Origin of the sequence: Pseudomonas sp. Au-Pse12 (assembly GCF_021341665.1) — a bacterium.
Classification (GTDB): Bacteria; Pseudomonadota; Gammaproteobacteria; order Pseudomonadales; family Pseudomonadaceae; genus Aquipseudomonas.
Genome location: NZ_JAJTTH010000008.1, coordinates 166,895 through 279,748 on the forward strand (window position 1 = coordinate 166,895; position 112,854 = coordinate 279,748).

105 protein-coding genes and 4 tRNA genes (2 of these 109 only partly in view) are annotated in these 112,854 nt (G+C 62.7%); 72 read left to right on the plus strand and 37 right to left on the minus strand.

Annotation, left to right across the window (positions count from 1 at the left end):
* Positions 1-686: the 5' portion of an alpha/beta hydrolase gene (locus tag LXM55_RS22525; protein ID WP_233322389.1), read on the minus strand. The gene continues 286 nt to the left of window position 1, outside the view; only the first 686 of its 972 coding nucleotides appear in the window; it begins with the start codon at positions 684-686; its stop codon lies beyond the left edge, outside the window.
* Positions 687-1,586, minus strand: coding sequence for a KPN_02809 family neutral zinc metallopeptidase (ypfJ, locus tag LXM55_RS22530; RefSeq protein ID WP_233322390.1), 900 nt, complete (start codon positions 1,584-1,586; stop codon positions 687-689).
* A 139-nt stretch (positions 1,587-1,725) separates the two neighbouring features.
* On the opposite strand from ypfJ, the gene pcaQ reads away from it, so the two are divergent.
* From pcaQ to pcaG, 3 genes are all read left to right on the plus strand, one after another.
* Positions 1,726-2,655 (plus strand): pca operon transcription factor PcaQ, encoded by a 930-nt coding sequence (gene pcaQ / locus LXM55_RS22535; protein WP_233322391.1) that lies wholly within the window; start codon positions 1,726-1,728, stop codon positions 2,653-2,655.
* Between the two features lie 103 nt (positions 2,656-2,758).
* Complete coding sequence (pcaH, locus tag LXM55_RS22540) at positions 2,759-3,478, plus strand: protocatechuate 3,4-dioxygenase subunit beta (protein WP_060841215.1); 720 nt, start codon at positions 2,759-2,761, stop codon at positions 3,476-3,478.
* A gap of 10 nt (positions 3,479-3,488) precedes the next feature.
* Positions 3,489-4,094, plus strand: coding sequence for a protocatechuate 3,4-dioxygenase subunit alpha (gene pcaG / locus LXM55_RS22545; RefSeq protein ID WP_060841214.1), 606 nt, complete (start codon positions 3,489-3,491; stop codon positions 4,092-4,094).
* A gap of 70 nt (positions 4,095-4,164) precedes the next feature.
* Here pcaG and LXM55_RS22550 read toward each other — a convergent pair whose 3' ends face one another.
* Positions 4,165-5,013 (minus strand): aldo/keto reductase, encoded by an 849-nt coding sequence (locus LXM55_RS22550; protein ID WP_233322392.1) that lies wholly within the window; start codon positions 5,011-5,013, stop codon positions 4,165-4,167.
* A 313-nt stretch (positions 5,014-5,326) separates the two neighbouring features.
* Between LXM55_RS22550 and LXM55_RS22555 the strand changes: the two genes are divergently transcribed.
* The 4 genes from LXM55_RS22555 (at position 5,327) to LXM55_RS22570 (ending at position 9,171) form a co-directional block, all read left to right on the plus strand.
* Positions 5,327-6,106 carry an IclR family transcriptional regulator gene (locus LXM55_RS22555; protein WP_233322393.1) on the plus strand — a complete coding sequence of 260 codons (780 nt, stop codon included), beginning with the start codon at positions 5,327-5,329 and terminating at the stop codon, positions 6,104-6,106.
* Positions 6,107-6,367: 261 nt separating this feature from the next.
* Positions 6,368-7,420 carry a Gfo/Idh/MocA family protein gene (locus tag LXM55_RS22560; protein ID WP_233322394.1) on the plus strand — a complete coding sequence of 351 codons (1,053 nt, stop codon included), beginning with the start codon at positions 6,368-6,370 and terminating at the stop codon, positions 7,418-7,420.
* A gap of 7 nt (positions 7,421-7,427) precedes the next feature.
* On the plus strand, positions 7,428-8,243 hold the full coding sequence (locus tag LXM55_RS22565) for a sugar phosphate isomerase/epimerase family protein (protein WP_233322395.1): 816 nt from the start codon (positions 7,428-7,430) through the stop codon (positions 8,241-8,243).
* A 49-nt stretch (positions 8,244-8,292) separates the two neighbouring features.
* Positions 8,293-9,171, plus strand: coding sequence for a DMT family transporter (locus LXM55_RS22570; RefSeq protein ID WP_233322396.1), 879 nt, complete (start codon positions 8,293-8,295; stop codon positions 9,169-9,171).
* 6 nt (positions 9,172-9,177) lie between these two features.
* On the opposite strand, the gene LXM55_RS22575 is transcribed toward LXM55_RS22570, so the two are convergent.
* Entirely contained in the window at positions 9,178-10,800 is a 1,623-nt protein-coding gene (locus LXM55_RS22575) for a methyl-accepting chemotaxis protein (RefSeq protein WP_233322397.1), read from the minus strand.
* An 87-nt stretch (positions 10,801-10,887) separates the two neighbouring features.
* Complete coding sequence (locus LXM55_RS22580; protein ID WP_233322398.1) at positions 10,888-12,222, minus strand: MFS transporter; 1,335 nt, start codon at positions 12,220-12,222, stop codon at positions 10,888-10,890.
* Positions 12,223-12,747: 525 nt separating this feature from the next.
* Between LXM55_RS22580 and quiC the strand changes: the two genes are divergently transcribed.
* The 3 genes from quiC to LXM55_RS22595 all read left to right on the plus strand — a co-directional run bounded on the left by quiC (position 12,748) and on the right by LXM55_RS22595 (position 15,766).
* Positions 12,748-14,658 carry a 3-dehydroshikimate dehydratase QuiC gene (gene quiC, locus LXM55_RS22585; RefSeq protein WP_233322399.1) on the plus strand — a complete coding sequence of 637 codons (1,911 nt, stop codon included), beginning with the start codon at positions 12,748-12,750 and terminating at the stop codon, positions 14,656-14,658.
* A gap of 104 nt (positions 14,659-14,762) precedes the next feature.
* Positions 14,763-15,440: a TetR/AcrR family transcriptional regulator gene (locus LXM55_RS22590; RefSeq protein WP_233322400.1), complete on the plus strand. Its 678-nt coding sequence runs from the start codon at positions 14,763-14,765 to the stop codon at positions 15,438-15,440.
* A gap of 101 nt (positions 15,441-15,541) precedes the next feature.
* The gene (locus LXM55_RS22595; protein ID WP_233322401.1) at positions 15,542-15,766 is read left to right on the plus strand and encodes a hypothetical protein; all 225 of its coding nucleotides are present in this window, start codon (positions 15,542-15,544) and stop codon (positions 15,764-15,766) included.
* Between the two features lie 47 nt (positions 15,767-15,813).
* Here LXM55_RS22595 and LXM55_RS22600 read toward each other — a convergent pair whose 3' ends face one another.
* Together LXM55_RS22600 and aroQ are read right to left on the minus strand one after the other, a co-directional pair.
* A complete protein-coding gene (locus LXM55_RS22600; protein ID WP_233322402.1) occupies positions 15,814-16,668 on the minus strand; it encodes a shikimate dehydrogenase in 855 nt (284 codons plus the stop codon).
* On the minus strand, positions 16,665-17,114 hold the full coding sequence (aroQ, locus tag LXM55_RS22605; protein ID WP_233322403.1) for a type II 3-dehydroquinate dehydratase: 450 nt from the start codon (positions 17,112-17,114) through the stop codon (positions 16,665-16,667). Before aroQ ends, LXM55_RS22600 begins: the two co-directional genes overlap by 4 nt.
* Positions 17,115-17,454: 340 nt before the next feature.
* Between aroQ and LXM55_RS22610 the strand changes: the two genes are divergently transcribed.
* From LXM55_RS22610 to LXM55_RS22650, 9 genes are all read left to right on the plus strand, one after another.
* Entirely contained in the window at positions 17,455-17,877 is a 423-nt protein-coding gene (locus tag LXM55_RS22610) for a DUF4160 domain-containing protein (RefSeq protein ID WP_233322404.1), read from the plus strand.
* On the plus strand, positions 17,874-18,320 hold the full coding sequence (locus LXM55_RS22615; RefSeq protein ID WP_233322405.1) for a DUF2442 domain-containing protein: 447 nt from the start codon (positions 17,874-17,876) through the stop codon (positions 18,318-18,320). The genes LXM55_RS22610 and LXM55_RS22615 overlap by 4 nt, the downstream gene beginning before the upstream one ends.
* Positions 18,321-18,441: 121 nt before the next feature.
* Complete coding sequence (locus LXM55_RS22620; protein WP_233322406.1) at positions 18,442-18,963, plus strand: RNA polymerase sigma factor; 522 nt, start codon at positions 18,442-18,444, stop codon at positions 18,961-18,963.
* 63 nt (positions 18,964-19,026) lie between these two features.
* Positions 19,027-20,037: a FecR family protein gene (locus tag LXM55_RS22625; RefSeq protein ID WP_233322407.1), complete on the plus strand. Its 1,011-nt coding sequence runs from the start codon at positions 19,027-19,029 to the stop codon at positions 20,035-20,037.
* A gap of 131 nt (positions 20,038-20,168) precedes the next feature.
* On the plus strand, positions 20,169-22,874 hold the full coding sequence (locus LXM55_RS22630) for a TonB-dependent receptor (RefSeq protein ID WP_233322408.1): 2,706 nt from the start codon (positions 20,169-20,171) through the stop codon (positions 22,872-22,874).
* Between the two features lie 83 nt (positions 22,875-22,957).
* Complete coding sequence (locus tag LXM55_RS22635; RefSeq protein ID WP_233322409.1) at positions 22,958-23,575, plus strand: heme acquisition protein HasA; 618 nt, start codon at positions 22,958-22,960, stop codon at positions 23,573-23,575.
* A gap of 218 nt (positions 23,576-23,793) precedes the next feature.
* Entirely contained in the window at positions 23,794-25,590 is a 1,797-nt protein-coding gene (locus LXM55_RS22640; protein WP_233322410.1) for a type I secretion system permease/ATPase, read from the plus strand.
* A complete protein-coding gene (locus LXM55_RS22645; protein WP_233322411.1) occupies positions 25,587-26,936 on the plus strand; it encodes an HlyD family type I secretion periplasmic adaptor subunit in 1,350 nt (449 codons plus the stop codon). The genes LXM55_RS22640 and LXM55_RS22645 overlap by 4 nt, the downstream gene beginning before the upstream one ends.
* On the plus strand, positions 26,933-28,270 hold the full coding sequence (locus LXM55_RS22650) for a TolC family outer membrane protein (protein WP_233322412.1): 1,338 nt from the start codon (positions 26,933-26,935) through the stop codon (positions 28,268-28,270). Before LXM55_RS22645 ends, LXM55_RS22650 begins: the two co-directional genes overlap by 4 nt.
* A gap of 88 nt (positions 28,271-28,358) precedes the next feature.
* Here LXM55_RS22650 and trmA read toward each other — a convergent pair whose 3' ends face one another.
* Complete coding sequence (gene trmA, locus LXM55_RS22655; protein ID WP_233322413.1) at positions 28,359-29,438, minus strand: tRNA (uridine(54)-C5)-methyltransferase TrmA; 1,080 nt, start codon at positions 29,436-29,438, stop codon at positions 28,359-28,361.
* The gene (locus LXM55_RS22660) at positions 29,435-30,727 is read right to left on the minus strand and encodes an NCS2 family permease (protein ID WP_233322414.1); all 1,293 of its coding nucleotides are present in this window, start codon (positions 30,725-30,727) and stop codon (positions 29,435-29,437) included. Before LXM55_RS22660 ends, trmA begins: the two co-directional genes overlap by 4 nt.
* 207 nt (positions 30,728-30,934) lie before the next feature.
* On the opposite strand from LXM55_RS22660, the gene LXM55_RS22665 reads away from it, so the two are divergent.
* Positions 30,935-31,384, plus strand: coding sequence for a DUF4879 domain-containing protein (locus tag LXM55_RS22665; protein ID WP_233322415.1), 450 nt, complete (start codon positions 30,935-30,937; stop codon positions 31,382-31,384).
* A 66-nt stretch (positions 31,385-31,450) separates the two neighbouring features.
* Positions 31,451-32,002, plus strand: a complete 552-nt coding sequence (locus tag LXM55_RS22670; protein ID WP_233322416.1) for a DJ-1 family glyoxalase III — start codon at positions 31,451-31,453, stop codon at positions 32,000-32,002.
* 3 nt (positions 32,003-32,005) lie between these two features.
* Here LXM55_RS22670 and LXM55_RS22675 read toward each other — a convergent pair whose 3' ends face one another.
* The 3 genes from LXM55_RS22675 to LXM55_RS22685 all read right to left on the minus strand — a co-directional run bounded on the left by LXM55_RS22675 (position 32,006) and on the right by LXM55_RS22685 (position 33,927).
* Positions 32,006-32,296 carry a HigA family addiction module antitoxin gene (locus tag LXM55_RS22675; RefSeq protein ID WP_115580981.1) on the minus strand — a complete coding sequence of 97 codons (291 nt, stop codon included), beginning with the start codon at positions 32,294-32,296 and terminating at the stop codon, positions 32,006-32,008.
* Between the two features lie 15 nt (positions 32,297-32,311).
* Positions 32,312-32,590: a type II toxin-antitoxin system RelE/ParE family toxin gene (locus LXM55_RS22680; protein WP_060841194.1), complete on the minus strand. Its 279-nt coding sequence runs from the start codon at positions 32,588-32,590 to the stop codon at positions 32,312-32,314.
* Positions 32,591-32,688: 98 nt separating this feature from the next.
* On the minus strand, positions 32,689-33,927 hold the full coding sequence (locus tag LXM55_RS22685; protein WP_233322417.1) for an MFS transporter: 1,239 nt from the start codon (positions 33,925-33,927) through the stop codon (positions 32,689-32,691).
* Between the two features lie 574 nt (positions 33,928-34,501).
* Here LXM55_RS22685 and LXM55_RS22690 point away from each other — a divergent pair.
* The 3 genes from LXM55_RS22690 (at position 34,502) to LXM55_RS22700 (ending at position 37,196) form a co-directional block, all read left to right on the plus strand.
* Positions 34,502-35,941 (plus strand): cytochrome ubiquinol oxidase subunit I, encoded by a 1,440-nt coding sequence (locus tag LXM55_RS22690; RefSeq protein ID WP_233322418.1) that lies wholly within the window; start codon positions 34,502-34,504, stop codon positions 35,939-35,941.
* A gap of 3 nt (positions 35,942-35,944) precedes the next feature.
* A complete protein-coding gene (gene cydB, locus LXM55_RS22695; RefSeq protein ID WP_233322419.1) occupies positions 35,945-36,952 on the plus strand; it encodes a cytochrome d ubiquinol oxidase subunit II in 1,008 nt (335 codons plus the stop codon).
* A gap of 76 nt (positions 36,953-37,028) precedes the next feature.
* Positions 37,029-37,196 carry a DUF2474 domain-containing protein gene (locus LXM55_RS22700; RefSeq protein WP_233322420.1) on the plus strand — a complete coding sequence of 56 codons (168 nt, stop codon included), beginning with the start codon at positions 37,029-37,031 and terminating at the stop codon, positions 37,194-37,196.
* Between the two features lie 66 nt (positions 37,197-37,262).
* On the opposite strand, the gene LXM55_RS22705 is transcribed toward LXM55_RS22700, so the two are convergent.
* Complete coding sequence (locus LXM55_RS22705; protein WP_233322421.1) at positions 37,263-38,387, minus strand: methyltransferase; 1,125 nt, start codon at positions 38,385-38,387, stop codon at positions 37,263-37,265.
* 214 nt (positions 38,388-38,601) lie between these two features.
* On the opposite strand from LXM55_RS22705, the gene LXM55_RS22710 reads away from it, so the two are divergent.
* Positions 38,602-39,378, plus strand: coding sequence for a ferredoxin--NADP reductase (locus tag LXM55_RS22710; RefSeq protein ID WP_233322422.1), 777 nt, complete (start codon positions 38,602-38,604; stop codon positions 39,376-39,378).
* 47 nt (positions 39,379-39,425) lie between these two features.
* On the opposite strand, the gene mscL is transcribed toward LXM55_RS22710, so the two are convergent.
* The gene (mscL, locus tag LXM55_RS22715; protein WP_060841189.1) at positions 39,426-39,839 is read right to left on the minus strand and encodes a large-conductance mechanosensitive channel protein MscL; all 414 of its coding nucleotides are present in this window, start codon (positions 39,837-39,839) and stop codon (positions 39,426-39,428) included.
* 286 nt (positions 39,840-40,125) lie between these two features.
* On the opposite strand from mscL, the gene katB reads away from it, so the two are divergent.
* The 4 genes from katB (at position 40,126) to LXM55_RS22735 (ending at position 44,471) form a co-directional block, all read left to right on the plus strand.
* Complete coding sequence (gene katB, locus LXM55_RS22720) at positions 40,126-41,667, plus strand: catalase KatB (protein ID WP_233322423.1); 1,542 nt, start codon at positions 40,126-40,128, stop codon at positions 41,665-41,667.
* A 67-nt stretch (positions 41,668-41,734) separates the two neighbouring features.
* A complete protein-coding gene (locus tag LXM55_RS22725) occupies positions 41,735-42,295 on the plus strand; it encodes an ankyrin repeat domain-containing protein (RefSeq protein WP_233322424.1) in 561 nt (186 codons plus the stop codon).
* Between the two features lie 45 nt (positions 42,296-42,340).
* Positions 42,341-43,708, plus strand: a complete 1,368-nt coding sequence (gene radA, locus LXM55_RS22730; protein ID WP_011063580.1) for a DNA repair protein RadA — start codon at positions 42,341-42,343, stop codon at positions 43,706-43,708.
* A 40-nt stretch (positions 43,709-43,748) separates the two neighbouring features.
* A complete protein-coding gene (locus tag LXM55_RS22735; RefSeq protein ID WP_442799781.1) occupies positions 43,749-44,471 on the plus strand; it encodes a hypothetical protein in 723 nt (240 codons plus the stop codon).
* Between the two features lie 24 nt (positions 44,472-44,495).
* On the opposite strand, the gene LXM55_RS22740 is transcribed toward LXM55_RS22735, so the two are convergent.
* Positions 44,496-44,864: a PilZ domain-containing protein gene (locus LXM55_RS22740; RefSeq protein ID WP_233322426.1), complete on the minus strand. Its 369-nt coding sequence runs from the start codon at positions 44,862-44,864 to the stop codon at positions 44,496-44,498.
* Between the two features lie 256 nt (positions 44,865-45,120).
* On the opposite strand from LXM55_RS22740, the gene LXM55_RS22745 reads away from it, so the two are divergent.
* The 3 genes from LXM55_RS22745 to yjiA all read left to right on the plus strand — a co-directional run bounded on the left by LXM55_RS22745 (position 45,121) and on the right by yjiA (position 48,485).
* Positions 45,121-47,187: a carbon starvation CstA family protein gene (locus LXM55_RS22745; RefSeq protein WP_233322427.1), complete on the plus strand. Its 2,067-nt coding sequence runs from the start codon at positions 45,121-45,123 to the stop codon at positions 47,185-47,187.
* Between the two features lie 15 nt (positions 47,188-47,202).
* The gene (locus LXM55_RS22750; protein WP_007937254.1) at positions 47,203-47,400 is read left to right on the plus strand and encodes a YbdD/YjiX family protein; all 198 of its coding nucleotides are present in this window, start codon (positions 47,203-47,205) and stop codon (positions 47,398-47,400) included.
* A gap of 113 nt (positions 47,401-47,513) precedes the next feature.
* Positions 47,514-48,485 carry a GTPase gene (gene yjiA, locus LXM55_RS22755; protein ID WP_233322428.1) on the plus strand — a complete coding sequence of 324 codons (972 nt, stop codon included), beginning with the start codon at positions 47,514-47,516 and terminating at the stop codon, positions 48,483-48,485.
* A 23-nt stretch (positions 48,486-48,508) separates the two neighbouring features.
* Here the strand turns inward: yjiA and LXM55_RS22760 are convergent, their stop codons facing one another.
* The 5 genes from LXM55_RS22760 to LXM55_RS22780 all read right to left on the minus strand — a co-directional run bounded on the left by LXM55_RS22760 (position 48,509) and on the right by LXM55_RS22780 (position 56,870).
* Positions 48,509-49,222, minus strand: coding sequence for a GntR family transcriptional regulator (locus tag LXM55_RS22760; RefSeq protein ID WP_233322429.1), 714 nt, complete (start codon positions 49,220-49,222; stop codon positions 48,509-48,511).
* A gap of 36 nt (positions 49,223-49,258) precedes the next feature.
* A complete protein-coding gene (locus LXM55_RS22765; RefSeq protein WP_233322430.1) occupies positions 49,259-49,972 on the minus strand; it encodes a FadR/GntR family transcriptional regulator in 714 nt (237 codons plus the stop codon).
* 79 nt (positions 49,973-50,051) lie between these two features.
* Positions 50,052-51,365: a C4-dicarboxylate transporter DctA gene (locus tag LXM55_RS22770; protein ID WP_233322431.1), complete on the minus strand. Its 1,314-nt coding sequence runs from the start codon at positions 51,363-51,365 to the stop codon at positions 50,052-50,054.
* A 269-nt stretch (positions 51,366-51,634) separates the two neighbouring features.
* Positions 51,635-52,888 (minus strand): serine hydroxymethyltransferase, encoded by a 1,254-nt coding sequence (glyA, locus tag LXM55_RS22775; RefSeq protein ID WP_060841179.1) that lies wholly within the window; start codon positions 52,886-52,888, stop codon positions 51,635-51,637.
* A gap of 193 nt (positions 52,889-53,081) precedes the next feature.
* Complete coding sequence (locus tag LXM55_RS22780) at positions 53,082-56,870, minus strand: sensor domain-containing protein (RefSeq protein ID WP_233322432.1); 3,789 nt, start codon at positions 56,868-56,870, stop codon at positions 53,082-53,084.
* A gap of 342 nt (positions 56,871-57,212) precedes the next feature.
* On the opposite strand from LXM55_RS22780, the gene ettA reads away from it, so the two are divergent.
* On the plus strand, positions 57,213-58,877 hold the full coding sequence (ettA, locus tag LXM55_RS22785; RefSeq protein ID WP_011063569.1) for an energy-dependent translational throttle protein EttA: 1,665 nt from the start codon (positions 57,213-57,215) through the stop codon (positions 58,875-58,877).
* A 278-nt stretch (positions 58,878-59,155) separates the two neighbouring features.
* Entirely contained in the window at positions 59,156-60,493 is a 1,338-nt protein-coding gene (gdhA, locus tag LXM55_RS22790; protein ID WP_233322433.1) for an NADP-specific glutamate dehydrogenase, read from the plus strand.
* A gap of 6 nt (positions 60,494-60,499) precedes the next feature.
* Here the strand turns inward: gdhA and LXM55_RS22795 are convergent, their stop codons facing one another.
* From LXM55_RS22795 to LXM55_RS22810, 4 genes are all read right to left on the minus strand, one after another.
* Positions 60,500-60,994: a GreA/GreB family elongation factor gene (locus LXM55_RS22795; RefSeq protein ID WP_233322434.1), complete on the minus strand. Its 495-nt coding sequence runs from the start codon at positions 60,992-60,994 to the stop codon at positions 60,500-60,502.
* 71 nt (positions 60,995-61,065) lie between these two features.
* Positions 61,066-61,422, minus strand: coding sequence for a hypothetical protein (locus LXM55_RS22800; protein ID WP_233322435.1), 357 nt, complete (start codon positions 61,420-61,422; stop codon positions 61,066-61,068).
* Between the two features lie 99 nt (positions 61,423-61,521).
* Positions 61,522-63,375, minus strand: a complete 1,854-nt coding sequence (locus LXM55_RS22805; RefSeq protein WP_233322436.1) for an Lnb N-terminal periplasmic domain-containing protein — start codon at positions 63,373-63,375, stop codon at positions 61,522-61,524.
* 93 nt (positions 63,376-63,468) lie between these two features.
* The gene (locus LXM55_RS22810) at positions 63,469-63,957 is read right to left on the minus strand and encodes a DUF3015 domain-containing protein (protein ID WP_233322437.1); all 489 of its coding nucleotides are present in this window, start codon (positions 63,955-63,957) and stop codon (positions 63,469-63,471) included.
* Positions 63,958-64,233: 276 nt separating this feature from the next.
* Here LXM55_RS22810 and LXM55_RS22815 point away from each other — a divergent pair, with 276 nt between their 5' ends.
* Entirely contained in the window at positions 64,234-66,672 is a 2,439-nt protein-coding gene (locus LXM55_RS22815) for a Lon protease family protein (RefSeq protein ID WP_233322438.1), read from the plus strand.
* Between the two features lie 213 nt (positions 66,673-66,885).
* Positions 66,886-67,227, plus strand: coding sequence for a PA4575 family protein (locus LXM55_RS22820; protein WP_233322439.1), 342 nt, complete (start codon positions 66,886-66,888; stop codon positions 67,225-67,227).
* Positions 67,228-67,230: 3 nt separating this feature from the next.
* Here LXM55_RS22820 and LXM55_RS22825 read toward each other — a convergent pair whose 3' ends face one another.
* Positions 67,231-69,057: a hypothetical protein gene (locus LXM55_RS22825; RefSeq protein ID WP_233322440.1), complete on the minus strand. Its 1,827-nt coding sequence runs from the start codon at positions 69,055-69,057 to the stop codon at positions 67,231-67,233.
* Positions 69,058-69,219: 162 nt separating this feature from the next.
* Between LXM55_RS22825 and LXM55_RS22830 the strand changes: the two genes are divergently transcribed.
* From LXM55_RS22830 to LXM55_RS22840, 3 genes are all read left to right on the plus strand, one after another.
* On the plus strand, positions 69,220-69,708 hold the full coding sequence (locus tag LXM55_RS22830; protein ID WP_015637095.1) for a TIGR00645 family protein: 489 nt from the start codon (positions 69,220-69,222) through the stop codon (positions 69,706-69,708).
* Positions 69,709-69,841: 133 nt separating this feature from the next.
* The gene (locus tag LXM55_RS22835; RefSeq protein WP_233322441.1) at positions 69,842-70,147 is read left to right on the plus strand and encodes a DUF6482 family protein; all 306 of its coding nucleotides are present in this window, start codon (positions 69,842-69,844) and stop codon (positions 70,145-70,147) included.
* A gap of 127 nt (positions 70,148-70,274) precedes the next feature.
* Complete coding sequence (locus tag LXM55_RS22840) at positions 70,275-70,892, plus strand: FKBP-type peptidyl-prolyl cis-trans isomerase (RefSeq protein WP_007924751.1); 618 nt, start codon at positions 70,275-70,277, stop codon at positions 70,890-70,892.
* A 90-nt stretch (positions 70,893-70,982) separates the two neighbouring features.
* On the opposite strand, the gene LXM55_RS22845 is transcribed toward LXM55_RS22840, so the two are convergent.
* The 3 genes from LXM55_RS22845 to LXM55_RS22855 all read right to left on the minus strand — a co-directional run bounded on the left by LXM55_RS22845 (position 70,983) and on the right by LXM55_RS22855 (position 72,892).
* Positions 70,983-71,252, minus strand: a complete 270-nt coding sequence (locus LXM55_RS22845) for a PA4570 family protein (protein ID WP_233322442.1) — start codon at positions 71,250-71,252, stop codon at positions 70,983-70,985.
* 207 nt (positions 71,253-71,459) lie between these two features.
* The gene (locus tag LXM55_RS22850) at positions 71,460-71,801 is read right to left on the minus strand and encodes a zinc ribbon domain-containing protein YjdM (RefSeq protein WP_011063557.1); all 342 of its coding nucleotides are present in this window, start codon (positions 71,799-71,801) and stop codon (positions 71,460-71,462) included.
* A 122-nt stretch (positions 71,802-71,923) separates the two neighbouring features.
* Entirely contained in the window at positions 71,924-72,892 is a 969-nt protein-coding gene (locus LXM55_RS22855) for a polyprenyl synthetase family protein (protein WP_123724469.1), read from the minus strand.
* Positions 72,893-73,271: 379 nt separating this feature from the next.
* Between LXM55_RS22855 and rplU the strand changes: the two genes are divergently transcribed.
* The 5 genes from rplU (at position 73,272) to LXM55_RS22880 (ending at position 77,080) form a co-directional block, all read left to right on the plus strand.
* Complete coding sequence (rplU, locus tag LXM55_RS22860) at positions 73,272-73,583, plus strand: 50S ribosomal protein L21 (RefSeq protein WP_003228361.1); 312 nt, start codon at positions 73,272-73,274, stop codon at positions 73,581-73,583.
* 35 nt (positions 73,584-73,618) lie between these two features.
* Complete coding sequence (rpmA, locus tag LXM55_RS22865; RefSeq protein ID WP_003228360.1) at positions 73,619-73,876, plus strand: 50S ribosomal protein L27; 258 nt, start codon at positions 73,619-73,621, stop codon at positions 73,874-73,876.
* Between the two features lie 195 nt (positions 73,877-74,071).
* The gene (gene cgtA, locus LXM55_RS22870; protein ID WP_123724470.1) at positions 74,072-75,295 is read left to right on the plus strand and encodes an Obg family GTPase CgtA; all 1,224 of its coding nucleotides are present in this window, start codon (positions 74,072-74,074) and stop codon (positions 75,293-75,295) included.
* A gap of 184 nt (positions 75,296-75,479) precedes the next feature.
* The gene (proB, locus tag LXM55_RS22875; protein ID WP_233322443.1) at positions 75,480-76,598 is read left to right on the plus strand and encodes a glutamate 5-kinase; all 1,119 of its coding nucleotides are present in this window, start codon (positions 75,480-75,482) and stop codon (positions 76,596-76,598) included.
* 20 nt (positions 76,599-76,618) lie between these two features.
* The gene (locus tag LXM55_RS22880; RefSeq protein WP_233322444.1) at positions 76,619-77,080 is read left to right on the plus strand and encodes a CreA family protein; all 462 of its coding nucleotides are present in this window, start codon (positions 76,619-76,621) and stop codon (positions 77,078-77,080) included.
* 115 nt (positions 77,081-77,195) lie between these two features.
* Here LXM55_RS22880 and rpsT read toward each other — a convergent pair whose 3' ends face one another.
* Entirely contained in the window at positions 77,196-77,474 is a 279-nt protein-coding gene (rpsT, locus tag LXM55_RS22885) for a 30S ribosomal protein S20 (RefSeq protein ID WP_007924739.1), read from the minus strand.
* Positions 77,475-77,726: 252 nt separating this feature from the next.
* Between rpsT and murJ the strand changes: the two genes are divergently transcribed.
* From murJ to ispH, 6 genes are all read left to right on the plus strand, one after another.
* Complete coding sequence (gene murJ / locus LXM55_RS22890; RefSeq protein WP_233322445.1) at positions 77,727-79,265, plus strand: murein biosynthesis integral membrane protein MurJ; 1,539 nt, start codon at positions 77,727-77,729, stop codon at positions 79,263-79,265.
* Between the two features lie 129 nt (positions 79,266-79,394).
* Positions 79,395-80,339, plus strand: coding sequence for a bifunctional riboflavin kinase/FAD synthetase (ribF, locus tag LXM55_RS22895; protein WP_233322446.1), 945 nt, complete (start codon positions 79,395-79,397; stop codon positions 80,337-80,339).
* A 13-nt stretch (positions 80,340-80,352) separates the two neighbouring features.
* Positions 80,353-83,184, plus strand: coding sequence for an isoleucine--tRNA ligase (ileS, locus tag LXM55_RS22900; RefSeq protein WP_233322447.1), 2,832 nt, complete (start codon positions 80,353-80,355; stop codon positions 83,182-83,184).
* Positions 83,177-83,689 (plus strand): signal peptidase II, encoded by a 513-nt coding sequence (lspA, locus tag LXM55_RS22905; protein ID WP_233322448.1) that lies wholly within the window; start codon positions 83,177-83,179, stop codon positions 83,687-83,689. The genes ileS and lspA overlap by 8 nt, the downstream gene beginning before the upstream one ends.
* Positions 83,690-83,696: 7 nt before the next feature.
* A complete protein-coding gene (gene fkpB / locus LXM55_RS22910; protein ID WP_233322522.1) occupies positions 83,697-84,134 on the plus strand; it encodes an FKBP-type peptidyl-prolyl cis-trans isomerase in 438 nt (145 codons plus the stop codon).
* 103 nt (positions 84,135-84,237) lie between these two features.
* Positions 84,238-85,185, plus strand: a complete 948-nt coding sequence (gene ispH / locus LXM55_RS22915; RefSeq protein ID WP_233322449.1) for a 4-hydroxy-3-methylbut-2-enyl diphosphate reductase — start codon at positions 84,238-84,240, stop codon at positions 85,183-85,185.
* Here the strand turns inward: ispH and LXM55_RS22920 are convergent, their stop codons facing one another.
* A complete protein-coding gene (locus tag LXM55_RS22920; protein WP_233322450.1) occupies positions 85,186-85,710 on the minus strand; it encodes a GspH/FimT family protein in 525 nt (174 codons plus the stop codon).
* Positions 85,711-86,087: 377 nt separating this feature from the next.
* Between LXM55_RS22920 and pilV the strand changes: the two genes are divergently transcribed.
* The 6 genes from pilV to thiO are packed head-to-tail and all read left to right on the plus strand — an operon-like array spanning position 86,088 to position 89,709.
* The gene (gene pilV, locus LXM55_RS22925; RefSeq protein ID WP_233322451.1) at positions 86,088-86,531 is read left to right on the plus strand and encodes a type IV pilus modification protein PilV; all 444 of its coding nucleotides are present in this window, start codon (positions 86,088-86,090) and stop codon (positions 86,529-86,531) included.
* The gene (locus tag LXM55_RS22930; RefSeq protein WP_233322452.1) at positions 86,528-87,238 is read left to right on the plus strand and encodes a PilW family protein; all 711 of its coding nucleotides are present in this window, start codon (positions 86,528-86,530) and stop codon (positions 87,236-87,238) included. The genes pilV and LXM55_RS22930 overlap by 4 nt, the downstream gene beginning before the upstream one ends.
* Before the next feature lie 41 nt (positions 87,239-87,279).
* Entirely contained in the window at positions 87,280-87,720 is a 441-nt protein-coding gene (locus tag LXM55_RS22935; RefSeq protein WP_233322453.1) for a pilus assembly PilX family protein, read from the plus strand.
* Positions 87,707-88,138: a hypothetical protein gene (locus tag LXM55_RS32785; RefSeq protein ID WP_442799782.1), complete on the plus strand. Its 432-nt coding sequence runs from the start codon at positions 87,707-87,709 to the stop codon at positions 88,136-88,138. The genes LXM55_RS22935 and LXM55_RS32785 overlap by 14 nt, the downstream gene beginning before the upstream one ends.
* A 15-nt stretch (positions 88,139-88,153) precedes the next feature.
* Positions 88,154-88,555 (plus strand): type IV pilin protein, encoded by a 402-nt coding sequence (locus tag LXM55_RS22945; RefSeq protein ID WP_233322454.1) that lies wholly within the window; start codon positions 88,154-88,156, stop codon positions 88,553-88,555.
* Between the two features lie 53 nt (positions 88,556-88,608).
* Complete coding sequence (thiO, locus tag LXM55_RS22950; RefSeq protein WP_233322455.1) at positions 88,609-89,709, plus strand: glycine oxidase ThiO; 1,101 nt, start codon at positions 88,609-88,611, stop codon at positions 89,707-89,709.
* Here the strand turns inward: thiO and LXM55_RS22955 are convergent.
* The 3 genes from LXM55_RS22955 to LXM55_RS22965 all read right to left on the minus strand — a co-directional run bounded on the left by LXM55_RS22955 (position 89,706) and on the right by LXM55_RS22965 (position 92,798).
* Positions 89,706-91,040, minus strand: coding sequence for a sigma-54-dependent transcriptional regulator (locus LXM55_RS22955; protein ID WP_233322523.1), 1,335 nt, complete (start codon positions 91,038-91,040; stop codon positions 89,706-89,708). The two genes, thiO and LXM55_RS22955, sit on opposite strands and share 4 nt — an antisense overlap.
* Before the next feature lie 371 nt (positions 91,041-91,411).
* Positions 91,412-91,645 (minus strand): PP0621 family protein, encoded by a 234-nt coding sequence (locus LXM55_RS22960; RefSeq protein ID WP_233322456.1) that lies wholly within the window; start codon positions 91,643-91,645, stop codon positions 91,412-91,414.
* 127 nt (positions 91,646-91,772) lie between these two features.
* Positions 91,773-92,798, minus strand: a complete 1,026-nt coding sequence (locus tag LXM55_RS22965) for an outer membrane protein assembly factor BamD (protein ID WP_233322457.1) — start codon at positions 92,796-92,798, stop codon at positions 91,773-91,775.
* A gap of 150 nt (positions 92,799-92,948) precedes the next feature.
* Between LXM55_RS22965 and rluD the strand changes: the two genes are divergently transcribed.
* The 7 genes from rluD (at position 92,949) to LXM55_RS23000 (ending at position 98,034) form a co-directional block, all read left to right on the plus strand.
* A complete protein-coding gene (gene rluD / locus LXM55_RS22970; protein WP_233322458.1) occupies positions 92,949-93,911 on the plus strand; it encodes a 23S rRNA pseudouridine(1911/1915/1917) synthase RluD in 963 nt (320 codons plus the stop codon).
* Complete coding sequence (gene pgeF / locus LXM55_RS22975) at positions 93,908-94,633, plus strand: peptidoglycan editing factor PgeF (protein WP_233322459.1); 726 nt, start codon at positions 93,908-93,910, stop codon at positions 94,631-94,633. Before rluD ends, pgeF begins: the two co-directional genes overlap by 4 nt.
* A 130-nt stretch (positions 94,634-94,763) precedes the next feature.
* Positions 94,764-97,328, plus strand: coding sequence for an ATP-dependent chaperone ClpB (gene clpB, locus LXM55_RS22980; protein WP_011063533.1), 2,565 nt, complete (start codon positions 94,764-94,766; stop codon positions 97,326-97,328).
* A 293-nt stretch (positions 97,329-97,621) separates the two neighbouring features.
* Positions 97,622-97,697, plus strand: a tRNA-Asn gene (locus tag LXM55_RS22985).
* Between the two features lie 9 nt (positions 97,698-97,706).
* Positions 97,707-97,783 (plus strand) — tRNA-Pro (locus LXM55_RS22990).
* Between the two features lie 5 nt (positions 97,784-97,788).
* Positions 97,789-97,864, plus strand: a tRNA-Lys gene (locus tag LXM55_RS22995).
* Between the two features lie 93 nt (positions 97,865-97,957).
* Positions 97,958-98,034, plus strand: a tRNA-Pro gene (locus tag LXM55_RS23000).
* A gap of 114 nt (positions 98,035-98,148) precedes the next feature.
* On the opposite strand, the gene LXM55_RS23005 is transcribed toward LXM55_RS23000, so the two are convergent.
* Positions 98,149-101,796, minus strand: coding sequence for a transporter substrate-binding domain-containing protein (locus LXM55_RS23005; protein ID WP_233322460.1), 3,648 nt, complete (start codon positions 101,794-101,796; stop codon positions 98,149-98,151).
* A 120-nt stretch (positions 101,797-101,916) separates the two neighbouring features.
* Positions 101,917-103,092 (minus strand): EAL domain-containing response regulator, encoded by a 1,176-nt coding sequence (locus LXM55_RS23010; RefSeq protein ID WP_233322461.1) that lies wholly within the window; start codon positions 103,090-103,092, stop codon positions 101,917-101,919.
* A 305-nt stretch (positions 103,093-103,397) separates the two neighbouring features.
* Between LXM55_RS23010 and LXM55_RS23015 the strand changes: the two genes are divergently transcribed.
* The 9 genes from LXM55_RS23015 to LXM55_RS23055 all read left to right on the plus strand — a co-directional run bounded on the left by LXM55_RS23015 (position 103,398) and on the right by LXM55_RS23055 (position 111,203).
* On the plus strand, positions 103,398-104,027 hold the full coding sequence (locus LXM55_RS23015) for a response regulator transcription factor (protein ID WP_233322462.1): 630 nt from the start codon (positions 103,398-103,400) through the stop codon (positions 104,025-104,027).
* A 454-nt stretch (positions 104,028-104,481) separates the two neighbouring features.
* Positions 104,482-105,039 (plus strand): fimbrial protein, encoded by a 558-nt coding sequence (locus tag LXM55_RS23020; protein ID WP_233322463.1) that lies wholly within the window; start codon positions 104,482-104,484, stop codon positions 105,037-105,039.
* Positions 105,040-105,114: 75 nt separating this feature from the next.
* On the plus strand, positions 105,115-105,660 hold the full coding sequence (locus LXM55_RS23025; RefSeq protein WP_233322464.1) for a fimbrial protein: 546 nt from the start codon (positions 105,115-105,117) through the stop codon (positions 105,658-105,660).
* A gap of 46 nt (positions 105,661-105,706) precedes the next feature.
* A complete protein-coding gene (locus tag LXM55_RS23030; RefSeq protein ID WP_325169911.1) occupies positions 105,707-108,187 on the plus strand; it encodes an outer membrane usher protein in 2,481 nt (826 codons plus the stop codon).
* Between the two features lie 39 nt (positions 108,188-108,226).
* Positions 108,227-108,982 (plus strand): fimbria/pilus periplasmic chaperone, encoded by a 756-nt coding sequence (locus LXM55_RS23035; RefSeq protein WP_233322466.1) that lies wholly within the window; start codon positions 108,227-108,229, stop codon positions 108,980-108,982.
* A 41-nt stretch (positions 108,983-109,023) separates the two neighbouring features.
* Entirely contained in the window at positions 109,024-109,629 is a 606-nt protein-coding gene (locus LXM55_RS23040; RefSeq protein ID WP_233322467.1) for a fimbrial protein, read from the plus strand.
* Positions 109,630-109,639: 10 nt separating this feature from the next.
* Positions 109,640-110,134 (plus strand): fimbrial protein, encoded by a 495-nt coding sequence (locus LXM55_RS23045; protein ID WP_233322468.1) that lies wholly within the window; start codon positions 109,640-109,642, stop codon positions 110,132-110,134.
* Positions 110,131-110,640, plus strand: a complete 510-nt coding sequence (locus LXM55_RS23050; protein ID WP_233322469.1) for a fimbrial protein — start codon at positions 110,131-110,133, stop codon at positions 110,638-110,640. The genes LXM55_RS23045 and LXM55_RS23050 overlap by 4 nt, the downstream gene beginning before the upstream one ends.
* Before the next feature lie 8 nt (positions 110,641-110,648).
* Positions 110,649-111,203 (plus strand): fimbrial protein, encoded by a 555-nt coding sequence (locus LXM55_RS23055; protein WP_233322470.1) that lies wholly within the window; start codon positions 110,649-110,651, stop codon positions 111,201-111,203.
* Between the two features lie 56 nt (positions 111,204-111,259).
* Here LXM55_RS23055 and LXM55_RS23060 read toward each other — a convergent pair whose 3' ends face one another.
* Together LXM55_RS23060 and LXM55_RS23065 are read right to left on the minus strand one after the other, a co-directional pair.
* Positions 111,260-112,471 (minus strand): M24 family metallopeptidase, encoded by a 1,212-nt coding sequence (locus tag LXM55_RS23060; protein ID WP_233322471.1) that lies wholly within the window; start codon positions 112,469-112,471, stop codon positions 111,260-111,262.
* A gap of 190 nt (positions 112,472-112,661) precedes the next feature.
* A protein-coding gene (locus LXM55_RS23065; protein ID WP_233322472.1) for an ABC transporter substrate-binding protein crosses the window boundary here: on the minus strand, positions 112,662-112,854 show its 3' end. Its footprint extends 1,322 nt past the window's final position; only the last 193 of its 1,515 coding nucleotides appear in the window; its start codon lies off the right edge, out of view; the stop codon is at positions 112,662-112,664.

Genomic DNA, 112,854 nt, shown 5'->3' on the forward strand with positions numbered 1-112,854 from the left:
GCATAGACTGGCAACCGGTTCAGGCCGTATTTCCAGTCGTTGAAGCCTGGGCAGCTGACCGTCTCGAATGCCACCGGGCGCGTGGCATCGAAGTAGGCGTAGGACGACGGATTGGCGATCACGAAGCGCAGGTCGATGCCGAGTGTTTTCAGTTCGGGATGGTTGCCGGTGGTCAGGGCATAACGCTGCACCACTTGGGCGCCGCCGGAGTGTCCGGCGATCACCACTTCCTTGAGTGCGGGAAAGAGCCTGCGGTCCTGCAGACGCTGGAGGAGGGCGTCCAGCACCGCGTAGGCGCTGATGGCCACGGGGCCGGCAGCGGGTTCGCCAGCCATCCAGGCATTGCCCTGCCAGCGCAGCAGCGTGGCCGGCAGAGCATGGCGGGCGCTGTCGCTCTGGTTGAGAAACTGTGGGGCGATCACCAGGGTTGTGGCGCTTTGCCCGGCCTGTCCGGCGGCATTTTCGCCACTCTTCAGGTAAGTCTGGGCGTTGCGCAGCCGGCCATGCACGATGATCAGCGCGCGTTGAACGCCGGGCAGTGGCTGGCGCCAATCCTGGCTCAGGCCCAGGGCCAGTTGCCCGCCTTCCAGGGGCAGGCGCTCGGGGCTGATGACCTTGACCCCATGTGCCGCGGCCTGGGCACTCAGGCCGCCCAGGCACAGCAAGAGTGCCAGCAGGCGGCGCATCTACAGGCTCTTGGCGGCGAAGGTATCGCACTGGCCGACCTGGCCCTGGCTGAAGCCGGTCTTGAACCAGCGCACCCGCTGCGCCGAAGTGCCGTGGGTGAAGGAGTCCGGCACGACCCGGCCCTGGCCCTGCTGTTGCAGGCGGTCGTCGCCGATGGCGTTGGCGGCGTTCAGGGCTTCTTCCACATCCCCCGGTTCCAGCCAGTTCAGGCGTTTTTGCGCGTGATAGGCCCAGACCCCGGCCAGGCAGTCGGCTTGCAGTTCCTGGCGCACCAGCAGCCCGCCATCGCCCTGCATTTGTCGGCCTTGCTGGCGCGCGGCCTGGATCTTCGCCGAGACCCCGAGCAGGGTCTGCACGTGGTGCCCGACCTCGTGGGCGATCACGTAGGCCTGGGCGAAGTCGCCGGCGGCGGAAAAGCGCTGGGCCATTTCCCGGAAGAAGTCCATGTCCAGGTACACCTGGCGGTCGGCCGGGCAGTAGAACGGCCCGCTGGCGGAACTCGCCGCGCCGCACGCGGAGTTGACCCGGCCACGGAACAGAATCAGCTTGGGCGCCTGATACTGGCGGCCGGCCTGCTGGAAGATCTGGCCCCAGGTGTCTTCGGTATCACCGAGGATGGCGCGCACGAATTCCGCCTGCTCATCGTTGGCCGGTGGCGCCTTGCGCGCCTGGGTGGTGGCCGGCACCGAGGTCTGGCCGCTCTGTTCGCCCAGCAGTTGTCCGAGGATTTGCAGCGGGTCCTGGCCGGTGGCCCAGCCGATGCCGACGATCAGCACGATCGCCGTCAGGCTCAACCCCTTGCCCCCGCCAAAACGCATGCCTCCGCCGCCACCGCCACTGCTGCTGTCGTCTCGCACATCGACGACGTTGTCGCTGCGCCGGCCTTTTTTCCAAAGCATGGGGGAGTCCTCGTTTTTTCTGCTGGTCAGTGTTGCTGGTGGCTCGAACCGGCGCCAGTCCGGTCGTCAGGGATTTTCGTGCACGCTACCATGGCCCGGTTACGGATCGATCCGGTCCAGGCGCATTCGGGGCTCCCTATTGAACATCGATACCCGCATCAAATTCCGTCACTTGGTGTGTTTTCTTGAAATGGCCCGCCAAGGCAGCCTGGCTCGGGCCGCCGACGTGCTGGCGGTGAGCCAGCCGGCGATGTCGAAAACCCTCAAGGAACTGGAAGAACTGCTGGAAACCCGGCTGTTTGCCAGGAGCAAGGCCGGGCTCAGCCTGACCGAGGCCGGGCGGGCCTTCCTGCGTTATGCCGGGCCTTCGGTGCAGGCCCTGCGCGAGGGCGTCAGCAGCTTGCGTGGCGGCGAATATGCCGCCGGGCTGGTACGCATCGGCGTGCTTTCCACCGTGGAAAGCCTGCTGCTGCCGGAGGTGATGCGACGCCTGCACCAACGGCATTCGGCGCTGACCGTGAGCGTATTGACCGGCCCCAGCGCCCATCTGCTGTCGCAACTGCGAGTCGGTGACCTGGACCTGGTTGTCGGCCGCATGACCGAGAGCCCGGAAATCCACGGCCTGAGCTTCGAGCACCTGTACAGCGAATCCATGACCCTGGTGGCGCGTCCCGAGCATCCCCTGGCGAGCGGGCCCCTGGACCGCGACGCGGTCAGTGCCTACCCGCTGGTCCTGCCGCTGGCCGGCACCAGCATTCGCAAGCACGCCGACAGCCTGTTCATTCAGTGCGGTATCGCCCCGTCGCAACAACGCCTGGAAACCCTGTCGGTGGCCCTGAGCCGGCGCTACACCCTGTCCAGTGATGCGCTGTGGATTGCGCCGCTGGATGCGGTGCGCCTGGACCTGGCCAACGGCGAGTTGCAGGAACTGGACCTGGGGTTGCGCGAGCCCGGCGGGTCGGTGGGCATTTCCAGCAATGCCAGCCTGCCGCTATCGCTGGCTGCGCAATGGGCGGTGGACGTGCTCCGGGAAGTGGGGCAGGCGTATCACGAGGGCAGTTATCCATAACCTTTTGGTTATGGATGGAGGGCGGCTTTTCAATTTTCCCCGCGCCTGGTTTGTTTGAAACTGCGTCAGCTGCGCTCCATAAATCAAACAACAGGAGATCGACATGTCTGATGCAGACAGCAGTCGCTTCGTGATTCGCGACCGTAATTGGCACCCCAAGGCCCTGACCCCCGACTACAAGACCTCCGTTGCCCGCTCGCCACGCCAGGCGCTGGTGAGCATTCCGCAATCGCTGAGCGAAACCAGTGGCCCGGACTTTTCCCACCTGCGCACCGGGCGTTTCGACAACGACCTGTTGCTCAACTTCAATAACGGCGGCTTGCCGGTGGGCGAGCGGATCATTGTGTCCGGGCGGGTCTGCGACCAGTACGGCAAACCCATTCCCCACACCCTGGTGGAGATGTGGCAAGCCAACGCCGGCGGCCGCTACCGGCACAAGAACGACCGCTACCTGGCGCCCCTGGACCCGAACTTCGGCGGCGTCGGCAGGGCCCTCACCGACCGTGACGGCTACTACAGCTTCCGCACCATCAAGCCCGGCCCCTACCCATGGCGCAACGGCCCCAACGACTGGCGCCCGGCGCATATCCACTTTTCCATCAGCGGCCCGTCGATCGCCACGCGCCTGATCACCCAGCTGTATTTCGAAGGCGACCCGTTGATCCCGCTGTGCCCGATCGTCAAGTCGATCGCCAACCCGGACGCGGTGCAGAGCCTGATCGCACGCCTGGACATGGGCAACGCCAACCCCATGGATTGCCTGGCCTATCGCTTCGACATCGTGCTGCGCGGCCAGCGCAAGACCCACTTCGAGAACTGCTGAGGAGCCCGCCATGCCTGTTCAACTGCTGCCTGAAACCCCTTCGCAAACGGCCGGCCCCTACGTGCACATCGGCCTGGCCCTGGCGGCGGCGGGTAACCCGACCCGCCCCGAGGAAATCTGGAACCAGATGGCCAAGCCCGATGCGCCGGGTGAGCGGATCCTGCTGATCGGCCACGTCTACGATGGTAATGGCCACCTGGTGCGTGATTCTTTCCTGGAGTTCTGGCAGGCCGATTCTGCCGGGGTCTACGACCCGGTGTTCGACACGGAAAAACCCTTCAACTGCTTTGGCCGCACCGCCACCACCTTCGATGCCGGGGAATGGACCCTCAACACGGTCAAGCCCGGGGTGGTGAAGAACGCTGCCGGGGTGCCCATGGCGCCGCACATCAACCTGTCGCTGTTTGCCCGGGGGATCAATATCCACCTGCACACCCGGCTGTATTTTGCCGATGAGCCGGAGGCCAACGCCCAGTGCCCGGTGCTGAACCTGATCGAGCAGCCGCAGCGCCGGGAAACCCTGCTGGCCCATCCTTGCGAGATCAATGGCCAGCGCGCCTATCGCTTCGATATCCGCATTCAGGGTGAAGGCGAGACGGTGTTCTTCGACTTCTGAAACATCGCAGGGCCGCCCCTCCAGAAACCCTTCCCTGGCGCCGCGCCGTGGCGCCAGGGAACGCTGGGTATCAGTGGTCGAAAGCGTCCCAGGCCGGGGCAAAGTCCGGGCTGACCTGACGCTGATCCTTGGGCAGGGCGGCGATCAGCGCCCTATCTTCGTCGTCCAGGCGGATCTTCAGGGACTCCAGGTTGGCCAGTTGGTTGGCCCGGCTGCTGGCCTTGGGGATCGCCGCGACGTTGTCCTGGCCCAGCAACCATTTGAGCGCCACCTGGGTCGGCAACACGCCGTGCTTGGCGGCGATGCGCTGGATCTCGGCCACCTCTGAGACCTTGTTGCGCGCCAGCGGGGTATAGGCGGTCAGCACCATGTCGCGTTCGCGGGCGTAATCCAGCAGGCCGCGCTGTCCCAGCAGCACGTGGTACTCCACCTGGATCGCCGACAGCGGCGCGCCCAATGCCTCGACCACCCGGCGCAGCAGGGCCAGGGGAAAGTTGGCCACGCCAATGTGCTTCACCAAGCCTTGTTCCTTGAACGACACCAGGGTGTCGATGCTGCGCTCCAGCTCCCAGTCGCTGGCGGGCCAGTGGATGTGGAACAGGTCGACGTAGTCGCTGCGCAGGGCTTTCAGGCTGCGTTCCAGCGAGTGGCGCATGGCATCGGGCTGCAACTGATCCCACCAGACCTTGGTGGTGACGTGGATCTGCTCCCGGGGTACCGGGCTGTTGGCCAGGGCCAGGCCCACGGCCTCTTCGTTGTGGTAGGCCTGGGCCGTGTCGATGTGCCGGTAACCCAGTTCCAGGGCCTGTTCCACGGCGCGTGTGCATTCCAGATCGAGCATCGGCCAGGTGCCCAGGCCAAGCTTGGGCAGGTGCAGGCCGCTGTGGGTGAGGACGGGGCAGTCTAGGGGGTGAGGCATGGGCAATCTCCCTGTGGATAAAACAGTACAGCCGGGTAGGACAGGCTGCAGCGGTGGCGGGCAGTTGAGGGTTGTACAGCACGGTCGGGTGGAAGAGGCCCGGCCAACTAGGGCCCGTGGCGCGGTCGCTGGGCGCTCGATTTGTGGAAGTGGGTTCCAAAAAATATACGGGCTCGGCTAACCTGCGCACAAGGCGTTGTGCCGGGCCCCAGGTCCGGTCGCGTCGATTCTGGGCGGTAATCGAACCCTGCCGCGCAGTTCCCCAACCGGCCCGTTGTCACTAGAATCGGCCAAATTTTGTCGGGACCCGACCATGGCTGGCAGTCAAATCGAACGCGTCTTCAGTGTTCTCGAACGTCTTACCGGTGACCCCCGCGGCCTGCCCTTGCAGACCCTGGCGGAACAGCTGGAGATCCCCAAAAGCGCAACCCATCGCCTGCTGGCGGAGTTGATTCGCCTGGGCTATGTGCGCCAGAACCCGGACAACCTGCGCTACCAACTGTCCACCCGGCTGGTGGCCATGGGCTTTCGCTACCTTGCGGTCAGCGGCGCCGACATTGTCCAGCCGGTGCTCGATCGCCTGGCCCAGGAGGCCGGCGAGCTGGTGCGCCTGGGCGTGATCGAGGGCGAGCGCCAGACCTGGATCGCCAAGTCCCAGGGCGCCCGTTCCGGCCTGCGCTACGACCCGGACATGGGCCGCGAGGCGCCGCTGTTCTACACCGCTTCCGGGCATGCCTGGCTGGCTACCCTGAGCGATGCCGAGGCCTTGTCGCTGGTGGAACGCCAGGGCGTGGAACCCCCGGCGGACCTGGGGCCCAATGCACCACGCTCGAACATCGAGTTGCTCGAACGCCTGCGCCTGGCCCGCGAGCAGGGCTACGCCTGGGTCGAGGAAAGCTCGGCGGTCGGCACCTCGGCGATCGCCGCCGTGGTGCGCCATCCCATTGATGGCCGGGTGGTGGGCGTGCTCAGCATCGCCGGCCCCAGCGCGCGCCTGCCGTTGGCGCGGCTGCATGAACTGGCGCCGTTGCTGCTGCAGTTTGCCGAAGAGCTGTCGGCCGCCAGCCAGGCTTCCGAACTGTTCAACCTGTAGCCGCTGCCGAGCCTGCGAGGCTGCGCAAAGGCCCGAAGGGCCTTGCTTGGCGATCTTGCGTCGGGCGGGTGGTGGCCTTGATATCGCCGCGTCTGTTGCACAGCCGTTCGCAGCCTGCGGCAGCGGCTACACGAGCCTCGGCTCGGCACAAAGCCGTTCGATAATCGGACGGTATTTTTTATCCCTCTTGTATGAAAGTGGAACTGAGTTCTAAATATTTGGAATTCATTGTCCCTATAACAATCACAAGAGGATCTTCCATTGAACCCGCCACTGCGCATTGCCCTGATTGGCGTCGGCAACATGGGGCAGCAGCACTACCAGCACCTCAAGACCCTGGCCGAGGCCCGGCTCTGTGCCGTGGCCGATCCCGGCCCCCAGGCCTTCGCCGTCGCCGCGCAATGGCAGGTGCCGCATTTCACTGATCACCAGACCCTGCTGCGGGAGATTCGCCCGGACGCGGTGATCGTCGCCAACCCCAACAACCTTCACGTCAGCACCGCCCTGGATTGCCTGGCCGCAGGCGTGCCGGTGCTGCTGGAAAAGCCGGTGGGCGTGAACCTGGATGAAGTGCGCGAGCTGGTGGCGGCATCGCGCAACACGGGCGTACCGGTGCTGGTGGGCCACCACCGGCGTCACAACCCGCTGATCGCCCGCGCCCATGCACTGGTGCACAGCGGCGCCCTGGGCCGCCTGACTAACGTCACCGCGCTCTGGCAGTTGCGCAAACCCGAGAGCTACTTCGACATCCCCTGGCGCCGCGAGGCCGGGGCCGGCATGTTGCTGACCAACCTGATCCACGACCTCGACCTGCTGCGCCACCTGTGCGGTGAGGTGCGCCAGGTCCAGGCCATCACCAGCAACAGCGTGCGCGGCTACGCCAATGAAGATTGCGCCGCGGTGCTGTTGCAGTTCGACAACGGCGCCCTGGGCAGCCTGACCGGCTCCGATGCCGCGGCCGCGCCCTGGAGCTGGGAGCTGGATGCCGGGGAGAACCCGGTGTATCCGCGTCAGGCCGATCAGCCTTGCTACCTGCTGGCCGGCACCGAGGGCGCGCTGAGCATTCCCCAGCTCAAGCGCTGGCATTACGCCGAAGCCGGGGAGGGTTGGCATCAACCCTTGCTGATGCAGCAGGAAGCCTTCGATCCGGGCGAGGCCCTGCGCTTGCAGTTGCAGCACTTCGTCCAAGTCGCCCGCGGCGAAGTTGCGCCGCTGGTCAGTGCCGCCGATGCCGCGCGCACCCTGGCGCTGATTGAAGCGATTCGCCAGGCCGCCGCCACGGGGCGTGCCTGCACCCCAACCCCTATTGAGTGAACAACTGATGAGTGAGCGGATTTTTTCCCTGGCCAGCCTGACCGTACTGGAGCTGTCGCCGCCAGCGATGGTGGATGTGGCGGCCCGTGCCGGCTACAGCCATGTCGGCCTGCGCCTGGAACCGGCGACCCCGGAGGAGCATCACTTCCCGCTGGTGGCGGATGCCGGTTTGCGTCGCCAGACCCTGGCGCGCCTGCGCGATAGCGGCGTGCGGGTGCTGGATGTGGAGATCCTGCGGCTCAAGCCGCAGACCCGGGTTGGTGACTTCGAAGCGTTGCTGGCGGTGGGTGCCGAGTTCGCCGCCAGCGAGTTGCTGGTGGCGGGCAATGACCCGGATGAGGCGCGCATGACCGATAACTTCGCCGCGCTGTGCGATCTGGCGCGGCAATACGGGTTGCACCCCCACCTGGAGTTCATGCCCTGGACCGACGCGCGCAACTTGGAACAGGCCGTGCGGGTGGTGGAAAACGCCGGTCGTGACAATGGCTGCGTGCTGGTGGACGCCTTCCATTTCGACCGTTCGGGCTCGCGCCTGGCGGACCTGGCGCAGGTCGCTCCGGCGCGTCTGCGCTATGCGCAGTTGTGCGACGTTGCCGGGCCGCGTCCGGACGACATGCAGGAGATCCTGCGCCAGGCCCGTAACGAACGGCGTTTTCCGGGGCAGGGCGATTGCGATCTGCCGGGGCTGCTCCAGTGTCTGCCGCAACACCTGCCCCTGAGCCTGGAAATTCCCACGGTGCAGTTGCTGGAGCAGGGCGTGAGCGCCTTGCAGCGGGCGCAAATGGCGCTGGACAGTACCCGGGAGTTGCTGGCTCGGATTTGAAGCGGCGCTGGCCGCGAAGCGTTGTCTTCAATCACCCCAAGGAATGTCCATGACTCGCAGCACGCCCCTTTCCGGGATCAATCACCCTTTCAAGGGCATTCTGCTGATCGTCCTGGCGACCTTCCTGTTCGCCAGCCACGACGCCCTGTCCAAATACCTCTCGGGGTTCTTCCCGGTGATCATGGTGGTCTGGGCCCGTTACCTGGTCCACACCTTGCTGATGGCCGGGATCTTCCTGCCGCAATCCGGCCTGCGGGTGTTGCGCAGCAAGCGACCGCTGCTGCAATTGCTGCGTGCCCTGTGCCTGCTCAGCACCAGCTTGCTGTTCACCTCGGCGCTGCTGTTCATCCCCCTGGCCGAGGCCACGGCGGTCAACTTTCTCGCGCCGGTGCTGGTCACCGCGTTGTCGGTGCCCCTGCTCGGCGAACAGGTGACGCGTGGCCAGTGGCTGGCGGTGATCTGCGGTTTTGTCGGGGTGCTGATCATCGTCCATCCGGGCGGTGAACTCTTCACGCCGGCGGTGCTGCTGCCGTTCTGCTCGGCGCTGTTCTTCTGCTTCTATCAACTGCTGACCCGCAAGCTGGCCGAGCACGACAGCCCCACCACCAGCAACTTCTTCGCCGGGCTGTGCAACACCCTGGTGATGACGGCGCTGGTGCCGTTCTTCTGGCAGACCCCGGGGATTGTCCATGGCGTGCTGATGCTGGCGCTGGGAGCTTGCGGCATGAGCGCCCACCTGTTCCTGACCCAGGCCTTTCGCCATGCGGCGCCGGCGCTGCTGGCGCCCTTCGGCTATTGCCAGATTGTCTTTGCCGGGCTGCTGGGCTGGCTGCTGTTCAACCACACGCCGGATGCGATTACCCAAGTGGGCATCGCCGTGATCTGCCTCAGCGGGCTGGCGGCGGCCTGGCAGCAACGCCGCCGCTGAGACCACTCAGAAACGGAAGCGCACCACCAGGTTCTGCAGGCCGGCCGCCAAGTGCGACAGCTCCTGGCTGGTGGCGTTGGTGCGCGTGGCGGCGTCGGCGCTTTCCAGGGACAGGTCGCGGATGTTCAGCAGGTTGCGGTCCACTTCACGGGCCACCTGGGCCTGCTCTTCCGAGGCGCTGGCGATCACCAGGTTGCGCTCGTGGATCTGCTCCATGGCCCGGGTGATTTCCCCCAGGGCCAGCCCGGCCTGTTCGGCGATGGACAGGGTCTGGGCCACCCGCTGACTGTTGCCGTGCATGGACTGCACCACGCTGTCGGTGTCGCCCTGGACCCGGCCGATCATCTGTTCGATTTCCTGGGTTGACTGCTGGGTGCGATGGGCCAGGGCCCGCACTTCGTCTGCCACTACGGCAAAACCGCGCCCGGCTTCCCCGGCCCGCGCGGCCTCGATGGCGGCGTTCAGGGCCAGCAGGTTGGTCTGTTCGGCAATGGCGCGGATCACGTCCAGCACCTTGCCGATTTCCCGTGACTGCTCGGCCAGGGTCTGCACTTGCTGCAGGGCGGTGCCGACATCGCTGCTCATGGCCTGGATCGAGTCCAGGGTCTCGATCACCCGGGTCTGCCCCTGGGTGGCCTGGGCGGTGGACTGGCGGGTGGTGTCGGAGGTGGACACGGCGTTGCGCGCCACTTCCTCGACGGCCGCGGTCATCTCGTTGACGGCGGTGGCCGCTTGCTCGATTTCGTTGTGTTGCTGCTGCAGGCGGCTGGAGTCCTGGTGGGTGCTCTGGCTCATCTGTTGCGCGGCGGCGGCCAGCTGGGTCGAGGTGCTGCTGATCAGTTGCAGGGTTTCACGCAGGCTGGCCTGCATGCTGGCCAGGGCCTTGAGCAGGCGCGCGGTTTCATCGCGGCCCTCGCTGTGGATCGGTCGGCTGAGATCGCCGGCGGCCACTTGCTCGGCCACGCCCACGGCCTGGCGGATGGGCACGACGATGCTGCGAATCAGTAGCCAGGCCAGGCACAGGGTCAACAGGGCGACGGCGAGCAGGGCGCCGATCACCGTGACTTTGACCTGGGTGTACAGCGCGTCGGCATGCTGGGCCGACCGGCTGACTTCCTCGGCGGTAAGGTTCATCAGTTCGGTGAACTGGTCGCCGGTCTGGGTCGAGTAGTCCTGGATCTTGCCGTTGAGCAGGGCCGTCATCTCGGTGCTGCGATTGTCCTGGGACAGGGCTTCGTACTGGGCCAGGGCCTGTTGGTAGCTCTTGACCGTGGCGAGGAATGTCTCGTACTGCACCCGGTTGTGATCGCCCACCAGCGGCGCGAACCTGGCCAGGGCCTGGTCGAGCCAGGCCTGTACCTGATGCAGGCGGGCAATGGTGCTTTCCAGCACTTTGGGTTCACGGTTGAGGGCCATGCGCAGGCTCAGCACGCGGATGCTCAGCACGTAATCGCGCACTTCTCCCAGGTAGCGGGTGCTGGGCAGGGAAATGTTTTCAGTGTGCTGGCCGGTGGCGCGGACTTCGGCCACTTGCTTGAGGGCGAACAGCCCCTGCAGCAGGACCAGCAGGGCAATCACGCCGAAGCTGATCACGGCGCGTTTGGCGATGCTCAGGTTACCCAGCGTCATGCGACGTTCTCCGAGTGTGGAAAAAAAGGGGGGAGGGGAACAGATAAAAAAGCGCAGGCCCGGAACCGGACCTGCGCGAAGGGAGCATCAGTCTTCTACTTGCGGAATCTTGCGAGGGGCCATGAAGTACATCCAGGTCAGGGCAATGAAGTACATGGCCGGGATCAGGGTGAACAGCACGGTGTAGTTGTTGTTGGTGGCGGTGAGGATGTGGCCGACGATCTGGGTCATGAACATGCCGCCGATGGCCGCGCACATGCCGCCGAAGCCGAACACGGTGCTCATCATGTGCTTGGGCGTGTAGTCCATCACCAGGCTCCAGATGTTGGCGGTCCAGGCCTGGTGGGCGCCGATCCCCAGGGAGATGGCGAACACCGCGAGCCACAGGTTGGCGGTGCCGGCGGCCATGATCACGCCGATGATGCAGCAGGCGAACAGGAACATCGACAGCAGCCGCGCCTTGATCGGGTTCATGCCGCGACCAATGAGGAACGAGGAGAGGATGCCGCCCCCGACGCTGCCGAAGTCGGCGGTCAGGTAGATGATGATCAGCGGGATGCCCATCTGGGTGACGTTGATCCCCAGGTTGTACTGCTGGTTGAGGAAGGGCGGCAGCCAGTACAGGTAGAACCAGAACACCGGTGCGGTCAGCGAGTAGGCGATAGCGAAGGCCCAGGTGCCGCGCATGCGCAGGATGCGGCTGAAGGGCACGCGGGTCTCTTCGGGCTCCACTTGCTGCTGGATGTAGGCCAGTTCAGAGGCTTTGACGCTGGGGTGGTCTTCCGGGTTGAAGTACTTCAGGCCCCAGAACAGCAGCCACACGCCGCCCAGTGCCGCCATGCACAGGAACGCCGCCTGCCAGCCCCAGGCATGGAGGATCAGCGGCAGCAGCATCGGCGTGAACATCGCACCGACGTTGGTCCCGGCGTTGAAGATGCCGGTGGCCACTGCACGTTCACCGGCCGGGAACCACAGGCGCGTGGTCTTCACGCAGGCCGGGTAGTTGGCGGCTTCGGTGAGCCCGAGAATGAACCGGCAGACCATGAAGCCCGCCGCCGAAGTGGCCAGGCCGTGGGCGCCGGTGGCCAGGCTCCAGAGCAGCACGGCGAAGAAGAACACCCGCTTCACACCGACCCGGTCGATCAGCCGTCCCTGGAGCACGAAGCCCACGGCGTAGCCGACCTGGAACCAGAAGTTGATGTTGGCGTAGTCCATCGCCGTCCAGTTCATTTCCTTGGCCAGGATCGGCTGCATCACGCCCAGTGCGGCGCGATCGATGTAGTTCAGGGTGGTGGCGAAGAACACCAGGGCGAGCATGCCCCAGCGGGTCTTGCCGACCGCCATGGCGCCGCGGATCTTGTCGCCGATACCGCCGGCAACACTGAGGCTCGGGGCGATGCGAGAGCTTTGGGAAGGAATCATGTGGGCCATCCGTTCAATGACTGACGAGCCGGGGCTCGTCGGAACTCAAGGGCGCGTGATCAATCGTCAGAGGGGCATGTCAGCCGTGGACTGGGTGATTGATCGGCTGGTTAGGTTCGTCGTGCCGTTGATGCCGGGCCGGCGAACGCCATAGGTACGACGATCCGCTCAGGGGTGTAGCGCGTCGTGATCCAGGGTGCCGATTGAGGCCATTCCAGGCGCGAGCCGAAGGGATGCGGAGCAGGGCGGGGCGTTGAGTGCAAGCATGAGGATGTACCCGATTTTTGAATTTTTTATGGTGTGTTCTGGGTCTGGGTGATTGAAGCCACGGTTTTTGGGGCGGCTCAATGTGCTGTCGATGGTGCGCAGTGGCTGAAAAATCGTCAATTCGCCAATCGGCATTCTGTTCGATAATCGAACACAAAACTAACTGGTTCGTACACTTTAAATCACGCTGTGGAATAATCCGCAACATCGAATAAAAGGCTCGGGCGCCACCGGCCATCATTCCCCGGGAGTTGAATCATGCAGCGTTCCATTGCCACCGTTTCCCTGAGCGGCACCCTGCCGGAAAAACTCGAAGCCATCGCCGCCGCCGGGTTCGATGGGGTGGAGATTTTCGAGAACGACCTTCTCTACTACGACGGCAGCCCCCGGGAAATCAGGCAGATGTGCGCCGACCTGGGTATCGCCATCACCCTGTTCCAGCCCTTCCGGGATTTTGAGGGCTGCCGCCGCGAGCGCCTGCTGCGCAACCTGGAACGCGCCGAGCACAAGTTCGACCTGATGCAGGAGTTGGGCACTGACCTGGTGCTGGTGTGCAGCAATGCCCAGGCGGACAGCCTGGGGGATCGGCAGATCCTCATCGACGACCTGCACTTGCTGGCCGAGCGGGCCGGCGCCCGCGGCTTGCGCATCGGCTACGAGGCCCTGGCCTGGGGCCGTCATGTGAATACCTACCAACAGGTCTGGGACATCGTGCGCCGCGCCGATCACCCAAGCCTGGGGGTGTTGCTGGACAGTTTCCACACCCTCTCGCTCAAGGGCGACCCGGCGGCGATTGCCGAGATTCCGGGGGACAAGATCTTCTTCGTGCAGATGGCCGACGCGCCGATCCTGGCCATGGACGTGCTGGAGTGGAGCCGGCATTTCCGCTGCTTCCCGGGCCAGGGCGAATTCGACCTGCCGGGCTTTCTGGCGCCGATCATCAAGAGCGGCTACACCGGGCCGCTGTCCCTGGAAATCTTCAACGATGGTTTTCGCGCCGCGCCGCCACGGGCCAATGCCGCCGACGGCCTGCGTTCCTTGCTGTACCTGGAGGAGAAGACCCGCGAGCGCCTGCTGCAGGAAGCACAGCCGGTGGCCAACCTCGACATTCTGTTCGCCCCGCCGGCGGTTGAAGCCTATGGCGGCACCGAGTTTCTCGAATTCGCCGTGGACGAAGCACTGGGCGCCAAGCTGGGCGGCTGGCTGGAGCGCCTGGGTTTTGCCAGGGCCGGGCAGCATCGCTCCAAGAGTGTCAGCCTGATGCGCCAGGGCGACATCAACCTGATCCTCAACTCCGAGCCCTATTCCTTCGCCCACAGCTTCTTCGAGGCGCACGGCCCGTCGGTGTGTGCCACGGCCATCCGGGTCAAGGACAGTGCCAAGGCCCTGGAGCGGGCTGTCGCCTACAAGGGCCAGCCTTATCGCGGCCTGGTGGGCCCCAACGAACTGGAACTGGCGGCGGTGCGCGAGCCTGATGGCAGCCTGATCTACCTGGTGGACCCGCACCAGGGCGGCCAGCACCTGTACGCCACCGATTTCAACCTGTACGAAGGGGTACAGGCCAAGGGCGGCCTCAAGCGCATCGACCACATGGCCATGGCCCTGCCGGCGGACAGCCTCGACAGCTGGGTGCTGTTCTACAAGAGCCTGCTGGACTTCGAGGCCGACGATGAAGTGGTGCTGCCCGACCCGTATGGCCTGGTGAAAAGCCGCGCCTTGCGCAGCCGTTGCAGCTCGATCCGCCTGCCGCTGAACATCTCGGAAAACCGCAACACCGCGATCTCCCATGCGCTGTCCAGCTATCGCGGCAGCGGGGTGCATCACATTGCCTTCGACTGCGACGACCTCTTCGCCGAGGTCAGCCGGGCCAAGGAGGCCGGGGTGCCGCTGCTGGATATTCCGCTCAATTACTACGACGACCTGGCCGCGCGCTTTGATTTCGACGATGAGTTCCTCAGCGAGCTGGCTTACTACAACGTCCTGTATGACCGCGATGCCCAGGGCGGTGAGCTGTTCCATGTCTACACCGAACCCTTCGAAGGGCGCTTTTTCTTCGAGATCATCCAGCGCAAGAACGGTTACGCCGGGTATGGCGCGGCCAACGTCGCGGTGCGCCTGGCGGCCATGGCCAAGTCCCGCAGCGGCGCGGTGCGCCAGGCCAAGTTGTAGCGGATTGGTAACCTGAGGCGGCAATCCACCGCCTCTGTGCTTTCTTTCGCGACAGGACGCGGCCCATAATCGCCCGCGTGTGCAGTGATGGCCGTGAGCCCAGAATGACAATGACCAGTGAACGCTCGATTGCGCCCGATGAGCCTGCTCTCGAACCGCGCAAGAGTCGCAAGAACAACCCGGAAAAGACCCGCGAGAACATCCTTCAAGAAGCCATTGTCGAGTTCGTCCAGCAGGGCTTGTCCGGCGCGCGGGTGGATGCGATCGCCGAGCGCATCCACACCTCCAAGCGCATGATCTATTACTACTTCGGCAGCAAGGAACAGCTGTACGTCGAGGTGCTGGAGAAACTCTACGGTGATATCCGCAGCACCGAGAGCCGCCTGCACCTGGCGGAACTGGCGCCGCAGGAGGCGATTCGCCGGCTGGTGGAGTTCACCTTCGACCACCACGACCGCAACGTCGATTTCGTGCGCATCGTCAGCATCGAGAACATTCACAAGGCCGAGTACGTGAAGCAGTCCGGCGTGATCAAGGCGATGAACAACACCATCCTTCATGCCCTGGGCGAGATTCTCGAGCGTGGCGCGCAGGAAGGTGTGTTCCGTAGCGGCCTGGACCCGCTGGACGTGCATTTACTGATCAGCTCGTTCTGTTTCTATCGGGTCTCGAACCGCCACACCTTTGGCGAGATCTTCCAGATCGACCTGCCGGATGAAGGCATCAAGCAACGGCACCGGGAGATGATCTGCGAGTCGGTGCTGCGCTACCTGCAAGCCTGACGCCCTTGCCCGTAGGAGCTGGCTTGCCAGCCAAAGCGCCCGTAAGATCGCTCTCGCCACCCCGGCTCCTACAACCCCCCCCCCGCGACAAGGAAGGCACCATGGGTAATCCTGTTCCAACCCTGAAAATCATCCTGATCATGATGATCGTGGTCGACACGTTCTGGTTCGGCGAGCGCCTGTTGTCCCTCACCGGGCTCAGCGTCTTTGACTGGCTGCCGAGTTCGCTGATCAGCCTGGTCGGCCTGCTTGGCAGCCTGCTGATGATTCTCTTCAACGTGCTGCTGATCGGTTTGCTTTCGCGCTTGCAGCTCAAGTCCGAGTAAACGCAGTACCTGTAGCCGCGGCCTGCGGCAGCGGCTACAGGCGCATCTCAGCCGTTCATGCTGTGGAAGTGCGCCAGCATCCGTTGCGGGTCGGCGCTTTGGCCGCTGAACAGCTCGAACGCCTTGACCGCCTGGAACACCGCCATGGTGCCGCCATCCAGGGTCCGGCAACCCAGGGCGCGGGCGTTGCGCAGCAATTCGGTTTCCAGCGGGAAGTAGACGATCTCGGCCACCCACAGCTGCGCGCGCAACAACTCCACCGGCACCGGCATGCCCGGCAGCTTGGCCATGCCCATGGGCGTGGTATTGACCAGGCCATCGGCGCTTGCCAGGACGCTCGCCAGATCGCCGCCAGCCCTGGCCCGGCCGCTGCCGAAATGCTGGTTGAGGTTGTCTGCCAGGCTCTGTGCCCGCTGCGGCTCCACATCGAAAATGCTCAGCTGCTCCACGCCTTCGCTGAGCAGCGCGTGGGCCACGGCGGCACCGGCGCCGCCGGCCCCCATTTGCACCACATGCCGTCTGGCCACGCCTTGCAGGCCACGGCGGAACCCTTCGGCAAAACCCAGGCAGTCGGTGTTGTGGCCAACCCGTTTGCCGTCCTTGAGTACCACGGTGTTGACCGCGCCAATGCCGCGCGCCTCGGGGGACAGTTCGTCCAGCAGCGGCAGAATGCTTTGCTTGCAGGGAAAGGTGATGTTCAGCCCGGTGAAGTTCATCCGCTCGGCAGCGTTGAGCAGATCGGGCAGGGCGCTGCTGTCGAGCCCCAGCTGGTCCAGGTCGATCAGCCGATACAGGTAGCGCAGGTTTTGCGCGTCGCCTTCGTGTTCATGCAGGGCCGGGGTGCGCGAAGCCTGGATGCCGGCGCCGATCAGCCCGGCGAGTACGCCAGTGTGCTTGCTCATGCGCGTTGCTCCTTGAGCCGCAGGCTGAAGTGTTCCAGTGCCAGGCGATAACCGTGGCTGCCAAAGCCGCACATCACCGCCAGGGCAATGCCCGAGACAAAGGAGTGATGGCGGAAGGGTTCGCGGGCATGGACGTTGGACAGGTGCACTTCGATCACCGGCAGTTCACTGGCTACCAGCGCATCGCGGATCGCCACCGAGGTGTGAGTCCAGGCGGCAGGGTTGATCACGATGCCGGCGCAGCGGCCACGGGCGGCGTGGATCCAATCGAGCAATTCGCCTTCGTGGTTGGTCTGGCGAAACTCCACGGCCAGGCCGAATTCCTCGGCGGCACGGCCGCACAAGGCAGAGACATCGGCCAGGGTTTCGTGGCCGTAAGTCGCCGGTTCACGAGTGCCGAGCAGGTTCAGGTTCGGGCCGTTGAGCACCAGAACGATAGGACGCATGGGGGTAGATCTCCGTTGTTATTGTCAGCCTCGGGAGAAGGTACGAGGCACTGGGAAGGTAAATTGTACTAACTGGTTAATTTGGTCAATTGATGGCCGAGAGGCGAGGCCGGGAAGGCTGATTAAGTGTTCGATAATCGAACGCTGTTATGGGCGATGAGCGTGGCAAGGCCTGGCCCGGCAATAAATGCTGACGACTTTGCGGCTGCCTGGAGGCTTTCCTGGCCTTCTCCGGGGCTAACCTCAAGCAGGTCATCGCCTGCTGCCAGTTCAGGCCGGCGGTCGGATTAATCATGGAAACATGAGTTCTTGAACTCAATAACCTAACGGATGGGTTAGTATGAAAGTGTTCGTTTACAAGGGCTATGCGGTCGTCGTGATGTTGCGTGATGAACATTGCCCACCCCACGTGCATGTGGATGGCGGTCGTTGGAGTGCCCGTTTTCGATTCAGCTTCTGGCACAACAGTGTCGAGCTCTGGGACGTTGTCCCCCTTGGCCGCCGCCCGGCGTTGGCTGTCCTTGAGGGCTTGCGCCAGGCCTTGGCGCAGCGAGTGCATCTGGCCCGGCGTATCTGGTGGCGCAAGTTGCACACCCTGTGCCTTGAGCAGCAGTTGTGGGATTGGCAAGCGAACGCTGTGGTTGAACGTTCAAGCACCGGCTGCACGGTTTACCTGATTGAGTCGGCGCACTATGAGGAACAACGAAACCTGACTCGCCTGACCCTGGTGGGCGCGGCGCAAGGGGTGGAGATCGAACTATGAAAATCATCAAGGCAGAAGTGCCTGTCGATGTGCCCTTGACCCAGGCGTTGCTGGAGCAAGCGGTCGAACGCGGTGAGGCGCGTCGGGAAGCGGGTTTGCAAGTCAGCACCTTGAGCTATGCGTCCGGGTGCCTGTGCCTGGGCTTTGCCGACGGCAGCTCGATTCATTTGCCGGTGGAAAACTACCCGGAGCTGGCGGCGCTGAGCGACACCCAATTGCAGCAACTGCAGTTGGGTTTTTCCGCCACGGCGGTGTGCCATGAAGCCGTGGATCTGCAGGTGTCGATTGTCGGGCTGCTGTCCGCCAGCGAGCCGCTGATGAAACTGGCGACCCAGTTGGTCGCGTCCCGCAATGGTCGGCAAAGCAGCGCGGCCAAGACTCGGGCGGCACGCCTTAACGGCAAGAAGGGTGGCCGGCCGCGCAAGGTCGAGGCGCCGGCCTAGGCCTGGTACAGAGCCGGCAGCCGTCGTGACCCAGCGCTAATGAATGTTGATATCAATTGAAAATCATTCTCGACTGACTTTAAGATGCCCGGCAATTTCCTTCATGTTCCAGGGAGTCGGTTTGTCGGACGTGGATCTCAAGGGACTGTTTCTCAAGCATGCCGCTGCCTTGCGTGGGTATCTGGCGCGCAAGGTACGGGACCCGCAGTTGGCCGCAGATCTGGTGCAGGAAAGCTTCCTGCGGCTGGCCGAGCATCGGCGCGGCGAGCGTATCGACAACTCCCAGGGCTATCTCTACCGCACGGCGAACAACCTGCTGATCGACCATGTACGTCAGGAAGCGCGGCGCAAGACCGAGACCGTGCCCCATGAAGTGCTGGCTGAGATCGAGGATGAGGCGGCCGGGCTGGAGGCTCAGGCGATGGCGCAGCAACAGCGCAAGGCACTGAAACAGGCGATCACGGAGCTGCCCCCGCGGACCCAGGAAATCTTTCGCCTGAACCGTATCGAAGGCATGACCCACGCCGAGGTGGCCCGGCACCTGAACATTTCCGACAGCTCGGTGCAAAAGCACCTGGCCCGGGCACTGGCTTATGTGATGCAACGCCTGCAGGCTACCGACGGTCGGCCGGTTGACGAGTGAGTTACGGTAAAAGTCGGGGTCAGACGTCACTGCTTATATATAACGAGAAATCGAGATTCACACGTGAATAGCCAGGGTCCGCAAGAGCGCAGTATCACCGAGGCCGCCGCCGACTGGGCGGTGCGTTTGCAGGCGGGAGGGCTGAGCGCCGTCGAGCAGGCGCAGCTTGCCCAGTGGCAGGCTGCCGACCCGCGTCACTCCGAGGCCCTGGCGTTTGCCCGGCAGACCTGGGAGGCCCTGGGAGAGCTGCGTCTGGACCCGGAGCTGGGTGGCACGGCGGCGCCACGGCGTCAGGCCGGCCGGCCGGCGACGGCGCAGCATCGACCGCGCCGCCGACGCCTGCCACGAGTTGCCAGCGCGGCCGTGCTGGTGCTGGCGGTTGCTCTGGGCTGGCTGCAAGGGCCGCAGGCGCTGCTGTACCTGCAAGCCGACTACCTGACTGGAAAAGGCCAGGTGCGCAGCGTGCAACTGGCCGATGGCAGCACCGTGGAGCTGGATTCGGGCAGTGCCATTCGCCTGGATTTCAGCGACGAGAAACGCCAGGTCCAGCTGTTGGCCGGTTCCGCGGTGTTTGACGTGGCGCCCATGGCTGGCGAGGAAAAACGTCCCTTCATCGTGCGCAGTGCTGGTGGCCAGACCCGGGCCCTGGGCACCCGTTTCGTGGTCGGTCGCGAGAGCGACCAGCAAGCCTGGGTCGGGGTGTTGCAGCACAGTGTCGCGGTGAGCCTGGATGCCCCGGCGCAGCGTGGCACTGGCGAGCGGGTTCTGCAGGAAGGGCAGAGCGTGCGCTATGACCCGCAGTCAGGCGTGGTAGCCCTCGACGGGCTCGATCTGCAACGAGCCACCAGTTGGCGGCGCGGTGTGCTGGTGTTCGATCGCCAGCCTCTGGGCGTGGTGGTGGAGCGCCTCAATCGCTATCGCCCCGGGCGGGTGGTGCTGACCAATAGCGAGCTGGCCCAGCGGCAGGTCAGTGGGGTCTTCCGCCTGGACATGCTCGATGCGGCCCTGGTCACCCTGACGCAGGAGCTGCAGGTGCAGCGTTTCGACCTGGCCGGCGTCAGCCTGATTTACTGAGGCCTGCGGGCCTTTTTCCACCCTTGTGCAAAATAATTGGAAAAAACCTTACTGAGTTTTCCTGCCTGGCACGTCTAGCTAATTGAGATGCATTCGCATAAACAAAAATAGCCAGCGCAGGAATCAGGGACATGAGGGTAGGCAGTCGCACTGGAGTTCACGCCGCAAGCCGGTTGGCCCTGGCCATCCACTTGGGCGTAGCAGGACTGTTGGCGGGAAGCGGTTTGCTGCACGCGGCGGAGCCTGTCGGCGTAGCCCCGCAGAGTGTCCAGCAGCCACGCGAGCTGGATTTCGATATTCCCGCCCAGGCCCTGGGCAGTGCCGTGCTGCTGTTTGCCGAGCAGGCCGGGGTGCAAGTGCTGTTCGACAGCCTGCGCCTGCATGGCTTGCACAGTTCGCCACTCAAGGGGCGCTACGGCGCCGAGGAAGGGCTGGCCCGCCTGCTGGGCAATGCCCCGGTGGAGTACCGCTTTACCGGTGAGCGCCAGGTGACCCTGAGCCGGGTGGAAGCCGCGCGTGATGGCGCCCTGGCCCTGGCCCCCACCACGGTTTCCGCTGACCTCGAAGGCCGCCAGAGCGACTGGGTATACAACGCGCCGCGCTCGGTGAGCATGGTCGGCCGCGAGCAACTGGATCGCAATCCACCGCGGCATGCCGCCGAGATGCTGGAGGAAACCTCCGGCGTGTACTCGGCCGTCAGCCAGCAGGACCCTGGCCTGTCGGTGAACATCCGCGGCCTGCAGGACTATGGCCGGGTCAACATGTCGGTGGACGGCATGCGCCAGAACTATCAGCAAAGCGGCCACCAGCAGCGCAACGGCACCCTCTATGTCGACCCCGAACTGCTCTCCGACGTGGTGGTGGAAAAGGGCGCGACCTCGACCATGGGCGGCGCCGGGGTGATCGGCGGGGTCGCCAACTTTCGCACCCTCGAAGCCCGCGACCTGCTCAAGCCCGGCCAGGAGATCGGCGGCCGGATCCGCCTGACCACGGGCCTGGGCGGCCGCAGCAACGGCACTCATTTCATCGGCAGCTCCGCCTTTGCCATCGGCACCGAAGCCTGGGACATGCTGCTGGCCGCCAGTGAGCGGCACCTGGGCGACTACCAGCCGGGAACCAAGGGCGGCATCGGTGAATTGCGCACCGGCAGCTGGATGGACCCGTCGATCAATGACCGGGTGAAGCACTCCAAGGTGGCCTATTCGGCTTCAGTGATGCGCTCGCGCCTGGCCAAACTGGGGCTCAACCTGCCCCAGGACCAGCGTCTGCAACTGAGCTACCTGACCACCGAGGTGTCCTACGACGACGCCAACATGATGAACACCGAGAACCAGGATCGGCTCTGGGAAAAGCTCGGCAGCAGCAAGGTGCATTCGCAGAACTTCGGGCTCGACTACAGCTACACCCCGGACAACCCGCTGATCGATTTCAAGGCCAAGCTCTACTACGTCGACAACAGCAACGACCAGAGCACCCTGACCCGCCGCAGCAGCCCCGGCTATTCGATCACCTACCAGACCGACACCTATGGCGCGCAGGCGCAGAACACCTCGACCTTGACCCTGGGCGAGCTGGCCACGCTCAAGGCCAACTACGGGCTGGAGTTCTTCTATGACAAGGTCCGCCCCGACTCCAGCCAGCCGGTGCCCAAGGGGTCGGCGGTCAGCGCCTCGCCGGCGGCGAGCATGACCCCCGAGGGCGACCGGGCCCTGGGCAGCCTGTTCACGCGGCTGGATTTCGACTACGACGGCTGGCTGAACCTCAATGCCGGGCTGCGTTATGACCGCTACCGCCTGCGGGGCGAGACCGGGATCAACACCCGCACCTTCGTGATCGGCAAGACGCCCCAGCAGGTCTCGGTGCCGGTGGCCTACGACATCGACAACCAGGAAGGGCGCTTCTCGCCGACCTTCGGCCTGTCGGTCAAGCCCGGGGTCGAGTGGCTGCAGCTGTTCGCCAGCTACGGCAAGGGCTGGCGGCCACCGGCGGTGACCGAAACCATGATCACCGGCCGGCCCCACGGCGGCGGCTCGGAGAGCACCTTCCCCAACCCTTTTCTCAAGCCGGAGCGTTCCACCACCTGGGAAGCGGGGGTCAACGTGTTCAAGGAAAACCTCTGGTTCAACGATGACCGCCTGGGAATCAAGGTGGCCTACTTCGATACTCGGGTCGACGACTTCATCTATATGGCCATGGGCGTGCAGCCGCCCGGCTACGGTTCACCCGGCATCGGCAACAGCGCTTACGTCAACGACCTCAGCAGTACCCGCTTCAAGGGCGTGGAATACCAGCTGGACTATGACGCCGGCCGCGCCTACGGCCAGCTGAACTACACGCACATGATCGGCGACAACGATTTCTGCACGAAAGTCGCCTGGCTGGGAGGCGTGACCCAGCCGGTGAAGAGCGGCACCGGGCGTGGCGCGATCGTCACCGGCATGCGCCCCGATGAGGCCGCCAACCAGGCCAGCCGCTGCAATGCCGCGATCCTCGGTTCGGCCGAACACATGCCCATGGACCGCGGCACCCTGACCCTGGGTGCGCGCTTTTTCGAACGCAAGCTGGATATCGGCGCCCGGGCCCGCTACAGCGCCGGCTACTCGATCGCCGGTTCCGCCACCGGCACCGTGAGCCAGACCGGCGTCTACCCGGCCGACTGGAAGCCCTACACCGTCTACGACCTGTATGGCAGCTACCGGGCCACTGAAGAACTGACCCTGCGCCTGGCCATGGAAAACGTCACCGACCGCGCCTACCTGGTGCCCCTCGGCGATGTCCTGGCCTTCACCCTCGGCCGCGGCCGGACCCTGCAGGGCACCGTGGAATATCAGTTCTGAACGCTTTTGCCCGTTGATGGGCAAAACCGCAGCAGGCACTGGCGTGCTGCGGCAATGACCCCCCTAATGTATTGGAGTTTTGCATGAGCATTTCGATCTCTTACAGCGCTACCTACGGCGGTAATACTGTTGCGCAATACCTGACTGACTGGTCGGCCTACTTCGGTGACGTCAACCACCGCCCAGGCGAAGTGGTCGATGGCACCAACACCGGTGGCTTCAACCCGGGCCCGTTCGACGGCACCCAGTACGCGATCAAGAGCACCGCCAGCGACGCCGCCTTCGTCGCCGATGGCAACCTGCACTACACCCTGTTCAGCAACCCGAGCCATACCCTGTGGGGCTCGGTGGACACGATCTCCCTGGGCGACACCCTCGCCGGTGGTTCGGGCAGCAACTACCACCTGGTCAGCCAGGAAGTCAGCTTCACCAACCTGGGCCTCAACAGCCTGAAGGAAGAAGGCCGTGCAGGTGAAGTGCACAAGGTGGTCTACGGCCTGATGAGCGGCGACAGCTCGGCCCTGGCCGGTGAAATCGACGCCCTGCTCAAGGCGATCGACCCAAGCCTGTCGCTGAACTCGACCTTCGACGACCTGGCCGCCGCCGGCGTTGCCCACGTCACCCCGGCTGCCGCAGCCGCTGCCGATATCGGCCTGGTGGGCGTGCAGGACGTGGCCCAGGACTGGGCCCTGGCCGCCTGAGTGCTGGTTTGAGGCATAAAAAAGCGAATGCAGGATCGCTCCTCCATTCGCTGGCTTGACTCACCTCCGTCGCCCGAGTTTTCGAAGGCCAGGGCGGCGGCGGTGGCAAATTCTGGGGAGCGCCGTGGTGCCTGTCAACGCGCCGGGCGCGCCTCTTGTTGTTCCGCCCTGCCTGGGCGGAAGGTCGTGTATCCCTAAATTCTGCACAGGACACCTTGATGAGCCGGCCGAACCCACTTGCCGCTTCCGAGACGCTGGCGGCCCTGAAGGCCTACAAGGGCGGCTTCTTCAACATCGGCCTGTTCTCGGCGGTGATCAACCTGCTGATGCTGGCCCCGGCCCTGTACATGCTGCAGGTCTACGACCGGGTGCTGGCCTCGGGCAATCAGATGACCCTGCTGATGCTGACGCTGATGATCCTCGGCCTGTTCGGTCTGATGGGCGCGCTGGAGTGGGTGCGCAGCCAGCTGGTGATTCGCCTCGGCACGCAGATGGACATGCGCCTGAACCAGCGGGTGTATGACGCCGCGTTCGAGGCCCAGCTCAAGGGCAGCCCCCAGGCTGCCGGCCAGGCCCTGAACGACCTGACCGCGCTGCGCCAGTTCGCCACCGGTAACGCCTTGTTCGCGTTCTTCGATGCGCCCTGGTTTCCGGTCTACCTGCTGGTGATTTTCCTTTTTCACCCCTGGCTCGGCCTGCTGGCCCTGGCCGGCGCCGTGCTGCTGGTGGTGCTGGCCTGGATCAACCAGCACATCTGCCAGGCGCCGCTGGCCCAGGCCAGCCAGTTGTCGATCATCACCAGCCAGCAGGCCACGGCCAACCTGCGCAATGCCGATGCGATCGAAGCCATGGGCATGCTCGGCGCCCTGCGCGAGCGCTGGTTTGTCGGCCACCAGGGCTTTCTGGCCCAGCAGAACCTGGCCAGCGAAAAGACCGCCACCATCAGCGCCTGGTCCAAGGGCGTGCGCATGGCCTTGCAGTCCCTGGTCCTGGGCCTGGGCGCGTGGCTGGCGGTGCAGGGCCAGATCACCCCGGGGATGATGATCGCCGGCTCGATCCTCATGGGCCGGGTGCTCAGCCCCATCGACCAGTTGATTGCGGTATGGAAGCAATGGAGCTCGGCGCGTTTGGCCTACGAGCGTTTGTCCGAGTTGTTGCAGGCCAACCCGCCACGCCCGGCGCGTATGAACCTGCCCACGCCCAAGGGCCGGTTGAGCGTGGAGCAACTGAGTGCCTGTGCCCCGGGCAGCCGGCGCCCGGCCCTGAGCAACCTGGGTTTCACCCTGGAGGCCGGCCAGGTGCTGGGGGTGATCGGCCCTTCCGGTTGTGGCAAGTCGACCCTGGCCCGGCTGCTGGTGGGTGCCTGGACGCCCCTGACGGGAAAGGTGCGCCTGGATGGCGCGGACCTGGCCCAGTGGGACAAGCAGCAACTGGGCCCGCATATCGGCTACCTGCCCCAGGACATCCAGCTGTTCGCCGGCAGCATCGCCGAGAACATCGCGCGGTTTGGCCAACTGGATTCGGATCAAGTGCTGCAGGCCGCGCAAATGGCCGGGGTGCACGAACTGATCCTGCAACTGCCCCAGGGCTATGACACGCGCCTTGGCGAGGGCGGTGCCGGGGTGTCCGGTGGCCAGCGCCAGCGCATCGGCCTGGCCCGGGCGCTGTACGGCCTGCCGGCGCTGATCGTGCTCGACGAGCCCAACTCCAACCTCGATGAGGCCGGCGAGCAGGCGCTGTTGCAGGCCATCAGCCAGCTCAAGCAACGGCAGCGGACCCTGGTGCTGATCACCCACAAGCCCAACGTGCTGACCTTCACCGACCAGTTGATGATCCTGCGCGACGGCCAGTTGCAGGCCTACGGCCCTACGGCGCGGGTGCTGGAAGCGAACCAGAAGGCCAAGGCCGCGCCGCCGCCGGCTGTACCGATGAGCAATCCGGCGAGCAGCCCGGTGGCCAGCCTGAACATGAACTACCGCCTGGGCGTGGCCGGCGGCGAAGGGAAAAAAGCATGAAGGCGAACTTATCCACAGGCCCTGCGGCGCCGGTTACCGGGCCGGCTGCGAGCAATGTGTTGTCCCTGGACGACAAGAAGTATTCGCGGCTCGGCTGGATCCTGGTGCTGGGGGGCTTTGCCGGGTTCATCGGCTGGGCCGCCCTGGCGCCGCTGGACAAGGGTGTGGCGGTGTCGGGCAAGGTCATGGTCTCGGGCCATCGCAAGACCGTACAGCATCAGGGCGGCGGCATCGTCGAGCGGATCGAGGTCAGGGAAGGCGACCGGGTCAGTGCCGGGCAGGTGTTGCTGCGCCTCAACGAAACCCCGCTGCGCACCCAGATGCAGTCCCTGCGCAGCCAGTACCTGGGGTCGCTGGCCAGCGAGGCGCGGTTGAATGCCGAGCGTGAGGGCGCCACGGATATCGTCTTCGATCCGCAGCTCCAGGCCCTGGCGCATGAGCCGGACGTGGCCGCCAGCCTGGCCTTGCAACGGCAGCTGTTCAGCAGCCGGCGCCAGGCCCTGGCCATGGAGCAGCAAGGGATCGCCGAAACCATCGCCGGCTCCGAGGCGCAGTTGCGCGGTACTCGGGATTCCCAGGCCAGCAAGCGGCAACAGCGCAGTGCCTTGAACGAACAGCTGCAAGGCCTGCGGGAACTGGCCCGGGACGGCTACATCCCGCGTAACCGGCTGCTGGACAGCGAGCGCCTGTACGCGCAGATCGACGGCTCGATCGCCGAGGACTTCGGCCGCATCGGCCAGTTGCAGCGGCAGATCCTCGAATTGCGCCTGCGCATCCGCCAGTCCACGGAAGATTTCCAGAAAGACCTGCGCAGCCAGTTGGCCGATACCCGGGTGCGCACTGAAGACCTGCGCAATCGCCTGGCGTCCGCCGAGTTCGAACTGGCCAACAGCCAGGTGCGCGCCCCGGCGGCCGGGGTGGTGGTGGGGCTGGAGGTCTACACCGAAGGTGGGGTGATCAAGCCGGGCCAGCCGCTGATGGACATCGTGCCCCAGGACGAGCCGCTGCTGGTGGAGGCGCGGGTGCCGGTGCAGCTGGTGGACAAGGTGCACCCGGGGCTGCCGGTGGAGCTGATGTTCTCGGCCTTCAACCAGAGCACCACGCCCAGGGTGCCGGGGGAGGTGACCCTGGTGTCCGCCGACCGGCAAGTGGATGAGCGCAGCGAGGAGCCCTATTACACCCTGCGCGCCACGGTCAGCGCCCAGGGCATGCAGCAGTTGCAGGGCTTGCAGATCCGCCCGGGGATGCCGGTGGAAGCCTTCGTCCGTACCGGCGAACGCTCGATGCTCAATTACCTGTTCAAGCCCTTGCTGGACCGGACTCACATGGCGTTGGTGGAAGAATGATTCGAGCCTGGTGCTACCTGCCCCTGCTGTGCCTGTTGGGCAGCCCGTCGGCCCAGGCCCTGGGCTTGCTCGATGCCTATGACCTGGCCTTGCGCAATGACCCGACCTTCCAGGCGGCGATCAAGGAACGCGATGCCGGGGAAGAGAACCGCGCCATCGGCCGTGCCGGACTGCTGCCGAACCTGTCCTGGAGCTACAACAACTCGCGCAACCAGTCCGAAGTGACCCAGGAAACGGTCCGTGGTGATGTCACCAATGACCGGGACTACCGCAGCTACGCCTCGACCCTGACCCTGCAGCAACCGCTGCTGGACTATGAAGCCTATGCGCGCTACCGCCAGGGCTCGGCCCAGGCGCTGTTTTCCGACGAACGCTTTCGCGGCAAGAGCCAGGAACTGGCGGTGCGCCTGCTCAGTGCCTACAGCCAGGCGCTGTTGGCCCAGGAACGCATCGAACTGAGCCGGGCGCAGAAGCGTGCCTACGCCGAACGCTTGCAGCTCAACGAGCGCCTGCTCAAGGGCGGCGAGGGCACCCGCACCGATGTGCTGGAGACCCAGGCCCGGCTGAGCCTGGCCCTGGCGCAGGAGATCGAGGCCCAGGACCAGCAGGATGCGGCCCTGCGCGAGCTGCAAGCCATAGTCGGCGAACCGTTGCAGATCGACGAACTGGACCCGCTGACCCGGCAGTTCCAGATCCAGCCGCTGCTGCCCAATCGCTTCGACAGCTGGCGCGACCTGGCCATGGCCAACAACCCGGACCTGGCGTCCCAACAGCAGGCACTGCGAGTGGCGGAGTACGAAGTGGAGCGCAAGCGCGCCGGGCACCTGCCCAAGGTGAGTGTGTACGCCAGCAGCCGGCAGACCAGCTCTGACTCGGAAAGCGCCTACAACCAGAAATACGACACCAACACCGTGGGCATCCAGGTCAGCCTGCCGCTGTTTGCCGGTGGCTCGGTATCGGCCTCGACCCGCCAAGCGGCCAGCCAGCTGTCTCAGGCGCAATACGAGCTGGATGCCAAGACCGCCACCACCCTCAACGAGCTGCGCAAGCAGTTCAACCTCAACACCAGCGCCGCGGCCAAGGTCCGAGCCTATGAAATGGCCGTCAGCTCCGCCGAGGCCCTGGTGACCGCGACCCAGAAAAGCGTGCACGGCGGCGAGCGGGTCAACCTGGATGTGCTGGACGCCGAGCAACAACTGTTCACCGCCCGCCGCGACCTGGCGGATGCCCGGCACGCCTACCTGCTGGCACGGATCCAGCTCAAGTACTACGCCGGCCTGCTCAACGAGCAGGACCTGCAGCAACTGGCCGGTTACTTTCGCCCCCAGGGCTGACCCTGTAGCCGCAAGGGTGTGGGGGAAATCGCTTACCCAGAATGCCAACAGCCGTCACGAGGACGGCTGTTGGTGGACGCAGGGCGGATCAGCGGCGGGTCAGCAGGACCCCGGATTCCATGTGGTGGGTCCAGGGGAACTGGTCGAACAGCGCGCAACGGGTGATGCGGTGCGTGTCGTGCAGTTGGGCGATGTTGGCCGCCAGGGTCTCGGGGTTGCAGGAGATGTACAGGATGTTGTCAAAACGCCGGGTCAGCTCGCAGGTGTCCGGGTCCATGCCGGCCCGGGGCGGGTCGACGAACACACTGCCGAATTCGTAGCTTTTCAGGTCCACGCCCTGCAGGCGGCGGAACGGACGCACGTCGTTCAGGGCTTCGGTCAGCTCTTCGGCGGACAGGCGCACCAGGGTGACGTTATCCACCGCGTTTTCGCTGAGGTTGCTCAGCGCGGCATTCACCGAGGTCTTGCTGATCTCGGTGGCCAGCACCTTGCGCACCCGGGTGGCCAGGGGCAGGGTGAAGTTGCCGTTGCCGCAGTACAGCTCCAGCAGGTCGTCCTGGCGTTCGCCCAGGGCTTCATAGGCCCAGTTGAGCATCTTCTGGTTCACCGTGCCGTTGGGCTGGGTGAAGGCACCCTCGGGCTGGCGGTAGCTGAAGGTGCGCCCGCCCACGTCGAGTTTTTCCACCACGTAGTCCTGGCCGATGACTTCGCGCTTGCCCTTGGAACGGCCGATCACGCTGACGTTGAGGTCGGCGGCCAGCTGGCTCGCGGCCTTGTGCCAGTGCTCGTCCAGCGGGCGGTGGTAGCACAGGGTGATCATCGCATCGCCCGCCAGGGTGGTGAGGAACTCCACCTGGAACAGCTTGTGGCTCAGGGGCGCGCTGGCTTGCCAGGCGGCCTTGAGCCGGGGCATCAACTGGTTGATGCGCTGGCTGGCGATGGGGAACTCCTCGATGAGGATCGGCGTGCGCTTGTCGTCCTGGGAGAACATCGCGTAGTGCCGCTCACCGGCTTCGCGCCACAGGCGGAATTCGGCGCGCAGGCGGAAGTTCTGCAAGGGCGAGTCGAAGACCTGGGGCTCGGGCGCATCGAAAGGCGCCAGCAGGTCACGCAGGCGCGCGACCTTGTCGTTCAACTGGCTGTTGTAGCTTGCGGCGTCAAAAGTCATGCGGGGTAACCGAGCTTGATCACGAACAGGATCGACAGAATCACCAGGGGCGCGTTCAGCTCACGGGCGCGGCCCGACAGCAGTTTGATCACGGTCCAGGCGATAAAGCCGAAGGCAATGCCGTTGGCGATGGAGTAAGTGAAAGGCATGGCCAGGGCGGTGACCACCACAGGAGCGGCGACGGTGATGTCGTCCCAGTCGATTTCCGCCAGGCCCGAGGTCATCAGCACAGCGACGAACAGCAGGGCCGGTGCGGTAGCGAAGGCAGGCACGCTGGCCGCCAGTGGCGAGAAGAACAGCGCCAGCAGGAACATGATCGCCACCACGATGGCGGTCAGGCCGGTGCGGCCACCGGCGCTCACGCCCGCGGCGGATTCGATGTAGCTGGTGGTGGTCGAGGTGCCCAGCAGGGAACCGGCCATGGCCGCGGTGCTGTCGGCGATCAGCGCCCGGCCCATTTTCGGCATGTGGCCGTCCTTGCCCATCAGGCCGGCACGCTTGGCCACGCCGATCAGGGTGCCGGAGTTGTCGAACAGGTCGACGAACAGGAAGGCGAAGATCACGCTGATCAGGCCGATATCCAGGGCGCCCTTGATGTCCAGCTGCAGGAAGGTTGGGGCCAGGGACGGTGGCATCGAGGTCACGCCGCCGAACGGGGTGACGCCCATGAGAATGGAGACGATGGTCACCGCGAGGATGCCGATCAGCACCGCGCCGCGCACTTTCAGGGCTTCCAGGGCCACGATCAGGGCAAAGCCCAGGGCCGCGAGGATGGGCGCCGGTTTGCTCAGGTCGCCCAGGCCCACCAGGGTCGACTTGTTGGCAATCACGATCTCGGCGTTATGCAGGGCGATCAGCGCCAGGAACAGGCCGATGCCGGCGGCAATCGCCGAGCGCAGGGGCAGGGGGATGCTGTTGATGATCCATTCGCGGATGCGGAAGATCGACAGCAGGAAGAACAGCACCGCCGAGATGAACACCGCACCCAGCGCCACTTGCCAGGTGTGGCCCATGTGCAGGACCACGGTGTAGGTGAAGAAGGCGTTCAGCCCCATGCCCGGTGCCAGGGCGATCGGGTAGTTGGCGATCAGGCCCATGACGGTGGAACCGATGGCTGCCGCCAGACAGGTGGCAACGAACACCGCGCCTTTGTCCATGCCCGTCTCGCCGAGGATGCTCGGGTTGACGAAAAGGATGTAGGCCATGGCCAGGAAGGTGGTCACGCCCGCAAGAATCTCGGTGCGCACGTTGGTGTTGTGTGCCTTGAGTTGAAACAGCCTTTCCAGCATGTCTGCTCCCCGTGGCGCCGCCGGGCGCCGTGAATGTATCGACTCCAACAGCAAAGCACAGACTTTATAAGGTGCCTGCGGATTTGCTCTGGGTCGGAAAAAGCCGCGCATCATACCAGCAGCGTGGGCCAATGGCTGCGATCGTCGGCGATGTTTTGCCCCGCTGGCAAGTAGCGCATACTGCGCCCAGCTTTCAAGGGAGGATTTATGCGCAGCACAGTGAAAATGACGGCTCTGGCATTGCTCGGCGTGGCGGCCTGCTGGTTGACGGCCCCGGCCATGGCGCGTTCGGCGCCGCCGTTGAGCCGGGTGGAGATTCTCAAGGTGCTGTCACCTTCCTGCGGCCTGGAGGATGTTTCCGACGGCCGTGAACGAACCGAGTGCGATCACAGCGGCCCGAACATCAAGGTCTATGTGCTGGAGATCGGCTACGGTCGCGAGCCCCATGTGACCCTGGACGGTTTTGAAGTCGACGGCACCCGTTCGCCAGTGTGCGAGGACGGCTCCAGTTACGTGCCTTGCGGCAACTCCGGAATCACCGTCGGCTACATCTATGTGTTCGACCTGGCGGGCAAGCAGGAAGGCACCTTCAGTTTTCGCAACACCTCGCTCAATGCCCCGGGCAACAGCCTGGGCGCGCAGATCTATATCAAGTGAGGGCGCCCTGAGCCTCGCCCGGCAAAGCTGACTAAGCTCTAAAGACCTCCAGATGGAGTCATCCCCATGACCTTCAGAGCCTTGGTCACCCTTGCCGAAGGCATCGATGACCTGCAAAGCGTGACCCTGATCGATGTCTTGCGCCGCGCTGGAATCGAAGTGCTGGCCGCCAGCGTCGAAGGCCGGCGCATGCTCACCTGCGCCCGGGGCACCCGATTGACCGCCGACGCCATGCTGGTGGACGTGCTGGCCCAGCGCTTCGACCTGATCGTATTGCCTGGCGGTGCGGTGGGTGCCCAGCACCTGGCGAGCCACCAACCGCTGATGCAGTTGGTCAAGGACCAGGTTGCGGCGGGGCGCCTGTTCGCTGGCATCGCCGAAGCGCCGGCCCTGGCCTTGCAAACCTTCGGGGTGCTGCGCCAGCGGCGCATGACCTGCCTGCCCGGCGCCAGCCACCACCTGTCGGGCTGCGTCTTTGTCGACCAGCCGGTGGTGGTGGACGGCAACTGCATCACCGCTCAAGGTTCGGGAGCGGCCGTGGCGTTTGCCCTGACCCTGGTGGAGGCGTTGTGCGGCCGCGGCAAGCGCGCCCAGGTGGCTGGAGAGTTGCTGGTTTAGGGCTCAGCCGACATGAGCCGCGATGGGCTCGATCACCGGCTGCAACTCCTGTTCGGTGTGCCAGATGTCGTAGTCGGCCTGCACCGCCAGCCAGACCTTGGCCTTGCCGATTCCGGCGCGTTCCAGGCGGACCGCCAGTTCAGCGCGGATCGGTGCATGGCCATTCAACACCTTGGACAGATGCGGGCGGGCATAGCCGATATGCCGCGCGAGCTCCGTTACGCTGATGCCCAACTCGGGCAAGACATCCAGGCGCAGGGTGTCACCGGGGTGGGGCGGGGTGTGGATGGGCATGATCCTGCCTCCTGTTCAGTGGTAGTCCAGATAATCGACCAGTTCGATATCCGAACCTACGAAACGAAAGATCACTCGCCAGTTGCCGGACACCACCAGGGACCAATAGCCGTGCAGGTCGCCCCTGAGTGGGTGCAGCCGCCAACCCGGCAGGTTGAGGTCTGCCGGTTCGCTGGCGTGATCCATGAACGACAGCTGGCGGGCCAGCCGGCGTGCATGCTCAGCCCGTATTCCACGAGTCGATCCGGTTTCATAGAAGGCGCGCAGGCCTTTGTGCTGAAAGGACTTGATCATGGGGTGCGAGTGTAAGGTGATACATTACACGCTTCGTAGCGGTTTTGTATTGCAGAGAATGATCAACAACCTGTTACAGGGCCAATCCGCCTGAGGTTTCACACCTTGGCCTCTTCCACCCGCTCGATCATCCGATCGCGCTGGGCCAGGGTCGGGAACAGCTTGATCCAGACCCCGGTCACCAGCAGCGTGCCGACCCCGCCCAGGACCACCGCCGGCACGGTGCCGAACCAGTGGGCGGTCAGCCCGGATTCGAATTCTCCCAGCTGGTTCGAAGCGCCGATGAACAGGCCGTTCACCGCGCTGACCCGGCCGCGCATGTCGTCCGGGGTTTCCAGCTGCACGAAGGACGCGCGGATCACCATGCTGATCATGTCCGCTGCCCCCAGCACCACCAGCACCGCCAGGGAAAACCAGAACGAGGTCGAGAGGCCGAAGGCGATGGTGGCCACGCCAAACACCCCGACCGCGGTGAACATCACCCGCCCGACCTTGCGCTCGACGCTAAAGCGCGCCAGCCACAGCGACATCAGCAAGGCCCCGACCGCCGGCGCCGAACGCAGCAGCCCGAGGCCCCAGGGACCGGTGAGCAGGATGTCCTTGGCGAACACCGGCAGCAGCGCGGTGGCGCCACCCAGCAGGACTGCGAACAGGTCCAGGGAAATGGCGCCGAGGATGTCCGGGCGGCTGCGGATGAAGCGGATGCCCGCCAGCAGTGAATCAAGGGTGGCCTTGCCCTTGTTCAGCGGGGTCTGGCGGGCCGGCAGGTTGAGCATCAGCAGGCAGGCGATCAGGTACAGGACCACGGTGGGGCCGTAGACCCAGACGCTGCCGAAGGCGTACAGCAACCCGCCCAGGGCCGGGGCGACGATGGTCGCCGACTGTTGCGCCGATTGCGCGGCGGCCACCGCCCGGGGAAACAGCGCCGTGGGCACGATGCTCGGCAGCAGGGCCTGGGTGGTGGGCATTTCGAAGGAGCGGGCGCCGCCGAGGAGGAAGGCCAGGACGAAGATCATTTCCCGGGTGACGCTGTCGGTCAGGCTGCCGACGGCCAGGGCCAGGGCGATCAAGGCTTGCAGCGACTGGCAGATCGCCGCCACCCGGCGCCGGTCGTAGCGGTCGGCCACATGCCCGGTGTGCAGCATGAACAGCACGCGCGGGGCGAACTCCACCAGCCCCACCAGGCCCAGGTCGAGTACATTGCCAGTCAGTTGGTAGAGGTTCCAGCCGATGGCCACGGTGAGCATCTGGAAACCGCTGGCGGTGAAGATCCGGGCCAGCCAGAAAGCGATGAACGGGCGATGGTGACGGAGCAACAGAGGCGTTTGGCTGGGCATCGGGCGGTCAATCTGAGCGGGGAGTGCGACGAGGTTATCACCAAGATGTAACCAATAGTTGCGGGTCGGTGGGAAATTCGTTAGCCACGCATCTATCTTCTTTTTTGCTCGCATGCCGGGCCGCGAACCCCTGTAGCCGCTGCCGCAGGCTGCGAACGGCTCCGGAGGAGACGCCAGGGGCTTGAATACGCCGCAGGTTCGACGGGCAATCGCTAGGCAAGGCCCTGCATACCGAACGCGGCCCGGCCTTTCGCAGCTTCGCAGGCTCGGCAGCGGCCACAGGGATTTGGCTGGGAAAACGCCGGGAAAACCCCGGGCTTGAGAGGGTGAGGCAAGCTGTCACGCGGCAAATAACCACAGAGTTGCGCGGTGAAAATAGGACTACTCTTTTAACGTTGCTTGACCCAGATCAAAACCTTTTCTTGGTGGTTGATGTGGCGGCCAAAGGGCCAGACTCCCTGCGTTGCGATGGTTTAAAAAAGAACGAATCCGAATTCGCCGTACTCCATATCCGTGGGGGCAGTGGGTGCAGGCCTCTGGCCGGCAGCCGGTATTACCTGATAGAGGAAAGCTTATGTTCGGTTTAGAGGCTCTTGATCTCGCCCGAATTCAGTTCGCGTTCACCATCTCGTTCCACATCCTGTTCCCGGCAATCACCATCGGCCTGGCGAGCTACCTGGCGGTACTCGAAGGCCTCTGGCTGAAGACCCGTGACGACACCTACCGCGATCTCTACCACTTCTGGTCGAAGATCTTCGCCGTCAACTTCGGCATGGGCGTGGTTTCCGGCCTGGTGATGGCTTACCAGTTCGGCACCAACTGGAGCCGTTTCTCGGACTTTGCCGGTTCGGTCACCGGCCCCTTGCTCACCTATGAAGTGCTCACGGCCTTCTTCTTGGAGGCCGGTTTCCTCGGGGTCATGCTGTTCGGCTGGAACAAGGTCGGGCGCAAGCTGCACTTTTTCTCCACGGTGATGGTGGCCATCGGCACCCTGATCTCGACCTTCTGGATCCTCTCGTCCAACAGCTGGATGCAGACCCCGCAAGGCTATGAAATCGTCAACGGCCAGGTGATACCGGTGGATTGGCTGGCGGTGATCTTCAACCCGTCATTCCCCTATCGCCTGGCGCACATGGCCGTAGCCGCATTCGTCGCCACGGCGTTCTTCGTTGGCTCGTCGGCAGCCTGGCACTTGCTGCGGGGTCGCGACAACCCGGCCATTCGTCGCATGCTGTCGATGGCGATGTGGATGGCCCTGATCGTGGCACCGGTGCAGGCGGTGATCGGCGACTTCCACGGCCTCAACACCCTCAAGCACCAGCCGGCGAAAATTGCCGCGATCGAAGGCCACTGGGAAAACGTCGGCAACGAGCCGACCCCGCTGATCCTCTTCGGCTGGCCGGACATGAAGGCCGAGAAGACCCGCTTCGCGGTGGAAATCCCCTACCTGGGCAGCCTGATCCTCACCCACTCGCTGGACAAGCAGGTGCCGGCGCTCAAGGAGTTCCCGCCCGAGGACCGGCCCAACTCGACCATCGTCTTCTGGTCGTTCCGGATCATGGTGGGCCTGGGCATGCTGATGATCTTCACCGGCCTGTGGAGCGTCTGGCTGCGCAAGCGCGACACCCTCTACACCTCGCGGCCGTTCCTGTACCTGACCTTGTGGATGGGCCCGTCCGGGCTGATCGCGATCCTGGCGGGCTGGTTCACCACCGAGATCGGCCGTCAGCCGTGGGTGGTCTACGGCCTGATGCGTACGGCGGACGCCTCTTCCGGGCACAGCTTTGTGCAGATGAGCATCACCCTGGCGCTGTTCGTGGTGGTGTACTTCTCGCTGTTCGGCGTGGGGATCGGCTACATGATGCGCTTGGTGCGCAAAGGCCCGGTCACCAACGAAGGTGCCGAAACCAGCCACGGTGGTCCCGGGCAGAAACGTACCCCGGCCCGTCCGCTGTCCGCAGCCGACGATGACCACGATGCCGACCACGGCACCCGCCTGAACAAGGGGAACTGAGTCATGGGTATTGATCTTCCGCTGCTCTGGGCCGTGATTATCATCTTCGGCATCATGATGTACGTGGTCATGGACGGCTTCGACCTGGGGATCGGGATTCTCTTCCCGTTCGTCAAGGACGACCGCGACCGTGACGTGATGATGAACACCGTCGCCCCAGTCTGGGACGGCAACGAAACCTGGCTGGTACTGGGCGGCGCGGCATTGTTCGGCGCCTTCCCGCTGGCCTACTCGGTGGTGCTCTCGGCGCTCTACCTGCCGCTGATCCTGATGCTGGTGGGGTTGATCTTCCGCGGCGTGGCCTTCGAGTTCCGCTTCAAGGCCAAGGACGACAAGCGCCACATCTGGGACAAGGCCTTCATCGGCGGTTCGCTGGCGGCGACTTTCTTCCAGGGCGTGGCCCTGGGGGCGTTCATCGATGGCCTGCCGGTGGTCAACCGGCAGTTCGCCGGCGGCTCGCTGGACTGGCTGACGCCCTTCACCCTGTTCTGCGGCCTGGCGCTGGTGGTGGCCTATGCCTTGCTCGGCTGCACCTGGCTGATCATGAAGACCGAAGGCAAGCTGCAGCAGCAGATGCATGACATTGCTCGGCCCCTGGCCTATGTAGTGCTGGCCGTGATCGGCGTCGTCAGTATCTGGACCCCGCTGGCCCACGCCGAGATTGCCGCGCGCTGGTTCACCCTGCCGAACCTGTTCTGGTTCCTGCCGGTGCCGATCCTGGTGCTGGTGACCATGTACGGCCTGCTGCGTGCCGTGGCCCGCAACGCCCACTACACGCCGTTCCTGCTGACCCTGGTGCTGATCTTCCTTGGCTACAGCGGCCTGGGCATCAGCCTGTGGCCGAACATCGTGCCGCCGTCGATCTCCATCTGGGACGCCGCCGCGCCGCCGCAGAGCCAGGGCTTCATGCTGGTAGGGACCTTGTTCATCATCCCGTTCATCCTGGGCTACACCTTCTGGAGCTACTACGTGTTCCGCGGCAAGGTCACCCACGAAGACGGTTACCACTAGGCAGGAGCCGGCTTGCCGGCGCTTTCGCTGGCAAGCCGGGCCCTATGGGAATTCGGGTTAGGCAGGAGTTGCAATCATGAGCGGTAAACACTCTTTGCAGGAAATCGAACAGGCGGAAAAGAAGCCGCTGTGGCAGCGCCTGGGCTGGCTGGTGATGATCTGGGGTGGCAGCGTGCTGGCCCTGTTCGTGGTGGCCAGCCTGATGCGCCTGTTCATGAATGCTGCGGGCCTGACCACCCACTGATCATCCCATCCCGTTGCCTTGCGGCACGGTTTCAACCCTCCGCCAGCGGAGGGTTTTTTTTGCCTGTTACTTGCGTGCCTTGAAAATCACGAACTTGGGTGTCGCCGCCACTTGTTCGACGCCGCGGAACAGCCGCGCCAGCTTGCTGTGATAGCCCAGGTGGCGGTTGCCGACGATATACAGCGCGCCGCCCACTACCAGCGCCTCCCGGGCCTGTTGGAACATGCGCCAGGCGAGGAAGTCGCCCACCACCTGCTGCTGGTGGAACGGCGGGTTGCACAGCACCACGTCCAGGGACTGTGGCGCTTGGCCGGCCAGGCCGTCGCCGGCACGCATTTCGGCCTCGCGCTCACCGAGCAGCGCCTGCCAGTTCTCCCGGGCTGACTGCACGGCCATGAAGGATTCGTCCACCAGGGTGTAATGGGCCTGGGGGTTGTCCAGGGCGCTGGCGATGGCCAGCACGCCGTTGCCGCAGCCCAGGTCCGCGACCCGGGCGCTGCCGAGGTTCTGCGGCAGGTGCGGGAGGAAGGCGCGGGTGCCGATGTCCAGGCCTTCGCGGCAGAACACGTTGGCGTGGTTGAGCAGCTCGATGGCCGGCTGCTCCAGGCGATAGCGGGTCGGGTAGGGCGACACGACCGCAGGCCTGGCTTCTGGCGTGGCGATCAGCAGGCGGGCCTTTTTCACCGCCAGGGAGGCCTGGACCGGGCCGATGTAGCGCTCCAGCAAGTCGCCGGCGGCGCGGGGCAGGTGCTTGACCATGGCCGCCGCCACCACCTGGGCGCCTGGGGCCAGTTGCCCTTGCAGGCGGATCAATTGCTCTTCCAGCAGGGCCAGGGTCTTGGGCACGCGAATCAGCACCCGGTCGAAGGGGCCGTGCAACGGCTCGCTGGCCGGTATCACCCGTAGGGCGTCGAAGGGCAGGCCGTTGCGCACCAGGTTCTTTTCCAGGGCCAGGGCGCCCAAGTACGAATCGCCGCTGCTGCTGACCTGGACCTTGCCCAGCAGGCTCGCGGCCAGGGCGCCGAAGCTGTCATTGAGGATCAGCACCCGGGTGTCGCTGGCCGGTTGCTGCTCGGCCAGGTGGTTGAGCAGGTATTCGTCCGCCGCGTCGAAGGCTTGCAGGGGCTCGTTTTGCTGTTCGGGCTGGCGGATCAGGTCGAGCTGGGCGAAGGGGCTTGCAAGCAGCGGCATGGGGCGGACTCTAGGTAATCGGTGAATGTCCCGGCGGTGGGGGCTGTCGCGCGCACGGGAACCCTCGAACAGCGGCGGTGCGGGCCGTTCGAAGCGGGGCTGAATGGTACGTTTTTTTGCCGGGGATTGCCCGCGCTCTATGCCACTACAAACCGCCGGTGTTTCTGTCCGGCGCTTTGCGGGACACTAGAGCATCGCTTTTGTGGAGCCCGTCATGACCGCCAGTGAAGAAAAGTACACGCGCCAGACCCTGCTTGAAGTCCAGCCGTTGACCTCCAGCCTGTTCACCCTGCGCACCACCCGGGACGCGGGTTTTCGCTTTCGTGCCGGGCAGTTCGCCCGTCTCGGGGTGACCAAGGCCGATGGCAGTACGGTGTGGCGCGCCTATTCCATGGTGTCGTCGCCGTTCGATGAGTTTCTCGAGTTCTTTTCCATCGTGGTGCCCGGCGGCGAGTTCACCAGCGAGCTGAGTCGCCTGGAAGTGGGGGACAGCCTGCTGGTGGATCGCCAGGCCTTTGGCTACCTGACCCTGGACCGCTTCGTCGACGGTCGCGACCTCTGGCTGCTATCCACCGGCACCGGGATTGCGCCGTTCCTGTCGATCCTGCAGGACTTCGAGGTGTGGGAAAAATTCGAACGCATCATCCTGGTCTACAGCGTGCGTGAAGCCAAGGAACTGGCCTATCAGCAGCTGCTCGCCGAGTTGCCGCAGCGTGAGTACCTGGCGGAAGTGGCCCACAAGCTGCAATTCATCAGCACCGTGACCCGCGAGCAGCACCCGGGCAGCCTCAACGGGCGCATCACCCAACTGATCGAGAGCGGCGAGCTGGAGCGTGCCGCTGGCGTGGCACTGACCCCCGAGCATTCGCGGGTGATGCTCTGCGGCAACCCGCAGATGATCGATGACACCCGCGCGCTGCTCAAGCAGCGGGGCCTGAACCTGAGCCTGAGCCGGCGGCCGGGGCAGGTGGCGGTGGAAAACTACTGGTAATGAAAACGGCGCCTTCAGGGCGCCGTTGTTTTATTGCAGGGTCAGCCTCAGGGCTTGTTGTTCTGAGCCTTGAGCAGATCGCGGATCTCCCCCAGCAGCTCTTCTTCCTTGCTCGGTACCGGCGGCAGTGTCGGGGCCACGGCCTCTTCACGCTTCAGACGGTTGATCACCTTGACGCCCATGAAGATGGCGAAGGCAATGATGATGAAGTCGATGATGCTCTGGATGAACTTGCCGTACGCCAATACCACCGCCGGCGTATCGCCCGCCGCGGCCTTGAGCGTGACGGCCAGGTCCCCGAAGTTCACCCCACCGATCAGCAGGCCGATTGGCGGCATGACCACGTCGCCGACAAAGGACGAGACGATCTTGCCGAATGCAGCGCCGATGATGATACCGACGGCCATATCGACCACGTTACCTTTGACCGCGAAGGCCTTGAATTCACTTAGCACGCCCATAGGTTATTCCTTGTTACAGATGAGGTTGGTTACGGCAGTGTAATTCAGCAAAAAGCCTTTTGCCGACAGCCCATTTTGCAGTTCGCGGGGTTATCGACCGATAAACAGGCAAATAGTTTATTAAAGTGCCATCAGATCGCGCGCGATATACCCCGCCTTCAACGATATAACCAGAATATTCTGTCAATCGACGGGGTACGGCCTTTCTATTTATCTTTCAAATATTTAGCCACTAGCCTCTAGCAGGCGCATCGAGATGCGCCTTATATAACTAGAGGAATACAACATGACCGCTTCTCTTGGCCTTGGGAGTTTTTCCCAGCGACGCGTACTGGGCGTACTGGCCGCCAGTATGCTTTCCCTTTCCGTACAGGCTGCCACGCTGACCCGCGACAATGGCGCGGCAGTGGGCGACAACCAGAATTCACAGACCGCGGGCGCCACCGGCCCGGTGTTGCTGCAGGATGTGCAACTGATCCAGAAACTCCAGCGGTTTGACCGCGAGCGCATTCCAGAGCGGGTGGTGCATGCTCGTGGCACCGGCGCCCACGGCACTTTCACCGTGACCGACAACCTCAGCGACCTGACCCGCGCCAAGGTCTTCGCCGCCGGAGAAGTAACCCCGGTGTTCGTGCGGTTCTCGGCAGTGGTGCATGGCAACCACTCCCCGGAAACCCTGCGTGACCCGCGGGGCTTTGCCACCAAGTTCTATACCGCGGACGGTAACTGGGACCTGGTGGGCAACAACTTCCCGACCTTCTTCATTCGTGACGCCATCAAGTTCCCGGACATGGTGCACGCATTCAAACCGGACCCGCGCACCAACCTTGACGATGACTCGCGGCGTTTCGATTTCTTCTCCCATGTTCCCGAAGCCACCCGTACGTTGACCGAGCTGTATTCCAACTCCGGCACTCCGGCCAGTTACCGGGAAATGGACGGTAATGGTGTGCACGCCTACAAGTTGATCAACGCCAAGGGCGAAGTGCACTACGTGAAGTTTCACTGGAAGAGCCTGCAAGGTCTGAAGAATCTCGACCCGAAACAAGTGGTAGAGGTCCAAGGCCGCGATTACAGCCATATGACTAATGACTTGGTAACCCACATTAATAAAGGGGACTTTCCCAAGTGGGACTTGTATGTCCAGGTATTGAAACCCGAAGACCTGGCCAAGTTTGATTTCGACCCGTTGGACGCCACCAAGATCTGGCCGGATGTGCCCGAGCGCAAAGTCGGGCAGATGGTGTTGAACCGCAACCCGGCCAACGTCTTCCAGGAAACCGAGCAGGTGGCCATGGCACCGGCCAACCTGGTGCCGGGGATCGAGCCGTCGGAAGACCGCCTGCTGCAAGGCCGAGTGTTCTCCTACGCCGATACCCAGATGTACCGCCTCGGCGCCAACGCCCTGCAACTGCCGATCAACGCGCCGAAGAACCCGGTGAACAACGGCAATCAGGACGGCGCCATGAACCTGGGCCACACCAGCACCGGGGTCAACTACCAGCCGAGCCGCCTGATGCCGCGTGAAGAACCGCAGACCGCGCGCTACAGCCAGATGGCACTGTCGGGCAGCACCCAGCAGGCGAAGATCCAGCGCGAGCAGAACTTCAAGCAGGCAGGGGATCTGTACCGCTCCTTCAGCAAGAAAGAGCGCCAGGACCTGATCGACAGCTTTGGCGGCTCGCTGGCCACCACTGATGACGAGAGCAAGCACATCATCCTGTCGTTCCTTTATAAGGCCGACCCCGAGTACGGCACCGGCGTGACCCGCGTGGCCAAGGGCGACCTGGCCCGGGTCAAGGCCCTGGCAGCCAAGCTGAGCGACTGATCGCGCCAGCCTCACCCCGTCACGCCCGCCCGGGCGTGACGTCTTTTTCCGACAGAGGAGTCGCGCCATGCGTCTTTTTATAGCGCTGCTGTCAGTGGCCTGGTCGTTTGTCGCTTATGCGCAGCCGGCGGCCGAACAAGCGGCGAGTGCCGACCCGGTGGCGGTCAAGGTTCAGCTGGAACACTACTATTTCGATGCCGCCCGCCGGGGCGACGTGGCAATGCTCAACACCTTTATCGAGGCTGGTTACGCCCTCGATACCCAGGATGAAAAGGGCTACACCGCGTTGATCCTGGCCGCCTATCACGGCCAGGGCCCGGCGGTGGAGCGCCTGCTGGCCGCCGGCGCCAACGCCTGTGCCCAGGACAAGCGCGGCAACACCGCCTTGATGGGGGCGATCTTCAAGGGCGAGGTGCAGATTGCCCGGCGCCTGTTGGCCGCCGATTGCAGCCCCGACCAGCGCAACGGCGCGGGGCAGACTGCCGCCATGTATGCCGGGCTGTTCAAACGGGAGGAACTGCTTCAGGCCCTGGTGGCCAAGGGCGCCGACCTGAATGCCGAGGATCCCCTGGGCAATAGCCCCGCGCGGCTGGCCAGCGGGCAGATACGCACCGCGCCGTCGCGCTGATCCGTTCCAGCTGAGCTATCATCGCGGTTTTTGCCGGGGGTTCAGATGGCCAAGGCCAAGCGCATGTACGGCTGCACCGAGTGCGGCTCCACCTTTCCCAAGTGGGCCGGGCAATGCGGTGAGTGCGGGGCCTGGAACACCCTGACCGAGACCATGATCGAAAGCGGCGGCGCCGCGGCGCCTGCCGGGCGCACCGGCTGGGCCGGGCAGCAGGCGCAGATCAAGACCCTGGCGGAAGTCAGCGTCGAGGAAATCCCGCGTTTCTCCACCGCCTCCGGTGAACTCGACCGGGTGCTGGGCGGTGGCCTGGTGGACGGTTCGGTGGTGCTGATCGGTGGTGACCCGGGGATCGGCAAGTCAACCATCCTGTTGCAGACCCTGTGCAACATCGCCACGCGCATGCCGGCGCTCTACGTCACTGGCGAGGAATCCCAGCAGCAGGTGGCGATGCGCGCCCGGCGCCTGGGCCTGCCCCAGGATCAACTGCGGGTGATGACCGAAACCTGCATCGAAACCATCATCGCCACGGCCCGGGTGGAAAAGCCCAAGGTCATGGTGATCGACTCGATCCAGACGATTTTCACCGAGCAGCTGCAGTCGGCCCCGGGCGGCGTGTCCCAGGTGCGCGAGAGCGCGGCCTTGCTGGTGCGCTACGCCAAGCAGAGCGGCACGGCGATCTTCCTGGTGGGCCACGTGACCAAGGAAGGCGCCCTGGCCGGGCCGCGGGTGCTGGAGCACATGGTCGACACCGTGCTGTATTTCGAGGGAGAGTCCGACGGTCGCCTGCGTTTGCTGCGGGCGGTGAAGAACCGTTTCGGCGCGGTCAATGAGCTGGGGGTGTTCGGCATGACCGACCGCGGCTTGAAGGAAGTCTCCAACCCTTCGGCGATTTTCCTCACCCGGGCCCAGGAAGAAGTGCCGGGCAGCGTGGTGATGGCCACTTGGGAAGGTACCCGGCCGATGCTGGTGGAAGTTCAGGCGCTGGTGGATGACAGCCACCTGGCCAACCCGCGCCGGGTGACCCTGGGCCTGGACCAGAACCGCCTGGCCATGCTGTTGGCGGTGTTGCATCGCCATGGTGGCATTCCGACTCACGATCAGGACGTGTTCCTCAACGTGGTGGGCGGGGTCAAGGTGCTGGAAACCGCCTCCGACCTGGCGCTGATGGCGGCGGTGATGTCGAGCTTGCGCAATCGTCCGCTGCCCCATGATCTGCTGGTGTTCGGCGAGGTCGGCCTGTCCGGCGAAGTACGCCCCGTGCCCAGCGGTCAGGAGCGTCTGAAAGAAGCGGCCAAGCATGGCTTCAAGCGGGCCATCGTGCCCAAGGGCAACGCGCCGAAGGAAGCGCCGCCTGGCTTGAAGATCATTGCCGTGACGCGTCTGGAGCAGGCGCTGGATGCACTGTTCGAGTAATCATGCGGGTCTCTTACGAAAGGAAGCAGGTGCTATGGGCATGAGCGGATTCAAGGGCTGGGTAATGGGCTGGGGGCTGTTGGGCTGTTGCACTCTGGCCCTGGCGCAGACGGCCGAGGTGCCGCAAGGGTATCGGGTTGCGCAGCAGGTGCTGGTGGGCGACGGCTCGGTCCTGGAAGTGCTGGAGGACCTGCGCATCACCCCTCAACTGCACGCCGACAGCTGGGGCAATGGCCTGGATGCCGACAGCCTTGCCGACTCGGCGGATGAGCCTCCGGCTGCGCCGCTGGAAGCCCAGGCGCGCCTGGTGTCCGATGGTGGCGAGGTCTTGGCGCAAAAGTCCCTCGGCTACCCGATGGCCACGGTGGAGAAGGCCCCGCTCAACGGCCTGCCGTCCCCGGCATTTTTCCTGACCATCGACCAGACCGCACCCATGGGCAGCTACAGCGGCCCGGCCACGGAGGTGCTGATGCCGGAGCAGAGCCAGCTGGACCCGGTGCTGTGCCAGGGTGAAAGCGGCGAGAAGCAGCCGCTGGTGTTTGCCCAGACGGGCAAGGCGGCCTGGCGGATTGTTCCGTCCGTTGGTGGCGCCACGGAAAGCATCCAGCAGGTCTCATCCGCTTCATCGATGGACAATGAAGAGTTCGTCACGACCTATCGCACCTTCCGCTATGCCGACGGCCAGTGGACCGTCGCCACGCGCCAACAGGCGGGTTACTGGGACATGGAAAGCGAGTTCCCCGAGCCCGGGCTGTTTCCCTGACGGAGAGTCGCCCGGCCGGGGCGATCAGATATCGATCAGCGCCCCGAGCTCGCGCTCCAGCTCTTCCGGGTCCCCCAGGTTGAACTCGATCAGGCGCCTGAGGTGCTCGATGGAATCCAGGCCGATGTGCAGGCAGACGAAGCCCAGCTGGCCCCGATTGTTGTGGGCCAGTTGCACGTCCATGCGCACGTCGGCGTCGAGGCCCAGGTGAACATAGGCCTCGAAAGGGCGCGCCGGGTCTCCCAGCCAGGGATCGGGGCGCTCGATCAGCAAGCCTTTCAGCGACAGGTCCAGCAGCCGCACCGGCCAGCGATGGGTGCCTTGGCTGAGTTCGGTCCGGGCATCGAAGGCGATGCGTTTGAAGCGTCGGCGGTCGTCGTGTTGCTCGCTCATGGGCTGGCCCTCTGCATGGTGCTCTGAACTATAGACTCCGGTTCGTGACTGTCGCTACAACCGACCCCGGTGGCAATGGCGGTTGGTCAGGGTTCCGGGTTTTTGGGATCCCGCACCGTTCAGGCCTATCAAGAGCAAGAAAATAGCGCCTCATAACTTAAAAGAAGGCTCTAGACCAACGTGGGGGCTGGTCTTTGAGAGCAGTAGCGCTACACTCGAAACGCTGTTTTTCTATCCTCCTGGCTGGAATAAAAAAATGAAAAATAATAATAGCCCGCTACGCCATGTCCCTTGGCTGCTGCTGGCAATCGTAGGAGCTTGCGCCCTCGGCGTCGTTGCATTGCGTCGCGGCGAGGCGATCAACGCCTTGTGGATTGTGGTTGCCGCAGTGGCCATCTATCTGGTGGCGTACCGGTATTACAGTCTGTTCATTGCCAACAATGTCATGCAGCTGGACCCCGCCCGGGCCACGCCTGCGGTGGTCAACAACGACGGTCTGGACTATGTGCCGACCAACAAGCACATCCTTTTCGGCCACCATTTCGCGGCCATTGCCGGTGCTGGCCCCCTGGTGGGCCCGGTCCTGGCGGCGCAGATGGGCTATCTGCCCGGCACCCTGTGGCTGATTGCCGGTGTGGTCCTGGCCGGTGCGGTGCAAGACTTCATGGTGCTGTTCCTGTCCACCCGGCGTAACGGTCGTTCCCTGGGCGACATGGTCCGTGAGGAAATGGGGCGCATCCCGGGGACCATCGCGCTGTTCGGTTGCTTCCTGATCATGATCATCATCCTTGCGGTGCTGGCGCTGATCGTGGTCAAGGCCCTGGCCGAGAGCCCGTGGGGTATCTTCACGGTCATGGCGACCATCCCGATCGCGGTGTTCATGGGCGTGTACATGCGCTACATCCGCCCGGGTCGCATTGGTGAGATTTCGCTGATCGGCGTGCTGCTGTTGCTCGGCTCCATCTGGCTGGGTGGCCAGGTGGCGGCGGATCCGGTGTGGGGCAAGATGTTCACCTTCACCGGTATCCAGATCACCTGGATGCTGATCGGCTACGGTTTCGTCGCCGCGGTACTGCCGGTGTGGCTGATCCTGGCTCCGCGGGACTACCTGTCGACCTTCCTCAAGATCGGCACCATCATCGCCCTGGCGATCGGCATCCTGATCACCATGCCCGAGCTGAAGATGCCGGCTCTGACCCAGTTCACCGACGGCACCGGCCCGGTGTGGAAAGGCGGTCTGTTCCCGTTCCTGTTCATCACCATCGCCTGTGGCGCGGTGTCCGGCTTCCACGCGCTGATCTCCTCGGGGACCACGCCGAAGCTTTTGGATAACGAAGCCAACGCCCGCTACATCGGCTACGGCGGCATGCTCATGGAGTCCTTTGTGGCGATCATGGCCATGGTTGCGGCCTCGGTGATCGAGCCGGGCGTGTACTTCGCCATGAACAGCCCGGCGGCCATCGTTGGTGGCGACGTGGTGGCCGTGGCTCAGACCGTCAGCAGTTGGGGGTTCGTGATCAGTCCGGAACAACTGCAGGCGGTGGCCAAGGACATCGGTGAAAACACCATCCTGGCCCGTGCCGGCGGTGCACCGACCCTGGCGGTGGGTATCGCGCAGATTCTCCACCACGTCCTGCCGGGTGAAAACACCATGGCGTTCTGGTACCACTTCGCGATCCTGTTCGAGGCGCTGTTCATTCTCACCGCGGTGGACGCCGGTACCCGTGCCGGGCGCTTCATGCTCCAGGACCTGCTGGGTTCCTTCGTTCCGGCCCTGAAGCGCACCGAGTCGTGGACTGCCAACCTGATTGCCACCGCAGGCTGCGTGGCGCTCTGGGGTTACCTGCTGTACCAGGGCGTGATCGATCCGCTGGGCGGTATCAACACCCTGTGGCCGCTGTTCGGCATCTCCAACCAGATGCTGGCCGGTATTGCCCTGATGCTCGGCACCGTGGTGCTGATCAAGATGAAGCGCCAGCGCTACATCTGGGTCACTCTGCTGCCGGCCGTGTGGTTGCTGATCTGCACCACCACCGCAGGCTTCATCAAGCTGTTCGACGCCAACCCGGCGATCGGCTTCCTGGCGCTGGCGAAGAAATACAGCGATGCCCTGGCCAACGGCCAGATCCTCGCTCCGGCCAAGGACATCACGCAGATGCAGCACGTGATCTTCAACGCCTACACCAACGCGACCCTGACCGCCCTGTTCCTGCTGGTGGTGTTCAGCATCCTGTTCTACGCGCTCAAGGTCGGCATCGCCGCCTGGGGCAGCAAGGAGCGTACGGATAAAGAATCGCCCTATCAGGCGGTGCCGGATGCGTAATCGAGGATTGCAAACATGTTCAATGACCTGAGTCGCCTCGGTAAATACCTCGGTCAGGCCGCGCGCCTGATGGTCGGCATGCCCGACTACGACAACTACGTCGAGCATATGCAAACCAAGCACCCGGACAAGCCGGTGATGTCGTACGAGGCGTTCTTCCGGGAGCGCCAGGAAGCCCGGTACGGCGGCAAGGGCGGTCCGAAGTGCTGTTGAAACACAGCGTTTGAGCCACACCCAGGTAGGAGCCGGCTTGTCGGCGATAGCGATTCTTCGGGCGCTATCGCCGACAAGCCGGCTTCTACGTTTTTTGCGTGGGAGATCCTGTTTTGCAAAAGCCTATTCCCGTCACCGTGCTCAGCGGCTTTCTTGGTGCTGGCAAGACCACCTTGTTGCGCTACCTGCTCAAGGCCGAGCACGGCCTGAAAATTGCCGTGATCGAGAACGAGTTCAGTGACGCCGGCATCGACACCCAGCTGCTCGGCGAGCAGCCCGTGCAGGTCATGACCCTGGCCAACGGTTGCGTCTGCTGCACCATCCACACCGACCTGACCAAGGCCCTGTATCTGTTGCTGGAGCGCCTGGACAGCGGCGAGATAGCCTTCGACCGGCTGGTGATCGAGTGCACCGGGCTGGCCGATCCGGCCCCGGTGGCGCAGACCTTCTTCATCGATGAAGAGCTGCGTGAACGCTACATTCTCGACGGCATCATCACCCTGGTGGATGCCAAGCACGCCGAGTTCCACCTGACCCAGACCATCGCCCAGGCGCAGGTCGGCTTTGCCGACCGGTTGCTGGTGAGCAAGCGCGACCTGGTGGACGAGGCGACCTTTGAAGCCCTCAGCCAGCGCCTGACGCGGATCAACCGCCGGGCGCCGATCCGGGTGGTGGAGCACGGCCGGATCGACCTGGCCGAACTGCTGGATGTGCGGGGCTTCAACTTGAATGCCGATCTGGGCGGAGGCCTCAGCCTGCGGCCGGTCGCCAAGGCGCCGTCAGTGGACCGGATTTCCAGCCTGGTGCTGCGCACCGAACAGGCCCTGGATCTGGATCGCCTGAGCGAATTCATGAATGAGTTGCTGGAAGACCATGGCCGGCAATTGCTGCGCTACAAGGGCGTGTTGAATGTCATCGATGAGCCCCGGCGCATGGTGTTCCAGGGCGTGCTCAAGCTCTATGGCTTCGACTGGGACAGCGAATGGGCCGAAGGCGAAGCGCGCGAGAGCGTGATGGTGTTTATCGCTGACGATTTGCCGGAAGCGAAGATCCGGCAGGGCTTTGAGAAGATGCTGGGCGGCTGAGCCCTTCGCCGGCTTGCCGGCGCCTACAGGTCGGTGTCGGCGGGCGCTGTGCCTAGCAGGCGCTGCTCCAGGTGATCCAGGTGTCGGTTCATCAGGGCTTCGGCGCTTGCCACGTCCGCTTCTTGTAGCGCGTCAAGGATCCCTGAATGTTCCTGCCAGGCGCAGTAGTTGCGGGCCTGACCTTCGAACTGGGCGATGGCCAGGGAGGTCAGCGGCACCAGGCTGCCGAGGAACTGCGACAGGGGCCCGTTGCCGGCAAGCTCTGCCAATTGCAGGTGGAACTCCCCAGACAGGCGGATAGCCGGCCCGCGCTGGTCGCGGCCAATGGCCTCGCGCTCCTGGGCAATCAATTCGCGCAGCGGCTGCAGTTGGCGCCGGGGCTGTTGGCAGGCCAGGCGCACCAGGGTGATTTCCGTCAGGCGCCGGGCATGCAGGATCTGCCGGGTCTGTTCCAGGTCTGGAGCCGCGACCTGGGGGCGGTAATTGGGCCGCAGGATCACCACTTGCTGGTGGGACAAGCGCGCCAGGACCTGGCGGATGATGCTGCGGCTGACGCCGAAGGCCTGCCCCAGGCTGTCCTCGGTGAAGCGGCTGCCGGGGGCGATGCGCTGTTCCAGGATGGCGTCGAAGATCTGTGGGTAGACGTCATCCACCAGCAGCTTTTTTTCGCCGCACTGACGCCGCGGCAGGCTGGCCACCAGGATGAAGGGGTTGTTTTTCAGGGCGTAGCTGACCATGGCCTGTCTCCAGTCCAGTTGCTGACTCGGGGGTGATTACGAGGCGTTGTTGCCCAGGTGATCGTCCGGAATATTCAGTTCGATGCCCATGCGCTGGCCTTCCTGGAGGATGTGCCGACGCATCTCGGCGCTGGCCAGGGCGCTGTTCTTGTTGCGGATGGCCCGCACCACCGCTTCATTTTCCTCCAGGCGTTCGGCCAGGTGCTCGGGCGAATTGCGCAGGATCTGCGCACTCTGCTTGAGGGCATTGCTGGTCTGCTGCACCACGTTCTGGAAGATCGGGTTGCTGGTCAGGGTGAAGAGTTCCTCATGGAAGGCGATGTAGGCGTTGACTCCGGCTTCGCTGTCGCCGGCTTCCAGGGCTTCACGCATGTCCATCAGGGTCAGGCGCAGCTGGCCAACTTCCTTGCTGCTGATGGATTGCGCCACCAGCCCGACGATGAACGGTTCCAGGGTGTAGCGCAGTTGCAGCACGTCTTCGAGGCTGGCCCCGGCCACTGCGCTATCGCTGCCCTGCGCTTCGTCCAGGGGGGCGTCCAGCACCACCACGCCTTTGCCGGGCATGGAGCGCACCAGGCCCAGGGTCTCCAGGACGATCACCGCTTCGCGCAGGCTGGGGCGGCTGATGCCCAGTTGCTCGGCCAATTCACGTTGCCCTGGCAGCATGTCGCCGGAGCGCCACTGGCCTCGGGCCAGCGCGGCCCGGAGCTTTTCTACCACTGAATTCACCACTGTTGACGAGCTGATCACTGTTGACTCCATGAACGGTTGGTAGCGCGTTGTTGCCGCGCCGAGTGTTGTGCCTGCCAGTGACAGGCACAAGGCCAAATCAAAATTCCTGCTGATGGGCACCGGCCACCGGTTTGCGCGCCTGGAAGGTATAGCCCTGTTGGCCACTGAGCACCTTGTTGGCCCGTTGCACATCGATGTCCTTTTCCCAGCGAGCGATGGCCACGGTGGCCACGCAGTTGCCGATCAGGTTGGTCAGGGCGCGACCAATGCCCATGAACCAGTCCACCGCCAGCACCAGTACCAGGCCCACCACCGGGATCGCCGGGATCGCGGTCAGGGTCGCGGCCAGGATCACCAGCGCCGAACCGGGAATCCCGTGGGCGCCCTTGGAGGTGATCAGCGACACCAGGAGGATGGTCAACAGATCCGACATGGACAACGGGGTGCCGGTGGCGTTGGCGATGAAGACGATGGCCAGGGTCAGGTAGATGGAGAAACCATCGAGGTTGAACGAGTAGCCGGTGGGAATCACCAGGCCCACGGTCGAGCTGCCGATGCCCAGGTGTTCAAGCTTGCGCATGATCTGCGGCAGCACGGCATCGGAGGAGGCGGTGCCGAGGACGATCAGCAGTTCTTCGCGCAGGTACTTGAGGAAGGGCAGCATGCGCAGGCCCGACAGGCGCATCACCAGGCCCAGGATCACCGCGACGAAGGCCAGGCAGGTGAGGTAGAACAGGCCCACCAGGCTGCCCAGGTGCTGCAGCGAATCCAGGCCGTACTTGCTGGTGGTGAAGGCGATGGCGCCGAACACGCCGATGGGCGCCAGGCGCACGATCATGCCCATGATGCGGAAGATCACGTGGCTCAGTTCGTTGATCAGCCGGGAGATGCCCGAGGCCGCTTCACCCACCAGGTTCAGGGCGCTGCCGAACAGCACCGAGAACAGCAGCACCTGGAGGATGTTGTTTTCGGCAAAGGCGCCGATCACCGAGGTGGGGATCAGGTCCATGAGGAACTGGGTGGTGGTGTGCATGTGCTGGCCGCGCTGGGCGATGTCGCCCATGTCGGCGGCGGACAGCTGTTCCAGGTGAATATTGGCGCCGCTGCCGATGCCGGTGCTGAAGGCCATGACCAGGCCGATCACCAGGGCCACGGTGGTGAGGATTTCGAAGTAGATCACCGACTTGAGGCCGATGCGGCCGACTTTTTTCAGGTCGCCGGCACCGGAGATGCCGCTGACCACCACGCAGAACACGATCAGGCCGATGAGCATCTTGATCAGCTTGATAAAGCCGTCGCCGAGGGGTTTGAGTTGTGCGGAGTATTCGGGGAGGGTGAGGCCGCAGACGATGCCGAGCATCAGTCCGAGGACAACCTGGAGGAAAATCGAACGCGAGCACCATCTGAGCATGGGGAGGAATCCTGGTCGGTGTCCTGTCTGCCGTGCACGGGGAACGCGCAGCGGATGGAGGACTTAATTATTGTGGTCTTACCGGTATGTCCAGTGCAGGCGCAGTCTACGCTCGGGTTTTGTGGCTTTACAAGAAGGGTGACGCAAATTGGCATGACCGGTCTGACCAGTGGTTTTTCCTCTTCCGCTGGCGCTGCCCGGGAGTTTTCCACAGGCACAAAAAAGCCCGGCGCTGGGCCGGGCTTTTCATGCTGCGGTCTGCGGGCTGATTAAGCGCCGTATACCGGCAGCTTCTTGCAGATGGCCTTGACCTTCTCACGCACGGCGTCGATCACCGCTTCGTTGGAAAGGTCTGCCAGGATGTCGCAGATCCAGCCGGCCAGTTCCTTGCACTCGGCTTCCTTGAAGCCACGGGTGGTCACGGCCGGAGTACCGAAGCGCAGGCCGGAGGTGACGAACGGGGAGCGTGGGTCGTTTGGCACGGAGTTCTTGTTCACGGTGATGAACGCTTTGCCCAGAGCGGCATCGGCGTCTTTACCGGAGATGTCCTGTTTGATCAGCGACAGCAGGAACAGGTGGTTCTTGGTACCACCGGAAACCACGTCGAAACCGCGCGCGATGAACACTTCGGCCATGGCCTGGGCGTTCTTCACCACTTGTTCCTGGTAGGCCTTGAACTCAGGCTGCAGTGCTTCCTTGAAGCAGATCGCCTTAGCGGCGATCACGTGCTCCAGCGGGCCGCCCTGGGCGCCTGGGAATACCGCGGAGTTCAGTTTCTTCTCGATGTCGGCGTTGGCGCGAGCCAGGATCAGGCCGCCACGTGGACCGCGCAGGGTCTTGTGGGTGGTGGTGGTCACGACGTCGGCGAATGGCACTGGGTTCGGGTAGACGCCAGCGGCGACCAGACCGGCCACGTGGGCCATGTCGACGAACAGGTAGGCGCCAACCTTGTCAGCGATTTCGCGGAAACGCGGGAAGTCGAGGATCTGCGAGTAGGCGGAGAAACCGGCCACGATCATTTTCGGCTTGTGCTCGAGGGCCAGGCGCTCGACTTCGTCGTAGTCGATCAGGCCGTTGGCGTCGATGCCGTATTGAATGGCGTTGTACAGCTTGCCGGAGGAGGAAACGGCAGCACCGTGGGTCAGGTGACCGCCATGGGCCAGGCTCATGCCCAGGATGGTGTCGCCGCCTTGCAGCAGGGCCAGGTAGACCGCCGCGTTGGCCTGGGAGCCAGCGTGTGGCTGGACGTTGGCGTAGTCGGCGCCGAACAGCTCCTTGGCGCGGTCGATGGCCAGCTGTTCAACCACGTCGACGTATTCGCAGCCGCCGTAGTAACGCTTGCCCGGGTAACCTTCGGCGTACTTGTTGGTCAGCACCGAGCCTTGAGCTTCCATCACCGCTGGGCTGGTGTAGTTTTCCGAAGCGATCAGCTCAATGTGCTCTTCCTGGCGCTGAGCTTCTTGCTCCATGGCGGCAAAGAGATCGGCGTCGTACTTGGCAATAGTCAAATCACGGCTGAACATGGCGGTCCTCAAGGATCGGGGGCAGAAAAGGGAGGCATTCTAACCCAATGGGTTTTAGATGGCATATGAAAGGACATCATGTCGCACAGAAGCAGCGTTCAAGTGACGAAATGCAAGCTCCAAGCCGCAAGCCGCAAGCTGGCAGCGGATCGCTTTTCTCTTACAGCTTGCCGCTTGAAGCTTGCCACTGCTTTTAGTCGAACATGAACAGGGCGTCGTTGCTGAACTGCGCTTCGAAGCGATTGGCCGGCATCGGCCGGCCGAACAGGTAGCCCTGGACCTCGTCGCAACCATGTTCGCGCAGGAACTCCAGCTGTTCGTGGGTTTCCACGCCCTCGGCGATTACCGCCAGGTTCAGGCTGTGGGCCATGGCGATGATGGCGCGGGCGATCTGCGCATCCTGCTCGCCGGATGGCAGGCCGTCGACGAAGGTGCGGTCGATTTTCAGCACGTCGATCGGGAACTGCTTGAGGTAGTTGAGCGAGGAATAGCCGGTACCGAAGTCATCCACCGCGATGCTCAGGCCGAGATTCTTCAGGCCGTCGAGGATCTGCATCGCCTCGCTGACTTCGCGCATCAGGATACTTTCGGTCAGCTCCAGCTCCAGGCATGCCGGCGGCAGCCCGGTGTCCTTGAGGATGGTGGCAATGCGCATGCCCAGCTGGCCGTCGGAAAATTGCCGCGCGGAGATGTTCACCGAGACCTTCGGCACCCGCACCTTGGCCTGGTGCCAGGCCTTGAGCTGGCGGCAGGCTTCGCTGATCACCCAGTCGCCGACATCCACCACCAGCCCCAACTCTTCCAGGACCGGAATGAAATCCCCCGGCGGCACCAGGCCGCGCCGCGGATGCCGCCAGCGCAACAGCGCTTCGGCGCCGGTCAGGCGCTTGCCGTCGCCGCTGAACTGCGGTTGGTAATAAAGCACGAATTCTTCCTGCTCCAGGGCGTGGCGCAGGTCGCTTTCCAGCTCCAGGCGCTCCAGGGCGCTGGCGTTCATGTCCGCCTGATAGAACTGGAAGTTGTTCTTGCCGCGTTCCTTGGCGTGGTACATCGCGGTGTCGGCGTTCTTCATCAACTGGCTCAGTTCGTTGCCGTCCTGAGGGCTCAGGGCGATGCCGATACTGGCGGTGACGAAGAACTCCCGGCCTTCGAGGACAAAGGGTTTGACCAGGCTGGCGAGGATCTGCTCGGCCACGTGGATCGCCCGGTTGAGGGCCATCTCGCGGCTGGAACGCGGTTGCAGGAGCAAGGTGAATTCGTCGCCGCCCATGCGCGCCACGGTGTCGTCATTGTCGACGCAACCCAGCAGGCGCGTGGCCATTTCCTTGAGCATGCGGTCGCCGGCGGCGTGGCCCAGGGAGTCATTGATCGGCTTGAAACGGTCCAGGTCGAGGAACATCAGCACCACCCAGGATTTCTGCCGTTCCGCCGATTGCAGCGCGGTGTGCAGGCGGTCTTGGAACAGGGTGCGGTTGGGCAGGTGAGTCAGGGCATCGTAGTAGGCCAGGCGGTGGATGCGCTGCTCGCTGGCCTTGCGCTCGCTGATGTCGCTGAAGAAGCACACGTAGCTGGCCAGGTCGCCTTCGTCGTCGAGCACTGCGGTGATCCCGACCCACGCCGGGTAGTGCTCGCCATTGCGACGCTTGAGCCAGACTTCGCCTTCCCAGGTGCTGTGCTGGTTCAACTGCTTGAGCACATAGCGCAGGTGGGCTTCTTGCTGGTCGTCCACGGTGAGCATGTTCGGCAACTGATCGAGCACCTGGGACACCGCGTAACCGCTGACCCGGCTGAAGGCCTCGTTGGCCTGGACGATATAGCCGGCCGGGTCGGTGATCAGGATCGCCGAAGTCGAGTGTTCGAATACCGTGGCCGCCATGCGCAGGTCTTTTTCCGCCCGGCGCTGCTGGCTGATGTCGCGGCCGACCCCGAGTACGCCTTCGAAAGCGCCGTGTTCGTCCCACACCAGCACCAGGCGCAGTTCGATGGGGATCTTGCGGCCGTCGGCCCGCAGGCAATCGAACAGGAACAGCTGGGTCTGTACCTGGCTGCGCAGTTGCGCCAACTGCTCGGGCTTGTCCAGGGCCTTGCTGACCCGGTCCATCAGGGCATAGATGCCGGCCAGTTGCTGCGGGTTGGCGATGGTCGACTGCCAGCCGTTCTGGAAGATCCACTCCACGTCGTAGCCCAGCACGGCATGCACCGAAGGGCTGACGTAGTTCAGCGAGAGCTTGCTGTCGGTGGAGAAGATCACGTCGCTGATGCTCTCGGCGAGCATGCGGTAGCGTTGCTCGCTGTCACGCAGCGACTCGCTGGCCTCGATCTGGTCGGTGATGTCCTTGGCCACGCCGATGATCCGCGTCACCTGGTCGTAGCGGTCCCGGGCCAGGGCCTGCTCGCGGATCTCGAAGCGTCGCCACTGGCCGCTGCGGTGACGGAAGCGCAACTGGCATTGCAGCAACTGGGCATAGGCCGAGTGGCGCTGTTCCTGGCGCAGGCGGTGGTAGAGGTCGGCGTCTTCCGGGTGCAGGAGGATCTCCCAGAAGTACTCGCCCATCTGGTGCAGTTCGGTCTTGTTGTAGCCCAGGGTCTGGCCCAGGTGGTGGTTGCTGAAGATCATCCGCTGGCTGATCACGTCCTGCACGTACAGGTGATCGGGCACGGTGCGTACCACGTCGGACCAGAAGCCCTCGCGCTCCAGCAGCGACAGTTCGATCAGCTTGCGACTGGTGATGTCGCTGATGCTGAGGATCACCGCGCTGTAGTCCTCGACGGCTTCAGGCAGGCGCAGCACCAGCCACAAGTGCTGGTCATTGCCCTGGGCGTCGTTGAGCTTGATTTCCAGCTCCAGTTGCTTTTGCTGGTTGATCACCGCTTCGAGCAATTGGCTGCCGATGGCGCTGCTGTTATTCGGGCAGCCGTCGATCAGCAGTTGCCAGGCCTGTTCGCTGGACTCGACGTTGAGCAGGCGCAGGGCCACCTGGTTGACTTCGGTGATGCGCAACTCGCTCAGCAGCTGTTGGCGATGCTCCGGGTGGCTGGCTTGCCAGCGCTTGAGTTGGTCGCTGTTGTGCAGATGGTGCTTGTCGAGCAACCCCGGCAACCCGGCGATATCCATCACGCAGAGGGCGACGCCGGTGCCTTCGAAAATGTCCTGGTAACGCCGCCGACCTTCGTGCAGTTGGCGCTGGCGCCGGCGCATGTTCAGCAGGGCGATCACCGGCAGCAGGGAGAAGGCCAGGCCCAGCAGGCACTTGCCGATAAAGGCCGGCAGCAGTTCCTCGATCACTGCGCGCTGGTCGAACAGGCCGCGCAGTTGCCAGTCGCTGTTGCTCAAGGGCACCAGCAGCACGCTGCTGGCCATTTCGTCGGGGTCCAGCATGCCCGCGCTCGGGGTGCTGCGTTCGTCGCGCTTGATCACCTGGCGGCTGAGGCGGTTTTCGATCACCCAGGTGGGTTTGAAGCCTTCTTCGCTTTGCTTCACCAGCGCCTGCAGGAAGCTGGGGGCCAGGCGCAGGACCCAGTAGCCGTGGGTCGCGCCACTGGCCTGGTGCAGCAACAGGTGCACCACCGAGCCGTCGGCGGGGTTGCTGTAGTAGTAGCGCTGGGCGTGGCTGCGTTGCACCAGTTCGGCAAGCCACAGGGCGTCCTGGCTGTCGGCGGCGCTGTCGCTGAGGATTTGCCCCTTGCTGTCCAGCAGGGCAACGCTGCGTACGTCCGGCAGGGAGCGCTGGAGTTTCTGTAACAGTTGCTGTTGTTGCTGGCGGTCCTGCGGTGCCTCGACGATGGGCAGCAGGTTGAGGGTGATCTGGGCATTGAGCGCCAGGTTCAGGCTCAGGTGGTCAGCGAGGTCGGCGCTGTAGTCGATGGCGTGCTGGTGCTGGTCCTTGCGGGTCTGCTGCAGTTGATCGAGCAACTGCCAGAACAACAGGGCCAGGAGCAACAGCACCAGCGTTGCCAGTGCGCCTTTGAGTGTGCCTCGCATAGGATAGGCCGGCCCAGAGGCTTTAGCGCGCGCGGGCTGTGGCGAAATGACGTTGGACAAGCTGTGATCCTGCGGTTTGGCTGGGCTGGCGCGACGTGCACTATAAGCCGGACGCCCGAAGGGCGGCTAGCATGCCTTGAGTTGTGGCAAAGTGCCAGTCCCGCCTGGCTGGACCTGGATCGTGCATTGAGGTAGTTTTGCCGGTTACGCGGGAGCGTTCCAGCTCCAGACAATCAGGCTTTTTCCGCCCGTCGGTATTGACCATGGTCAATGCCGGCGCAGCGCATGGCCTGGCCCGGGCCCGGCCCGTTCTATTCATCCGTCACTGACGCTAGGTTCACCATGGCTCAATACGTCTTCACCATGCATCGGCTGGGCAAAGTTGTTCCGCCGAAGCGGGAAATCCTGAAAAACATCTCCCTGTCCTTTTTCCCTGGCGCCAAGATCGGCGTGCTGGGCCTCAACGGCTCGGGTAAGTCCACGCTGCTGAAGATCATGGCTGGCGTCGACACCGAGTTCGAGGGCGAAGCCCGTCCGATGCCGGACCTGAACATCGGCTACCTGCCTCAGGAACCACAGCTGGACCCGGCCAAGACCGTGCGTGAAGTGGTCGAGGAAGCGGTCAGCGTGATCAAGGACGCCCAGGCGCGCCTGGACGAGGTCTACGCCGCCTACGCCGAGCCGGATGCCGACTTCGACAAGCTGGCCGCCGAGCAGGCCAAGCTTGAAGCCATCCTGCAAGCCAGCGACGGCCATAACCTGGAGCGTCAGTTGGAAGTCGCCGCCGACGCCCTGCGCCTGCCGGCCTGGGACGCCAAGGTCGAGCACCTGTCCGGTGGTGAGAAGCGTCGTGTGGCCCTGTGCCGCCTGCTGCTGTCGGCCCCCGACATGCTGCTGCTCGACGAACCGACCAACCACCTGGATGCCGACTCGGTGGCCTGGCTGGAGCACTTCCTGCACGATTTCCCGGGCACCGTGGTCGCGATCACGCACGACCGTTACTTCCTCGACAACGTTGCCGGCTGGATTCTCGAGCTCGACCGCGGCGCCGGTATTCCTTACGAGGGCAACTACTCGGGTTGGCTGGAAGCCAAGTCCGATCGTCTGGCCCAGGAATCCAAGCAGCAGTCGGCCCATGAAAAGGCCATGAAGGAAGAGCTGGAGTGGGTGCGCAAGGGCGCCAAGGCTCGCCAGTCGAAATCCAAGGCTCGTCTGCAACGCTTCGAGGAAATGCAGTCCCAGGAATTCCAGAAGCGCAGCGAAACCAACGAGATCTACATTCCGGCCGGTCCGCGCCTGGGTGACAAGGTCATCGAGTTCAAGAACGTCACCAAGGGCTATGGCGATCGCGTACTGATCGACAACCTGTCGTTCAGCATGCCCAAAGGCGCCATCGTTGGCGTGATCGGTGGTAACGGTGCCGGTAAGTCGACCCTGTTCCGCATGCTCATGGGCAAGGAAACCCCGGATTCGGGCAGCATCGAGATCGGTGAAACCGTGCAGTTGGCCTGTGTCGACCAGAGCCGCGAGGACCTGGACGGCAGCAAGACCGTGTTCCAGCAGATCTCCGACGGTTCCGACCAGATCCGCATCGGCAACTATGAGATCCCGTCGCGTACCTACGTCGGTCGCTTCAACTTCAAGGGCGGCGACCAGCAGAAGTTCGTCAAGGACCTGTCCGGTGGTGAGCGCGGCCGTCTGCACCTGGCGCTGACCCTGAAAGAGGGCGGCAACGTCCTGCTGCTCGACGAACCGTCCAACGACCTCGACGTTGAAACACTGCGCTCCCTGGAAGAAGCCCTGCTGGACTTCCCTGGCGCTGCCATTGTGATCTCCCACGATCGGTGGTTCCTGGACCGGGTGGCCACTCACATCCTGGCGTACGAAGACGACTCCCAAGCCGTGTTCTTCGAAGGCAACTACACCGAGTACGAAGCCGATCGCAAGAAGCGCCTGGGCGAAGCCGCAGCGCAACCGCACCGTGTGCGGCACAAGAAGCTGGCCTGATCGGGTCGCAGCTTGAAAGAAACGGAGCCTTCGGGCTCCGTTTTTTTTGTTCGCTGGCTAGCCGGCGACGGGTTTTCCACGGCTCCCCAAAAACGTGCAACCTCGGCAATTTCTGCCACTAAACCAGTGCACAAAACCCCTGGAAATCGTCGTCATTTATATTTATTGCACCATTTAAATTCAGATCTGCGACATTTTGCGCTGTCACGGTGCGGATTGAATTGATAAAGTCCCGGGCAAATCTCCCCTTAACGACAATAAATTTGCCGAGACTTCCCATGATCGAATCCGTCGAAGATTTCCTCGCCCGCCTGAAAAAGCGCGACCCGGACCAGCCTGAGTTCCATCAGGCGGTGGAAGAAGTACTGCGCAGCCTCTGGCCGTTTCTCGAAGCCAATCCGCACTACCTGAGCTCCGGCATTCTCGAGCGAATCTGCGAGCCGGAGCGCACGGTGGTGTTCCGCGTTTCCTGGGTTGACGATCAGGGCAAGGTCCGCGTCAACCGCGGCTTCCGCATCCAGATGAACAGCGCCATCGGTCCGTACAAGGGCGGTTTGCGCTTCCATCCGTCGGTCAACATGGGCGTGCTGAAGTTTCTCGCTTTCGAGCAGACCTTCAAGAACTCCCTGACGTCCCTGCCGATGGGTGGCGGCAAGGGGGGCTCGGATTTCAACCCCAAGGGCAAGAGCGATGCCGAGGTGATGCGCTTCTGCCAGGCATTCATGAGCGAGTTGTACCGGCATATCGGTGCGGATGTTGACGTCCCGGCCGGGGACATCGGCGTGGGTGCCCGGGAAATCGGTTTCCTCTTTGGCCAGTACAAACGCCTGAGCAACCAGTTCACTTCCGTGCTGACCGGCAAGGGCATCAGCTACGGCGGCAGCCTGATCCGCCCTGAAGCCACCGGTTTTGGCTGCGTGTACTTCGCCGAGGAAATGCTCAAGCGCCGTGGCGATCGGGTCGAAGGCAAGCGCGTGGCAATCTCCGGTTCCGGCAACGTGGCCCAGTACGCAGCCCGCAAGGTCATGGACCTGGGGGGCAAGGTGATTTCCCTGTCCGACTCCGAAGGCACCCTGTACTGCGAGTCTGGCTTGAGCGAAGAACAGTGGCTGGCGGTGCTGGAACTGAAGAACGTGCAGCGTGGCCGGATCAGCGAGCTGGCGGCACGCTTCGGCCTGGAGTTCCGCGCTGGCAAGACCCCGTGGGACCTGCCGTGTGACATCGCGCTGCCCTGCGCGACGCAGAACGAACTGGACGCCGAGGCTGCTCATACCCTGCTGCGCAACGGCTGCACCTGTGTCGCCGAAGGCGCCAACATGCCGACCACTCTGGAGGCTGTGGATATCTTTATCGACGCGGGCATTCTCTTCGCCCCGGGCAAGGCCTCCAACGCGGGTGGCGTGGCGGTGAGCGGGCTGGAGATGTCGCAGAACGCCATGCGCCTGCTGTGGACCGCGGGTGAAGTGGACAGCAAGCTGCACAACATCATGCAGTCGATTCACCACGCCTGTGTGCACTACGGTGAAGAGAACGGCCGGATCAACTACGTGAAGGGCGCGAACATTGCCGGTTTCGTCAAGGTGGCCGACGCCATGCTCGCCCAGGGCGTGGTCTGAGCCGACTCAGGCCGGCTCGATGCGGATGATTTCGATCAACTGATTACCCGCTGGTCGTTGCCACAGAACTTCATCCCCCGGTTGTGCCCCCAGCAGGGCACGACCCAGGGGTGAGGCCCAGTTGATCAGGCCCCTGGCCGCATCCGCTTGATCCTCCCCGACCAATTGCACGCTGTGCTGGCGATCCTGTTCATCGGCGAAAGTCACCCGGCTGCCGATCTGAACCTTGTCGGTTGAAGTGGCTGCCGTTACCACCTGGGCGCTGTGCAGGCGCTGGGTGAAATAACGCAGGTCACGCTCAAGTTCGGCCACACGCTGCTTGTCGGCGGCATCCCCCCGATCATTTTGCTCGGTGTGCTGGCTGTGCAGCAGGGCGACTTTGGCCTGCAATTCGGCAAAGCCCTGGGGCGTGACGTAGTTGGGCTGGGCGCTGATCTGGCGCTCCACCGGTTGCTCGGCCTGGGCGGCGGCCTGATCTTCGTTGACGAAAGCGCGGCTCATGATGTTCTCCTTGAATGGAGGGGTGGACCATGGTTGCAGGCTTTTCAGCCGGGCGGTTGCCTGAAAACGACTTACGGCGAGCGATAGGCCCGGGCGGCGTCACGGTCCTTTTCCTGTCGCCAGGCCCGTTCCCGCTCGTCCCAATGCTGTTCTCGATAGTCGTTGCGCTCCTGATTTTCCAGCATCGCCCGGCATTGGCGGAAACCGTCGTCCCAGCCCTCGGCGTATTGCGGGTCCTTGAGGTAGCGCGGCACGTCCTTGCGAAACTCCCCGCTCATGGACCCCGCCGCCTGGCGTCCACTGACACAACCGGCATCGAAGCCGTCGGCAAAGGCCGGCGGATAGCCTTGCTTGAGCAAATACTCGTGGTTCGACTCACAACCACCGATCAGGGCCAGCGCCAGCAATGCCCAAGCGTAACGCCACATCGAGGAACTCCCAGACTTCACATGCGTGAAGTCTAGAAGGGCGATTGTCGGTGACGCGTGAAAACCTTGTCGCTAGCAGCTTGACCCTCACAGCTGCCGTTAATAGTGATACCACTTGAGTTCGAGCATGACCTCGTTGACCGGGGTCGCCAGTTGGCTGAACTCCCGTTGCGCGCTCAGCCGCAGGCCCAGGTTGCGCGACAGTTCCCACTGCTGGTTGAGGCTCAGGCTGCGGCGCACTTCGCCATTGGTGAAGTAGTCGCCCTTGGCTTCGACACTGAAGTTGCCCAGCGGATTTTTCCACAGCAGCCCGGAGTTGAAGCCCGCAGCCGGAGCGATGAAACCGGCAAAGTCGGCGTTGTGCTCGACGCGCACCGTACCCAGGACAAAGCCCAGGGTGTCCTCGCCCAGCTGCCAGGTGCCACCGGCCCCGCCGTTGACGTGGCTGACCAGGGTTTCATCGTCGTGCTTGCCCGGCACCCGTTCGAGGCCGCCGGTGACCTGCCAGGACCAGGGGTGCAGCAGCTCGTTGCGCGGGGTCAGGGAGCGGATGGTGGCCAGGTCCAGCTGTTGCAACTGCCAGTGATTGCCTTCGTACTGGCGCAGCTTCATCTGCAGGATCTCGATCTGCGCCCCCAGGGGGAAACCTTCGGCGTTGTCGTTCAGGTCGTGGTAGGCCATGCGCAGGCCGTATTCGGCGAAGGCCTTGTCATCCCGGGTGCCGACCCCCAGTTGCCAGGTACGCGACTGGTGGCCGTCCTCCGGCAGGCCGGGCTGCTGGATCTGCAGCTCGGGCGCCGGGTTCTGGTTGATCGCCCGCAGCAGTTCGAAGCTGCGTTGCGAGCGCTCCGGATCTCGCTCCTGGCCGTTGGCCCGGTAGCGTTCAAGGCGGTAGGCGGCGTCCACGATCAGCGCCTGGCGATCCCGTGGCAGGGCCTTGAACGCCGGGGCCTGCAGTTGCTTCTGGTCGGCGCTGACCTTGAGTACCCATTGCTGTTCTTCCGGGTCCAGGGGCTGGGCACGATTGAGCAGCTCCCGCTCCCGGGACGGGCGATAGTCGATCCGCTCCACCAGTCCGGCATCCTTGACCGCCTTGACCGTGTCGGTGGGAATCGCCGTCAGCGGGAATTGCTCGGTCAGGCGCAGGCCGGGGCGGGCCACTTGCAGCAGCTCCAGCAAGCGGTAGGAGCAGTTTTCATCGAAGAAAAAGTAGTCGAACTTGATCTGCTTGAGTTCCCAGACGTGTTCCACCATGCGTTCGGTTTCAACCTGGGTCAGGTTCAGGCGGTACTCCCACAGGTCGCGGTTTTCCAGGCTGCGGTATTCCGAGAGCTTCTCCTGGTAGGGCACCAGGGCGAACAGCCCGGGGTAGCCCCCCATCAGGCCCTTCCAGGCATAGAGGATGCTGTTGTCCGAGCCTTCGATGTAGGCGCCGAAGTTGATCGCGTAGCTGAGCAGGGCGGTGTGGTTGCTTTGCACGTCGGCCTGGTCGATGCGCAGCAGGGTGTGGCCGAACATCGACGACGGGCTGTTCAGGTAGGCGGCGGGGAAGATCATCACCGTGCTGTGGGGGGATACATCCTTGAACCACTGGGTGAATTCGGCGCAGTCCACCCGCGGCAAATCGTTCAGGCCCAGTTGTGCCTTGAGCCAGCGGGTGCGGGACGGGTAGACGCACTGGGCATGCCGGTCACCCGCGCCGGCCGGGGCGTAGAGGGCTTTCAGGGTCGCGGCCAGCTCGGCATCGGGGTGATGGGCGCCGTCCGCCGCCAGGAAGAACTTCGGGTCGCTGACGTAACTGCGCCAGCCACCGAGCTTGGCGGTCTCGTAATGACCGATGGAAATCCAGAAGGGGTCGTTGGCCAGTTGCTGCAAACGTTGAGGGTCGATCTGGGGCGCGGCATACAGCGGGGCGCAGACACAGAGCGCCAGGTAGGCAAGGCGTTTGAGCATGGTGGGCAACTTAAGTCGGAAATACAAAGGCCCAAGGTGGGCAAGGTCCGGAAAACAAAACCCGCTCCTCACGAGGAGCGGGCGGGGTCGAGCTTAAGCGGGGGTTGCGTATTTGGCCAGGCGAGCGTCGTTCTTCAGCACGGCCAGGGTATTGGTGTGCACGTCTTCGGCGGTCACGTCAGCCTTGCTGAAAATCTGCTGGAAGTGTTCGTGGGTGACCGCGGCAAAGTGCGCGCGATCTTCTGGGGCCACACCGAGTACCACGGCGTAGGTAGTCAGGGCTTCGCCTTGACCCTTGGCCATGTCTTCGGAGAGCTCGTTCATCATCCCGTTCATGGCGAACCAGGACTTGCCGCCGTAGGTCAGCGCGGAATTGGTCGAGCAGCCGTTGGTACCGGAGGTCATGCCGAACGTGGCGTTACCGGAGGTGCCGTTGGTGGTGGAGGCGAGGAAGTGCGCCGGAGTGCCGCGCTGCCCTTCGAACAGCATGTTGCCCCAGCCGCAGTCCGGGCCGCCTGGCGCCTGGGCCATGGCGTTGAGGGATACGGCGGTGAAAAGAGTACCGAGAAGAATCCGTTTCATAGCGTTGTTCTCTTTGTGTGCATACCAATGGACAGGGAGACTGGCCCTTGGGGGCGCCAGTGGGCCGGTTATCTATCCAGCCGCGCAGTTTGGAGTTTAGGCAGGTTCCTTGGGTTCCGTAATTTTTTACAAAACAATGCCTGCAACAGCCGGTTTTACTTGGCCCGGGCCCTGGCCTGCGGCTTGTCTATGCTTTCCCCTGAGCCGCGCCTTGCCAGCCGGGCATACCCGGCGCCAGAATGCCGCCATCTGCCCCGCCTGATGTAAGGAAGCCCGATGCCTGATCCTGTTGCTGCCAGCCTGCGTCTTGCGCCTGAAGCGCTGACCCGCCCTTTCTCTGCTGAACAGTTCAGCTTCTCCACCACCAATGATCTGGAGCCCTTCCGCGGTGTGCTTGGCCAGGAGCGTGCGGTCGAAGCCTTGCAGTTCGGCGTGGCCATGCCGCGCCCCGGTTACAACGTATTTGTCATGGGCGAGCCGGGCACTGGTCGCTTCTCCTTCGTCAAACGCTACCTGAAGGCCGAAGGCAAACGCCTGCAGACCCCGTCGGACTGGGTCTATGTGAACAACTTCGACGAGCCCCGGGAACCCCGGGCGCTGGAGCTGCCGGCCGGTGCCGCGGGCAGCTTCATCAGCGACATCAACGGCTTGATCGACAACCTGCTGGCAACCTTTCCGGCGGTCTTCGAACACCCTTCCTACCAGCAGAAGAAGAGCGCCATCGACCGCGCCTTCAACCAGCGTTACGACCGTGCCCTGGACGTGATCGAGCGCCTGGCCCTGGAAAAGGACGTGGCGCTGTACCGCGACAGCAGCAATATCGCCTTCACCCCGATGTTCGAAGGCAAGGCCCTGGACGAAGCCGAGTTCGCCCAGCTGCCCGAGGCTGATCGCGAGCGTTTCCACGAGGACATCTCTGCCCTGGAAGAACGCCTCAACGAAGAACTGGCGAGCCTGCCGCAATGGAAGCGTGAGTCGAGCAACCAGTTGCGCCAGCTCAATGAAGAAACCATCACCCTGGCCCTGCAACCCTTGCTCGCGCCGCTGTCCGAAAAATACGCGGAAAATGCCGCAGTCTGCGGTTATCTGCAGGCCATGCAGGTCTATTTGCTGAAGACCGTGGTCGAGCAACTGGTGGACGACAGCAAGACCGACGCGGTGGCGCGCAAGCTGCTGGAAGAGCAGTACTGCCCGAGCCTGGTGGTCGGTCACCCGGCCAGCGGCGGTGCTCCGGTGGTGTTCGAGCCGCACCCGACCTACGACAACCTGTTCGGGCGCATCGAGTACAGCACTGACCAGGGCGCGCTCTACACCACTTACCGGCAATTGCGCCCCGGAGCCTTGCACCGGGCCAACGGCGGCTTCCTGATCCTGGAAGCCGAGAAGATGCTCAGCGAACCCTTTGTCTGGGATGCCCTCAAGCGCGCCCTGCAATCGCGCAAGCTGAAGATGGAGTCGCCGCTGGGCGAGATGGGCCGCCTGGCCACGGTCACCCTGACGCCGCAGATGATCCCGCTGCAGGTCAAGGTGGTCATCATCGGTGCCCGCCAGCTGTATTACACGCTGCAGGACCTGGATCCGGACTTCCAAGAGATGTTCCGGGTACTGGTGGACTTCGACGAAGACATTCCGATGGTGGACGAAAGCCTGGAGCAGTTCGCCCAGTTGCTGAAAACCCGTACTTCGGAAGAAGGCATGGCGCCGTTGACCGCCGATGCGGTGGCGCGGCTGGCCACCTACAGCGCGCGGCTGGCAGAGCACCAGGGGCGTTTGTCGGCGCGGATTGGCGACCTGTTCCAACTGGTCAGCGAAGCCGACTTTATCCGCCACCTGGCCTCGGATGAAATGACCGACGCCGGCCACATCGAACGTGCACTCAAGGCCAAGGCCACGCGCACCGGGCGGGTTTCGGCGCGGATTCTCGACGACATGCTGGCCGGCATCATCCTCATCGACACCGACGGTGCCGCCGTGGGCAAGTGCAACGGCCTGACGGTACTGGAGGTAGGCGACTCGGCCTTTGGCGTGCCTGCGCGAATTTCGGCCACGGTCTATCCCGGTGGCAGCGGCATTGTCGACATTGAGCGAGAGGTCAATCTCGGTCAGCCGATCCACTCCAAGGGGGTGATGATCCTTACCGGGTACCTGGGCAGCCGTTATGCCCAGGAATTCCCCCTGGCGATTTCCGCGAGCATCGCTCTGGAACAGTCCTACGGCTATGTGGACGGTGACAGCGCTTCGCTGGGCGAGGCCTGCACGCTGATTTCGGCGCTGTCGAAGACTCCGCTCAAGCAGTGTTTTGCCATTACCGGTTCGATCAACCAGTTCGGCGAAGTGCAGGCTGTCGGTGGGGTCAACGAGAAGATCGAAGGCTTCTTCCGTCTGTGTGAAGCCCGTGGCCTGACCGGGGAGCAGGGGGCAATCATTCCCCAGGCCAACGTCGCCACTCTGATGCTCGACGAGAGGGTCTTGCAGGCAGTACGCGCCGGGCAGTTCCATGTCTATGCCGTGCGTCAGGCCGATGAGGCCCTGAGCCTGCTGGTGGGTGAGCCGGCCGGTGAACCGGATGCCGAAGGGCAGTTCCCCGAGGGCAGCGTCAATGCGCGAGTGGTGGAGCGGCTGCGGGTGATTGCCGAGATGATCAGCGAAGAGGACCTGAAAGAAGCGGAGAAGGAGATGGCCCAGGAAGCACTGGCCGACACCAAGCCGGCGTGATGCCTCGCGATGGCGAGGGCGTTGTCCCTCGCCATCGACGCCAGAGCGCTGGCGCCAATTTTTCAAAATAGACCATTCGGCGCCTGTTGGATGGGGCAACTTTGTTTATCAGGCTTTTCTTCTATTCTCAGGGCAAGGAGAACGACAGTCGTCGCTGGATCGAAACAGTCTTCTGTTGAAGGCTGAATAGTAGTTCTACCGAGGGTCGCCGCCATGTCGCGCAACCTTTGCCTCACTCGCCAATGCCTTGGCCTGGTCACCCGTATCGAATGCATTGTCCGCCCTTTGTCGGGGGACAACGGTATGTGGACCCTTCTCTTCGCCGCCGGAATGGCCGGCGAACAACCTTCAGCGATCAAGTCCCAAGGTCCGTTTTGCGGCCCGGTGGTGGCGGAGTCGATCCTCGATTCGATTGTTGAAAGCCTGACCACCCACGGCTACCAGCTGGCTGACGATCCGCAGATCTGGTGCCTGCATTTACAGGCCCAGTTGCGGCAGATCAACGGTGAGCGGGGGCGCAATGCTGGCGATTTCCAGTTCCGCCCCGAACAGTGAAGCCTAAGGCTGTGTCGGTTCGGCCTTTTCGAGTTTGACCTCGAAGCCATATTCGACGGGGTTGAGTTCGCTGCGCTGGTAGCTTTCCAGTTGGCTGGGTTGGCCGTAGAAGTAATGCACATCGAACAGCGCAGGGCCGTTGTTCGCGCTGCCATGGCTGACGGCGAGAATCTCTTTCAGGTACTGACCGCTGTCGTCCTTGGCGTAGAAGCGCCAGGCGTCTGAGGGAAAGAGTTTCTGGTCGACGATCAAGGCATTGCCCTTGAGCTCCAGGCCTTTGGGCAGCTGTTGGGCGCTGATGGTCTTTTTCTCGATGCTGGCCAGAAACAGCGGAATCGATCCGACCGCATAGGCCGGGGTTTCCGGAAATAGGTTCAGGTCGTAGGTGATGACGCCGCGCATGGGATCGATTTCGAAGGCTTCGTCCGGCAGTTCAATGGGTTCGCCGCGTTGCCCCTTGTCGTTCTGGGTAAAGAAGGTCAGCGGTGTGTCGCCGGTATTGAACTCCGAGCCCAGCAGTTCGTCATTGAACGTCCTTGGGTGGCTGAATTCGATGCGTGCCGCGCTGGCATCTTCCACTGACTGGCTGATGGTCACGGATTTTTTCAATGACTCTTCATCAAGCTCCGCGCCCTTGAGGTAGCTGGCGGCCTGGTCGTCATAGACCACCACGGGCATCGGCAGCGGCTGGATGGTCTTGTCGGTGGTCTGCCGGTCGAAGCGGTGCACCGGCAGGTCGAGGTCCTTGCGGGTCACGCTGGCCTGGGCAAAGTCGAGTACGGCAACCTCCAGCTTGTCGATCTGGCCATTGAAATACACCTTGGCGTAATGCTTGGTGTGCGCCTGGTCGAAGGCGTTCTGCTCATCCTCAAGTTGCTTCTCGAAGGCGTCGCTCCAGCTCTTCTGTTGTTGCATCTCGGCCAGTTGCTGCCGATAAAAGGCAATCTGCTGTGCGCTCTCGTTGATTGAGCCGGAGCGGGAAAGAATTTGCCCGCTGCTGTCGCGAGCCTGCGCCAGCAAGGGGTTGAGGGAGGCGTCGTTGGCTGCTTCAGGCAGCGTAGCGCTGTTGTTCAGTTCGATTTCGGCAGCGTTCTTCTCCAGTGCCAGCAAGGTCAGGGTGATGTTGCCGTCCTGGCGCGGTTTACCGATGTCAGCCCGAGTCAGTTCGAAATTCAGTGTGCGACCGGGGGCAATCACTTCCAGCTTGCCCTGCAGCGATACCGGTTGTGGCTGATTCTTGTTGTCCACTTCCAGGCCCTCGATAAAGGGGTAGCTCACGGTCAGGTCGTCCGGGTTGGTCAGGTTGGAGCTGGAAGGGCTGAGTTGAATTCCTGGGTCGGTTTCCGACCATTCTGGTTGGAAAGCGATGACTTTCTTGTTGCTCAGGGTGACGGACTGCCACTCCAGGCCATGGGGAAAGGGGAACTGCGCGGGCATGTTGAAACTGAAGGGGAACACCGGCTGCAGGTCGGTCAGGTAGTCGGAGTTCGAGGGTTTGCGCACCACGAACAGGCCATTGACGTAGGTGTCCACCAGGGCTTGTGTGCTGGGGTAGTGCTTGAGCAAGGCCAGGTTGTCGTCGCCGTATTCGGTTTCGATCGGCTTGCTGTCGAGTTTGATCTGCGCCCGCTCCAGAAGCAGCAGCGACCCGCCGAGGTCGGCGATGGCCTCTCTGAGTTTCGGGTCCTGGATGGCGTCCAGGGATTTTTCAAACTGTGCGGCTCTCTCTTCGAGGCTGGCCTGTTTCTTTTCTTCGCTGGGCGAGCAGCCGCTGCAGATCAGCAGCGTCAGACCAAGGCCGAGGCAGGCCAAAGGCAATCGCAAATCCATTTTCCAGTCTTCCTGTCCAATGTCGGTGAGCGGTGGCAACGGCTTCGACACTAGCAGAAAACCTGCCCGGAAAAACCCGTGAGTCAGGGGAATGTCTGTGGTTTATGGGCTTTTGGCGCGCTGATATACTCGCCGCCGTTTTTACACCGGGTGCGAGATTCAATGGAACGTTTTATCGAAAATGCTATGTATGCCTCACGCTGGCTGCTGGCGCCGATTTACTTCGGTTTGTCCCTGGGCTTGTTGGCGTTGGCATTGAAGTTCTTCCAGGAAGTCTTCCACGTCATTCCCAATGTGTTCTCCATGGCCGAGTCCGACCTGATCCTGGTTCTGTTGTCGCTGATCGACATGGCGCTGGTGGGTGGCCTGCTGGTGATGGTGATGATCTCCGGCTACGAAAACTTCGTGTCGCAACTGGACATCGATGAGGACAAGGAGAAGCTCAGCTGGCTGGGCAAGATGGACTCTTCGTCGTTGAAGATGAAAGTCGCGGCGTCCATTGTTGCGATCTCCTCGATCCATCTGCTGCGGGTGTTCATGGATGCCAAGAACACTCCCACCGAGTACCTGCTGTGGTACGTGGTGATCCACATGACCTTCGTGATCTCGGCGTTTGCCATGGGTTACCTGGACAAGCTGACCAAGCACTGAGCCAGCGTGTGAGCCCATTCCATGCCGCCCGCCCGTTGCGAAACGGACGGGCGGCGTCGTTTGTGGCTTGTGCTTTTTCCGGCTGGGGCATATCCCTGTAGAGGTCATGCTTTCAATTGCACGAGGTGCACTCATGAACCTGCAGGAAATGAATGCCTACGCCATTGCCGGTAAGGTCGACGAGTTGAACCTGATTTCGCTGGAAGGCGGGATCTACCTGCTTGAGGCGCGCATGCACGGAGCGGCGTATCCGTTGAGCGATGCCCATGGGCAGATGTTTCACTTGCGCTCGGTGGAGCATGCCCGGGAAGTCTTGCAGTCTTTTCCCAAGCTGCCGTTCAATTTGATTCACACCTCGGTGCATGACGAGATGTGCGGTTTGTCCGCCAGCGCTGAAGAAAGCCTGAAGGTGCCGATCAGCCTGCACTCCTCCTGGTAGTGCCGGGGCGGCGCTGATTATCGCGGAACATCTGTGCTAGTCTGCTCGCCCTTTTGGTTCCGGGCGCTCCGGAAGGCCCTGTGTTTGCACGGCCTTTCCCGAGCCGTCCGCACAGCGGAGCAGTGTCATGTCCGAAGTAAATCTGTCCACCGACGAAACTCGCGTCAGCTACGGTATTGGCCGTCAGCTGGGCGACCAACTGCGTGACAATCCTCCACCAGGCGTGAGCCTGGACGCGATCCTGGCTGGCCTGACCGACGCTTTCGCCGGCAAGCCAAGCCGCGTTGGCCAGGAAGAAATGTCCGCCAGCTTCAAAGTCATCCGCGAAATCATGCAGGCTGAAGCGGCTGCCAAAGCCGAAGCGGCTGCAGGTGCCGGCCTGGCATTCCTGGCGGAAAACGCCAAGCGCGAAGGCATCACCACGCTGGCTTCCGGTCTGCAATTTGAAGTGCTGACCCAGGGCGAGGGTGCCAAGCCATCCCGTGAAGACAGCGTGCGCACTCACTACCACGGCACCCTGATCGACGGCACTGTGTTCGACAGCTCCTACGAGCGTGGCCAACCTGCCGAGTTCCCGGTAGGTGGCGTGATCGCCGGTTGGACCGAAGCACTGCAACTGATGAACGCCGGTAGCAAATGGCGCCTGTACGTGCCGAGCGAACTGGCTTATGGCGCACAAGGCGTGGGCAGCATCCCGCCGCACAGCGTCCTGGTGTTCGACGTCGAGTTGCTGGACGTTCTGTAACCCCCGTAGGAGCCAGCTTGCTGGCGATGACGGCAGCGCACTCGCAGTCTGTTCATCGCCGGCAAGCGTGGCCCCTTGTCGGCTTTGCTTTCATAGACGGATTTTCGCGCCCAGGCCCTGGCCATCGGCGCCGGTCGGCCGCAAGGCTCTGGCATAGCAGAACAAAAACAGGTTGCGCACCAATTCCTTGAGTACCAGCGGTTCGCTGGAGCTCAAGCCATTCAGGTCCAGATCTCCCTGGTCCTGCAGCTCGCTCAGGGCTTCTTCTTCCAGTACCGCACAGACTTCCCCGGTTTCCCGATGCAGGATTCGCAGGTAAGGGTGTGGGCGGTCCAGCCAAGCATCAATCAAATAAGTCATGGTCGTCATCTCCTTGAATGGGGTTCAATGAGAATAATTCTTATTCAATGAATAGCAAGTGCCTATTGGCGGTTTCTGCTTTTTTCTGTGCGGAAATTGTTTTCGATCAAATCGACTGGCTTTTTGCCGGCAAGTGCTCGGGCTGATCGGGCAGGGAGGGAATTGGGTGGGGGAACCCTCTCGCGACGGGCGCGAGAGGGGGCTGAATCAGACCTTGCGGACGAACTCCGACTTGAGTTTCATCGGGCCGATACCGTCGATCTTGCAGTCGATGTCGTGGTCGCCATCGCACAGGCGGATGTTTTTGACCTTGGTGCCGACCTTGACCACCAGCGAGGTGCCCTTGACCTTGAGGTCCTTGATCACGGTGATGGTGTCGCCGTCCTGCAGTACGTTGCCCACCGAATCTTTCTTCACGGCTTCATCGGATACGGCTTCGGCTTCGCCGCTGGCGGACCACTCGTGGGCGCACTCAGGGCAGATCAGCTGGGTGCCGTCCTCGTAGGTGTATTCGGAATTGCATTTTGGGCAGGGTGGCAAAGTGCTCACTTAAGCTCCTCAAAGTCAGGATGGCTAAAAAGCGCACATTGTATAGGGTTTTGTCGGGGAGAGGGCGGTGGGGCGCTTCACTGGCGAGCCGGCTCCTACGGGTGAGTAGGAGCCGGGGCTGTTTAGTGCGTGCGGGCGACAGCGAATTCGCTCAGTTCCACCAGGGCGTCGCGGTACTCGCTGGGCGGAAGGGCTTCCAGGCAAGTGATGGCGCGAGCGACATAGTCGCGTGCCAGTTGTGCGGTGTAGTCCAGGGAACCCGAGGCCTCGACGGCGGCACGGATGCTTTCCAGATCTTCGATCCCGCCTTTCTGGATGGCCTGGCGAACCAGGGCCGCCTGCTCTGGGGTGCCTTCGCGCATGGTGTAGATCAGCGGCAGCGTCGGTTTGCCTTCCGCCAGGTCGTCACCGACGTTCTTGCCCAGCGTCTCGGCATCGCCGCGGTAGTCCAGCAGGTCATCGACCAGTTGGAAGGCCACGCCCAGGTGGTCACCAAAGGTGCGCAGGGCTTCTGCCTGTTCCGCGGTGGCGCCCGCCAGGGCTGCAGCGCTGTGGGTCGAGGCTTCGAAGAGCATCGCGGTCTTGCCGCGGATGACCTCCATGTAGGTTTCTTCGGTGGTGCTGGCGTCACGCACCTTGGACAGCTGCAGGACTTCGCCTTCGGCGATGATCCGCGTGGCCTGGGACAGGATGCGCATCACTGGCATCGAGCCCAGCTCGACCATCATTTCGAACGAGCGCGAGTACAGGAAGTCGCCCACCAGTACGCTGGGTGCGTTGCCCCACATAGCGTTGGCGGTGGAACGGCCACGGCGCATGCCGGACATGTCGACCACGTCGTCGTGCAGCAAGGTGGCGGTGTGCAGGAACTCGATGGTGGCGGCCAGCAGGCGCAGGTCATCGCCTTCGCGGCCCAGGGCCTTGCCACACAACAGCACCAATAAAGGACGCAGGCGCTTGCCTCCGGCCGAGGTGATGTAATCGCCGATTTTCGAAACCAGCGGAACTCGGGAAGTCAGCTGTTTCTTGATGATGCCGTCGACGGCGCTAAAATCGTCCGCCACCGCGCGGTAGAAAGCTTGGGGTTGCATCAGCGACAGGTGCTCCAGAAGGGTTGCGCGGCATGCTAGGACCCGCGTCCGTGGGTGTCAAGGCGCGGTCCCGGGCGGTTAGAGCCCCGATGGGCTGTAATTTGTCAGGGTAAAACACTGGGGTATAGTCACCCGCTGTCATTAAAGCCTGGTTTCAGGAGGCTTCAGTTGTTGGCCGCAGGGTCCTCTGCGCTACCTGGCGCTGCCTGAGCGGCACTTGCAAGGCCATTGAGCCTTGCGTACAATCGCGCACCCTGAACTTCCTGGGCAGCACCTGCCTTACGCAATTGCACTTGGGCCGTTCCAGCCCCATGCAGCCATGCCAGCCAATACCTCTTCTTATAAAGAGCTGGGTGAGCAGGATTATCGGAGAAATACCATGTACGCAGTAATCGTTACCGGCGGTAAGCAATACAAGGTCGCTGAAGGTGAATACCTGAAGATCGAAAAACTGGAAGTCGCTACTGGCGAATCCGTGACTTTTGACCGCGTTCTGTTGGTCGCCAACGGCGACGACGTGAACATCGGCGCACCTGTTGTTGCTGGCGCAACCGTCAAGGCTGAAGTGATCTCCCAAGGTCGTCACGATAAAGTCCGCATCATCAAGTTCCGTCGCCGTAAGCACCACATGAAGCGTATGGGCCACCGCCAGTGGTTCACCGAGATCAAAATCACCGGTATTCAGGCTTAATTTCAGCCTAATTCCTCACTAGGAGAATTGAACTCATGGCACACAAAAAAGCTGGTGGTAGTACCCGTAACGGTCGCGACTCAGAAGCCAAACGCCTTGGCGTGAAGATGTATGGCGGCCAGGTCATCAAGGCCGGCAACATCATCGTGCGTCAGCGCGGCACCCAATTCCACGCTGGCTACGGCGTTGGCATGGGTAAAGATCACACCCTCTTCGCGAAAATCGAAGGCGTGATCAAGTTTGAAGTAAAAGGCGCCTTCGGTCGTCGTTACGTGAGCGTCGTCGCAGCTTAATTGCGCGATCGCTGGAAAAGCCCTGTCTCGCGACGGGGCTTTTTCGTTTGTGGGATGAGTCTCTTGCAAAACTGTTTGTACGAGCTGCCAGCGTTGGATGTTTCGGTCGTTGATTGAGGTCGCTGCGCTCATTTTTGCAAGAGTCTTATGTCTTAGTGCTTTTCAGCTCGCCCGTGTGGCGAGAGGCGTTTGAACATGAAGTTTGTTGATGAAGTATCGATTCGAGTAAAAGCTGGCGACGGCGGCAATGGCTGCATGAGTTTCCGTCGGGAAAAATTCATCGAGAACGGTGGTCCCAACGGCGGTGATGGTGGTGACGGTGGCTCGATCTATATGGTCGCCGACGAGAACCTCAATACCCTGGTGGACTACCGTTACACCCGGCACTTCGATGCCGAGCGCGGTTCCAACGGTGGCAGCACCGACTGCACCGGCAAGAAGGGTGAAGACCTGGAGCTGCGGGTTCCGGTTGGAACCACGATCATCGATGCTGGTACTCAGGAAGTGATTGGCGACCTGACCAAGGCGGGCCAGCGGCTGATGGTGGTGCAGGGCGGCTGGCACGGTCTGGGTAACACTCGTTTCAAGTCCAGTACCAACCGTGCGCCGCGCCAGACCACTCCGGGTAAGCCGGGTGAGCAGCGCGATCTCAAGCTGGAGCTGAAAGTGCTGGCGGACGTTGGTCTGCTGGGCTTGCCGAATGCCGGCAAAAGTACCTTTATCCGTTCGGTTTCCGCGGCCAAGCCCAAGGTTGCTGATTACCCGTTCACCACGCTGGTGCCGAACCTGGGGGTGGTCAGCGTCGATCGCTGGAAGAGCTTTGTGATTGCCGACATTCCGGGGCTGATCGAAGGTGCTTCCGATGGTGCTGGCCTGGGGATTCGCTTCCTCAAGCACTTGGCGCGCACGCGTATCCTGCTGCACCTGGTGGACATGGCTCCGCTGGATGAAAGCAGCCCTGCGGATGCGGCGGAAGTGATCGTCAACGAGCTGGTCAAGTTCAGTCCATCCCTGGCTGAGCGCGAGCGCTGGCTGGTGCTGAACAAGAGCGACCAGATTCTCGAGGAAGAGCACGAGGAGCGGGTCAAGGAGATCGTTGATCGTCTGGAGTGGACGGGGCCGGTGTATGTGATTTCGGCTATCTCCAAGGATGGCACCGAGCGCCTGAGTCGCGACATCATGCGCTACCTGGAAGATCGTGCCGATCGCCTGGCGGCCGACCCGGCATATGCTGACGAGCTGGCCGAGCTGGATCAGCGCATCGAAGACGAGGCGCGTGCTCAGTTGCAGGCGCTGGATGATCAGCGTGCGCTGCGTCGTAGTGGTGTGAAGAGCGTCCATGACATCGGCGACGATGACTGGGATGAAGAGGATGTGGATGACGAGGATGGTCCGGAAATCATCTACGTTCGCGACTGATCCTGTCCTGGTGGGCTGGCCCGCGAAGACGGTTTATCTGGTCTGGCGCGGTGTTATCATCGCTGCCAGCCAGCTCCCAAGGCGCCGCTCATTCGAGCGGCGTTTTGGTGTCTGCAAGGTGTAAATACGAATAACCCCATGAGTGGCGCTCGGTCGCGCCGCTCGCTGGCAAAGGTTGAATGAGATGCGGAGCAAGGTGACGGGTGCGCAACGCTGGGTCGTGAAGATCGGCAGCGCGCTGCTGACGGCGGATGGCAAAGGGCTGGATCGCGCTGCAATGGGCGTGTGGGTCGAGCAGATGGTGGCCTTGCATGAGGCTGGCGTCGAGTTGGTGCTGGTTTCCTCTGGCGCGGTGGCGGCCGGCATGAGTCGCCTGGGCTGGACTGCACGACCGAGTGCAATGCATGAGCTGCAGGCTGCCGCGGCCATTGGTCAGATGGGGCTGGTGCAGGCCTGGGAGTCGAGCTTTGCTGAGCATGGCCGGCACACTGCGCAGATTCTCCTGACTCATGACGACTTGTCCGATCGCAAGCGTTACCTGAATGCCCGTAGTACCTTGCGCGCGCTGGTGGAGCTCAAGGTAATTCCGGTGATCAATGAGAATGACACCGTGGTGACCGACGAGATCCGCTTTGGCGACAACGACACCCTGGCGGCGTTGGTGGCCAACCTGGTGGAAGCTGATCTGCTGGTGATTCTTACCGATCGTGACGGCATGTTCGATGCTGACCCGCGCAACAATCCCGATGCCCAGTTGATCTACGAGGCGCGGGCCGATGATCCGGCGCTGGATGCGGTGGCGGGTGGTACGGGTGGTGCGCTGGGGCGTGGCGGTATGCAGACCAAGCTGCGCGCGGCGCGGCTGGCGGCGCGTTCCGGGGCGCACACAGTCATTGTGGGTGGTCGTCTGGAGCGGGTGCTGGATCGCCTCAAGGCTGGCGAGCGCATCGGTACTTTGCTGTCGCCGGAGCGCGGCATGCTTGCGGCGCGCAAGCAGTGGCTGGCGGGGCATCTGCAGACCCGTGGCACCTTGGTGCTGGATGAAGGGGCTGTATCGGCACTGTCCCAGGGCAACAAGAGCCTGTTGCCGGTGGGGGTCAAGCAGGTTCAGGGTGGCTTCCGGCGTGGCGAGATGGTGGTTTGCGTGGCTCCGGATGGGCGTGAGATCGCCCGAGGCCTGGCCAACTACAGTGCGCTTGAGGCGCAGAAGATCATTGGTCAGCCATCGGATGCGATTGTTGGTGTGCTGGGTTACATGGCGGAGCCGGAGCTGGTGCACCGCGATAACCTGATTCTGGTGTAAGTGGCGTAAGGAAAAAGCGAATGCGCGTAGCAAAAGGATTATTGGGCTTGCTCTTGGCGATGCCGTTCATGGCGTCGGCGGAAGAGATTGGTCAGGTGTCCACGGTGTTCAAGTTCGTTGGGCCGAATGATCGGATCGTGGTCGAGGCCTTCGATGATCCCAAGGTTGATGGTGTGACGTGCTACCTGTCGCGAGCCAAGACCGGAGGGCTCAAGGGTGGTCTGGGGCTGGCGGAGGATCGTGCCGAGGCGTCCATCGCCTGTCGCCAGGTAGGGTCTATCGCCTTCAAGGGTGAGCTCAAGGATGGCGAGGAGGTGTTCAAGGAGCGTACTTCGCTGGTGTTCAAGACCATGCAGGTGGTGCGTTTCCTGGACAAGAAGCGCAATACCTTGGTGTATCTGGTCTACAGCGATCGCCTGATCGAGGGCAGTCCGCAGAATGCCGTGACGGCAATCCCGATCCTGCCCTGGCCGCACCAGTAGCGGATTGTCTCCTGATGGGCTGGCTCCAGTTGATGGTGGGGCTGGCTTGTCAGGTGGGTAAATCGCAGGCAATAAAAAACCGACCCTTGGGTCGGTTTTTTAACAAGCGTGTCGCTTAGGCTGCAGCAGCAAGGTTCAGAGCCTTGATGTGGCCATTCAGACGACCTTTATGGCGAGCGGCCTTGTTCTTGTGGATGATGCCTTTATCGGCCATGCGGTCGATAACTGGCACAGCCAGAACATAAGCAGCTTGCGCTTTTTCAGCGTCTTTTGCGTCGATGGCTTTAACCACATTCTTGATGTAGGTACGAACCATGGAACGCAGGCTGGCGTTGTGGCTGCGACGCTTCTCAGCCTGTTTTGCACGTTTTTTGGCGGAAGGTGAGTTGGCCACCGTCGAGCTCCTCGAAAGACTTTTTGGGAAATAGCAAACAAAATAGGCCGCGAATCATGCCGATGAGTTGAAGTCTTGTCAAGGGCAGGTGATGCGTTCCGCTGAGTGGTCGATCTGAAGAGGCGGGATATTTATTTCCGGCGCTTGACCTGTAAACTCGCGAGCTTTGGCTCTGTGCTGTTGCGGCGCGGAGTATCGCATAAGTGGGTGTCTTTTCGCCTGCTGTTTATCTACAAGGCGCAAAACCTTTTCATGAACCTGCTCAAGTCGTTGGCTGCCGTCAGCTCTATCACGATGCTTTCCCGGGTACTGGGGTTTGTGCGTGACACCATCATTGCGCGCACATTTGGCGCCGGGATGGCCACCGATGCCTTCTTCATCGCCTTCAAACTGCCCAACCTGTTGCGGCGAATCTTCGCCGAGGGAGCCTTCTCCCAGGCGTTCGTGCCGATCCTGGCGGAATACAAAAGCCAGCAGGGGGAAGAGGCCACTCGTACTTTCATTGCCTATGTTTCGGGCTTGCTGACCCTGGTCCTGGCGCTGGTGACGGCCCTGGGCATCATTGCCGCACCCTGGGTGATCTGGGCTACTGCCCCGGGCTTTGTCGACTCTCCGGAAAAGTTCGCCCTGACCTCCGATCTGCTGCGGGTCACCTTTCCTTATATATTGCTGATCTCGCTGTCATCCCTGGCGGGGGCGATCCTCAACACTTGGAACCGCTTCTCGGTGCCGGCCTTTGTGCCGACCCTGCTCAACGTCAGCATGATCATCTTCGCGGTGTTCCTGACCCCGTACTTTGATCCGCCGGTAATGGCCCTGGGCTGGGCGGTACTGGCCGGCGGCCTGGCGCAGTTGCTCTATCAGCTGCCGCACCTGAAGAAGATCGGCATGTTGGTGCTGCCGCGTCTGAACCTACGAGATACCGGGGTCTGGCGGGTGATGAAGCAGATGCTGCCGGCGATTCTCGGGGTCTCCGTGAGCCAGATCTCGTTGATCATCAACACCATCTTCGCCTCCTTCCTGGTGGCCGGATCGGTGTCCTGGATGTATTACGCCGACCGCTTGATGGAGCTGCCTTCCGGGGTGCTGGGCGTGGCCCTGGGTACCATCCTGCTGCCGACCCTGGCCAAGACCTATGCCAGCCAGGACCGTCATGAGTATTCGCGCATTCTCGATTGGGGCCTGCGCCTGTGTTTCATTCTGGTGCTGCCGTGCTCCCTGGCCCTGGGGATCCTCGCCGAGCCGCTGACCGTGTCGCTGTTCCAGTACGGCGAATTCAGCGCTTTCGACGCGTCCATGACCCAGCGGGCACTGGTGGCTTATGCGGTGGGTTTGCTGGGGATCATTGTGATCAAGGTGCTAGCGCCGGGCTTCTATGCACAGCAGAACATCCGCACCCCGGTGAAAATCGCCATCTTCACGCTGGTTGTCACCCAGTTGCTCAACCTGGCCTTTATCGGCCCGTTGAAGCACGCAGGCCTTGCCCTGGCGATCAGCGCCGGGGCTTGTATCAACGCAGGCCTGCTGTTCTATCAACTGCGCAAGCAGCAGATGTTCCAGCCGCAGCCTGGCTGGGGGCGCTTTACCTTGAAACTGCTGTTGGCCGTGGCGGTCATGTCCGCGGTATTGCTGGGGCTGATGCATTTCATGCCGGCCTGGGATCAAGGTCACATGCTCCAGCGTTTTCTGCGCCTGGGCGTGCTGGTAGTGGCTGGGGTGGTGGCGTATTTCGGCATGTTGGCCCTGCTGGGCTTCCGTTTGCGCCACTTCAATCGCAAGGCCTTGAACTGACGGCTGTTTAGTCGTCAGGGCGGGGCAGACATCGGTTTTGTCGGTTCAACCACATTGGCGTACGGTGCTGCCTGTCGTCGGCCGCCGGGTGTGGTTATAATCGACCACTTTATGAGCAAGAAGCGCGTTATGCAGCTGGTTCGAGGCCTCCACAATCTGCGCCCCCAGCATCGGGGCTGCGTCGCCACTATTGGCAACTTTGACGGTGTTCACCGTGGCCACCAGGCTATCCTGGGCCGGCTGCGTGAACGTGCGCTCGAGTTGGGCGTGCCCAGCTGCGTGGTGATATTCGAGCCCCAGCCGCGGGAGTTCTTTGCTCCCGAGACCGCTCCGGCCCGCCTGGCTCGCTTGCGTGACAAGCTGCAACTGCTGGCCCAAGCCGGTGTCGACCGGGTGTTGTGCCTGGCCTTCAACCAGCGCTTGAGCAAGCTCAGCGCCAGCGAGTTCGTCGAGCGAATTCTGGTGGACGGTCTGGGGGTGCAACACCTGGAAGTGGGGGATGACTTCCGCTTCGGCTGCGACCGGGTTGGCGATTTCGACTTCCTGCAGCAGGCCGGCGCGACCCACGGTTTTACCGTCGAGGCCGCGCAGACCGTCGAGCTTGATGGCTTGCGCGTCAGCAGCACCCAGGTCCGCAATGCCCTGGCCGCCGCCGATTTCGAGTTGGCCGAGCGTCTGCTCGGGCGCCCGTATCGGATTGCCGGGCGGGTGTTGCACGGCCAGAAACTGGCGCGCCAGTTGGGCACGCCGACTGCCAACGTGCAATTGAAGCGTCGTCGCGTGCCGCTCTCCGGGGTGTACCTGGTGAGCGTCGAAATCGACGGCGAGACCCGGCCCGGCGTCGCCAATATCGGCGTGCGGCCCACGGTTGCAGGTGATGGCAAGGCCCACCTGGAAGTTCATCTTTTAGATTTTGCCGGCGATCTGTATGACCGGCGTTTGACGGTGGTTTTCCACCACAAGCTGCGTGAAGAGCAGCGTTTCGCCTCCCTGGAGGCGTTGAAGACGGCGATCAATGCGGATGTTGCCGCCGCCCGTGCCCAAGTGGCACGTATCCATAGCGCCAATCGCTAATGAAGAGCCTTAAATGACCGACTATAAAGCCACGTTAAACCTTCCGGACACCGCCTTCCCAATGAAGGCCGGCCTGCCTCAGCGCGAACCACAGATTCTGCAGCGTTGGGACAGCATTGGCCTGTACGGAAAGTTGCGCGAGATTGGCAAGGATCGTCCCAAGTTCGTCCTGCACGACGGTCCTCCCTATGCCAACGGCTCGATTCACATCGGTCATGCGGTCAACAAGATTCTCAAGGACATGATCATCCGCTCGAAAACCCTGGCGGGTTTCGACGCACCTTATGTTCCGGGCTGGGACTGCCACGGCCTGCCGATCGAGCACAAGGTCGAGGTGACCCACGGCAAGAACCTGTCCTCGGACCAGACCCGCGAGCTGTGCCGCGCCTACGCCTCCGAGCAGATCGAAGGGCAGAAGGCCGAGTTCATCCGCCTGGGCGTGCTGGGTGACTGGGCCAACCCTTACAAGACCATGAACTTCGCCAACGAGGCTGGCGAGATCCGTGCCCTGGCGGAAATGGTCAAGGGTGGTTTCGTGTTCAAGGGCCTGAAGCCGGTGAACTGGTGCTTCGACTGCGGCTCGGCCCTGGCCGAAGCGGAAGTCGAGTATCAGGACAAGAAGTCCGCCACCATCGACGTGGCCTTCCCGATTGCCGACGAAGCCAAGCTGGCTGGCGCTTTTGGCCTGGCCAAGCTGGCCAAGCCCGCTGCCATCGTGATCTGGACCACCACCCCGTGGACCATCCCGGCCAACCAGGCGCTGAACGTCCATCCGGAATTCAACTACGCCCTGGTGGATGCCGGCGAGCGCCTGCTGGTGCTGGCCGAAGAACTGGTTGAGTCCTGCCTGGCTCGCTACAACCTGGAAGGCTCGGTGATTGCCACCGCCCCGGGTTCGGCCCTGGAACTGATCAATTTCCGTCATCCGTTCTACGATCGCCTGTCGCCGGTGTACCTGGCCGAATACGTGGAGCTGGGCGCTGGCACCGGTGTGGTTCACTCGTCCCCGGCCTACGGTGAAGACGACTTCGTGACCTGCAAGCGCTACGGCATGGTCAACGACGACATCCTCAATCCGGTACAGAGCAACGGCGTCTACGCGCCATCGCTGGAGTTCTTCGGCGGCCAGTTCATCTGGAAGGCCAACCCGGCCATTGTCGACAAGCTGAGCGAAGTCGGTGCGCTGCTGCACACCGAAACCATCAGCCACAGCTACATGCACTGCTGGCGCCACAAGACGCCGCTGATCTATCGCGCCACCGCGCAATGGTTCGTCGGCATGGACAAGCAGCCGGAAGCCGGCGACACCCTGCGCCAGCGTGCCCTGCAAGCCATCGAAGACACCCAGTTCGTACCGGCCTGGGGCCAGGCGCGCCTGCATTCGATGATCGCCAACCGTCCGGACTGGTGCATCTCCCGCCAGCGCAACTGGGGCGTGCCAATCCCGTTCTTCCTGAACAAGGAAAGCGGCGAGCTGCACCCGCGCACCGTCGAGTTGATGGAAGAAGTGGCCAAGCGCGTTGAACAGCAAGGCATCGAAGCCTGGTTCAAGATGGACGCCGCTGAACTGCTGGGCGACGAAGCTGCCCAGTACGACAAGATCAGCGACACCCTGGACGTCTGGTTCGATTCCGGCACCACCCACTGGCACGTGCTGCGCGGTTCGCACCCTATGGGGCACGAAAGCGGTCCGCGAGCCGACCTGTACCTGGAAGGCTCCGACCAGCACCGCGGCTGGTTCCACTCGTCGCTGCTCACCGGCTGCGCCATCGATGGCAATGCGCCGTATCGCGAACTGCTGACTCACGGTTTCACCGTGGACGAGAACGGTCGCAAGATGTCCAAGTCCCTGGGCAACGTGATCGCACCGCAGAAGGTCAACGACACCCTGGGCGCCGACATCATGCGCCTGTGGGTTTCGGCCACCGACTACTCTGGCGAGATGGCGGTTTCCGACCAGATCCTGCAGCGCAGCGCCGACGCCTACCGGCGTATCCGTAACACCGCGCGCTTCCTGCTCTCCAACCTCAGCGGCTTCAACCCGGCCACCGATCTGTTGCCGGCTGAAGACATGCTGGCCCTGGACCGTTGGGCCGTGGACCGTACCCTGCTGCTGCAGCGCGAGCTGGAACTGCACTACGGCGAATACCGCTTCTGGAACGTCTACTCCAAGGTGCACAACTTCTGCGTACAGGAGCTGGGCGGCTTCTATCTGGACATCATCAAGGACCGCCAGTACACCACTGGCGCCAACAGCCAGGCCCGGCGCTCCTGCCAGACCGCGCTGTACCACATCTCCGAAGCGCTGGTGCGCTGGATCGCGCCGATCCTGGCCTTCACCGCCGACGAGCTGTGGCAATACCTGCCGGGCGAGCGCAACGAATCGGTGATGCTCAACACCTGGTACGAAGGCCTCAGCGAGCTGCCGGAAGGCTTCGAGCTGGACCGTGCCTACTGGGAGCGGATCATGGCGGTCAAGGTCGCGGTCAACAAGGAACTGGAGAACCAGCGCGCGGCGAAAGCCGTGGGTGGCAACCTGCAGGCCGAAGTGACCCTGTACGCCGAGGATTCACTGTCGGCCGACCTGGCCAAGCTGAGCAACGAGCTGCGCTTCGTGCTGATCACCTCCACTGCCAGTGTCGCGCCGTTGGCGCAGGCCCCGGCGGACGCGGTGGCGACCGAAGTCAGCGGCCTCAAGCTGAAAGTGGTCAAGTCGAGCTTCGTCAAGTGCGCCCGTTGCTGGCACTGCCGCGAAGACGTCGGCGTGCACCCCGAGCACCCGGAAATCTGCGGTCGTTGCGTGGACAACATCAGCGGCGCAGGCGAGGTCCGTCACTATGCCTAATGCCGCAGGCCGTTTCGGCCGTCTGGGCTGGCTGTGGTTGAGCGTGCTGGTCCTGGTCATCGACCAGGTCAGCAAGCTGCACTTCGAAAGTTCGCTGAGCATGTACCAGCAGATCGTGGTGATCCCGGACTACTTCAGCTGGACCCTGGCCTACAACACCGGCGCAGCCTTCAGCTTCCTCGCGGACAGCTCCGGCTGGCAGCGCTGGCTGTTTGCCCTGATCGCGATCGTGGTCAGCTCAGTGCTGGTGGTCTGGCTCAAGCGCCTGGGGCGCAATGAAACCTGGCTGGCCATCGCCCTGGCGCTGGTGCTGGGTGGAGCTCTGGGTAACCTGTATGACCGCATCGCCCTGGGTCATGTGATCGATTTCATCCTGGTGCACTGGCAGAACCGCTGGTACTTCCCGGCATTCAACTTCGCCGACAGCGCCATTACCGTCGGCGCGGTGATGCTGGCCCTGGATATGTTCAAGAGCAAGAAAACCGGAGAAGCCGTTCATGACTGAACAGGTATTGGCTGAACAACGCATCGGTCAGAACACGGAAGTCACTTTGCACTTCGCATTGCGCCTGGAGAACGGCGACACCGTGGACAGCACGTTCGACAAGGCCCCGGCGACCTTCAAGGTCGGCGATGGCAACCTGCTACCGGGGTTCGAGGCGGCGCTGTTCGGCTTCAAGGCCGGTGACAAGCGCAACCTGACGATCGAGCCGGAAAACGCCTTTGGCCAGCCCAATCCGCAGAACGTGCAGGTCATCCCGCGCTCGCAGTTCCAGGACATGGAATTGTCGGAAGGCTTGCTGGTGATCTTCAATGACGCGGCCAATACCGAGCTGCCCGGTGTGGTCAAAGCCTTCGATGACGCCCAAGTCACCGTCGACTTCAACCACCCGCTGGCTGGCAAGACCTTGACCTTTGATGTCGAGATCATCGACGTCAAAGCGCTTTAAAAGCATCGCCGGCATGCTGTCCCCTATGCTGTAGGGGCCGGCTTGCCGGCGATCCGCTGTCTACAACGATCTAACTTCTTGCGCGCAAGACACGAGGCACAGCATGCAAATCAAACTCGCCAACCCCCGTGGCTTCTGTGCCGGTGTGGACCGGGCGATCGAAATCGTCAATCGCGCCCTGGAAGTCTTCGGGCCGCCGATCTACGTCCGGCATGAAGTGGTGCACAACAAATTTGTCGTCGAAGACCTGCGCAATCGCGGAGCGATCTTCGTCGAAGAGCTGGACCAGGTGCCGGATGACGTCATCGTCATCTTCAGCGCCCACGGTGTGTCCCAGGCGGTGCGCAGCGAGGCCGCCGGTCGTGGCCTCAAGGTGTTCGACGCCACCTGCCCGCTGGTGACCAAGGTGCATATCGAAGTGGCGCGCTACAGCCGCGACGGTCGTGAATGCATCCTCATTGGCCATGCCGGCCACCCGGAAGTCGAAGGCACCATGGGCCAGTACGATGCCGGCAATGGCGGCGCCATCTACCTGGTGGAAGACGAGAAGGACGTGGCCGAGCTGCAGGTGCGCAACCCCGAGCGCCTGGCCTTCGTGACCCAGACCACCTTGTCCATGGACGACACCAGCCGGGTGATCGACGCCCTGCGTGCGCGTTTCCCGGCCATTGGCGGGCCACGCAAGGATGACATCTGCTATGCCACGCAAAACCGTCAGGATGCGGTCAAGCAGCTGGCCGACGAATGCGACGTAGTGCTGGTGGTGGGCAGCCCCAACAGCTCCAACTCCAACCGCCTGCGTGAGCTGGCCGAGCGCATGTCCACCCCGGCCTACTTGATCGACGGTGCCGAAGACCTGCAGCGCAGTTGGTTCGATGGCGTCGAGCGCATCGGCATCACCGCCGGCGCCTCGGCGCCGGAAGTGCTGGTGCGTGGCGTGATCCAGCAGTTGCAGGCTTGGGGGGCCACTGGTGCCGACGAGCTGGCAGGCCGTGAAGAGAACATCACCTTCTCCATGCCCAAGGAGCTGCGGGTTCGCTCCCTGATCTGATCAAGCACCCCCTGCGCACAAGGCCTGCTCGGCGCTTTCGCTGCGCAGGCTGACCCGCCCGCTGCGTGACAGTACCACCTGGTGACGGCTGTACTCCTGGCCAGCCTGGCAGACATGCAGCGTCCCGGCCTGGAATGCGCCACTGGGCAGGAGCGGGTTGCCCAGCGCACTGAAACGCACGAAATGTTGCACCGGGCGATTGCCCACAATCAGCACCCGGCCGCCGCTCTGGCGCTCGATCAGCTTCGGGTTGTGCGGGTCTTCCTGGCCCTTGCCGCTGATGTCCAGAATGATTCGCCAGCCCCGGCTCCAGTCGTTCTCCAGGCCGTGGATCAGCACGTTGTGCTGATGCAGGATCGCCGCCGCCCGGGCACTGCGCAGCCCGCTGGCGAGGGTCTGCGCCGCGTCCTGCTGGCGATTGGAGCGCAGCAGCTCACTCAGCGCGGCGCTGGAAAGCGGCAGCAACAGCGCCAGCAGGACCAGTGTGGTCAGCAGTTCAATCAGGCTGAAACCTTTCTCAAGCATGGAGCCTCCTTCCCTGGAACCGGTGGTTTCACGCAATCCGTGCGTGCTTATTGAGCCAATGGTTAGAGCGCCGGCCCGTGTGTAGGTCGGGCGCTTGCCTGTTATAGCCGATCGCAGGTCCAAGACCGCTGATGAAATTGCGTACAAAGGGTTTCACCCTGCTGGTACGGCTGGTCGGCCGCAAGCGGCAAGCTGGAGCCGCGAGCTGATGCTGTAGGCGAAACAGGCGCCGGCGAGCAATGTATTGCGGGTTGTTCCAGTTATCAGCCCAGGGGTGACTGTGACGCTAACCTCAGAAGTCGACAGCATCGATTTCAACCGCAGCGGGTGATCCGTGCCTGTCTCAATGGACCAGTGATAGCAGCGGAGAACTGCGGATGAACGAGCGGCCTGCACAGGACGGCATGACCCTGATCGAGGTCTTGGTGGCGCTGTTGATCCTCGCGGTTGGCCTGCTGGGCGCGGCGGCGGTGCAGGTCAAGGCCCTGCAGTACACCGACAGCTCGCGGATGAGCACCCAGGCCAGCTTTATCGCCTACGACATGCTTGATCGGATCCGCGCCAATGCGGCTGCCGACTACCCTGTGGCGACGGCGGGCAAGGGGCGCCTAGGCAGTGTGCGGGATCAGGATCTGCAGGATTTCGCCGCCAATATCGCCCACTTTGCCGGCCCCAGCGGCAAAGGCAGTATCAGCGTCAACCAGCATGTCTACACCGTCCGCATTACCTGGGACGACTCCCGCGCCGAAGGCCCAGAAGGCAGTCAGCGCAGCCTGGAGCTCAGCAGCCGGGTTGCTGCGGCCCCGGGAGGCTCGTCGTGAACCGGGCCGAGAGTGGCCTTGGCCTGGTGGAGATGATGTTGGCGCTGACCTTGAGCCTGGTGCTGGTACTGGGGGCGGCCCAGGTATTCATGGCGGCGAAGAGCACGTACCAGAGCCAGAACTCGGCGGCCTACCTGCAGGAAGATGCGCGGTTTGTCCTGAGCAAGCTGCTTCAGGAAATCCGCATGACGGGGATGTTCGGGTGCCTGCGCACGATCAGCGATGCCAGTACGGCAAGGGAGTTCTCGCACTATGCGGCGACGCCGATCCAGTGGGACAGTGGCGAGCAGAAACTGACCCTGATCACTGCCGATGTGGGAGCGGACGGCGGCGCGCCGACCTGGAGCCTGGTCAGCGACTGTCGGCGCAACGCCGTGGTCTATTCAGGAGCCTATCGAGCGACAGGCGCGGAGCAGGTATTCGTCTTGCGCCGGCTGTTCTACAGCTTGAAAGATCGCCAGTTGCTGTTGGGCAGTGGCCTGGGCAAGCAGCAGGCAGTGCTGCTGGACAACGTCGAAGCCTTCGAGGTGAGTTTCGGCATGGCCCGCTCGGCCACTGATACGGCTGTCTCCAGCTACAGTCGCAACCCGCTGGATCCGGCACGGATTCGCAGTGTGCGCTTGCGCCTGACCCTGGCCGACCCGCAGGACCGCGTGCGCCCGCAGAGCTATAGCGTGGTTGCTGCCTTGCGCAACAGGTTGCCCTGATGAGGCCCCGGCGTCGTTGTGCGCCCACCGGGGAGCGGGGCATGGCGTTGCTGGTCAGCCTGGTGTTCCTGCTATTGCTGAGCATGATCGGGCTTTCATCGCTGCAGAACGCCACCCTGCAGGAAAAAATGGCTGCCAGCCTGGCCCTGCACCACCGTGCGTTTCAGGCAGCGGAGGCTGCGTTGCGAGTGGGGGAAAGCGCGGTTCAGCGTGATGGCTTTCACCTGCCGCCCTGTGCCGGGCCCGTTCAATGTGCGCCACCCGCCGAATCGACGGTGGTCAATGCAGCGGGGCTGCATGGCGCCTCCGCGGTGCTGTGGATCGCCAGTGGCGATGGTTTCTACGGGGTGCAGAACCTGGGGCTGAGCACAGATGCGGTGAACGTGCCGAGCAACACCGCGGCCACCTTGTACCGGGTGACGGCCATCGGTCTGGACGGCCAATCGCGCAGCGTGCTGGAGAGCATCTATGCCAAGTATTGATCGAGGCTCGGGCTGGCGAGGGATTGCCCTGCAAGCCTTGGCGGCCATGCTGCTAGGCCTGTGGTGGATGCCTGCGGCCAAGGCGTTCAATCCAGGTTGCGCGCCATTTCCAGGTATCGCGGTGGTGGCGCCCGAGGCGAGCCTGGTGCTGGATGACGCCCAGGGCCTGATCAGCCCCCAGCCACTGCAGCCTGATGCTGCTTGTGCGAGGCGTGGCAGCGGGAAATTGCTCGAGCTGGAGGCGTTCAGCGGTAAGATGCTCGACGCTGCGGTGCTCGGCACCGACGGCAACAACGGTGACGGGGTTGCCGGCCAGGGCGCCGGCAAGATCATCAGTGACTCCAGCGGTGGCATCAACACCCGGGTGGAAAGGCCCGGCGGTGGTGGCCGGCGCATCCTGTGGCGACAAATCCAGTAAGCGAGATTCTTGACCATGCGCAGATTCAACCAAGGTTTTACCCTGATCGAAATCATGATCGTGATTGCGATCATCGGTCTGGTCCTTACCTTGAGCCTCCCCAGCATCACCGAATACCTGAAAAAACCGCACCGCAGTGAAATCGCGGTACTGCTCACCGAGCAGGCGCAGCAGCTCGAACGCCACTTTTCCAAGGCCGGGGTCTACAGCAACGCCCCAGGCCTGAGTGCCGGCAATGAGTACTACAGCATCACCGCGACCCTGACCGACACCGGCTTCTCGCTGACCGCTACCCCCAAGGCCGACGGGCTGATGGCCGCGGACAAATGCGGCAGCTTCAGCATTGACCAGACCGGCGCGACCCAGATCAGCGGCCAGGCCGAAGGGCTGACCGCCAAGGATTGCTGGGGACGCTGAACACCTGTTTCGGGCCGCGGCGCCCACTGTCTTTCTCATGATTGGATCGGACTATGGCTAAGCAACAGCAAGTGCTGGTGGTGGGCGGCGGGGTGATCGGCCTGCTCACCGCCTTCAATCTGGCGTCCCAGGGGCAGCAGGTGCGACTTCTGGAACGCTCGGACCTGGGGCGTGAATCGTCCTGGGCCGGCGGCGGGATCGTCTCGCCGCTGTACCCTTGGCGCTACAGCCCGGCGGTCACCGCCCTGGCTCATTGGTCGCAGGATTTTTATCCACAGTTGGCACAGCAACTGTTCAGCGCCACGGGCGTCGACCCGCAGGTGCATGTCACCGGGCTTTACTGGCTGGATCTGGAAGATCAGGCCCTGGCGCTGGAATGGGCCCAGCGTGAAGGTCGGCCGCTGAGTGCTGTGGATATCTCTGTGGTGCATGACGCGGTGCCGGTGCTGGGGGGCGGTTATCAACAGGCTATCTATATGGCCGATGTGGCCAATGTCCGCAATCCACGGCTGGTCAAGTCGCTCAAGGCGGCGTTGCAGGCCTTGCCTAATGTGCAGATCGATGAGCAGTGCGCGGTCAGTGATTTTATCCTCGATGGCCAGCGTGTCGTGGGAGTAAGCAGCTCCCAGGGTGAGATCCGCGCGGATCAGGTGGTGCTCTGTGCGGGGGCCTGGAGTGGCGAGTTGCTGGGCGGCCTGGGGCTGGAGTTGCCGGTGGAGCCGGTGAAAGGGCAGATGATTCTCTACAAGTGCGCCGCCGACTTCCTGTCCTGCATGGTCCTGGCCAAGGGGCGTTATGCAATTCCCCGGCGTGACGGCCACATTCTGGTCGGCAGTACCCTGGAGCACGAAGGGTTCGACAAGACCCCGACGGCTGAGGCCCTGGAAAGCCTCAAGGCTTCCGCCGTCGAGTTGATTCCCGCCCTGGCCGAGGCCGAGGTGGTCGGGCACTGGGCTGGCTTGCGCCCGGGCTCCCCGGAAGGCATCCCCTACATCGGACCGGTCCCGGGCTTTGCCGGCCTGTGGCTCAACTGTGGGCACTACCGCAATGGCCTGGTACTGGCGCCGGCATCCTGCCAACTGTTCTGCGACCTGCTGCTGGGCAACCCACCGATCATCGACCCGGCGCCATATGCCCCGGCAGGCCGGATCTAGTCCAGGCCGAGCTTCTTCATGCGGTAACGCATCGAACGAAATGACAGGCCCAGGCGCCGGGCCGCCGCTGTGCGGTTCCAGCGGGTTTCCTCCAGGGCTTGAAGCAGCAGCTGGCGCTCCACCTGTTGCAGGTGCAGCGTCAGGTCCAAGTGGGTGGCGGCCGGCAATGGCTGGGGTTCTAGGGGCGCGGCAGCGGGCAGGTGCAGGTCGGCCGCTGCTATCCATTGCCCCTCGCACAGGGTTTGCGCTCGCTCCAGCAGGTTTTCCAGCTCGCGTACGTTGCCGGGGAAGTCATAGCGCTCCAGGGCTTGCAGGGCTTCAGGGCGTAACTGGACGACAGGCTTGCCTGCGTCCCTGGCCAGGCGCAGCAGGATATGCGGTGCCAGTGCCTGGATGTCGCCACGGCGCTCGCGCAACGCAGGCACCCGCAACTCGATGACGTTCAGGCGGTAGTAGAGGTCCTGGCGAAAGCGTCCGGCCTCGACCTCGTTTTTCAGATCCTTGTGGGTGGCGCAGAGAATTCGCACGTCGACGGCTTTTTCCTGCGGGCTGCCAACTGCGCGAATGGACTTTTCCTGCAGGGCGCGCAGCAGCTTCACTTGCATGGCCAAGGGCAGGTCGGCGACCTCATCGAGAAACAGGGTGCCACCGTGCGCTGCCTGGAAGAGCCCGGGCTGGTCGGCCACGGCGCCGCTGAAACTGCCTTTGCAATGCCCGAAAAACTCACTTTCCATCAGCTCGGAAGGAATGGCCCCGCAGTTGACCGGAATGAATGCATGCCCGGCCCTGGGGCCAAGCTGGTGGATCAGGCGGGCGGCCCGTTCCTTGCCACTGCCGGATTCACCGCTGATGTAGACCGCCGCCAGGCTGTGGGCCAGCTTGTCGATGTTCCGGCGCAGGGTCTCCATGGCCGGTGAATCTCCCAGTAATTGAAGAGGTGTGTCGCTCGTTGCCGGGGGCGGTGTGCGTTGCAGGGTCGCGCCTACCCAGGCGCGCAGTTGTTTGAGGTCCAGAGGCTTGTGCAACAGGTTGCAAGCTCCGGCCTGCAAGGCGTTGGCGGTGGTTTGTTCGCAGGCAACGTTGCTCAGTAGCGCCACGGGAAGATCGGGATGCAACTGGCGGATATGCCGAAGCAGCTCCAGCCCGCTGCCGTCCGGAAGCTCCAGGCCGGTCAGGCACAGGTCGAAGCGGCTGCGGGCCAGGCGGGCGCGAGCTTCCTGTAGGGTGCGCGCGCTTTGGGTGTGCAGGCGCATCCGACCGAGAGCAATTTCCACAAGAGCGCGGGTTTCCGTGGCCTCATCGACCACCAGCACTGATTGCCGTGGGTTCATGGCGGCTGCAATGTTCATCCGTGAGTGAGACGCGTGGGACGGGCGTGAGTTTCAGTCTAGGTCCGACGGCGTGGGGCGCAGGGCTTTGGGAAGCGGCAGCCTATGGAAGCCCAGGCAGTATTTGCTCCAACGGAGCGCCGCAAGGCCCGTATCTGTGGGGGCGGGACGCTCTGGGCGAGAGCAGAACGGCAGGTGGGTGCAGGGGGGCGCTATTTTGTCGCCAATTGTTCGGCCGGGGCTGTCCCTGGCCTGTGGCCAATGTCGGGGCTGTGGAGGGCGACGAGCTGGTCAGGGCCTGGGCGGCCCGTGTCAGATGCTATCTTTCGTCCCGAAGTCCCTTGCCGCGGCTGCTCAACCGCATGGCCTGGGTATTAGCGGTCCTGGTTGCCCGGCCCTTGTTGCAGGTGCGCCTGGCTGCAATACCACTGTTGCGACTGGCTCAGGGCGCGGTCCTGGGGCAGGTGCACGCCGCAATGGGCGCAGCGCACCATGGGCGTCGTGGTGGGTTCGTTGGGGGAGCGAGGGGCAGCGGCAGGGCTCTTGAACTTGCGCCAGAACCATACCGCGGCAGCAATCAGAGCGATCCAGAACAGTAGACGAACCATGGCAACCAGCTTTGTGAGGAGTGATGCGGCAGTTTAGCCAAGCGCCGGTCGGGCGCACAGGCCCATCCATGTGCGGGCATGAAAAAGGGAGACTTGAAGTCTCCCTTGTCTGGCCTGCGGGCGGTGATCAGTCGAACACGCCGAAGGTCATGTAGCTGAACCAGGAACGGTCGCTATTGTTGTTGCCGGTGGCCTCGTGCTGCTCTTCCTCGACCGCATCGCCATTGGCGTCTTTAGGCTTGAGCTCGGACGGAATGGCATCCTTGGCGTCCTGGTACTGTTTCATCACGTCCTGGTTGGCGCGGGTTTCTCCCGGCGGCAGCGGTGGACGGGACTCGATCAGGCCCAGGGTGGCCTTGCTCAGCCACGAACGGTTGTCGGCTTCAGCCACGCGCGGCACAAACTGGCCGTCCACCAGGCTTGGGTGGTTCGGGTAGTTGAGCTTGAGGGTTTCCAGGCTGGTGGCCGCCAGTTCGTCCAGGTGCAGGCGCTGGTAGGCCTCGGTCATTACGGCCAGGCCGTCACCGACCGATGGGGTTTCCTGGAAGTTCTCCACGACGTAGCGGCCGCGGTTGGCGGCGGCGACATAGGCCTGGCGGGTCAGGTAGTAGTCGGCCACGTGGATTTCGTAGGCCGCCAGCAGGTTGCGCAGGTAGATCATGCGCTGCTTGGCGTCGGGGGCGTAGCGGCTGTTGGGGAAACGGCTGGTGAGCTGAGCGAACTCGTTGTAGGAGTCGCGGGCGGCGCCCGGGTCACGCTTGGTCATGTCCAGTGGCAGGAAGCGCGCCAGCAGGCCGACGTCCTGGTCGAAGGAGGTCAGGCCCTTGAGGTAGTAGGCGTAGTCCACGTTCGGGTGTTGGGGATGCAGGCGAATGAAGCGCTCGGCAGCGGACTTGGCGGCTTCCGGCTCGGCATTCTTATAGTTGGCGTAGATCAGCTCGAGCTGTGCCTGATCGGCGTAGCGACCAAAGGGATAGCGCGATTCCAGGGCCTTGAGCTTGGCAGTGGCGCTGGTATAGCTGTGGTTGTCCAGGTCGGTCTGCGCCTGCTGGTACAACTCGACTTCGCTCAGGTTTTCGTCAACGACTTCCTTCGATGAGCAAGCAGCGGTCAGTGCGAGGATGGCGATCAGCAGCAGGTGTTTCACTTGCATGGCGGCTTGCGTCCCTATGACGGCCGCTGTCTTGGGCGGGGCCGTCCTGTTATGATGAGCGCCCCGTTGAAAGCCTCGGGGCAAAAGACGCCGTATTTAACCACAAGCGCGCAGCCGAAACCAAAGGCTGTGCCGACGCCCAGTCCGAGCATGTCCGATAAAATTGAACTTCGCGCAGAGGTGCCGTCCGAACTGGGCGGTCAACGCCTCGATCAAGTCGCCGCCCAACTATTCGCTGAGCATTCGCGCTCGCGCCTTTCCGCCTGGATCAAAGAGGGCCGCCTGACTGTGGACGGAGCGGTCATCCGCCCGCGAGACATCGTGCACGGCGGTGCCATGCTCGAGCTGACCGCCGAGCAAGAGGCCCAGGGCGAATGGATTGCCCAGGACATCGAGCTGGACATCGTCTACGAAGACGACGACATCCTGGTGATCAACAAGCCCGCGGGCCTGGTGGTGCACCCGGCCGCCGGCCACGCTGATGGCACCTTGCTCAACGCCCTGCTGCATCACGTTCCGGACATTATCAATGTGCCGCGGGCCGGTATCGTCCACCGCCTGGACAAGGACACCACCGGTCTGATGGTGGTGGCCAAGACCATCCAGGCGCAGACCCAGTTGGTGGCTCAGTTGCAGAGCCGTAGCGTCAGCCGCATCTATGAATGCATCGTGATTGGCGTAGTGACCGCCGGGGGCAAGATCAACGCTCCGATCGGTCGTCACGGCCAGCAGCGCCAGCGCATGGCAGTGATGGAAGGCGGCAAGCAGGCCGTCAGCCACTATCGGGTACTGGAGCGCTTCCGTTCCCACACCCATGTCCGAGTCAAGCTGGAAACCGGCCGTACCCACCAGATCCGGGTGCACATGGCGCATATCAATTTCCCATTGGTGGGCGATCCGGCGTACGGCGGCCGCTTCCGCATTCCGCCGGCGGCGAGCCAGACCATGGTCGAGTCGCTGAAGCACTTCCCGCGTCAGGCCCTGCATGCACGCTTCCTGGAACTGGATCATCCGACCACCGGTATTCGCATGAGTTGGGAATCGCCATTGCCGGACGATTTCGTCTGGCTGCTGTCGCTGCTCAAGCAAGACCGTGAGGCGTTCATCGGATGAATGACTGGCTGATTCCCGACTGGCCTGCGCCGGCTGGAGTCAAAGCCTGCGTCACTACCCGTTCCGGCGGCGTCAGCCTGGCGCCCTTCGACAGCCTTAACCTGGGTGACCATGTCGATGATCAGCCGTCGGCGGTGGCGGAGAATCGCCGTCGCCTGACCGAACACTTCGGTATTGCCCCTGCCTGGCTGCAGCAGGTGCACGGGGTGGCGGTAGCCCATGCTGATCCGTCTATCGTTGCCACTGCGGATGCCAGTTGGTCCGCTACCCCGGGCATCGCCTGTGCGGTGATGACTGCCGACTGCCTGCCGGCGCTGTTCTGCAATCGTGCCGGAACCCGGGTCGCAGGGGCCCACGCCGGTTGGCGCGGGTTGGCGGCGGGCGTGCTGGAAGCCACCCTCGATTGCCTGGATACGCCGCCTGCCGAGGTTCTGGTATGGCTGGGGCCGGCCATTGGCCCGGAGCGCTTTGAAGTGGGGGCCGAAGTGCGTGAAGCGTTCGTTGGCCAACTGCCGGCAACCGAGCAGGCCTTCGTGCCGAGCGCCAATGCCGGGCGCTTCATGGCCGACATCTATCAACTGGCGCGCCTGCGCCTGGCCGCCCGGGGCGTGACGGCCGTCTATGGCGGCGGTTACTGCACCGTGAGCGATCCGCGCTTCTTCTCCTACCGGCGCAGCCCGCGCACGGGACGCTTTGCCTCCCTTATCTGGCTTGAGCGCTAGACTAATCTGACCTGCGTCAACCTGCTGGCGCTTGAATCTCCCAGAATCGACCGCATCTAGTGAAGCATCTGGCAGGTTTCTCTATTTAGGTGTGTCCATCGCTCCGGCCTGCTCAAAAGGAAGGTGACTAATGCGTATAGACCGATTAACCAGCAAATTGCAGCTGGCCTTATCCGATTCTCAATCTCTGGCGGTTGGCCTCGATCATCCGGCCATTGAACCGGCGCACCTGATGCAGGCGCTGCTGGAACAGCAGGGCGGTTCGATCAAGCCGCTGCTGATGCAGGTGGGCTTCGACGTCAACAGCCTGCGCAAGGAACTGAGCAAAGAGCTCGACCAGCTGCCGAAAATCCAGAACCCCACGGGCGACGTCAACATGTCCCAGGATCTGGCGCGCCTGCTCAACCAGGCCGACCGCCTGGCGCAGCAGAAAGGCGACCAGTTCATCTCCAGCGAGCTGGTGTTGCTCGCCGCCATGGATGAAAACAGCAAGCTCGGCAAGTTGTTGCTGGGCCAGGGCGTGAGCAAGAAGGCCCTGGAAAACGCCATCAACAACCTGCGCGGCGGCGAGGCGGTGAATGACGCCAACGTCGAGGAGTCGCGCCAGGCCCTGGACAAGTACACCGTGGACCTGACCAAGCGCGCCGAAGACGGCAAGCTCGACCCGGTGATTGGCCGTGACGACGAAATTCGCCGGACCATCCAGGTGCTGCAACGTCGCACCAAGAACAACCCGGTGCTGATCGGTGAGCCTGGCGTGGGTAAAACCGCCATCGCCGAAGGCCTGGCCCAGCGGATCATCAATGGCGAAGTGCCGGATGGCCTGAAAGGCAAGCGCCTGCTGTCCCTGGACATGGGGGCCTTGATCGCTGGCGCCAAATACCGTGGCGAGTTCGAAGAGCGGCTGAAGTCCCTGCTCAACGAGCTGTCGAAGCAGGAAGGGCAGATCATCCTGTTCATCGACGAGCTGCACACCATGGTTGGCGCCGGTAAAGGCGAAGGCTCGATGGACGCGGGCAACATGCTCAAGCCGGCCCTGGCCCGTGGCGAGCTGCATTGTGTGGGCGCTACCACGCTCAACGAGTACCGCCAATATATAGAGAAGGATGCAGCCCTTGAGCGGCGCTTCCAGAAAGTGCTGGTGGACGAGCCGAGCGAGGAAGACACCATTGCCATCCTGCGTGGCCTGAAAGAGCGCTACGAGGTGCACCACAAGGTGGCGATCACCGACGGCGCGATCATTGCCGCGGCCAAGCTCAGCCATCGTTACATCACCGATCGGCAACTGCCGGACAAGGCCATCGACCTGATCGACGAGGCCGCCAGCCGCATCCGCATGGAGATCGACTCCAAGCCGGAAGTGCTGGACCGTCTGGAGCGGCGCCTGATTCAGCTCAAGGTTGAATCCCAGGCCCTGAAGAAAGAAGACGACGAGGCTGCGATCAAGCGCCTGGAAAAACTCCAGGAAGAGATTGTCCGCCTGGAACGTGAGTACGCGGACCTGGAGGAAGTCTGGACCTCGGAGAAAGCCGAAGTGCAGGGTTCCGCGCAGATCCAGCAGAAGATCGAGCAGTCGCGCCAGGAGCTGGAGGCGGCGCGCCGCAAGGGCGACCTCAATCGCATGGCCGAGCTGCAGTACGGGGTGATCCCGGACCTGGAGCGCAGCCTGCAGATGGTCGACCAGCACGGCCACAGCGAGAACCAGTTGCTGCGCAGCAAGGTCACCGAGGAAGAAATTGCCGAAGTGGTGTCCAAGTGGACCGGCATTCCGGTGTCGAAAATGCTCGAAGGCGAGCGTGACAAGCTGTTGAAGATGGAAAGCCTGCTGCACGAGCGGGTGATTGGCCAGAACGAAGCCGTGGTGGCGGTGGCCAACGCTGTGCGCCGTTCCCGAGCCGGGTTGTCCGACCCGAACCGGCCCAGCGGTTCGTTCATGTTCCTCGGCCCGACCGGCGTGGGTAAGACCGAACTGTGCAAGGCCCTGGCGGAATTCCTCTTCGATACCGAGGAAGCCATGGTGCGGATCGACATGTCCGAGTTCATGGAGAAACATTCCGTGGCTCGCCTGATCGGTGCACCACCCGGCTATGTCGGTTATGAAGAGGGTGGCTACCTGACCGAAGCCGTGCGTCGCAAGCCGTACTCGGTGATCCTCCTGGACGAAGTCGAGAAGGCGCACCCGGATGTGTTCAACATCCTGCTGCAGGTTCTGGAAGATGGCCGCCTGACGGACAGCCACGGACGTACCGTGGATTTCCGCAACACGGTGATCGTCATGACCTCCAACCTGGGCTCGGCACAGATCCAGGAACTGGTAGGGGATCGCGAAGCACAACGTGCAGCGGTGATGGACGCGGTGTCGACCCACTTCCGGCCGGAGTTCATCAACCGGGTTGATGAGGTGGTGATCTTCGAGCCTCTGGCACGGGATCAGATCGCGGGCATTACGCAGATCCAGCTGGGTCGCCTGCGCAGCCGTCTGGCAGAGCGCGAGCTGAGCCTGGAGTTGAGCGACGAAGCCTTGGACAAGCTGATCGCCGTGGGTTACGACCCGGTGTATGGCGCGCGGCCGTTGAAGCGGGCGATTCAACGCTGGATCGAAAACCCATTGGCCCAGCTGATTCTGTCCGGTGGCTTCCTGCCGGGCGCTACAGTCACCGCCTCGGTGCAGGACGACGAAATCGTCTTCGCCTGATCACTCCGCGGTGGGTTTGTGGAAGAGGCCTCGCATTGCGAGGCCTTTTTTTCACTAGGGTGTTGAACTGTAAGGAAAAGGCTTGTAAAGTGCGCCCCGCAGTCAGTCACCCCCTGGTTTTTTCTGATGTAGAAGAAACCGACAATGAAGTCGCAAATCATTGTCTTAAAAGCAATTTAAGGGGTTGACAGGTAGTTTTAAGATTGTAAAATAGCGCGCCTCAGAGGCATGAACGTAGCGATACGGGAAAGCCAAAGAGGATGAAGTAAAAGTTGTAACTTGAAATATGTAGTTCCGTGATAGCTCAGTCGGTAGAGCAAATGACTGTTAATCATTGGGTCCCAGGTTCGAGTCCTGGTCACGGAGCCAATTTCAAACCGGGGTATAGCGCAGTCCGGTAGCGCGCCTGCTTTGGGAGCAGGATGTCAGGAGTTCGAATCCCCTTACCCCGACCATTTTTGGGTCGTTAGCTCAGTTGGTAGAGCAGTTGGCTTTTAACCAATTGGTCGTAGGTTCGAATCCCACACGACCCACCATTTTTGAGACCAGTTGGCTGGAATCGAATCTTAAGAACAGAAGCCAAAAGCGCTGTTCGAAGAAGGCGCCTTTAAAAGGTGCCTTTTTTTTACCGGGGTATAGCGCAGTCCGGTAGCGCGCCTGCTTTGGGAGCAGGATGTCAGGAGTTCGAATCCCCTTACCCCGACCATATTCACGAAAAAGGGCACCTCATCGAGGTGCCCTTTTTTGTTTGCCCGCAGAAAACCCGATGGCTGGACAGCGTTGGCAACAGGCACTGCCTGGCAGGCAGTGCCCATGATCATTACTCGGTGGGCGTCCTTCCCCAGATCTGCTGCTGCTCAAGCAGATGCCGCTCAAGGGTCTCCATGGCCTGTATCACTTGCGCCACGGACTCCGAGACCTGGGCCATCGACAGCTCCGGGCTCCGGCAGGCGTCCTCCAGTTGGCGGCAGCTTTCCACCAGCTGTTCGCCTTTTACCACCCGCGCCGCGCCTTTGATGCGATGGGCCAGTTCCGCGAGTTCTGCCGTGGCCTGTTTCTGCAGCAGGCTCTCCAGGGTCAACTGGTCCGTGTGATTGTTGCTGAGCAATTCATTGAGGATGTGTTGCAACATCGCAGGTTCGCTGCCCACCAGCGTTTGCAGGGATTCCAGGTCAAATACCCGCGGCGAGTGAGCGCAGGCTTCCTTGGGCGGTGGGGTGAGCTCCGGTATTTCGTCGTCGATCTCTTCAACGGATAACAGGCGCTCCTCCAGCTCATCCAGGCTGATGGGCTTGATCAGGCAATCATTCATCCCGGCCTGGATGCAGCGCTCCACCTCCTCAGGCTGGGCGTCGGCGGTCAGGCCGATGATCATGATCGGTTCGTTGGCCTGCTCACGCTCCTCCCGACGAATCGCCCGGGCCAGCTCGGCGCCGCTCATGATCGGCATGTGACAGTCGGTGATGATCAGGTCGAAGTCCTGAGCGCGCCAGAGGTGCAGCGCTTGCTCACCATTTTGCGCCTCGACCACGTCATGGCCGAGAAAGCCCAACTGCTGGCGCAGAACCTGAAGGTTCACCGAGTGATCATCCACCACCAGAATCTGCTGGCGGTACATGTGGCGTTTCTTGTCCAGGGGCGGGCGTTGATGGCTGAGCACTCGCTCCAGCACCTGCAGGCGCAGTTCGATATCGACACGAGTGCCGCGCCCGAGGGCGCTGTTCATCTCCACCCGCCCACCCATCATTTCGCACAGCGAACGGCAGATCACCAGGCCCAGGCCGGTGCCTTCGGTGTTCTGGACGTTGCGTTGCACCTGGGAGAACGGCTGGAACAGACGTTGCTGATCACTGGGGGAAATGCCGATTCCCGAGTCTTCGACACACAGCTTGACCTGCAACAGCGAGCTTTCCAGCAGATCGCCGCTGATGGTCACCTTGATAAAGCCGGCTTCGGTGAACTTGATGGCGTTGCTCACCAGGTTGGAGAGGATCTGCTTGAAGCGCATCCCGTCCACCAGGACGTCGCCGTTGATGCTGGAGTCGATCTCCAGGATCAGGCTCAGTTGCTTCTGCCTGGCCAGGCCTTCGAACACCCTGGCTACCGACTCCACCAGTTCGCGCAGGTTGGCGCGTTTGGGCGACAGGCTCAGGCGTCCGGATTCGATGCGGGCGATGTCGAGGATATCGCCGATCAGCTCCAGCAGGCTCTTTGCCGAGCCGTAGGCGATTTCGATGCTCGAACGCTCGATTCGATCGCTGTCGGCGCGTTTCAGCGCCAGTTCCAGAATGCCGATGATGGCGTTCATGGGGGTGCGTATTTCGTGGCTCATGGTTGCCAGGAACGTGGTCTTGGCGCGGCTGGCCTCGTCGGCAAGGTTCTTGGCTTCCTTGAGCTCCTGAACCACGTCGCGGTGCTTGGTGATGTCCAGCCAGCCGCAAATCACGCCCTTGGTCACGCCATTGGCGTCCTGGAAAGGCTGGATCCAGTGCTCGATCCAGGCGTCCTTGCCCTGCAACTGCACCGCATACGCGGCGCTGCTGCTCTGGCCTTCACTGATCGCCCTCAGGTAGTGCTGATGCAGGTCCGGCTCTGCCGCGAAGTGGGCTGCCGGCAATTGCTGCACGGTCTTGTTCAGGACCTGTTCGCAGCTCAGGCCGACACTTTGCAGGTAGCTGCGGTTGCAGGAGAGCATCTTGCCTTCCATATCCCTGATGTAGAGCGCCGGCGGCATGTTTTCGGTCAGCGTCTCGATAAAACGCAGTTGGTCGTTGAGGGTTTTCTCGGCCTTGACCCGGCGTTGCAGGTAGAACACCCGAGCCAGCGTCAGCAGAAGCAGCAGCGAGGCCCCAGAAACGATTTCCGCGATCACCAGCTCATAGTCGCGCCAGGTTTCACCGCTCATTTCGGGCTGCGAGCGCCAATGGTTGGTGAGCGCGTTCAGATCGTCCGGCGGCAGGCTGAGCAAGGCCTTGTCGAGGATCGATTGCAGCTCTGAATCCGCGCGGCGCATGGTGAATCGGGCGCTGGCCTGATTGCTGTGGATCAGCTCGGCGATCGCCAGTCGATTCTTGAACAGGCGAGCTATGTAGTAGCGCGAAGCGGGCAGTGACACCAGCGCCGCTTCGGCGCTCCCGGCATAGACCTTGTTCATGGCATCCAGCGAAGCGCCGGTCTCGATCACCTGCGCATTCGGATAGCGCTCGCGGACGAGCGCCAGGGCGACATGCCCGGCAGGAATCGCCAGCCGTTTACCGTTCAGGTCTCCTGGTGCCTGGGCCTTGCCTTCCTTGTCGGTCGCGGTGACCAGCACGAAAGGGCTGTTCATGAAGGGGCGGGTGAAGCGCAGGGTTTCCGAGCGTTGCGGGCTGGCGCTCATGATGGCCAGGTCCGCCTGGAATTGTTGCAGCGCCTCGATCTGCTGTGGGTAGCTACCGTTGCGGGCCACCACTTGGAAACGCAGGCCGGTGCGCTGGGTAATGGTGTCCAGCAGTTCGGCGACAATTCCGGAAAACGCGCCATTGGCGTCAAAGAATGCCGCGGGTGCCAGGTCATCGTTGATCAGCAGCTTTACGATGGGCTTGCGGGCGATCCACTGTGACTCTTCCGGCGTCAGTTGCACTTTGTCGTCCGAGGGAATGAAGCCGTTGCCCACCCAGCTTTGGCTCAAGGCATTGCGTTTGTCCTGGCCGATGGCGTTGATGCCCTGGTTGAGTATTCGCAACAGGCGCTGGTTGTCGGCCTTCAGGACATAGCCATAGCCGCCCCTGGAAAATTCGACGAAGCGCTCGAACTTGAGAAATCCATAGTAGGAGCGGTTGATCTGGTAGTAGGCGCTGAAGGCATCGTCCACATACAAGTCGGCATTGCCAAAGGCCGCGGCGGCTATGGCTTCGTTGTGGGTCGGATAGACCATCAAGCGTGCCAGGGGAAAGTAGGACTGCAGTTCAGCGCGGTGTTCTTCGGTCACGGAGACCCGCAGCCCGGCAAGGTTGGCCGGTGAGTGACGCGGCTCGTCCTGACGCTTGAACAGCGCCAGGCGGCTTTCGGCATAGGGCTGGGTGTATATGACGGAAGGGTCAGGCTGGGTGGGCTGGTAGTTGCTCAGCATGTCGATTTTGCCCGCCTGCAGCGCCTGGAGGGCATCAGCAGGGGTGTCAAAAGCGCTGAGTTTGATACGCATCCCAAGGACCTGGCCGATCAGCATGCTGATATCGGCGTTGATGCCCTCGTACTGGCTGTTGTCGTGGCTGATGTTGAACGGCGGTGATTCGGTGGCCACCACGCCCATGTGCAGTTCGGATTTGCGGCGCAGCCAGGCCCAGTCCTCGCTGGCCAGCGTGAGATCGTGATGATCGATATGGGCCGTGCTGTACAGGTTGCTGGATTGGTGTGAAGCCTGGACTGCTGTCAGTTGCGTGCAGGTGATCGCCAGGCAGAAAAGAAGACAGATAAGTCGTGGATGCATGATCACTTCAAGTAATAGGGGGCGAATTTGAGTCATTCATGAATGACCTGGCCAACAGACCCAGGCGGAGGCCGCCGGCTGCAGTGGCCGATCCTTGCCTGGCATGAGCAGGAGGGCGGTTCAGCGCATGCAATAGGCAATAAAGTGGCTTTCGGGCATGGGGCGGGCAAACAGAAAGCCCTGGGCGACCAGGCAACCAAGCGCCAGCAGACGCTCTTTCTGCTCAAGCGTCTCGACCCCTTCGATGATCAGTGACAGGCCCAGCGAGCGGGCCAGCGCCACGGTGGAGCTGATGATCGCGCTGCTTCGGGGTTGATGGCGCAGTTTGCGCACGAAGGTGCCATCCAGCTTGATCTGGCTGAATGGCAGTTCGCATAGGCGATCCAGCGAGGCATAACCGGCACCGAAATCATCCAGCGCCAGATCACAGCCCAGAGCTCGCAGGCGCACCATGTTTTCCAGGCTGCTGGCGGGGGCGTCGAGCAGGCTGTTTTCAGTGATCTCAAAGGTGATGCTGCTGTAGGGCACCTGAAACTGTGTGAGCAATGAGGTAATGGAGTCGGTCAGCGTCTCGCTGGCCAATTGCGCTGGATGCAGATTGAACGAGAAGCGCAGTGCGTGGCCTCGCTCCGCGAGCTTTTGCCGTAGCGCCAGGCCTTGGTCGAGCACCTGCCAGAACAAGCGGTCCAGCAGGTTGTAGTGCTCCATGATGGAGAGAAAGTGTGACGGCGGCAGCACCCCGAGCTGTGGGTGATTCCACCGGGCCAAGGCCTCGACCCCTTGCAGGGCTGCATCGTAGAGCGCCACCTTGGGTTGGTAGTAGGGTTCGAATTCGCCGTCGTCCAGGCCGCGAATCACATCGGCCAGGGTCGGAAGCTCCGACTGTTGCAAAGGGCTTGGGCGGTTGTGGCGTTGAGTCTGATAACGGGTCAACAAGGTGGTAAGGCGCTCCAGGCTGAAGGGTTTACCCAGGTTGCCGAGAAAGTTCAGGCCCAGGCGCTTGATCATCAGGGCGGTGGCATGCCGCAGGTTCGGGTCGATCTGGCTGCACAGGATGACGGAGCGCAGCTTGCCGCCTTGGCTGGCGTGGCGCAGGAACGTCAGGCCGTCCACGCCGGGCATTTTCAGGTCGCAGATGGCGATGTCCATGAAGGTGGCGCGTTCCAGCAGCGTAAGCGCTTCAGCGCCACTGCTGGCCTCATGCACCTGGCCCAGCATGACTTTCTTCAGGGCGGTGACGGTGACCAGGCGTTGCAGCGGTTCATCTTCCAGAACCAGTACGTTCAAGGGGTGCATTGCCGGCTCATGTCATTGTTTGTCGGCTATCTTGCGTAAGGTTCCTGGGGCAGGACCATGAGGCAAATCCCCTCGTTGCGTAGGAAACTTCCTAATGAAAAATCAGATTGCCTGAATCCTTCGGTCGGTATGAATAACCGCTTGTAACCTGGGCTAATAGCCGGGAGTCTGAATTTCGCAAGAGGTGATGGCGGGTCTAAGGCTGGCGCGTAGTTGCGAAATTTACCTGCCAGCAAGAGCAATCCCGTATATTTTCCAGGCCGTCATATGTGCCGATGGCCAAGCTTCTAAGGTGAAATGAGCAAATGCCCAGCGTATTGATAGTTGACGATCATCCGGTTGTGAGGCTCGCCGTTAAGGTCTTGCTGGAAAAGAACAACATGCAGGTGGTTGCTGAAACGGACAATGGGCTGGACGCACTGGAACTGGTTCGCGAACTTGTGCCGGATGTGGTGATTCTCGACATTGGCATTCCCAAACTGGATGGCCTCAAGGTTCTTTCACGGATCAAGGCGCTGGGGCTGCCGACGGAAGTACTGGTGCTGACCTCGCAGTCGGTGGAAAGCTTTTGCAAACGCTGCATCCAGCTCGGCGCACGGGGCTTTGTCAACAAAGAGGAAGACCTGAACAACCTGGTGGTGGCCTTGAATGCGGTATTGGCGGGCTACACCTTCTATCCGTCGCTGGTGCTGGACGTTTCTGCCCCGGTGGCGCAACAACAGTCCGAGGCCGAGCAGATCGCTTCGCTGACGGATCGCGAGATGATCGTGTTGCAGTACCTGGCCCAGGGGTATTCCAACAAGGCCATTGGTGAAAAGCTGTTTCTCAGTAACAAGACTGTCAGTACCTACAAGACTCGTTTACTGCACAAGCTCGGCCTCGGTTCGCAAGTTGGCCTGGCAGAGTTCGCCAAGCGCAATGCACTGATTCCCTGACTCGTTTCCTCTTCGAACTGCTCGCCAGCCTTGTACTCAAGCACTGACGAGTCACCTTTGTTTTGCTCTTTCTATTTCCTGATACCGCTACAGGTATCCGCCTCGGGCTGTTTCGCCTGAAATTTGCGGCAATCACACTTCGGTTTCCGTCATGCAATGTGGCGGATGAGGGGTGGGTTATTTGTGGGCCGCTCCACGCTTGGACATCGATAGAGAAAAGAGGTGCTTTTCAGCTCTTAAGGCATCGCGGGTAGTGCTTGGGAAATTTCTGAAATGAGTATCGCCCTTGTCTTATCTGCATGAGCGTCTAACGAAAATAGAATGGGCTCCAGCACTAGATGAGCAATAACTTGATGGCGATGTTTTTTGTAAGTTCCAACTGCAATCAAGAATCGTCGGTTAATTGCTTGAAGGGTGCGATTTAACCTCAAGGATTTCCATTAAGGACTCAAGAATGAAACTCAGCAAAATCACAGCAGCTGTTGCGGCAATAGTTCTCGGTGCCGCCTCGGCGGCAAGCATGGCGGCAGGCAGCAGCGCCAAGGGCGAGATTCGTTTTACCGGTGAAATCAACGAATCCCCATGCACCATCACCAGTGACACGCAGTTTCAAACCCTGGCCATGGACTCGATTTCCAGCAGCGTCCTGAAAAATGGCGGCAAGTCCGCCCTGAAGAAGTTCGTCATCAAGTTGCAGGGTTGTGACAACAGTGCGCTGAAGGCCGTGACCGCGACCTTTACCGGTGCCGAGTCCAGCAATGACGGCCTGCTCAAGCTTGGGGGCGTGGAAGGCGCGAGCCTGGCGATCGCCGACGACGGTGGCAGCCTGATCAAGCTGGGTGCAGCGTCTTCGGTGTTCAACCTCTCGGCAGGCGACAACAACCTGCGTTTCAGCGCTTACCTGCAGGGCGACACCGCGCTCGGTGGTGAAAGTGGCACGGAAGTGATTGCGGCTGACATCGTGGGCGGCACGTTCGATGCCACTGCCGGTTTTACCCTGGCTTACCAGTAACTCTCGGTATAGCTAGCAGGGGCGTCTCGGAGCATGTGCAGTGTGCATGCTCCGGGCGTGCCTCCCGGAGGTGTCATGAGACGCTCGACGGTTGTTTGGCCCAGGTCCTTGCTCTGGCTGGTGATTGCCGGGAGTGCGCTGCCGGTTCAGGCGCAGCCACCGCTGCAGAAAGGCCAGTTGCAGATGGTCGGGGAGATCTTCGATGCGGCCTGTGCCATTCAGGTCGAAAGCCAGTATCAGGCCATCAGCATGGCGCCGACACCGGTGCATGGGCTGGTCAGTGGTGACGCTGCGACCCGACAGGCACTTGATATACAGATCGTTAACTGCGGCTCGAGCAATACCTTGTCCCGGCGGTCGTTATTCAACTCGTTTACGGTGGTTTTCGAGGGCGACGGCAACGATGGGCATTTCGCCACCCAAGGTACCGCCCAAGGTATCGCCATACATATAAAGGATATTAACGGAAACTCGGTCATACCCGGAGTTCCAGTTAAAGGCAGCGAAGTTGCCGCCACAGACATGGCACTTAATTATTCGCTGACACTTATTGGTAGTGGTACTTCGCTGAGCGCTGGCGACTATCACGCCACAATCAGGCTCGGAATCAATCACTTCTGATGTGAGGTGTTCTGCAGCGATATTAATAGCCGGGGAAGTGAGTCGCGTGAGTCAACACAGAGTATGGGTTGCCACTACTTTGTGGTGTATTGCCGGCATGGCTGGCGCAGCCGAAGAGTATCAATTCAATATCGATGTTCTGGATGTCAAAGAACAACAGAGCCTGGATCTTAGTCTGTTCGCCAGAGCCAACTTTATTCTGCCCGGCCAATACAGCCTGGTGGTTCAGGTCAACCGTGATTCCTTGACCGAAAGACCGGTGCAATTCATCGCTCCGGACGATGACCCCAAGGGCAGCCTGGCGTGTATTTCCAGCGCGCTGGTGAGTGAACTGGGCTTGAAGGCGCAGGTGCTCAAGACCCTGGCCTGGTGGCACGGCGGAGCCTGCCTGGATACCACCAGCATTCCCGGGATGCAGGTGCGCGGTGATCTTGGGGCCGCGACGCTGCACCTGAGTATTCCCCAGGAATCCCTGGAATACACCGCGGCCAACTGGGACCCGCCATCGCGTTGGGAGGAGGGCGTTAATGGCGTCCTGCTCGATTACAACCTCAATGCCCAGACCAGCGATCAGTTGAGGAACAAGGGCAGCAGCAACCAGCTCAGTGGCAACGGCACCGCCGGTCTCAACCTGGGAGCCTGGCGCCTGCGCGCCGACTGGCAGGCGCAGATGCAACAGGCCTCCGGGCAACAGACGCATCGGCAATTCGACTGGAGCCGTTTCTACGCCTTGCGCGCTTTGCCTTCGTTGCGCGCCAACCTGGCCGTGGGCGAGGACTACCTGAACTCCACCTTGTTCGGCAGCTTCCGCTTTACCGGTGCGAGCCTTGCCACCAACGACAGCATGTTGCCGCCCAACCTGCGTGGTTATGCCCCGGAAATCACCGGAGTGGCGCGGACCAACGCCCGGGTGGTGGTGCGCCAGTTGGGGCGGGTGCTGTACGACACCCAGGTGCCCCCTGGCCCTTTCCGCATCCAGGACCTGAACGATGCGGTCAACGGCAAGCTGGATGTGCAGGTCGAGGAGCAGGACGGCAGCCACCAGGAGTTCCAGGTGGACACCGCGAGCATTCCGTACCTGACCCGGCCCGGCACCGTGCGCTATCGCCTGGCGGCGGGCAAACCGTCGGAGTGGGACCACAGCCTGGAAGGGCCCGCCTTTGGTAGCGGGGAATTTTCCTGGGGGGTCAGCAACGGCTGGTCGCTGTATGGCGGCAGCCTGGCCGCCAAGGACTATGGCTCGGTGGCCCTGGGGGTTGGCCGTGACCTGCTGGCCTTCGGTGCATTGTCGGTGGACGTGACGCAATCCCGGGCGCAGTTGCCCCAGGGTGACAGCCTGATGGGCAAGTCCTATCGCGCCAGTTATTCCAAGCGTTTCGAGGATTACGACAGCCAGGTGACGTTTGCCGGTTATCGCTTCTCGGAAGAGGACTTCATGAGCATGAACGAGTTCATCGATGCCCGGCGCAGCGGCAAGCCGATCAACCGGAGCAAGGAAATGTACACGGCCACCGTCAGCAAGAGCTTTCGCGACCAGAACATCAGCCTCTATCTCAACTACAGCCACCAGAATTACTGGAACAGTGCGCCGAGCGACCGCTACAGCCTGTCGCTGTCGCGCTACTTCAACCTGGGAAACGTCAAGAACGTCAGCCTGTCGTTGACCGCCTATCGCAACCAGGCCTACGGCGGCATCGATGAAGGGGCGTATCTGTCCGTCAGCCTGCCTTGGGGCGAGCGTGGTTCGGTCAGCTACAGCACGACCGCCAGCCGCAACGACAGCAGCCACAACCTGAGTTATTTCGAACGTCAGGATGAACGCAACAGCTACATGCTCAGCGCGGGCACAGCCAAGGCCGGCAATACCGCCAGTGGCTACCTGACCCATGACGGCAGCCAGGCCCAAGTGGTGGCCAGTGCCAGCTACCAGGCCGGCCAGTACCGCTCCGCGGGGTTGTCGGTGCAGGGCGGCGCGACCCTGACCCCCGAAGGCGGCGCCTTGCACCGCAGCAGCAACATGGGCGGCACCCGCTTGCTGGTGGACACCCAGGGCGTGCCCGGCGTGCCGGTGCGTGGCAGCGGTGTGCCGAGCCGTACCAATCGCTTCGGCAAGGCGGTGATTACCGACGTCAACAGTTACTACCGCAACCAGGCAAGCATTGACCTCGACCGCCTGGACGACGATGTCGAGGCCACCCAGTCGGTGGCGGAATTCACCCTGACCGAAGGGGCGATCGGCTACCGCAGTTTCGACGTGATCGCCGGGCACAAGGCCATGGTGCGAGTGCTTCTGGCCGATCAGCGGCACCCGCCTTTCGGCAGCACCGTGCGTAACAGCCGCGGCCAGGAGACCGGGATTCTCAGTGAGGACGGCCTGGTGTACCTGAGCGGCATGCAACCCGGAGCCACCATGACCCTGCATTGGGACGGCAAGGATCAATGCCGTTTCGTGCTGCCCGAAGCGCCCCCTGTCGAGGATGTCGAATCGCAGTTCCTCTGTCGGTCGTCCACCGACGTCCACCCTTAAGCCCCCCCCCTAGTCAACGGATAACCACGAGTGGCCCCCATGAAATCGCTTGATCAGAAACACCTCATCCTTGTCGCCTGGCTCGCCCTGGCTGCCGCGCCCTCGTTGCAGGCCGCCGTTTCGCTGGACCGCACGCGAGTGATCCTCAACGGCGACGATAAGTCGGTGAGCCTCAACATCAACAACCAGAACACCCAGCTGCCGTACCTGGCGCAGGCCTGGATCGAGAACGAGCAGGATCAGAAGATCACCAGCCCGCTGGTGGTGTTGCCGCCGATCCAGCGGCTCGAAGCCGGCTCCAGCAGCCAGGTGAAAATCCTCAAGCTGGCGCAGGTGAGCCAACTGCCCCAGGACCGCGAGACGCTGTTCTACTTCAACCTGCGGGAAGTGCCGCCGCGCAGCGACAAGCCCAACACCCTGCAGATTGCCCTGCAAACCCGGATCAAGCTGTTCTATCGCCCCGCGGCCATCGCCCGTGGCGCCAACCCGACGCAGGCGCCGTGGCAAGAGCAACTGACCCTGAGCCTGGCGGGGGACCGCTACACGGTGCACAACCCCACGCCTTACTACGTGACCCTGATCGATGCCAGCAGCAGTGCGGGCGGCAAGACCGTGGACGGTTTCCAGCCCTTCATGATCGAGCCCAAGGGCCAACTGCTACTGGACGTCAGCGCCAAGAGCCTCGGTGCCAAGCCGGTACTGACCTATGTGAATGACTACGGTGGCCGGCCTTTGCTGGAGTTCCAGTGCGCAGGCGGTCAGTGCAATGCCAAGTCCGTGAACAACCCGGGCTGATTGCAACCTTGGCGAAACATCAACAGGGCGAGGCGAATAGCATGAAGCGCAACCCACGGATTTGCAGCGGCGGGCACGGCCGGGTTCTTCCACTGCTGGCCCTGCTGGCGCTGTCCGGCACCGAATCGGCCAGGGCACAGGTGGCCAGTGACGATCGAACGGCGATCCTCCAGGTCTCCGGCGCATTGCTGGAGAGTGCCTGTCACCTGGATGTGGGCTCGGCCTATCAGGAAGTCTGGCTGGGCGAATTGAGTACTGCGCGGTTGTCGCGGCCCGGCGATCAGGGCGCCCCGGTGGCGGTCACCCTGAAGTTGCGCGATTGCGTGAGGACTCAGGGCGGCCGGCGTGAGGCGCAGGGCGCCACGCTGGTCTGGAGTGCGATCGAACCGGTGGCGAGCCTGCGCTTCAGCGCCGTGGCCGATCCCGACAGCCCGCAACTGGTCAAGGTCCAGGGGGCTGGCGGCTTTGGCTTGCGCCTAAGCGATGCGCTGCGGCGACCGCTGGCCCTGGGGCGCTCCGGGCACACCTGGTTCGTCTCGCCCGGCAGCAATCAACTGACGTACTACATCATTCCCGAGCGCACGCCGGCGCCCCTGTCGCCAGGGCATTTTCGCGCCAACCTGAACCTGCGCATGAGCTACGACTGAGGTGCATGGCATGAACATCAGCCGATGGCTACTGAGAGGCTGGGCGCTGCCACTGTTGTGGCTGGCGCTGCCGGCCCATGGAGACATGCAGATCTACGTCATTGGGTCGATCAAGGCGGCGATCCCTTGCGTGATCCAGGGCAGCAATACCGCGCTGATCGATGTGCCGTTCGGTGACGTGCAGATCGCCAAGATCGACGGAGCCTACAAGACCGTGCCCATCAACTATGGACTCGATTGCAGCCGCGCCATGAACCATGCCCTGCGCATGCGGATCACTGGCACCCCGGCAAGCTTCAACAACCAGCTGCTGGCGGTCACGGGTACCGACAACCTGGGGATAGCCCTGAAGAACGGCAGCGACGCCATCGGCCGCGATGAATGGTTCAACTTCAACCCGGCAGTCCCGCCACAGCTGAAGGCGGTGCTGGTGCGCGGTGGCGGCAGCACGCTGGCTCCCGGCGAATTCAAGACCGGAGCAACCCTGGTGGTGGACTATCAATGAACAATCGTGGACGCACTGAACCGGTGGTTTTGGCGTTGAGCCTATTGCTGGCGGCTCTGCCGAGGCTTGGGCTGGGGCAGGAGAACATGCAGTTTCACGGCAGGCTGATTGCCCCTGCCTGTACGGTCACTGATCAGGGGCAGTTCCTGGAGGTCGCGTTCAAGAGCCAGATCGCGATCAGCAAGATCAATGGCGAGAACTACCGCCAGCAGGTGCCCTATCAGGTCGAGTGCGAGGGGCTGGGGGGGGCAGGCCTGGTCTGGCGCATGAAGCTGACCTTCAAGGGCACGCCGGCGGATTTCGATCCCAAGGTCCTGAAGACCTCCGTCCAGGGCCTGGGGATCAAGCTGCGGCTGGGTGACGAAGACTTTGATATTGACGAAACCAGGCTGGTCAATCTTGCGGACTTGCCAAAACTTGAGGCGGTGCCGGTCAAGGACCTGGGGGCGAAATTGTCCAATAACCGGTTTTCCGCCTCGGCCTCGTTGATTGCCGAACTCTATTAGGAGCCCCCATGAAGCCACACCGTCGTTGCCTGCTCTGGTTCGGTTATCTGCTGGTGCTGAGCGTCTTTGCCAGTATCGCCTTGCCTGCCGCCGCCACCGAGAACCTGTTCTTCTCCGGCGCGCTGGTGGCCGAGCCCTGTACCCTGTTGCCCGCAGATCGGGAGCAGGACCCGCCGGGTTTCGTCGCCAGCGACAAGGAGCTTTATCGCAGCGGTCGCACCCGCGGCGAGCCCATCGTGCTGCACCTGCTCGACTGCGACATCGGGCAGGACGAGGTCCAGGTCAAGATCCTGTTCGAGGGCCCCAGCAGCGCTGCCTACCCGGACTATCTCAAGCCGACCCCCGGTGAGGGCATGGCCGAAGGCGTGCTCATCGGTCTGGAAACCCAGGACGGACAATTGCTGCCACTGCAACAGAGCAATCCGATGGGCCCGCTGAGCAATGGCGCCAATCAGATTTCATTCATGGCCTACCTCAAGGCAGAGGCGGATGCCCTGGCCACGCAGTCGATCAAGGGCGGCAACATTGTGGCAACGCTGAGTTTTATCTTGAGCTACGACTGAGCGAAATCCCCGCGCGAGTGAACAACGCCACACAGCGAACCGCGTGGCGTGAAGGTTCAGCCGCCGATGATGTGATGCCGTGGCCCATACGGCAGCCCGGTGATGTTCTCTGCACCGTGCTCATTGACGATCAGGATGTCGTGCTCCCGATAGCCGCCGGCACCGGGCAGGCCTTCGGGCAGCCGGAGCATCGGTTCGATGGACACCACCATGCCGGGCTCGAGGAGGGTCTCCACGTCCTCGCGCAACTCCAGCCCGGTCTCGCGCCCGTAGTAGTGGTTGAGGATGCCGAATGAGTGGCCGTAGCCGAAGGTGCGATATTGCAGCAGGTCGTGTTCCTGGTAGATCGCGTTCAGGTGCCGGGCAATGTCACTGCAGCGGGCCCCGGGCTTGACCAGCTGCAGCCCGGCTTCATGCACCTGGACGTTGATTTCCCACAGCCGCAGGCAGGCGTCGGGGCAATGCCCGAGGAACAGCGTGCGCTCCAGGGCGGTGTAGTAGCCGGCGATCATCGGGAAGCAGTTGAGGCTCAGCACTTCTCCCGGGTTGACCCGCCTTGAGGTCAGCGGGTTGTGGGCGCCATCGGTATTGAGCCCCGACTGAAACCAGGTCCAGGTGTCCATCAGCTCGGCCGCCGGGAAGGTCTGGGCAATGGCCCGCACCATGGTTTGGGTGGCGTGCAGGGCCACTTCGTATTCCGGCACCTGGTCGTGCAGGGCTTCGATGGCAGCGGCTCCCCCCGTATCGGCAATCCGCGCGCCCTGGCGGATCAGCGCGTGCTCCTCGGCGGACTTGAGCATGCGCATGTTCATGCAAGGCGTGGCGATGTCCAGCAACTGCGCCTGGGGATACAGCTCGGCGAAGGCCTGGTGATTGGGCAGTGTCAGTTGATCGAACTCCAGCCCCAATCGCGAAGCCAGGGGCAGGGCCTGTTTCACGGCGACGAAAAAGTTGCCCCGCTGCCAGTCGGTGTAGATCACCTGTGCATCGCAGATCGCCCGACGTCCGGGCTGACCGCCATCGATATTGGCGCTGATCAGCACGCTGTGTTCCTGGGTCACCACCAGGGCGTATTGACGGCCGAAGGAGCAATACAGGAAGTCCGCGTAGTAGTTGATGTTGTGATACGAGGTGAACAGCGCCGCGTCGATATCCTGCCGAGCCATGTAGGCCCGCAGGACACCCAGGCGCCGGGTGTATTCCTCGTGGGAGAAGGTTGCCGGGGTTTTGTCACCGTTGCGCAATTGAAGCGTCCGGGGCATCTGCATGGCACGGGTCCTTGTCTGCTATGAGCGATGCGTAGCGCCACACCAGGGTGGGCCGGGACACTGCATTGCAGCAGATAGGGCAGAGGTTGGCATGCGCAGTACCGACCTTGGGGTGGCTGCAGGCGCTGTTTTCACGGACTGAGGAACCGCGCAACCAGGCCATTGGCACTGGTTGCGGGGCATCGGAGTGTCAGTTCTTGACGGTTTCCTCCAGGGAGAAACGCCCCATCGGACTTTGCTGGAAGTTCTCGATGTTCTTGCGCGAGATGTTGATGTAGGGGCTGTAGTAGAGGTCGATCCAGTTTACGTCCTGCTTGGCCAACTTCTGCAGATCGACGTACATTTGTTCGCGCTTGGAGGCGTCCATTTCTACCCGCGCGGCA

Bases quoted from the DNA above. Each gene is read 5' to 3' on its own strand.
- ypfJ (WP_233322390.1), bottom strand. From the start codon at position 1,586: ATGCTTTGGAAAAAAGGCCGGCGCAGCGACAACGTCGTCGATGTGCGA.
- pcaH (WP_060841215.1), top strand. From the start codon at position 2,759: ATGTCTGATGCAGACAGCAGTCGCTTCGTGATTCGCGACCGTAATTGG.
- pcaG (WP_060841214.1), top strand. From the start codon at position 3,489: ATGCCTGTTCAACTGCTGCCTGAAACCCCTTCGCAAACGGCCGGCCCC.
- LXM55_RS22550 (WP_233322392.1), bottom strand. From the start codon at position 5,013: ATGCCTCACCCCCTAGACTGCCCCGTCCTCACCCACAGCGGCCTGCAC.
- LXM55_RS22555 (WP_233322393.1), top strand. From the start codon at position 5,327: ATGGCTGGCAGTCAAATCGAACGCGTCTTCAGTGTTCTCGAACGTCTT.
- LXM55_RS22565 (WP_233322395.1), top strand. From the start codon at position 7,428: ATGAGTGAGCGGATTTTTTCCCTGGCCAGCCTGACCGTACTGGAGCTG.
- LXM55_RS22570 (WP_233322396.1), top strand. From the start codon at position 8,293: ATGACTCGCAGCACGCCCCTTTCCGGGATCAATCACCCTTTCAAGGGC.
- LXM55_RS22575 (WP_233322397.1), bottom strand. From the start codon at position 10,800: ATGACGCTGGGTAACCTGAGCATCGCCAAACGCGCCGTGATCAGCTTC.
- LXM55_RS22580 (WP_233322398.1), bottom strand. From the start codon at position 12,222: ATGATTCCTTCCCAAAGCTCTCGCATCGCCCCGAGCCTCAGTGTTGCC.
- quiC (WP_233322399.1), top strand. From the start codon at position 12,748: ATGCAGCGTTCCATTGCCACCGTTTCCCTGAGCGGCACCCTGCCGGAA.
- LXM55_RS22590 (WP_233322400.1), top strand. From the start codon at position 14,763: ATGACAATGACCAGTGAACGCTCGATTGCGCCCGATGAGCCTGCTCTC.
- LXM55_RS22595 (WP_233322401.1), top strand. From the start codon at position 15,542: ATGGGTAATCCTGTTCCAACCCTGAAAATCATCCTGATCATGATGATC.
- LXM55_RS22600 (WP_233322402.1), bottom strand. From the start codon at position 16,668: ATGAGCAAGCACACTGGCGTACTCGCCGGGCTGATCGGCGCCGGCATC.
- aroQ (WP_233322403.1), bottom strand. From the start codon at position 17,114: ATGCGTCCTATCGTTCTGGTGCTCAACGGCCCGAACCTGAACCTGCTC.
- LXM55_RS22610 (WP_233322404.1), top strand. From the start codon at position 17,455: ATGAAAGTGTTCGTTTACAAGGGCTATGCGGTCGTCGTGATGTTGCGT.
- LXM55_RS22615 (WP_233322405.1), top strand. From the start codon at position 17,874: ATGAAAATCATCAAGGCAGAAGTGCCTGTCGATGTGCCCTTGACCCAG.
- LXM55_RS22630 (WP_233322408.1), top strand. From the start codon at position 20,169: ATGAGGGTAGGCAGTCGCACTGGAGTTCACGCCGCAAGCCGGTTGGCC.
- LXM55_RS22635 (WP_233322409.1), top strand. From the start codon at position 22,958: ATGAGCATTTCGATCTCTTACAGCGCTACCTACGGCGGTAATACTGTT.
- LXM55_RS22640 (WP_233322410.1), top strand. From the start codon at position 23,794: ATGAGCCGGCCGAACCCACTTGCCGCTTCCGAGACGCTGGCGGCCCTG.
- LXM55_RS22645 (WP_233322411.1), top strand. From the start codon at position 25,587: ATGAAGGCGAACTTATCCACAGGCCCTGCGGCGCCGGTTACCGGGCCG.
- LXM55_RS22650 (WP_233322412.1), top strand. From the start codon at position 26,933: ATGATTCGAGCCTGGTGCTACCTGCCCCTGCTGTGCCTGTTGGGCAGC.
- trmA (WP_233322413.1), bottom strand. From the start codon at position 29,438: ATGACTTTTGACGCCGCAAGCTACAACAGCCAGTTGAACGACAAGGTC.
- LXM55_RS22660 (WP_233322414.1), bottom strand. From the start codon at position 30,727: ATGCTGGAAAGGCTGTTTCAACTCAAGGCACACAACACCAACGTGCGC.
- LXM55_RS22665 (WP_233322415.1), top strand. From the start codon at position 30,935: ATGCGCAGCACAGTGAAAATGACGGCTCTGGCATTGCTCGGCGTGGCG.
- LXM55_RS22670 (WP_233322416.1), top strand. From the start codon at position 31,451: ATGACCTTCAGAGCCTTGGTCACCCTTGCCGAAGGCATCGATGACCTG.
- LXM55_RS22675 (WP_115580981.1), bottom strand. From the start codon at position 32,296: ATGCCCATCCACACCCCGCCCCACCCCGGTGACACCCTGCGCCTGGAT.
- LXM55_RS22680 (WP_060841194.1), bottom strand. From the start codon at position 32,590: ATGATCAAGTCCTTTCAGCACAAAGGCCTGCGCGCCTTCTATGAAACC.
- LXM55_RS22685 (WP_233322417.1), bottom strand. From the start codon at position 33,927: ATGCCCAGCCAAACGCCTCTGTTGCTCCGTCACCATCGCCCGTTCATC.
- LXM55_RS22690 (WP_233322418.1), top strand. From the start codon at position 34,502: ATGTTCGGTTTAGAGGCTCTTGATCTCGCCCGAATTCAGTTCGCGTTC.
- cydB (WP_233322419.1), top strand. From the start codon at position 35,945: ATGGGTATTGATCTTCCGCTGCTCTGGGCCGTGATTATCATCTTCGGC.
- LXM55_RS22700 (WP_233322420.1), top strand. From the start codon at position 37,029: ATGAGCGGTAAACACTCTTTGCAGGAAATCGAACAGGCGGAAAAGAAG.
- LXM55_RS22705 (WP_233322421.1), bottom strand. From the start codon at position 38,387: ATGCCGCTGCTTGCAAGCCCCTTCGCCCAGCTCGACCTGATCCGCCAG.
- LXM55_RS22710 (WP_233322422.1), top strand. From the start codon at position 38,602: ATGACCGCCAGTGAAGAAAAGTACACGCGCCAGACCCTGCTTGAAGTC.
- mscL (WP_060841189.1), bottom strand. From the start codon at position 39,839: ATGGGCGTGCTAAGTGAATTCAAGGCCTTCGCGGTCAAAGGTAACGTG.
- katB (WP_233322423.1), top strand. From the start codon at position 40,126: ATGACCGCTTCTCTTGGCCTTGGGAGTTTTTCCCAGCGACGCGTACTG.
- LXM55_RS22725 (WP_233322424.1), top strand. From the start codon at position 41,735: ATGCGTCTTTTTATAGCGCTGCTGTCAGTGGCCTGGTCGTTTGTCGCT.
- radA (WP_011063580.1), top strand. From the start codon at position 42,341: ATGGCCAAGGCCAAGCGCATGTACGGCTGCACCGAGTGCGGCTCCACC.
- LXM55_RS22735 (WP_442799781.1), top strand. From the start codon at position 43,749: ATGAGCGGATTCAAGGGCTGGGTAATGGGCTGGGGGCTGTTGGGCTGT.
- LXM55_RS22740 (WP_233322426.1), bottom strand. From the start codon at position 44,864: ATGAGCGAGCAACACGACGACCGCCGACGCTTCAAACGCATCGCCTTC.
- LXM55_RS22745 (WP_233322427.1), top strand. From the start codon at position 45,121: ATGAAAAATAATAATAGCCCGCTACGCCATGTCCCTTGGCTGCTGCTG.
- LXM55_RS22750 (WP_007937254.1), top strand. From the start codon at position 47,203: ATGTTCAATGACCTGAGTCGCCTCGGTAAATACCTCGGTCAGGCCGCG.
- LXM55_RS22760 (WP_233322429.1), bottom strand. From the start codon at position 49,222: ATGGTCAGCTACGCCCTGAAAAACAACCCCTTCATCCTGGTGGCCAGC.
- LXM55_RS22770 (WP_233322431.1), bottom strand. From the start codon at position 51,365: ATGCTCAGATGGTGCTCGCGTTCGATTTTCCTCCAGGTTGTCCTCGGA.
- glyA (WP_060841179.1), bottom strand. From the start codon at position 52,888: ATGTTCAGCCGTGATTTGACTATTGCCAAGTACGACGCCGATCTCTTT.
- LXM55_RS22780 (WP_233322432.1), bottom strand. From the start codon at position 56,870: ATGCGAGGCACACTCAAAGGCGCACTGGCAACGCTGGTGCTGTTGCTC.
- ettA (WP_011063569.1), top strand. From the start codon at position 57,213: ATGGCTCAATACGTCTTCACCATGCATCGGCTGGGCAAAGTTGTTCCG.
- gdhA (WP_233322433.1), top strand. From the start codon at position 59,156: ATGATCGAATCCGTCGAAGATTTCCTCGCCCGCCTGAAAAAGCGCGAC.
- LXM55_RS22795 (WP_233322434.1), bottom strand. From the start codon at position 60,994: ATGAGCCGCGCTTTCGTCAACGAAGATCAGGCCGCCGCCCAGGCCGAG.
- LXM55_RS22800 (WP_233322435.1), bottom strand. From the start codon at position 61,422: ATGTGGCGTTACGCTTGGGCATTGCTGGCGCTGGCCCTGATCGGTGGT.
- LXM55_RS22805 (WP_233322436.1), bottom strand. From the start codon at position 63,375: ATGCTCAAACGCCTTGCCTACCTGGCGCTCTGTGTCTGCGCCCCGCTG.
- LXM55_RS22810 (WP_233322437.1), bottom strand. From the start codon at position 63,957: ATGAAACGGATTCTTCTCGGTACTCTTTTCACCGCCGTATCCCTCAAC.
- LXM55_RS22815 (WP_233322438.1), top strand. From the start codon at position 64,234: ATGCCTGATCCTGTTGCTGCCAGCCTGCGTCTTGCGCCTGAAGCGCTG.
- LXM55_RS22820 (WP_233322439.1), top strand. From the start codon at position 66,886: ATGTCGCGCAACCTTTGCCTCACTCGCCAATGCCTTGGCCTGGTCACC.
- LXM55_RS22825 (WP_233322440.1), bottom strand. From the start codon at position 69,057: ATGGATTTGCGATTGCCTTTGGCCTGCCTCGGCCTTGGTCTGACGCTG.
- LXM55_RS22830 (WP_015637095.1), top strand. From the start codon at position 69,220: ATGGAACGTTTTATCGAAAATGCTATGTATGCCTCACGCTGGCTGCTG.
- LXM55_RS22835 (WP_233322441.1), top strand. From the start codon at position 69,842: ATGAACCTGCAGGAAATGAATGCCTACGCCATTGCCGGTAAGGTCGAC.
- LXM55_RS22840 (WP_007924751.1), top strand. From the start codon at position 70,275: ATGTCCGAAGTAAATCTGTCCACCGACGAAACTCGCGTCAGCTACGGT.
- LXM55_RS22845 (WP_233322442.1), bottom strand. From the start codon at position 71,252: ATGACTTATTTGATTGATGCTTGGCTGGACCGCCCACACCCTTACCTG.
- LXM55_RS22855 (WP_123724469.1), bottom strand. From the start codon at position 72,892: ATGCAACCCCAAGCTTTCTACCGCGCGGTGGCGGACGATTTTAGCGCC.
- rplU (WP_003228361.1), top strand. From the start codon at position 73,272: ATGTACGCAGTAATCGTTACCGGCGGTAAGCAATACAAGGTCGCTGAA.
- rpmA (WP_003228360.1), top strand. From the start codon at position 73,619: ATGGCACACAAAAAAGCTGGTGGTAGTACCCGTAACGGTCGCGACTCA.
- cgtA (WP_123724470.1), top strand. From the start codon at position 74,072: ATGAAGTTTGTTGATGAAGTATCGATTCGAGTAAAAGCTGGCGACGGC.
- proB (WP_233322443.1), top strand. From the start codon at position 75,480: ATGCGGAGCAAGGTGACGGGTGCGCAACGCTGGGTCGTGAAGATCGGC.
- LXM55_RS22880 (WP_233322444.1), top strand. From the start codon at position 76,619: ATGCGCGTAGCAAAAGGATTATTGGGCTTGCTCTTGGCGATGCCGTTC.
- murJ (WP_233322445.1), top strand. From the start codon at position 77,727: ATGAACCTGCTCAAGTCGTTGGCTGCCGTCAGCTCTATCACGATGCTT.
- ribF (WP_233322446.1), top strand. From the start codon at position 79,395: ATGCAGCTGGTTCGAGGCCTCCACAATCTGCGCCCCCAGCATCGGGGC.
- ileS (WP_233322447.1), top strand. From the start codon at position 80,353: ATGACCGACTATAAAGCCACGTTAAACCTTCCGGACACCGCCTTCCCA.
- lspA (WP_233322448.1), top strand. From the start codon at position 83,177: ATGCCTAATGCCGCAGGCCGTTTCGGCCGTCTGGGCTGGCTGTGGTTG.
- ispH (WP_233322449.1), top strand. From the start codon at position 84,238: ATGCAAATCAAACTCGCCAACCCCCGTGGCTTCTGTGCCGGTGTGGAC.
- LXM55_RS22920 (WP_233322450.1), bottom strand. From the start codon at position 85,710: ATGCTTGAGAAAGGTTTCAGCCTGATTGAACTGCTGACCACACTGGTC.
- pilV (WP_233322451.1), top strand. From the start codon at position 86,088: ATGAACGAGCGGCCTGCACAGGACGGCATGACCCTGATCGAGGTCTTG.
- LXM55_RS22935 (WP_233322453.1), top strand. From the start codon at position 87,280: ATGGCGTTGCTGGTCAGCCTGGTGTTCCTGCTATTGCTGAGCATGATC.
- LXM55_RS32785 (WP_442799782.1), top strand. From the start codon at position 87,707: ATGCCAAGTATTGATCGAGGCTCGGGCTGGCGAGGGATTGCCCTGCAA.
- LXM55_RS22945 (WP_233322454.1), top strand. From the start codon at position 88,154: ATGCGCAGATTCAACCAAGGTTTTACCCTGATCGAAATCATGATCGTG.
- thiO (WP_233322455.1), top strand. From the start codon at position 88,609: ATGGCTAAGCAACAGCAAGTGCTGGTGGTGGGCGGCGGGGTGATCGGC.
- LXM55_RS22955 (WP_233322523.1), bottom strand. From the start codon at position 91,040: ATGAACCCACGGCAATCAGTGCTGGTGGTCGATGAGGCCACGGAAACC.
- LXM55_RS22960 (WP_233322456.1), bottom strand. From the start codon at position 91,645: ATGGTTCGTCTACTGTTCTGGATCGCTCTGATTGCTGCCGCGGTATGG.
- LXM55_RS22965 (WP_233322457.1), bottom strand. From the start codon at position 92,798: ATGCAAGTGAAACACCTGCTGCTGATCGCCATCCTCGCACTGACCGCT.
- rluD (WP_233322458.1), top strand. From the start codon at position 92,949: ATGTCCGATAAAATTGAACTTCGCGCAGAGGTGCCGTCCGAACTGGGC.
- pgeF (WP_233322459.1), top strand. From the start codon at position 93,908: ATGAATGACTGGCTGATTCCCGACTGGCCTGCGCCGGCTGGAGTCAAA.
- clpB (WP_011063533.1), top strand. From the start codon at position 94,764: ATGCGTATAGACCGATTAACCAGCAAATTGCAGCTGGCCTTATCCGAT.
- LXM55_RS23005 (WP_233322460.1), bottom strand. From the start codon at position 101,796: ATGCATCCACGACTTATCTGTCTTCTTTTCTGCCTGGCGATCACCTGC.
- LXM55_RS23010 (WP_233322461.1), bottom strand. From the start codon at position 103,092: ATGCACCCCTTGAACGTACTGGTTCTGGAAGATGAACCGCTGCAACGC.
- LXM55_RS23015 (WP_233322462.1), top strand. From the start codon at position 103,398: ATGCCCAGCGTATTGATAGTTGACGATCATCCGGTTGTGAGGCTCGCC.
- LXM55_RS23020 (WP_233322463.1), top strand. From the start codon at position 104,482: ATGAAACTCAGCAAAATCACAGCAGCTGTTGCGGCAATAGTTCTCGGT.
- LXM55_RS23025 (WP_233322464.1), top strand. From the start codon at position 105,115: ATGAGACGCTCGACGGTTGTTTGGCCCAGGTCCTTGCTCTGGCTGGTG.
- LXM55_RS23035 (WP_233322466.1), top strand. From the start codon at position 108,227: ATGAAATCGCTTGATCAGAAACACCTCATCCTTGTCGCCTGGCTCGCC.
- LXM55_RS23040 (WP_233322467.1), top strand. From the start codon at position 109,024: ATGAAGCGCAACCCACGGATTTGCAGCGGCGGGCACGGCCGGGTTCTT.
- LXM55_RS23045 (WP_233322468.1), top strand. From the start codon at position 109,640: ATGAACATCAGCCGATGGCTACTGAGAGGCTGGGCGCTGCCACTGTTG.
- LXM55_RS23050 (WP_233322469.1), top strand. From the start codon at position 110,131: ATGAACAATCGTGGACGCACTGAACCGGTGGTTTTGGCGTTGAGCCTA.
- LXM55_RS23055 (WP_233322470.1), top strand. From the start codon at position 110,649: ATGAAGCCACACCGTCGTTGCCTGCTCTGGTTCGGTTATCTGCTGGTG.
- LXM55_RS23060 (WP_233322471.1), bottom strand. From the start codon at position 112,471: ATGCAGATGCCCCGGACGCTTCAATTGCGCAACGGTGACAAAACCCCG.